General features: G+C 61.5%; 92 protein-coding genes, 1 pseudogene and 1 riboswitch (2 of these 94 cut by a window edge). Of the genes and pseudogenes, 42 read left to right on the plus strand and 51 right to left on the minus strand.

What is annotated here, in order from left to right; all coding sequences use genetic code 11:
- Positions 1 to 204: the 3' portion of a YjhG/YagF family D-xylonate dehydratase gene (locus R3F07_05445; GenBank protein ID MEZ5275804.1), read on the plus strand. The gene continues 1,776 nt to the left of window position 1, outside the view; the window shows 204 of its 1,980 coding nt (coding positions 1,777–1,980); its start codon lies off the left edge, out of view; the stop codon is at positions 202 to 204.
- A gap of 88 nt (positions 205 to 292) precedes the next feature.
- Here the strand turns inward: R3F07_05445 and R3F07_05450 are convergent, their stop codons facing one another.
- Together R3F07_05450 and R3F07_05455 are read right to left on the minus strand one after the other, a co-directional pair.
- The gene (locus tag R3F07_05450) at positions 293 to 1,129 is read right to left on the minus strand and encodes a hypothetical protein (protein ID MEZ5275805.1); all 837 of its coding nucleotides are present in this window, start codon (positions 1,127 to 1,129) and stop codon (positions 293 to 295) included.
- A gap of 77 nt (positions 1,130 to 1,206) precedes the next feature.
- The gene (locus R3F07_05455) at positions 1,207 to 2,142 is read right to left on the minus strand and encodes an AEC family transporter (protein ID MEZ5275806.1); all 936 of its coding nucleotides are present in this window, start codon (positions 2,140 to 2,142) and stop codon (positions 1,207 to 1,209) included.
- A gap of 94 nt (positions 2,143 to 2,236) precedes the next feature.
- A riboswitch (TPP riboswitch) is annotated at positions 2,237 to 2,351 on the plus strand.
- Between the two features lie 45 nt (positions 2,352 to 2,396).
- Here R3F07_05455 and R3F07_05460 point away from each other — a divergent pair.
- The gene (locus R3F07_05460) at positions 2,397 to 4,742 is read left to right on the plus strand and encodes a TonB-dependent receptor plug domain-containing protein (GenBank protein ID MEZ5275807.1); all 2,346 of its coding nucleotides are present in this window, start codon (positions 2,397 to 2,399) and stop codon (positions 4,740 to 4,742) included.
- A gap of 172 nt (positions 4,743 to 4,914) precedes the next feature.
- Here the strand turns inward: R3F07_05460 and R3F07_05465 are convergent, their stop codons facing one another.
- The 6 genes from R3F07_05465 to R3F07_05490 form a co-directional block, all read right to left on the minus strand.
- The gene (locus tag R3F07_05465) at positions 4,915 to 5,277 is read right to left on the minus strand and encodes an Hsp20/alpha crystallin family protein (GenBank protein MEZ5275808.1); all 363 of its coding nucleotides are present in this window, start codon (positions 5,275 to 5,277) and stop codon (positions 4,915 to 4,917) included.
- A 380-nt stretch (positions 5,278 to 5,657) separates the two neighbouring features.
- Positions 5,658 to 6,569 (minus strand): succinate--CoA ligase subunit alpha, encoded by a 912-nt coding sequence (sucD, locus tag R3F07_05470; protein ID MEZ5275809.1) that lies wholly within the window; start codon positions 6,567 to 6,569, stop codon positions 5,658 to 5,660.
- Between the two features lie 49 nt (positions 6,570 to 6,618).
- Positions 6,619 to 7,800: an ADP-forming succinate--CoA ligase subunit beta gene (gene sucC / locus R3F07_05475; protein MEZ5275810.1), complete on the minus strand. Its 1,182-nt coding sequence runs from the start codon at positions 7,798 to 7,800 to the stop codon at positions 6,619 to 6,621.
- A gap of 110 nt (positions 7,801 to 7,910) precedes the next feature.
- A complete protein-coding gene (rph, locus tag R3F07_05480) occupies positions 7,911 to 8,663 on the minus strand; it encodes a ribonuclease PH (GenBank protein MEZ5275811.1) in 753 nt (250 codons plus the stop codon).
- The gene (locus R3F07_05485) at positions 8,660 to 8,830 is read right to left on the minus strand and encodes a hypothetical protein (protein ID MEZ5275812.1); all 171 of its coding nucleotides are present in this window, start codon (positions 8,828 to 8,830) and stop codon (positions 8,660 to 8,662) included. The genes rph and R3F07_05485 overlap by 4 nt, the downstream gene beginning before the upstream one ends.
- Complete coding sequence (locus tag R3F07_05490) at positions 8,827 to 10,455, minus strand: sodium-dependent transporter (GenBank protein MEZ5275813.1); 1,629 nt, start codon at positions 10,453 to 10,455, stop codon at positions 8,827 to 8,829. The genes R3F07_05485 and R3F07_05490 overlap by 4 nt, the downstream gene beginning before the upstream one ends.
- A 151-nt stretch (positions 10,456 to 10,606) precedes the next feature.
- On the opposite strand from R3F07_05490, the gene R3F07_05495 reads away from it, so the two are divergent.
- Positions 10,607 to 11,722: an LptF/LptG family permease gene (locus R3F07_05495; GenBank protein ID MEZ5275814.1), complete on the plus strand. Its 1,116-nt coding sequence runs from the start codon at positions 10,607 to 10,609 to the stop codon at positions 11,720 to 11,722.
- A 68-nt stretch (positions 11,723 to 11,790) separates the two neighbouring features.
- Here the strand turns inward: R3F07_05495 and fusA are convergent, their stop codons facing one another.
- Together fusA and R3F07_05505 are read right to left on the minus strand one after the other, a co-directional pair.
- Positions 11,791 to 13,869, minus strand: coding sequence for an elongation factor G (fusA, locus tag R3F07_05500; GenBank protein ID MEZ5275815.1), 2,079 nt, complete (start codon positions 13,867 to 13,869; stop codon positions 11,791 to 11,793).
- A 356-nt stretch (positions 13,870 to 14,225) separates the two neighbouring features.
- Positions 14,226 to 14,708, minus strand: a complete 483-nt coding sequence (locus R3F07_05505; protein ID MEZ5275816.1) for a GreA/GreB family elongation factor — start codon at positions 14,706 to 14,708, stop codon at positions 14,226 to 14,228.
- Between the two features lie 354 nt (positions 14,709 to 15,062).
- Here R3F07_05505 and R3F07_05510 point away from each other — a divergent pair, with 354 nt between their 5' ends.
- On the plus strand, positions 15,063 to 18,380 hold the full coding sequence (locus R3F07_05510; protein ID MEZ5275817.1) for an ABC transporter substrate-binding protein: 3,318 nt from the start codon (positions 15,063 to 15,065) through the stop codon (positions 18,378 to 18,380).
- Positions 18,377 to 19,582 carry an ABC transporter permease gene (locus R3F07_05515; protein MEZ5275818.1) on the plus strand — a complete coding sequence of 402 codons (1,206 nt, stop codon included), beginning with the start codon at positions 18,377 to 18,379 and terminating at the stop codon, positions 19,580 to 19,582. Before R3F07_05510 ends, R3F07_05515 begins: the two co-directional genes overlap by 4 nt.
- Positions 19,583 to 19,644: 62 nt before the next feature.
- Here R3F07_05515 and R3F07_05520 read toward each other — a convergent pair whose 3' ends face one another.
- The 4 genes from R3F07_05520 to R3F07_05535 all read right to left on the minus strand — a co-directional run bounded on the left by R3F07_05520 (position 19,645) and on the right by R3F07_05535 (position 23,110).
- Complete coding sequence (locus R3F07_05520; protein MEZ5275819.1) at positions 19,645 to 20,178, minus strand: GNAT family N-acetyltransferase; 534 nt, start codon at positions 20,176 to 20,178, stop codon at positions 19,645 to 19,647.
- A gap of 177 nt (positions 20,179 to 20,355) precedes the next feature.
- Positions 20,356 to 21,372: a L,D-transpeptidase gene (locus R3F07_05525; protein ID MEZ5275820.1), complete on the minus strand. Its 1,017-nt coding sequence runs from the start codon at positions 21,370 to 21,372 to the stop codon at positions 20,356 to 20,358.
- A gap of 82 nt (positions 21,373 to 21,454) precedes the next feature.
- Positions 21,455 to 21,709, minus strand: coding sequence for a hypothetical protein (locus R3F07_05530; protein MEZ5275821.1), 255 nt, complete (start codon positions 21,707 to 21,709; stop codon positions 21,455 to 21,457).
- A 213-nt stretch (positions 21,710 to 21,922) separates the two neighbouring features.
- Positions 21,923 to 23,110: a DUF2264 domain-containing protein gene (locus tag R3F07_05535; GenBank protein ID MEZ5275822.1), complete on the minus strand. Its 1,188-nt coding sequence runs from the start codon at positions 23,108 to 23,110 to the stop codon at positions 21,923 to 21,925.
- 235 nt (positions 23,111 to 23,345) lie between these two features.
- On the opposite strand from R3F07_05535, the gene R3F07_05540 reads away from it, so the two are divergent.
- The 5 genes from R3F07_05540 to R3F07_05560 all read left to right on the plus strand — a co-directional run bounded on the left by R3F07_05540 (position 23,346) and on the right by R3F07_05560 (position 28,578).
- Positions 23,346 to 24,131, plus strand: a complete 786-nt coding sequence (locus R3F07_05540; protein ID MEZ5275823.1) for an ABC transporter ATP-binding protein — start codon at positions 23,346 to 23,348, stop codon at positions 24,129 to 24,131.
- Positions 24,132 to 24,322: 191 nt separating this feature from the next.
- The gene (locus tag R3F07_05545) at positions 24,323 to 25,390 is read left to right on the plus strand and encodes a uroporphyrinogen decarboxylase family protein (protein ID MEZ5275824.1); all 1,068 of its coding nucleotides are present in this window, start codon (positions 24,323 to 24,325) and stop codon (positions 25,388 to 25,390) included.
- A gap of 125 nt (positions 25,391 to 25,515) precedes the next feature.
- The gene (locus R3F07_05550) at positions 25,516 to 26,592 is read left to right on the plus strand and encodes an aldo/keto reductase (protein ID MEZ5275825.1); all 1,077 of its coding nucleotides are present in this window, start codon (positions 25,516 to 25,518) and stop codon (positions 26,590 to 26,592) included.
- Positions 26,593 to 26,692: 100 nt separating this feature from the next.
- The gene (locus R3F07_05555) at positions 26,693 to 27,811 is read left to right on the plus strand and encodes a uroporphyrinogen decarboxylase family protein (GenBank protein ID MEZ5275826.1); all 1,119 of its coding nucleotides are present in this window, start codon (positions 26,693 to 26,695) and stop codon (positions 27,809 to 27,811) included.
- A gap of 335 nt (positions 27,812 to 28,146) precedes the next feature.
- Positions 28,147 to 28,578 (plus strand): DUF6370 family protein, encoded by a 432-nt coding sequence (locus tag R3F07_05560; protein MEZ5275827.1) that lies wholly within the window; start codon positions 28,147 to 28,149, stop codon positions 28,576 to 28,578.
- A gap of 11 nt (positions 28,579 to 28,589) precedes the next feature.
- Here the strand turns inward: R3F07_05560 and R3F07_05565 are convergent, their stop codons facing one another.
- Positions 28,590 to 29,468: a phytanoyl-CoA dioxygenase family protein gene (locus tag R3F07_05565; GenBank protein ID MEZ5275828.1), complete on the minus strand. Its 879-nt coding sequence runs from the start codon at positions 29,466 to 29,468 to the stop codon at positions 28,590 to 28,592.
- Between the two features lie 114 nt (positions 29,469 to 29,582).
- Between R3F07_05565 and R3F07_05570 the strand changes: the two genes are divergently transcribed.
- On the plus strand, positions 29,583 to 30,434 hold the full coding sequence (locus R3F07_05570; protein MEZ5275829.1) for an AraC family transcriptional regulator: 852 nt from the start codon (positions 29,583 to 29,585) through the stop codon (positions 30,432 to 30,434).
- 2 nt (positions 30,435 to 30,436) lie between these two features.
- Here R3F07_05570 and R3F07_05575 read toward each other — a convergent pair whose 3' ends face one another.
- Together R3F07_05575 and ggt are read right to left on the minus strand one after the other, a co-directional pair.
- Entirely contained in the window at positions 30,437 to 30,877 is a 441-nt protein-coding gene (locus tag R3F07_05575) for a DUF5069 domain-containing protein (protein MEZ5275830.1), read from the minus strand.
- A 193-nt stretch (positions 30,878 to 31,070) separates the two neighbouring features.
- On the minus strand, positions 31,071 to 32,789 hold the full coding sequence (ggt, locus tag R3F07_05580) for a gamma-glutamyltransferase (GenBank protein MEZ5275831.1): 1,719 nt from the start codon (positions 32,787 to 32,789) through the stop codon (positions 31,071 to 31,073).
- Between the two features lie 199 nt (positions 32,790 to 32,988).
- Between ggt and R3F07_05585 the strand changes: the two genes are divergently transcribed.
- Complete coding sequence (locus R3F07_05585; GenBank protein MEZ5275832.1) at positions 32,989 to 33,552, plus strand: hypothetical protein; 564 nt, start codon at positions 32,989 to 32,991, stop codon at positions 33,550 to 33,552.
- On the plus strand, positions 33,549 to 35,402 hold the full coding sequence (locus tag R3F07_05590; protein MEZ5275833.1) for a phosphoenolpyruvate carboxykinase (GTP): 1,854 nt from the start codon (positions 33,549 to 33,551) through the stop codon (positions 35,400 to 35,402). Before R3F07_05585 ends, R3F07_05590 begins: the two co-directional genes overlap by 4 nt.
- Positions 35,403 to 35,694: 292 nt before the next feature.
- On the opposite strand, the gene R3F07_05595 is transcribed toward R3F07_05590, so the two are convergent.
- The 8 genes from R3F07_05595 to R3F07_05630 all read right to left on the minus strand — a co-directional run bounded on the left by R3F07_05595 (position 35,695) and on the right by R3F07_05630 (position 44,661).
- Complete coding sequence (locus tag R3F07_05595; protein MEZ5275834.1) at positions 35,695 to 36,408, minus strand: ABC transporter ATP-binding protein; 714 nt, start codon at positions 36,406 to 36,408, stop codon at positions 35,695 to 35,697.
- On the minus strand, positions 36,405 to 37,379 hold the full coding sequence (locus R3F07_05600; protein ID MEZ5275835.1) for an iron ABC transporter permease: 975 nt from the start codon (positions 37,377 to 37,379) through the stop codon (positions 36,405 to 36,407). Before R3F07_05600 ends, R3F07_05595 begins: the two co-directional genes overlap by 4 nt.
- Positions 37,376 to 38,245 (minus strand): ABC transporter substrate-binding protein, encoded by an 870-nt coding sequence (locus R3F07_05605; GenBank protein MEZ5275836.1) that lies wholly within the window; start codon positions 38,243 to 38,245, stop codon positions 37,376 to 37,378. Before R3F07_05605 ends, R3F07_05600 begins: the two co-directional genes overlap by 4 nt.
- A gap of 137 nt (positions 38,246 to 38,382) precedes the next feature.
- Positions 38,383 to 40,233, minus strand: coding sequence for a TonB-dependent receptor (locus tag R3F07_05610; GenBank protein MEZ5275837.1), 1,851 nt, complete (start codon positions 40,231 to 40,233; stop codon positions 38,383 to 38,385).
- A 100-nt stretch (positions 40,234 to 40,333) separates the two neighbouring features.
- The gene (gene ybeY, locus R3F07_05615; protein MEZ5275838.1) at positions 40,334 to 40,807 is read right to left on the minus strand and encodes an rRNA maturation RNase YbeY; all 474 of its coding nucleotides are present in this window, start codon (positions 40,805 to 40,807) and stop codon (positions 40,334 to 40,336) included.
- A complete protein-coding gene (locus R3F07_05620) occupies positions 40,773 to 43,160 on the minus strand; it encodes an HDIG domain-containing protein (GenBank protein MEZ5275839.1) in 2,388 nt (795 codons plus the stop codon). The genes ybeY and R3F07_05620 overlap by 35 nt, the downstream gene beginning before the upstream one ends.
- Before the next feature lie 17 nt (positions 43,161 to 43,177).
- Complete coding sequence (locus R3F07_05625; GenBank protein MEZ5275840.1) at positions 43,178 to 44,155, minus strand: PhoH family protein; 978 nt, start codon at positions 44,153 to 44,155, stop codon at positions 43,178 to 43,180.
- A gap of 17 nt (positions 44,156 to 44,172) precedes the next feature.
- Positions 44,173 to 44,661: an HIT domain-containing protein gene (locus R3F07_05630; protein MEZ5275841.1), complete on the minus strand. Its 489-nt coding sequence runs from the start codon at positions 44,659 to 44,661 to the stop codon at positions 44,173 to 44,175.
- A 218-nt stretch (positions 44,662 to 44,879) separates the two neighbouring features.
- Here R3F07_05630 and R3F07_05635 point away from each other — a divergent pair, with 218 nt between their 5' ends.
- The 5 genes from R3F07_05635 to R3F07_05655 all read left to right on the plus strand — a co-directional run bounded on the left by R3F07_05635 (position 44,880) and on the right by R3F07_05655 (position 51,184).
- Positions 44,880 to 45,926 carry a deoxyhypusine synthase gene (locus tag R3F07_05635; protein MEZ5275842.1) on the plus strand — a complete coding sequence of 349 codons (1,047 nt, stop codon included), beginning with the start codon at positions 44,880 to 44,882 and terminating at the stop codon, positions 45,924 to 45,926.
- Positions 45,927 to 45,973: 47 nt separating this feature from the next.
- Positions 45,974 to 46,663, plus strand: a complete 690-nt coding sequence (locus R3F07_05640) for an MTAP family purine nucleoside phosphorylase (GenBank protein ID MEZ5275843.1) — start codon at positions 45,974 to 45,976, stop codon at positions 46,661 to 46,663.
- A gap of 204 nt (positions 46,664 to 46,867) precedes the next feature.
- A complete protein-coding gene (locus R3F07_05645) occupies positions 46,868 to 47,839 on the plus strand; it encodes an AAA family ATPase (protein ID MEZ5275844.1) in 972 nt (323 codons plus the stop codon).
- Between the two features lie 5 nt (positions 47,840 to 47,844).
- Positions 47,845 to 48,987, plus strand: coding sequence for a DUF58 domain-containing protein (locus R3F07_05650; GenBank protein ID MEZ5275845.1), 1,143 nt, complete (start codon positions 47,845 to 47,847; stop codon positions 48,985 to 48,987).
- A complete protein-coding gene (locus R3F07_05655) occupies positions 48,950 to 51,184 on the plus strand; it encodes a DUF3488 and transglutaminase-like domain-containing protein (GenBank protein MEZ5275846.1) in 2,235 nt (744 codons plus the stop codon). The genes R3F07_05650 and R3F07_05655 overlap by 38 nt, the downstream gene beginning before the upstream one ends.
- 22 nt (positions 51,185 to 51,206) lie before the next feature.
- On the opposite strand, the gene mrdA is transcribed toward R3F07_05655, so the two are convergent.
- The 8 genes from mrdA to R3F07_05695 all read right to left on the minus strand — a co-directional run bounded on the left by mrdA (position 51,207) and on the right by R3F07_05695 (position 61,116).
- The gene (mrdA, locus tag R3F07_05660; GenBank protein ID MEZ5275847.1) at positions 51,207 to 53,120 is read right to left on the minus strand and encodes a penicillin-binding protein 2; all 1,914 of its coding nucleotides are present in this window, start codon (positions 53,118 to 53,120) and stop codon (positions 51,207 to 51,209) included.
- Entirely contained in the window at positions 53,117 to 53,644 is a 528-nt protein-coding gene (locus R3F07_05665; protein ID MEZ5275848.1) for a hypothetical protein, read from the minus strand. The genes mrdA and R3F07_05665 overlap by 4 nt, the downstream gene beginning before the upstream one ends.
- Positions 53,641 to 54,477, minus strand: a complete 837-nt coding sequence (gene mreC, locus R3F07_05670; GenBank protein MEZ5275849.1) for a rod shape-determining protein MreC — start codon at positions 54,475 to 54,477, stop codon at positions 53,641 to 53,643. The genes R3F07_05665 and mreC overlap by 4 nt, the downstream gene beginning before the upstream one ends.
- A gap of 105 nt (positions 54,478 to 54,582) precedes the next feature.
- Positions 54,583 to 55,617 (minus strand): rod shape-determining protein, encoded by a 1,035-nt coding sequence (locus tag R3F07_05675; GenBank protein MEZ5275850.1) that lies wholly within the window; start codon positions 55,615 to 55,617, stop codon positions 54,583 to 54,585.
- Between the two features lie 124 nt (positions 55,618 to 55,741).
- The gene (locus R3F07_05680) at positions 55,742 to 56,014 is read right to left on the minus strand and encodes a twin-arginine translocase TatA/TatE family subunit (GenBank protein MEZ5275851.1); all 273 of its coding nucleotides are present in this window, start codon (positions 56,012 to 56,014) and stop codon (positions 55,742 to 55,744) included.
- A 92-nt stretch (positions 56,015 to 56,106) separates the two neighbouring features.
- The gene (gene rpoD, locus R3F07_05685) at positions 56,107 to 57,822 is read right to left on the minus strand and encodes an RNA polymerase sigma factor RpoD (protein ID MEZ5275852.1); all 1,716 of its coding nucleotides are present in this window, start codon (positions 57,820 to 57,822) and stop codon (positions 56,107 to 56,109) included.
- 9 nt (positions 57,823 to 57,831) lie between these two features.
- Positions 57,832 to 59,658 carry a DNA primase gene (gene dnaG, locus R3F07_05690; protein ID MEZ5275853.1) on the minus strand — a complete coding sequence of 609 codons (1,827 nt, stop codon included), beginning with the start codon at positions 59,656 to 59,658 and terminating at the stop codon, positions 57,832 to 57,834.
- A 27-nt stretch (positions 59,659 to 59,685) separates the two neighbouring features.
- Positions 59,686 to 61,116 (minus strand): tetratricopeptide repeat protein, encoded by a 1,431-nt coding sequence (locus tag R3F07_05695; protein ID MEZ5275854.1) that lies wholly within the window; start codon positions 61,114 to 61,116, stop codon positions 59,686 to 59,688.
- A 232-nt stretch (positions 61,117 to 61,348) separates the two neighbouring features.
- On the opposite strand from R3F07_05695, the gene R3F07_05700 reads away from it, so the two are divergent.
- From R3F07_05700 to rpmG, 4 genes are all read left to right on the plus strand, one after another.
- Positions 61,349 to 62,374, plus strand: a complete 1,026-nt coding sequence (locus tag R3F07_05700) for a DUF362 domain-containing protein (GenBank protein MEZ5275855.1) — start codon at positions 61,349 to 61,351, stop codon at positions 62,372 to 62,374.
- 32 nt (positions 62,375 to 62,406) lie between these two features.
- The gene (locus R3F07_05705; GenBank protein ID MEZ5275856.1) at positions 62,407 to 62,781 is read left to right on the plus strand and encodes an NADH-quinone oxidoreductase subunit A; all 375 of its coding nucleotides are present in this window, start codon (positions 62,407 to 62,409) and stop codon (positions 62,779 to 62,781) included.
- A 30-nt stretch (positions 62,782 to 62,811) separates the two neighbouring features.
- Positions 62,812 to 64,170 carry a diadenylate cyclase gene (locus R3F07_05710; protein ID MEZ5275857.1) on the plus strand — a complete coding sequence of 453 codons (1,359 nt, stop codon included), beginning with the start codon at positions 62,812 to 62,814 and terminating at the stop codon, positions 64,168 to 64,170.
- Between the two features lie 171 nt (positions 64,171 to 64,341).
- Positions 64,342 to 64,509: a 50S ribosomal protein L33 gene (gene rpmG, locus R3F07_05715; GenBank protein MEZ5275858.1), complete on the plus strand. Its 168-nt coding sequence runs from the start codon at positions 64,342 to 64,344 to the stop codon at positions 64,507 to 64,509.
- A 70-nt stretch (positions 64,510 to 64,579) separates the two neighbouring features.
- Here rpmG and R3F07_05720 read toward each other — a convergent pair whose 3' ends face one another.
- Together R3F07_05720 and R3F07_05725 are read right to left on the minus strand one after the other, a co-directional pair.
- Entirely contained in the window at positions 64,580 to 64,828 is a 249-nt protein-coding gene (locus tag R3F07_05720; GenBank protein MEZ5275859.1) for a hypothetical protein, read from the minus strand.
- Between the two features lie 349 nt (positions 64,829 to 65,177).
- Positions 65,178 to 66,245, minus strand: coding sequence for a P-loop NTPase (locus tag R3F07_05725; GenBank protein ID MEZ5275860.1), 1,068 nt, complete (start codon positions 66,243 to 66,245; stop codon positions 65,178 to 65,180).
- Between the two features lie 156 nt (positions 66,246 to 66,401).
- Here R3F07_05725 and R3F07_05730 point away from each other — a divergent pair, with 156 nt between their 5' ends.
- A complete protein-coding gene (locus tag R3F07_05730) occupies positions 66,402 to 67,613 on the plus strand; it encodes a biopolymer transporter Tol (GenBank protein ID MEZ5275861.1) in 1,212 nt (403 codons plus the stop codon).
- A gap of 132 nt (positions 67,614 to 67,745) precedes the next feature.
- Here the strand turns inward: R3F07_05730 and R3F07_05735 are convergent, their stop codons facing one another.
- Both R3F07_05735 and R3F07_05740 read right to left on the minus strand, forming a co-directional pair.
- Positions 67,746 to 68,354, minus strand: coding sequence for a superoxide dismutase (locus R3F07_05735; protein MEZ5275862.1), 609 nt, complete (start codon positions 68,352 to 68,354; stop codon positions 67,746 to 67,748).
- Positions 68,355 to 68,411: 57 nt separating this feature from the next.
- Positions 68,412 to 68,930, minus strand: coding sequence for a nucleoside deaminase (locus R3F07_05740; GenBank protein ID MEZ5275863.1), 519 nt, complete (start codon positions 68,928 to 68,930; stop codon positions 68,412 to 68,414).
- A gap of 274 nt (positions 68,931 to 69,204) precedes the next feature.
- Between R3F07_05740 and infA the strand changes: the two are divergent.
- Positions 69,205 to 69,417 (plus strand): annotated as a pseudogene (gene infA, locus R3F07_05745) (translation initiation factor IF-1).
- Between the two features lie 19 nt (positions 69,418 to 69,436).
- The gene (locus R3F07_05750) at positions 69,437 to 70,411 is read left to right on the plus strand and encodes a site-specific tyrosine recombinase XerD (protein MEZ5275864.1); all 975 of its coding nucleotides are present in this window, start codon (positions 69,437 to 69,439) and stop codon (positions 70,409 to 70,411) included.
- A 126-nt stretch (positions 70,412 to 70,537) separates the two neighbouring features.
- On the opposite strand, the gene R3F07_05755 is transcribed toward R3F07_05750, so the two are convergent.
- Entirely contained in the window at positions 70,538 to 71,971 is a 1,434-nt protein-coding gene (locus R3F07_05755; GenBank protein ID MEZ5275865.1) for a sulfatase-like hydrolase/transferase, read from the minus strand.
- A 230-nt stretch (positions 71,972 to 72,201) separates the two neighbouring features.
- On the opposite strand from R3F07_05755, the gene purS reads away from it, so the two are divergent.
- The 6 genes from purS to R3F07_05785 all read left to right on the plus strand — a co-directional run bounded on the left by purS (position 72,202) and on the right by R3F07_05785 (position 79,308).
- Positions 72,202 to 72,447 carry a phosphoribosylformylglycinamidine synthase subunit PurS gene (gene purS / locus R3F07_05760; GenBank protein ID MEZ5275866.1) on the plus strand — a complete coding sequence of 82 codons (246 nt, stop codon included), beginning with the start codon at positions 72,202 to 72,204 and terminating at the stop codon, positions 72,445 to 72,447.
- Positions 72,448 to 72,514: 67 nt separating this feature from the next.
- The gene (gene purQ / locus R3F07_05765; GenBank protein MEZ5275867.1) at positions 72,515 to 73,222 is read left to right on the plus strand and encodes a phosphoribosylformylglycinamidine synthase subunit PurQ; all 708 of its coding nucleotides are present in this window, start codon (positions 72,515 to 72,517) and stop codon (positions 73,220 to 73,222) included.
- A 16-nt stretch (positions 73,223 to 73,238) separates the two neighbouring features.
- A complete protein-coding gene (gene purL, locus R3F07_05770) occupies positions 73,239 to 75,560 on the plus strand; it encodes a phosphoribosylformylglycinamidine synthase subunit PurL (GenBank protein MEZ5275868.1) in 2,322 nt (773 codons plus the stop codon).
- Complete coding sequence (locus tag R3F07_05775) at positions 75,557 to 77,470, plus strand: amidophosphoribosyltransferase (protein MEZ5275869.1); 1,914 nt, start codon at positions 75,557 to 75,559, stop codon at positions 77,468 to 77,470. The genes purL and R3F07_05775 overlap by 4 nt, the downstream gene beginning before the upstream one ends.
- 13 nt (positions 77,471 to 77,483) lie before the next feature.
- Entirely contained in the window at positions 77,484 to 78,584 is a 1,101-nt protein-coding gene (locus R3F07_05780; protein MEZ5275870.1) for an AIR synthase-related protein, read from the plus strand.
- 106 nt (positions 78,585 to 78,690) lie between these two features.
- Positions 78,691 to 79,308 carry an HNH endonuclease gene (locus R3F07_05785; GenBank protein MEZ5275871.1) on the plus strand — a complete coding sequence of 206 codons (618 nt, stop codon included), beginning with the start codon at positions 78,691 to 78,693 and terminating at the stop codon, positions 79,306 to 79,308.
- Positions 79,309 to 79,458: 150 nt separating this feature from the next.
- Here R3F07_05785 and R3F07_05790 read toward each other — a convergent pair whose 3' ends face one another.
- Both R3F07_05790 and glnD read right to left on the minus strand, forming a co-directional pair.
- On the minus strand, positions 79,459 to 81,186 hold the full coding sequence (locus tag R3F07_05790) for a GAF domain-containing protein (GenBank protein ID MEZ5275872.1): 1,728 nt from the start codon (positions 81,184 to 81,186) through the stop codon (positions 79,459 to 79,461).
- A 334-nt stretch (positions 81,187 to 81,520) separates the two neighbouring features.
- Positions 81,521 to 84,322 carry a [protein-PII] uridylyltransferase gene (gene glnD, locus R3F07_05795; protein ID MEZ5275873.1) on the minus strand — a complete coding sequence of 934 codons (2,802 nt, stop codon included), beginning with the start codon at positions 84,320 to 84,322 and terminating at the stop codon, positions 81,521 to 81,523.
- Positions 84,323 to 84,536: 214 nt separating this feature from the next.
- Here glnD and R3F07_05800 point away from each other — a divergent pair, with 214 nt between their 5' ends.
- Both R3F07_05800 and R3F07_05805 read left to right on the plus strand, forming a co-directional pair.
- On the plus strand, positions 84,537 to 87,257 hold the full coding sequence (locus R3F07_05800) for a valine--tRNA ligase (GenBank protein MEZ5275874.1): 2,721 nt from the start codon (positions 84,537 to 84,539) through the stop codon (positions 87,255 to 87,257).
- 482 nt (positions 87,258 to 87,739) lie between these two features.
- Entirely contained in the window at positions 87,740 to 88,468 is a 729-nt protein-coding gene (locus R3F07_05805; GenBank protein MEZ5275875.1) for a phosphoadenylyl-sulfate reductase, read from the plus strand.
- Between the two features lie 157 nt (positions 88,469 to 88,625).
- Here the strand turns inward: R3F07_05805 and R3F07_05810 are convergent, their stop codons facing one another.
- The 3 genes from R3F07_05810 to R3F07_05820 all read right to left on the minus strand — a co-directional run bounded on the left by R3F07_05810 (position 88,626) and on the right by R3F07_05820 (position 92,700).
- Complete coding sequence (locus R3F07_05810; GenBank protein ID MEZ5275876.1) at positions 88,626 to 91,118, minus strand: hypothetical protein; 2,493 nt, start codon at positions 91,116 to 91,118, stop codon at positions 88,626 to 88,628.
- A 226-nt stretch (positions 91,119 to 91,344) separates the two neighbouring features.
- Complete coding sequence (rpmB, locus tag R3F07_05815) at positions 91,345 to 91,578, minus strand: 50S ribosomal protein L28 (protein MEZ5275877.1); 234 nt, start codon at positions 91,576 to 91,578, stop codon at positions 91,345 to 91,347.
- Positions 91,579 to 91,698: 120 nt separating this feature from the next.
- Positions 91,699 to 92,700, minus strand: a complete 1,002-nt coding sequence (locus R3F07_05820) for an SAM-dependent methyltransferase (protein ID MEZ5275878.1) — start codon at positions 92,698 to 92,700, stop codon at positions 91,699 to 91,701.
- Positions 92,701 to 92,733: 33 nt separating this feature from the next.
- On the opposite strand from R3F07_05820, the gene R3F07_05825 reads away from it, so the two are divergent.
- Complete coding sequence (locus R3F07_05825) at positions 92,734 to 94,020, plus strand: S41 family peptidase (protein MEZ5275879.1); 1,287 nt, start codon at positions 92,734 to 92,736, stop codon at positions 94,018 to 94,020.
- A 314-nt stretch (positions 94,021 to 94,334) separates the two neighbouring features.
- Positions 94,335 to 95,417: a tRNA (adenosine(37)-N6)-threonylcarbamoyltransferase complex transferase subunit TsaD gene (gene tsaD / locus R3F07_05830; GenBank protein ID MEZ5275880.1), complete on the plus strand. Its 1,083-nt coding sequence runs from the start codon at positions 94,335 to 94,337 to the stop codon at positions 95,415 to 95,417.
- 57 nt (positions 95,418 to 95,474) lie between these two features.
- Here the strand turns inward: tsaD and R3F07_05835 are convergent, their stop codons facing one another.
- From R3F07_05835 to R3F07_05845, 3 genes are all read right to left on the minus strand, one after another.
- Complete coding sequence (locus R3F07_05835; protein ID MEZ5275881.1) at positions 95,475 to 96,476, minus strand: HD domain-containing protein; 1,002 nt, start codon at positions 96,474 to 96,476, stop codon at positions 95,475 to 95,477.
- A gap of 17 nt (positions 96,477 to 96,493) precedes the next feature.
- On the minus strand, positions 96,494 to 97,537 hold the full coding sequence (locus tag R3F07_05840) for an isochorismatase family protein (GenBank protein ID MEZ5275882.1): 1,044 nt from the start codon (positions 97,535 to 97,537) through the stop codon (positions 96,494 to 96,496).
- A 253-nt stretch (positions 97,538 to 97,790) separates the two neighbouring features.
- Positions 97,791 to 98,462, minus strand: coding sequence for a metallophosphoesterase (locus tag R3F07_05845; GenBank protein ID MEZ5275883.1), 672 nt, complete (start codon positions 98,460 to 98,462; stop codon positions 97,791 to 97,793).
- A 114-nt stretch (positions 98,463 to 98,576) separates the two neighbouring features.
- Between R3F07_05845 and R3F07_05850 the strand changes: the two genes are divergently transcribed.
- Positions 98,577 to 99,080, plus strand: a complete 504-nt coding sequence (locus R3F07_05850) for a hypothetical protein (GenBank protein ID MEZ5275884.1) — start codon at positions 98,577 to 98,579, stop codon at positions 99,078 to 99,080.
- Positions 99,081 to 99,143: 63 nt separating this feature from the next.
- Here the strand turns inward: R3F07_05850 and hisF are convergent, their stop codons facing one another.
- The 3 genes from hisF to rho all read right to left on the minus strand — a co-directional run bounded on the left by hisF (position 99,144) and on the right by rho (position 103,144).
- Positions 99,144 to 99,905, minus strand: a complete 762-nt coding sequence (gene hisF, locus R3F07_05855; GenBank protein MEZ5275885.1) for an imidazole glycerol phosphate synthase subunit HisF — start codon at positions 99,903 to 99,905, stop codon at positions 99,144 to 99,146.
- Positions 99,906 to 100,103: 198 nt separating this feature from the next.
- Positions 100,104 to 101,861 (minus strand): hypothetical protein, encoded by a 1,758-nt coding sequence (locus R3F07_05860; GenBank protein MEZ5275886.1) that lies wholly within the window; start codon positions 101,859 to 101,861, stop codon positions 100,104 to 100,106.
- Positions 101,862 to 102,007: 146 nt separating this feature from the next.
- A complete protein-coding gene (rho, locus tag R3F07_05865; protein MEZ5275887.1) occupies positions 102,008 to 103,144 on the minus strand; it encodes a transcription termination factor Rho in 1,137 nt (378 codons plus the stop codon).
- 232 nt (positions 103,145 to 103,376) lie between these two features.
- On the opposite strand from rho, the gene acs reads away from it, so the two are divergent.
- The 6 genes from acs (at position 103,377) to R3F07_05895 (ending at position 112,074) form a co-directional block, all read left to right on the plus strand.
- Positions 103,377 to 105,323 (plus strand): acetate--CoA ligase, encoded by a 1,947-nt coding sequence (gene acs / locus R3F07_05870; GenBank protein MEZ5275888.1) that lies wholly within the window; start codon positions 103,377 to 103,379, stop codon positions 105,321 to 105,323.
- 898 nt (positions 105,324 to 106,221) lie between these two features.
- Entirely contained in the window at positions 106,222 to 106,860 is a 639-nt protein-coding gene (locus R3F07_05875; GenBank protein MEZ5275889.1) for a type II secretion system protein, read from the plus strand.
- Positions 106,844 to 107,509, plus strand: a complete 666-nt coding sequence (locus tag R3F07_05880) for a type II secretion system protein (protein ID MEZ5275890.1) — start codon at positions 106,844 to 106,846, stop codon at positions 107,507 to 107,509. The genes R3F07_05875 and R3F07_05880 overlap by 17 nt, the downstream gene beginning before the upstream one ends.
- Positions 107,506 to 108,120 carry a hypothetical protein gene (locus R3F07_05885; protein ID MEZ5275891.1) on the plus strand — a complete coding sequence of 205 codons (615 nt, stop codon included), beginning with the start codon at positions 107,506 to 107,508 and terminating at the stop codon, positions 108,118 to 108,120. The genes R3F07_05880 and R3F07_05885 overlap by 4 nt, the downstream gene beginning before the upstream one ends.
- A gap of 208 nt (positions 108,121 to 108,328) precedes the next feature.
- Positions 108,329 to 109,213 (plus strand): hypothetical protein, encoded by an 885-nt coding sequence (locus tag R3F07_05890; GenBank protein MEZ5275892.1) that lies wholly within the window; start codon positions 108,329 to 108,331, stop codon positions 109,211 to 109,213.
- A complete protein-coding gene (locus R3F07_05895) occupies positions 109,210 to 112,074 on the plus strand; it encodes a hypothetical protein (protein MEZ5275893.1) in 2,865 nt (954 codons plus the stop codon). The genes R3F07_05890 and R3F07_05895 overlap by 4 nt, the downstream gene beginning before the upstream one ends.
- A 96-nt stretch (positions 112,075 to 112,170) precedes the next feature.
- Here the strand turns inward: R3F07_05895 and R3F07_05900 are convergent, their stop codons facing one another.
- The gene (locus R3F07_05900; protein MEZ5275894.1) at positions 112,171 to 114,087 is read right to left on the minus strand and encodes a TonB-dependent receptor; all 1,917 of its coding nucleotides are present in this window, start codon (positions 114,085 to 114,087) and stop codon (positions 112,171 to 112,173) included.
- 533 nt (positions 114,088 to 114,620) lie between these two features.
- Positions 114,621 to 115,343, minus strand: the 3' portion of a protein-coding gene (argA, locus tag R3F07_05905) for an amino-acid N-acetyltransferase (GenBank protein MEZ5275895.1). Its footprint extends 591 nt past the window's final position; 723 of the gene's 1,314 nt are visible here — the last part of the coding sequence; its start codon lies off the right edge, out of view; it ends in the stop codon at positions 114,621 to 114,623.

Raw genomic sequence — 115,343 nt, forward strand, 5'->3', positions numbered from 1 at the left:
CCGGCGGACGCCGCAAATGTTCTCAAGACCCGTCCGATCAACCCGGTCTTCAAGGTGCATCCGAGGTTACCGGAGGACACCCGGCTCTGGGCGGCGCTTCAGCATGCCGGCGGCGGGAGTTGGGGCGGATCCGTCTACGACGCCGGCCGGATCATCGAGCTGCTCGAGGCGGGAAGACGGGCGTTGGCAGCCGACGGTTCCTGAGCGACCGTCTCCGTCCTCGATCACTCAACGGCCGCAGGCGGTCCACGACGGACCGCGGATTTCCGGGCCGGCTGCCCCAGGGCGGATCTCAGTTCCCCCGGGCTTCCATCCACTCGAGCACCTCGACTTTGCGCTCGGTGACTTCGGCCAGGTCCTGCTTGTGGCGCGCAAGGTCATCGACCCAATCGCTCGGGGCGACCCGATGCCGGGTCTCATACCGCACGTTGGGCACGGGGATCATTTCCTGGTAGACGACATAGTAGTCAACATCCAGAATCAGGTCGCCGATCACTTCCTCCTGTTCCCGTTTGCGGATGGCCTGTTCGATGGTGGTGCACCGTTCCTCGAGGATCCGGATGGCATTGTCGAAAGCCTCGACCACGCCGGGGCGGTCCCCCAATTCCGCTTTCAGTTCTCCGAGCAGGGTCTGGTATTTCCAGTTTCGTCCATCGGTCAGGGTGACTGCCTGTGTGGCGAATTCGAGGCCGCTGTTCAGGTCCCCTTTCAGCACCATCAATCGGGCAAGCTCGTAGCAGGAGGCCGAGAGGTCGGGCTCGGTCTCCAAGGACTTGCGGAAGGCCTGCTCGGCCGCGGCGGGTTCATCGCGCAGGAGGTGGGCGCGCCCATAGACATAATAGGCTTCGTAACGGTCTGGATCGAGAGCGATGGCGCGGTTGAGATCCTCGTAGGCAGCGGTCCATTCGGATTTGAGGATATGGTCGGCCGCCTGATGGTAGAGCCGGTCGTATTCTGTGCGCGATTCATCCGTCCCTGAGCCGGCGGAAGCGGGATGCGTCGGTCCCGGACTGGACTCGGAACCCGCCCGAAGGACCAGGGAGGTGGACGATACGAAGAGAACGGAAAGGAGAATCCGGACCAGGATTCTCGGATCGGATCGGATGATGGAATGTCGTTGGCGAATCATGATGCGGAATCCCGGCGATCCCTGTTTTGCAGGGGATCCCACCCGAGTCAATGACCATGGGAACCGCGGGACCTTCCTCAGGTAAGGTAGAGGATGGCGGCAAAAGTGAAGACAGTGATGGCGGTGCTGATCGCAATCGGGGCCGAGGCCAGCCGCGGGTCACCGCCCATCTGGACGGTCATGATGAATCCTCCGGCGGCGCTCGGGGCGGCCACGAAGATCAGGGCGATGCGCATCTCTTCAATGCCGAGGTTAAGCCATCGGGCGATCATCCAGCCGGCGAGAGGGGTGACCAGAGTCTTGATCAGAGCCGCTGTGACGGAAGGGCCGATCCGGTCGCGGACGCGGGTCGTGACAAGGGTGCCGCCGACGCAAAGAAGCGCAATCGGGACGCCCATCAGACCGAGGGAGCGCAGGGTGCGGTCGATTCCGGAGGGAAGGGTCAGCGGGCTCAGGGAGAAGAGCAGGCCGGCCACGCTTGCGATGAAAAACGGATTGGTCACGAGGCTGGTCAGCACGGGCTTGAGGGTGGCGAGCGAGAGACGATGCTGGCTGATGGAAAGAACGGCGGCCCCGAGAACGTTGTTCAGGATAATCATCGGTGCGATTGAAAGCGTGGCCAGCTGCAGGACTCCGGAGGTCGTCGCCAGGTCGACTCCGCCGGCTGCGTAGATGATGACGGGGAGCCCGAGGAAGACCAAGTTTCCCCGGAACGCGGCATGGACAAACGTGCCTTGATCACCCCAGGGAAGACGGATGGCGAAGGCGACGAGGTAGGCAACCAGGATGCTGACCAGTGAGGCGCCGAAAATCACGGCAAAGATGATAAGCGGACGATCGTTGGTGTAATGGGAGACGGCGATGCCGTGGAAAATCAGGACCGGCAGTCCGACATAGTAGGCCAGGCGGTTGAGGTCCTTCAGAAGGGTGGAGGGGAGAAAGCCGGTCCGGGCGAGAACACCGCCAAGGGCGATGATGGCAAAGACCGGCAGAAGGGTGTCGAGAATGATCACAAGGCGGAATTAAGAATGAATTCCCGGGATTTAAGAAGTGGGAAGTTTGCGGGAATTGGATTGCCATGGAGGCTTTTAAGGCTCTTGGGTAGGCGCAACACAAGCGGGGAGTCCTGAGCGCAGGGCTGAGACTGGGATGCGATCGATCCCTCTACCCTTCGAACCTGAACCGGATCATGCCGGCGGAGGGAATCAGTGGGGCCGTGCGTACTGAGGACTGATGTCGGAAGGGTCCGGAAGCGATATTCTTTCCGATGATTCATCCTGGGCGACCTTCTTTCACCTTTCTCTCACTTCTGGTCCTGGCGGTGGTGTTGCCGGTCGGTGCTGACGAAATCATCACCCTTGAGGTGTTTCAGGTCGACGGCCTCCCTCCGGCTGATTCGGTGAATCCTCTGGTTGTTCCGGTCACCGGTGTCTTCGGCGATGGGCGCGGACTCCTCGAGACTCCCCGCAGCGTCAGCCTGATCAGCTCGGCATTGTTCCGTGAGCGCACAATCCACGGGGTCAAGGAGATCCTGCAATATGTGCCCGGAGCCTACGCACCGGCCCGTTATGGGCGCACGGCCAACCCGAATATCCGCGGTGACACGGCGGAGATCTACCTGAACGGCCAGCGCCGGGGCAACAACCTGTTCGGCTATTTCCCGAGTTTCAACGGGGTTGAATCCGTCGAGATGGTCCGGGGAGCCGGTTCGGTCGTCTACGGGCCGGCCTTTTTCAGCGGCGGCTACGTCAATTACGTGACGAAGACCCCCAATCTCGAGCGGAGCCGGACCGAGGTGACGACGCGCTTCGGGACGTGGGTGCCAAGCGGTGGATCGCATCTCAATGGCAGCGTGCAGATCGACCACACGGCACCGCTTGAGGAGGGAGTCTCCGGTTATCGGGTCAGCTATGAAGGCAAGGGGGGGGACACCTACCACCATCGAAACGGAGTGAAGGACGACCGGCAGGATCTCTTCGCCGCCTGGAGCTGGCGCCCGTCAGAGAACCTCTCGGTGGAAATCAACGGTCAATTCCAGTGGCAGAACACGCCCCAGACCAACGGCATCAACCGTCCGAGCCAGGGTATGATCGACGAAGGGATCTATTTTCAGGGATGGGCCGACGATCGCGCAACGGGCATCCTGTCCGGTCTGGTCACCCCGACCGGGACGGTCGAGGTCGATCCGCGCATGCTCATGTTTTCCCGGGGCGACTTCAGCGATGCCCGGGTCCTTGAGTTGCAGGGAGTGGTCCGCGCCCGGTTCTCCGAGACCTTCTCCCTGGTCAACCGCACCCTGTTCGAGTCGGTTGACCGCCGCAGGTATCATTCATTTGAGTACACCGAATACGCGGAACAGCTGACCCTGGAGAACCGGACCGAACTGCGCTGGCGCGGCGATCAGGACTGGAAGCCGGCCCTGACGGGTGGGCTGACGGTGCGGCTGGAAGAACGGGAATCCTTCGTCAACTACTTCAACGAGTACCTCTACGCCGGTGACATCAGCGGAACAGAGACCGATTTCGGGGCGCTCAGCAACTACCCGGGAAGCTACTACCCCGGACAGGCGGGTCCGGACGGGCGGGAGTTCTTCGGGAGCGAGAACGGCATACCGGAAACCACCGACTCGCGGGTCTGGAACCCGGCACTCTTCCTCCAGGTGGAAGTCGAACCCTTCAGAAATCTCAATCTGATGTTCGGGGTGCGGGGCGATGCCTACAGCGTGGAGGTGGAGGATGCCCTGCCTCCCGCCGGAACGAGGCCGATCTCGGATCGTGATTCCTTCACCACGCCGTCGGGCCAGGCCTGCCTGAGCTGGACGCCGGTCGATACCGGAGTGTTCTACCTGGCCTGGAACTCCGTGGCGGAGATCTACGGCAGCGTGACCGGCGGAGGGGTTCTCCAGTTCTATCCGCCCGGGACAATCCGTCCGGAGGATTACGACGGGCGCAGTGATCTGCTGGAAGCGGGGGCCAAGTTTGCCTTCGATGAGAACCGGCTTTTTCTGGGGATTTCGGTCTTTCAGCAGAACCGGAGCCGGGCGGAATTTGGAGGTGGGCGCAATGAAATCGAGACCGAGGGTCTGGAGGCCGAAGTCGTCTATCAGCCGCGGCGCGGGGTTTATCTGACGGCCAATGCCGCGTGGATGGACGCAAACTATGTGAACTCGGCCCCGACCCAATTGGGCGGGCGATCGCTCTACGACATGTATCCCGCAGGGATGGGTCCGGAGGGTAAAGGGACCGGGGTCGGCTACGATTTCTGGTTCGTCAATCAGGTCCCGGTCGGGGATTACCGGATTTCCGGACTGTCCAAGGTGTTGCTCAATGCGAGTGCCGCCTACCGTTTCGAGAACGGCCTCGGCCTTTCCCTGCAGACCCAGTGGCAGAGTCCGCAATGGGGCAATCTCGATCGCGAATACCAGATTCCGGCACAGCTGACGGTCCAGGCCTCTGTCACCTATACCCGGCCCGGCTGGGAGGTTGGTCTGGATTGTCTGAATCTGACCAATGCCCGCAACTGGATCCACAACGGCGACGAGTTCATGAACAACCAATTGATCAGCCTGGAGCCCCCGATCCGGTTTGAGGGATACCTGAAAATGCGTTGGTAGGGAGAGGCGGTCGTCTGAGGCGGTCTCGACCCGAGGTCCGGGCCACCTGCCGATGTTTTGGCCGGGTAGCAGGGCGTGACTGCCGGGCGCGCCTTCTTTGTTCCGGGACCGAGGCCGACCAGGTGCCTCGCGGACGGCCCGCCGGTCCGTCCCTACCTTCCTATCAGCACTGTCAGGCGGCGACCCTGGGGCGGTCGATGCGGATGCTGAGGATACCGCAGGCCAATTCGGCCCGGATCGATTCGGGCTCGGCGGTGAAGCCGAGACGGACGCAGAGGCGGTAGTCTTTCTGGACACATTCCAGTTGAAGCGCTTCCCAGTTGGGTCGGACTGTCCGGGTTCGGCGTCCGGTCACGATCATTTGATCCTGAAAGAGGATGAGTTCGAGCCCTTCGTCGGACACTTCCGGCATGATGGCGGAGATCTCGACGCCCTGTTCGTCGGCGGTGATGTCGTGATGGGGCCGGGCGTGTTCGCGGCCGGAGGGAAGGGTGAATTCGTTGGTATTTTCCACGCGGCTGATGGTGGTGATCATGGTTGAGGCGGAGTTACGGATGGGCCGTGGCGATCAATGCGACCAGATTGCCCATTCGGGCGCCCGGAGGCACTTCTGCCAGGAAGCGCGAAACCGCCAGGGGAAAAGCCTTCGGAACCAGGATTGAGCCGAAAGGCGGAGACTGCGGTGCGGGCGTTTCGTGGGTTCCATGACAGGAAACCCATTCAATCGGCCGAATCCCGGAGAATTTGAGGGCGATCGTTCCTGATTATTCGAGGGATGTTTTGGGGCAAATCGGGAGTTGTAGCCACGGCAGTCTCGTGCCGCGAATCCGCGTCGACACGCCCCAAGAGACTGGGGCGGTTACAACAGGCAAACGAACGAACCGGGAATACCAGTTCTGAGTCGGAGTTTCCGGCTCAGTTCGTCGGGGTCCAGATACGCAGGAGGGCGTCGGCCATATCGGACGGGGTGGTGGCCACCTCAATGCCGCATTCCCGGAAGACCGCGATCTTGGCGGCGGCGGTGTCTTCTGCTCCGCCCACAATGGCTCCTGCGTGACCCATCCGGCGGCCGGGAGGAGCCGTCGCTCCGGCGATAAACCCGGCGACGGGCTTCGTGCCGTGTTCCTTGATCCAACGGGCGGCTTCCACCTCCGCGGTACCCCCGATCTCACCGATCATGATGATTCCGTGGGTATCGGGATCGGCGTCGAACATCTTGATGATGTCAAGATGGGTGGTTCCGTGGACGGGGTCGCCTCCGATCCCGACGCAGGTGCTCTGGCCGATTCCTTTCGAAGTCAGCTGAAAAACGGCCTCATAGGTCAGGGTGCCGGAGCGGGAAACAACCCCGACATGGCCCTTCTTGTGGATATAGCCGGGAGCGATCCCGATACGGCAGCCGCCGTGGGAGTTCTCGCCGGTGCCGGGAGAGACGATGCCCGGGCAATTGGGTCCGATCAACCGGGTGCGGGCTCCGATCATGGCGCGCTTGACCCGCACCATGTCCTTGACCGGGATTCCTTCGGTGATGGCGACAACCAGGTCGAGGTCGGCATCGGCGCATTCAAGAATGGCATCGGCGGCGAAGGGTGGCGGGACAAAAATCACGCTGACGCGTGCGCCGGTGGCCGCGGAGGCCTCGGCGATGGTATTGAAGACAGGCACGCGGTGGGGGCCGTGTTCGAAGACCTGTCCGCCTTTGCCCGGGGTCACCCCGGCCGCCACGGCGGTTCCGTAATCGAGGGAGAGGCAGGCATGGCGGGCGCCGAAGGATCCGGTGATTCCCTGGACAATGATCTTGGTCGATGCGTCAATCAGTATGGACATGGTGAATTGAGGGTCGGACGGGCAATTGGGTCTGAGGTCGGTCCGTTGTTCAGGCGACCAGTTTGACGATTTTCCGGGCGGCATCGGCCATGGAATCGCCGCTGACGATGGTCAGACCGCTGGATGCAAGGGTGGCTTTGCCCGCCTCGACATTATTGCCCTCGAGGCGAACAACGAGGGGGATGGTCAGGCCGACCTCCTTGACCGCGTCGACAATGCCCTCGGCAATGACATTGCAGTCCATGATCCCTCCGAAGATATTGACGAAGATCCCTTTCACCTTTGCGTCGGTCAGGATGATCTTGAAGGCCGTGATCACCTGTTCGCGCGAGGCTCCGCCGCCGACATCGAGGAAGTTTGCGGGATTGCCCCCGAAATGCTTGATGATGTCCATCGTGCTCATGGCAAGGCCGGCCCCGTTGACCAGGCAGGCGATATTGCCGTCCAGGGCGATATAGTTGAGGTCGACCCTGGAGGCCTCGACCTCCTTGGGGTCCTCCTCATTCAGGTCGCGGAGGGCGACGATTTCCGGGTGCCGGTAGAGGGCATTGTCGTCAAATGAGACCTTGGCATCCAGCGCCAGCATCTCGCCTTCGGGGGTCGAGATGAGGGGATTGACTTCGACCATGGAGGCATCGGTCTCCCAGAACATGCGGAAGAGGTTCTTGAGCAGTCCGGTGGCGCTCTTCCCCTCCTGTTTGTCGAGGCCGAGTTTGAAGACAATCTGGCGGATCTGAAAATCGGCGAGACCAATGGCCGGGTCGACAAAGACCTTGGCGATCTTTTCGGGGGTCTCGCGGGCGACTTCCTCGATCTCGACGCCACCTTCGGTCGAAGCCACGATGACGGGCCGCGAGGTGGCCCGGTCGAGAAGGATTGCCAGGTAGTACTCCTTCTTGATTCCGCAACCTTCGGTCACGTAAAGGGTCTGGACCTTGCGGCCGACCGGTCCGGTCTGAACGGTGACCAGGGTGTTGCCGAGCATCTTCCGGCCAAACTCGATCGCCTCATCTCTGGTCCTGGCCAGCTTGACGCCGCCTTTGAATCCGTCGGTGAAGGTGCCCTTGCCGCGTCCGCCGGCGTGGATCTGGGATTTGACCACGATGAGGGGGGTCGAAATGGCGTCGATGGCCGCGGGCAGGGCGGCGAGGTCCTGGACGGGAACGCCCTTTGGACAGGGGATGCCAAACTTTTCAAAAAGGGCTTTGGCCTGGTATTCGTGAATATTCATGGAGCGAATGTCGGGTGGAAGTCGTGGGAGAAGAGAAAAACCGGTGGGCCGGGAGAGCGCGGACCCGGATTGGGGGCAAAGGTTAACCGCAGGGGATAACTGCGTCTAGGTTATCCTGATCCGAGCAGGTGCTTCATTAGGAATCCCGCCTGCATGGCAGCAATTTCGCTTATGCCTTTTTTCGCCAACCGGGTCAACGCCTGGAACTCTTCCTCCGAGAAGGTGGCCTCTTCGCCCGAGCCCTGGACTTCGACGTATTGTCCCTGTCCGGTCATGACGACGTTGAAGTCGACGGTGGCGTCCTTGTCTTCGAGGTAGGGCAGATCGAGAACCGGGCGGCCCTCGAACATGCCGACGCTGACCGCGGCGATGGAATCCCGAAACGGATTTTCTGCGATCTTGCCGGAGTCGACCAGTTGCTGGACGGCGAGCCGGCCCGCGAGGTAGGCCCCGGTGATGGAGGCGGTCCGGGTGCCGCCGTCGGCCTGGAGGACATCGCAGTCGATCCAGAGGGTGTGATCGGGGAGCTTCTGCAGGTCGACCACGGCGCGCATGGCGCGACCGATCAACCGTTGGATCTCGACGGTGCGCCCGTCCATTTTCCCACGGGAAATGTCGCGCGATTTGCGCTCGTGGGTGCTGTAGGGCAGCATGGAGTACTCGGCGGTCAACCAGCCGCCGGTCACGCCCTGTTGGCGCATCCAGGCGGGGACGCGCCGGTCGATGGTGGCGGCGCAGATGACCCGGGTGTGGCCGAAGCTGACGAGGACGGATCCGGAAGCGTGCGGCGCGATGCCGGCCTCGAACTGGATCGGGCGGAGCTGGTCGTCAGCCCGGCCGTCGATGCGGTTGGGCTCAGTCATCGATTTCTGTTTTCATGGGCTTCCTTTTCGTCGGGTGTCTCGAACTCGAAGCCGTGCATCTTCTCGGATTCCCCGGAAGTTGTCATTACTTTATAAATACACCAGGCGAACAGGCCGGTCACGAAACCGACCGAGATGGTCATGGTCACCCAACCTCCGGTTGTCATGAGGTGAATCCTTTCGGAAGGTTCTTGAATTTCTCGTCCCAGCGTTTTCCGGTGATCGAGACGACGATGGAGATAAAGACGGTGAAGAGGATCATGATGCCCACGCTGAGGCGGGCCACCGTGCTGGCGGGTCGGGTTTCCGACCCGAGAAGATCGACCACGTATCCGGTCGGGTTGAAGGAGGCACCGGCGAATTGGCCGTTCCAGCCAAGCAGGTTGAAGAGGACCCAGAGGACGAAGATGATCATGAGGTAGGCGGGGGCAACGTACTTCATGATCGGTTTGAAGAAATCCGGGATGCGGAAGGCCGCCCCCCGGTGAGCTTCCTCGAAGCCCCGTTCCACTCCCATGACCCACGAGAAGAGGATGATCATGAGGAAGCCCTGGATGAAGATGAAGAAGGTTCCGGCCCAGAAATCAATGGTGTCGAGTGCCTTCAGGTTCTGGCTGAAATACCAGACGAACATCGAGCCCATTCCGGTCAGGACTCCGAGGATGGCCACCGACTCCCGGCGGCGGATCGAGAGGGCCTCTTCAAGGAAGGCGATGCCCGGCTGCAGCATGGAGAGGGAACTGGTGACGGCGGCGAGGAAGAGGAGGAAAAAGAAGAGGAACCCGAAAAAGGCCCCGAACGGCATGGTGGCAAAGACGATCGGAAGCACATTGAAGCCGAGGCCGAAAGTGCCCTGGCCGACGAGGCCGGCCGCGCCGAGAAACACGAAACCGGCGGGCAGGGTGATCAGTCCCCCGAGGCCCACTTCGCAGAACTCATTGGCGCTGGTTGCGGTGAGGCCGCTCAGAACCACGTCGTCGGTATCCTTCAGGTAGCTGGCGTAGGTCGCGATGATTCCGAAGCCGACCGAGAGAGAGAAGAAGATCTGTCCGGCGGCGGCCATCCAGAGTTCCGGATTCTTCAGCTGGTGGGCGACATCGCCGGGGTTCCACATGAAGCCCAGACCCGCGAGGACGGACTGTTCGGGTTTGTCGGGGATGGGAGCCCCGAGGGTGAGAACGCGGACAAGGATGATGACCGCGATGACGATGAGTGAGGGCATGGCGAACTTGCAGAAAAGTTCGATGCCCCGGGAGAGGCCGCGGTAGATCAGGAAGTAGTTGAGGAAATAGACGGCGATGACGAAAATGCCCACCTGGTCGAGGCTGAAACCGATGGCGAACCCATCATGGTTCAGGCCGACGAAGCGCGCGAAATAGGCCCCGGAATCCATTCCGACCTGACCGAGGGTGCCGGTCAGGTAGTTGACGGCATAGCCAAGACACCAGGCTTCGATGTAGACATAGTACATGTAGACGCCGATGGGGATGATGATCCCGAGAACGCCGAGGTACTTGGCCCAGGGTCTGCGGATGAGCAGGGCAAAAAGGGCGGGGCTGGAGTGGACGCCGTAGCGGCCGCCATATCGTCCGAGAGTCCACTCCGCCCAGCAGATCGACATCCCGATGACGAGGAGGGAGACGAAGTAGGCGATCATGAAGGCCCCGCCCCCGTACTGGGCGGCCTGGCCCGGAAATCGGAGGAAATTGCCGAGTCCCACGGCGCTGCCGGAGACGGCGAGGATGACGCCAAGTCTTGAATTCCAGCTTTCCGCCGGCTGTTTGTGGGACATGTGGGTCGAGTTAAGCGGTCTCGGAGGCCGTGCCAAACCTTTATTTGGGAAGGTGAGACCGCGGGGGCGGTGGAGCAGGGTGGAGGACTCGGGACTCGAAGGGGTTTGCTTCTCGTCTGGACAGGAATCCGGAGATGGCGACACTGCGGGTGTGTTCAAGACGCTCGATCGTCATATCCTTTCGGAGTGGCTGGCAATTCTGGGGCTGGTGACTGGAGCCACCTTCGGTCTGCTCATGCTTGAAGACATGTTTGGCGGGATCCGGGATCTGCTGCGGTTCGGGGCCAGCATCGGGCAGATCGGATTCTACTACCTGATACTGGCGCCGAGTTTCCTCAAGATGGTGCTGCCGATCTCCATCCTGATCTCACTGCTTTACAGCCTGGGCCGCCTCCATCGAAACAACGAGTTCACGGCACTGCGATCGGCCGGGATCGGCCTGGTCCGCATGACCCGATGGATCTGGGTGGTGGGTTTTGTCCTTTCGGGTCTTCTCTTCTTTCTGCAGGGAGGCGTGATCCCCTGGTCGGTCGAACAGTCCCGGCGTCTCTGGGACAATCTGGAATTCGCCCATCAGGCGCAGGTGGCGGACACCGATGAAGTTGGTCTTGTTTACGGACTCGCCTTTGACAACCAGCGTGACAACCGGCTCTGGTACATCAACCGATTCAGTGAATACAGTTTCCGGGCCTATGGCTTGACCATGTCGGAGATGGATTCGTCGCGCCGGGAGGTCCGGCGGATCATGGCCAGTGAAGGCTATTTCGACGAAGTGGACGGAGTCTGGGTCTTCCTGAAGGGACGGGATATCGGCTTTGATCCGGAAACGGGAGACGTCATCCGTCCGGTGGCCTTCGAACGACTCACCTTGCCGGCCGATCGGGATGACCCGCGGACCATGCTCCTGCTCGGCGAGGACGCGAAGGACCTGTCCTTCTTCGAGCTGCGATCCATCATGCAGACCCTGACTCCGGAGGAGAATCCGAAGCTGCTCAGCCATGCCGTCTACTACCACCAGATGCTGGCCGAGACCATGCGTTGTCTGCTCATGGTCGGGCTGGCCATCCCCTTTGCCGTGACCGGGGTGAGGACGAACCCCGCGGTGGGGGTCTCGAAATCAATGGGTCTTTTTCTCGTCTATTACCTCCTCACCGTGGTCAGCACGACCGTGGCCGAGCGGGGTCTGGTCGACCCCCTTCTCGCCGCCTGGTTCCCGAACCTGATCATGCTGACGGTGGCCCTCTGGTTGATGCGCAAGCTGTTCTGATGGTGGACTGCGGAATCAGCGGATGAGCCTGAAGCATCCGCATTCCGCCATCGCGATGCCTCCCTCCGTCACTCTTCCTTGGCAGCCCGGGCGGCGGCGATGATCTTCTGCTCGAGTTCGCGGGGGACTTCCTCGTAGTGATCAAACTCCTCGGTGTGCATGCCACGGCCACCGGTCAGGGAGCGCAGAGTGGTGGAGTAGTGATAGAGTTCCTTTTGCGGGACGAGCGCCTTGATCACCTGGAACTGGCCTTCGGTATCCATTCCCTGGATGCGGCCCCGCCGGGAGGAGATGTCGCCCATGACGTCGCCCATGTGGCTGTCGGGGATCTTGACCGTGATGGCGCAGATGGGCTCAAGCATGCAGGGCTTGGCGTTGTTGAAGGCTTCCTTGAAGGCGAAATAGCCGGCGATCTGGAAGGCGATGTCCTTGGAGTCCACCGGGTGCATCTTTCCATCGTAGAAGTCGATTTTCACGTCGGTGACCCGGTAGCCGGAGATGATGCCCTCGTTGCAGGCGGCCTGGACCCCCTTTTCGACCGAAGGGACGAAGACCCGGTCGACATTGGTGCCGACAAGGCTGTGACTGAAATCGACTCCGGAGTCGCGGGGTGCGGCCTCGACCCGCATCCAGACCTCGGCGAACTGGCCGGCGCCGCCCGACTGTTTCTTGTGGCGGTACTTGGAATCGGCCTTGCCCCGGATAGTTTCCCGGTAGGGGACCCGCGGTTCGGACAATTCGACCTCGACATTGAAGCGGCGCTTCAGGCGTTCCACGATGATCTGCAGGTGGAGTTCGCCCTGACCGGAAATGACGGTCTGGTGCAGCTCGGAATCGACCCGGTGCTGGAAGGTCGGGTCTTCCTCGTGAAGCGTGGCCAGGCCGACCGCGATCTTTTCCTCGTCGCCCTTGGCCTTGACCCTGAGGGCGGCGTGGATGTTCGGTTTCGGGTAAGTCACCCGGGGAAGGGTGAGGATGTGTTTGGGGCTGCAGAGCGTGTCCCCGGTGTGGGTGTCACGGAGCTTGACCACGGCACCGATATCACCGGGGCCGACGTGGTCGACCAGGTCGCGGTTTTTTCCGTTGAGGATGAAGAGCTGGCCAAGGCGTTCATTGACCTTGCGGCCACTGTTGAAGAGGTCGGATCCCGCCCGGATAGTGCCGGAGTAGACGCGGAAAAAGGACATCTCGCCGACATGGGCCTCGCTCAAGGTCTTGAAGACATAGGCCACCGGTTCGGAATTGGTCAGCTCGACGCTGGTTTCCGCCCCCGACTCTTCATGGGCGGTCACCCTGACCCGGTCGACCGGGGACGAACCATACTTGGCGATGAAGTCCATCAGGCGGGCCACGCCGACATTGGTTTCGGCCGAGGTGGCGAAGAGCGGTATGAAGGCCTCGCTTTGGACGGCTGCATGGATGCCGCTGCGCATTTCCTCTTCACTCAGCGATCCCTGTTCGAAAAACTTCTCAAGGAGCGTGTCATCGGACTCGGCGATGAATTCGATCATTTCGCGGTGGAGTTCCTTGACTCTTTCGAGGAGTTCACCCGAGGCGGGTTCCTCGGTGAAACTGCCGCTGCCATCGGTCTTGAAGGTGATGACTTCACTGCGGGGAACATCAAGGACCCGGTTGAAGCCCGGTCCGGCATTGATCGGGACAGTCAGGGGAAAGACCTGCTTGCCGAAATGGGACCGGCAGGATTCGAGACACTGGTCAAAGTCGACGTGTTCCTTGTCCAGGCCGTTGATGACAATCATCTTGGGCATCCCGTAGTGGCTGGCGTAATCCCAGACCTGGTGGGTGCCGATCCCGATACCATGAGTGGCGCTGATCGCCACCAGGGCGAAATCCCCTACCCGGATGGCGCCGAGTCCTTCAGAAATGAAGTCCATGTAGCCGGGGGTGTCGATGATGTTGAACTTGCGGTCCAACCATTCGGTGTGAAGGAGCGAGGCGTGGACCGAAATCTGGTGGTCTTTCTCGCTGACATGGTAGTCGGAGACGGTCGAGCCGGCCGAGATCGAGCCGAGGCGGTTGATGACGCCGCTGCAGGCCAGCATGGCCTCGGTCAGCATCGTCTTGCCGCTCGCGGCATGGCCGACGACAGCGAAGTTTCTGATATCCTCCGGTTTATAATCCTTCATTTGGTGTCTGCACGATTGATGGTTTGACGAAAGGGTTTGCGGGAGGCCCGGGCTGGCGGACCTTCGGATGCCCCCGCTGCCTGTGCCCCGGGCTTCCTTCCCGCCCGGTTTTCATCCTCGTTGTGACAGAACGGGCGATGAGAGGGCAGGGGATCGGACATGGGGGTTTTCTAGGGTCGGGGACCCTGAAAAACAACCCTTATGTGGCATCTCGGATGGTTCTTTTCGCACAGTCGCCTCAGAGGTGGTCCCGACTGACGGAAACGCACGCGGTCAGGCAAAGCGGAACACCCCGAGTCCATCACGGGGGTCGGGCGGTTCATCGGCGCGCCAAGTGCGGCCGGCCCGGGACAGGCTCAGCAGACCCGGACAATCTCAAGCTGCCGGGGCCGGGTCGAGGTCGTCTGGCTCACCGTTTCACCGGCCCGGCGCCCCACCAGCAGTTTCCCGATTGGAGATTGGGGAGTGATGACGGAAATAGTCTGCTCCTTGTCCTTGATTTCCACGCCGCCGGCGGTCGGGATGAGGAAGTATACCTCGAGCCCATCCTTGGACTGGACCTCGACGATGGCACCGATCGCGATCGGTTCGCCCTCGCCGAAGGTTTTCAATTCCATTGACTGGCACCGCATCAGGGCGGATTCGAGTTCGACCGCGACTTTGGCCTGTCCGGCCGCGCGGTAGGAGGCCTCGAGACTGTGGGTGTCGAACCGGTTTTCCGGCTGGCTCTCTTCGTGGGTGGCTTCTTCGTAGGCGTCACGGGCCCCATCCCTGATGACGGCAAGCTCCTCCTTGAGGGACTCGATGACACGTTGAATCAGATGCGATTTGTCTATCATGACGGCCTGCGGTGGGTGAATCAGGGTATTGGACCGGCGGGATTTCCTGATTCGTATCGGGCGATCGGGCGTGCGAAAAAGACGACGGTGAAGGAGCGGGGAATTCTGGAAACGAGGACAGGATCTGATCCTTGATCGAGAATCCGCAGGATGAATGAAGAGAACACTGATTACAAGCAGGATAGAGCGGACAATCGCGTCTTGGATCCCGGGGGTCGGCCTCGGTGGGGCCGGCCGGCCCCATCTGCGCTAAAGGACGAACTCCGGGGCCTTCCAACGAATAAGATGAGCAATGGTTTGATCGCCATCGGATTTATTTCCTGTTTCTGATCGGTTGACCCCACGTTCCTCTCCATGGTGATCCGGATATTCCTGAAGTTCCTTCTGACGTCGTCCGGCTTTCTGGCATTCCTGGTCCTGCTGGCGGTGCTTCTCGAGCCTGACCCTGACCCGTTGGCGATCGCCTATTCGTCGGATGAGCTTGCCGCTGCCGCAGACCTTAGGTCCACCCATTACGACACCACCCATCCTCCGGTCATCAATCAGCAGGTTGACTACTCGGAGGGGGTGTCGGCGCCGTGGTATCCGAAAGAGGAGTCCCCGATCCTGGCCGGATGGGTGGCGCAGGGGATCCTGCCGCCAGTGGCCGAGCGGGTGGGTCCGGAACCGGTCGTCATGCTCGGGGTGGATGGCCTTGGCCGCTATGGCGGCACCTGGATGCAGGGTACGAATGCCGCCCGCAATGTGGATACCTTCGGCACGCTCTACGCCGACGCTCAGCTGGTGCGCTGGTCCCCGCTCGGTTACCCGATCGTGCCGCACGTGGCCAAGTCCTATGAGATCCTTGAAGGCGGGCGGACTTATGTGTTCCATCTGCGCAAAGGGATGCGGTGGTCCGATGGTGCCCTGTTCACGGCGGACGACATCCTCTATTGGTGGGAATACGAGGCGCTTGATTCTTCCCTGGGCCGGGATGCGGCCGCCCTTGACTACAGAGTCATGGAGTTCAGGGGGCGATTGGGCCGAATTCGCAAAATCGACGAGCTGACCGTGGCCTTCGAATTCGATGAACCCAATGGGATTTTTCTCAATCTCCTCGCGACCTACGCGGGCAGCTACCTGACCTCCACCCCGGCACATTACCTGAGGCGGTTTCATCCGACGCTGGGGGATCCGGAATTCATAAGGGAAATGATGGATTCCTATCAGATGCCGAGCCCGGCGGCCCTTTACGTCAAGATCAAGAGCTGGGACAACGTGGAGCATCCCCGACTCTGGCCCTTCATCTACCGCACGCACAAGTCCACCCCACCTTATGCGTATGTTCGCAATCCCTATTATTTCGCCGTCGATCCGGTCGGTCGGCAGCTGCCTTATCTCGACCGGGTCCAGTATGACATCAAGTCGACCGAACTCCTGAGTCTGGCCGCGGCCAACGGGGATTTCTCGCTGCAGACCGGTTTTTCCCCCTCCGACTACACCATGATGATGGAGAATCGGAAATCCGGTGACTATGAAATCTATCATTGGACGGTCGGCGACGGATCATCGGCTCTGATCTTTCCGAACCTCAACCTCCGCTACGATCCCAACGACCGGATCGGGGCCCGGAAGGTCGTTCTCCTGCGGGACAAGCGCTTCCGACAGGCGCTGTCGATGGCGATCAATCGGCAGGAGATCATCGATGTGAGCTACCACGGGATGAGCGAGGCGGTTCAGGCCGGCCCGGGACCCGAGTCGATCTTTCACGAGCCCGCCCAATACCACGCCTTCACCAGACTGGATCCCGACGGCGCGAACCGTCTGCTCGACGAGATTGGCCTGATTGAACGTGACAGCGAGGGGTTCCGAACCCTGCCGGACGGCAGTCGCCTGCATTTCTTTCTCAATTTCCAGTATGGAACGAACTACCTGGGGGGGATGCTGCAGAGCGTCGTGGACGACTGGGCCCGGGTGGGGATCCGGGCGACGGCCAGGGAACGTTCGGTCAATCTCTTCCGGATCGAATTCGAGGGGTTGCAGCACGAGTTCTCCGTGGTCGGGGCCACCGGCCAGATGCTGCCCCTGAATCTGCCCCGCCTTTTCACCCTGACGCGGGGGGCCTGGTATGCCTCGGCCTGGGCCCGCTGGTTCGATCTGGGTGGGTATTATGGCAAGGCGGTCAGGCTGGGCGAAGGGGTCCAGCGACCACCGGATGACTCTCCCATCATGGAAGCGGTGGCCATTTACGACCGTGCCATCCGTGAGTCGGACCCCCGCAAACAGGCGGAGATCTTCCGCGGGGCCCTGAAGATCGCAGCCGAGGAGCTCTGGTCGATCAATATCGCGAGCAGCCCCCCCGTTTTTGCCGCGGTCAAGAACGGCTTTCACAACGTACCCCGTCAAGTGGTTTACAATTGGGACATGCTCGGATTGGGCGGGTCGGGGCGCGAAACCTTCTATTTTGACGAACCGAGCGATTCGCCCGGAGCGATCGCCCAGACCGCGGAAGCCATGGTCAGGCCGACGCTGCCGCCCCGCCTGGCCGGGGCGCGTTCGGCGCCCGAGGGGTCGGTTGAGGCAGACGGATGGGTCGGCCGCACCTTCCGCTGGCTCTTCCTGACGGGTTTGCTGGCCGGGTTGGCCCTCGTTGCTTTCAGGCATCCCTTCATCGGACGGCGCATCCTGATCATGTGTCCGACCCTTTTTGTCATATCGATCGTTGTCTTCACCATCATCCAATTGCCGCCGGGCGACTACCTCACATCGATGATATCGCGGTATGAAGTGCTCGGCGAACAGGCGGACATGAGCCGGATCGAGGAACTCAAGACTCTCTTCAAGCTGGATCAATCCGTCGTTGGCCAGTACCTGGGATGGTCGGGCCTCCGGTGGTTCGTGACCTTCTCCCCCGAGGACAAGGGCCTGCTCCAGGGCCATCTCGGGCGATCAATGGAAACGCTTGCCCTGGTCAACGACATGCTCGGGGACCGCCTCCTTCTCACCGTGGTGATCAGCCTGGGAACGATCCTCTTCACCTGGATGGTGGCGTTGCCCATCGGAATCTACTCGGCCGTTCGGCAGTATTCAATTGGTGACTACGTGGTGACGTTCTTCGGCTTTCTCGGCATGTGCATCCCGAATTTCCTGCTCGCCCTGCTCCTCATGCACTTCGCCTCCCAGTGGTTCGGTTTGAATATCTCCGGCCTGTTCTCGGCCGAGTACGGGGCTCAGCCGGAATGGACCTGGGGCAAATTCTTCAACCTGCTCGAGCATCTCTGGCTGCCGGTCGTGGTCCTCGGTGTGGCCGGAACGGCTTCGATGATCCGGGTGATGCGGGGCAATCTTCTCGATGAATTGCGCAAGCCCTACGTCACGACGGCCCGGGCCAAGGGGGTACGGCCGGTCAAGCTGCTGCTCAAATACCCGGTCCGCCTTGCCCTCAACCCGTTCATCTCCTCGATCGGTGTGCTCTTTCCCCAGTTAATTTCGGGAGGCGCCATCGTGGCGATGATTCTCAGCCTGCCGACCATCGGACCCGAGATGATCTATGCGCTGACCAGCGAGGACATGTACCTGGCGGGCACCCTGCTCATGCTGCTCAGCGTCCTCGGGGTGGTGGGCACACTGGTCAGCGATCTGCTGTTGATGGCCCTGGATCCGCGAATCCGCATGGAGTCGGGAAGACGATGAAGGCGATGGACGATTCCGGAAAACCGCCATCCTCGGGAACCCCGTCTCCGAAAGGGGCGGCAGGTGAGTTGCCGGTGGACACCCCGGCCGTGGACATTGCCGTCCTTTCCCAATGGCAATTGATCCAGACGCGGTTCCGCCGGCACCGGGTGGCCGTGGTTGCGCTCTACCTTATCGTCTTTCTCTATTTCCTGGCGGTCTTTGCGGGTTTCTTTGCACCCTATTCGCAATACCGGAGGGATGCCGCCGATTCGTTTGCGCCGCCGCAAGTGCCCTTCTTCAGTCTGTCGGACGGGTTTTATTCGTATCGTTCAGTGCGACAGGAGGATCCGATCACCCTGAAGCGCACCTATCGGGTGGACCGGACCCGGAAGATCCCGCTCGGCTTCCTGGTCGAGGGCGACAGCCATTCATTTTTGGGCCTTTTCGAATCGCGCCTTCACTTCTTCGGCGTCGACCTGGAGAAATGGCGGTCGACGGTCCATGATTCATCGGAGGCTCCGCCCTCGTTTCTTCTGCTCGGGGCGGACCGCTACGGACGGGACATCCTCAGCCGGGTGCTCCACGGCTCCCGCATCAGCCTTTCGATCGGCCTGGTCTCCATCGTTATCACCTTCATGCTCGGATCCCTGATTGGAGGGATTTCCGGCTACGTCGGCGGGCGGGTCGACACCCTGATCCAGCGGTTGATTGAGATCATCAACTCGTTTCCCCATCTTCCGCTCTGGATGGCGATCGCCGCGATCGTGCCGGGCACCTGGCCGCCGCTTCGTATCTATTTTGCAATTACGATTGTACTCAGTCTGCTCAACTGGACGGGGCTGGCCCGGGTCGTTCGCGGCAAGATCCTCTCGCTGCGGGAAGAGGAATACGCGATCGCGGCGCGCCTGCTGGGCGCGTCCCACTCCCGGGTTCTCTTTCGGCATCTCCTTCCCGGCTTCACCAGCCACATCATTGTCACCCTGACCTTGAGCATCCCGGGAATGATCCTTGGGGAGACGGCGCTGAGTTTTCTCGGATTGGGTCTGCGGCCGCCGATCGTCAGCTGGGGCGTCATGCTCCAGGATTGCCTGAATCTGCAGGTGGTGGCCGACTATCCCTGGCACCTGACGCCCGTCCTCTTCATCATCATCACCGTTTTGGCCTTCAATTTCCTCGGCGACGGCCTCCGCGATGCGGCCGATCCCTATTCGACGCGTTGAGGAAGGGGAACGCGGCACGGGGTCGGAACCGGAGGCGGGGGCCCGCGCTCCGGGGCGGTCGGTCAACTCTTTCCGACGCCGACCGTCCCTGGCAGGAGGAGGTCCTTCTCCATCAGGTAATCGTCCATCAGGTAACCTCCGCCGATGTCGACGACGAGAGAGGTGCGGACAGTGAATCCGCGGCGCCGGTAGGCGGCGATGGCCTTCGTGTTCTGCTTGTTGACCTGGAGGACGATCCGGTTGAAGCCGCGGCCGACCGCTTCAGCTTCGATCCAGCTGAGCAGCTTTTGACCGAGTCCGTGGCCGTGGAAGTCCGGGTCGAGATAGAGTTTGTGGAGCTTGGCCTCAGCCTGTCGGCCGCCCGGGCCGAAGGAGGCGAGCCCGATGAGATTCCCGTCCGACCAGAGCAGGGGGAAGGCGATCCCCGCCTCGAGTTCCGCTTCGAGGGTCGGGATGGCGTAGCCCCGTGCGAGCATATAGTCGATCTGCCCTTCGGTGATGATGCCTGGGTAGTGGATTTTCCAGACACGTCGGGCCAGTGCGGCGAGAGCGGGGAGTTCGTCCCGTCGGGCATAGCGGATGGTCGTGGTGCTCATGCGGGCCGTGGAGATCGGAGAACGTGATGGGTTGAGGGGTGGGAAGGATCGGTCATCCACGCCTCACGAATCAACACGAATGCCGGATGGAAAGCCGGATTTCCTGCGGGTTGGTCCGGGAGAGCGGCCCTCCGGCCGGCCCGGAACCCGGGATCATGCGGCCGCTCCGCCCCGGTCTCACTCTTCCACGTAGACTGGCATGCCGATCCAGGAAGCTTTGGAAAAGGTGGCGGCATTCCAGTTGGCGAGGCGGAAACAGCCATGGGATTCGGTCCGGCCGACTTTCTCGGGTTCGGGGGTTCCGTGAATGCCGTAACCGGGAAGGCTGAGGCCCACCCAGGCCACTCCGACCGGGTTGTTCGGTCCGGGCGGAATCATGAGTTTGCGCTTCAATTGGCGTGCCTCGGCCGACTCCGGGAACACGTCCGGGTCAAAGGTGTAATTGGGGTCGGTCGCGATGACCTTGACCTCGATCCGGCCAACCGGTCGCTTTTCCACCCTTTGGGCGATACTGCAGGGGAAGTGCATCAGGAGCCGGCCCTGCTCATCGTAGGCCTGGAGGGTCTTGCCTCCGAGATGGATGAGGGCCGTGGCGATCTTCACCGGACTCTCCTCCCGGGCTGCATCCGGGATCGAGAGGGCGGTTCCAGGAGGAACCTCATTCCAGTCGACAGACGGATTCAGTCGGCGGATGAGGTTGGGATGGGCATGGCCGCGTTCGGCGGCCATTTCAAGAATGGAAGCGTAGCCGAGATGTTCCATTTCGGACTTTTCCAGCCAGGTTCCGGGGACCGGATGGAGGGCGGCAAGATCTTCCTCCTGCACGGTGATCGTGGTCAGGGCCGGTCGGGTCAGGATGAGTTTCTGTCGGGTGGCATAGTCGAGTTCGCCGTTCACCCGCAGGTAGTTGGCCTGTTGAAAGGCCTTGAGGGCCGCCTGGGTCTGGGCACCGTAGACCCCGTCGATGGACCCGGAGGAAATGCTGCGGCGGCAGAGGGCGATCTGGGCCTCAAGCAGATCGGCAACCGGTCCGGGCTGGAAGGTTTTGCTGGCGGCCGGCGGGGGAGAGGGCAGCGGTGGTGGGGGCTTGAACTCGATCCGGTCTTGGGCGGAAGCGGCGATCGCGGTGCCGGCGAGTCCTGCAAGGAATCCTGCCAGTGCCCGGTATGAACTGTTCTTCCGAGAAATCAACATCCCGATGATGGGGTGAAAACCGAAGGAAAGTCGATCCCTGATGGAACGACTCCCGGGCAGGGCATGCCCGGCGGCGCGGCGGTCAACGGACCGGACGGAGCATCTTGAGCGTGCGGGCGATCGACCGGTCGATCGCCTCCCACTCGAGCGTGATATGCTCGATGGCGGGGGAGGCCACATCTTCGGGGAGATCGCGGACGCTCATCAGTTCCGACCAGACATGGTCGCGACGGCGCTTGAGCCGGCGAAGGACTTTGACGAAGCGGGCGCGGGTCCCGGCTTTCAGGTGGCTGATCCGTTTGTCGAGGATGAAGAGTTTTAGGTCGATGAATCTCATGGTGTTCGCGATGAGCAATGCATCAACAATGCCAGCCGGCTTCAGGATTGGACTTTCGACCGCCCAGGGGCGGCATTTACAGGTTTTTCATACCTTCGGCCTTTGCCTCGGGGGTGGCCTGCCGGAGCTTCTGTCGCCAAGCCGGCAGGAAACGTCGGCCATGGGTGCTTTTTGCCGCCCTGGTGTGGTATCCGCGGCAATTGCCAGAACACACTAGATGACCGGGCGGTCGGAGAGGGCCCGATCGATCGGGGCATGTTTGCCGGACCAGAGACGTTTGGCCGTCCAGTCCTCGGCGTTGGCCGACCAGAAGGGCTGGTCCGCCGCGAGGCCGAGAGGCAGTAAAACCGCGGAGGCCAGGTAAAGACTGCCGGTGGAGATATAGTTTTCCCCGATGGTGCTCTGGTTCCCGCAAAACCCGATCCGGAGCCAGCCGTTTTCGTCGTAGGTGCCGGAGGCGCTCAACATCCGATCCATGACGGCAGTCAGGGCGGAGCGGACCTGACCCGGTTTGAGTTCCTTGGGAAGGCTGGATTTCTGGGCCAGCTGCGCCAGAAGCTGGAGGGATCCCGTGCGGTAGGCGAGGGAACGGCCGAGGGGTGGGAAGGTGGCTTCCGGGGAAATCAGGTGTTCGAGGTGGACGGCACAGCGTTGGGCCCGTTTGAGGACGATCTTTGGGTACTCGGGTGAGATCCATTCGCGGACGCGCCCGACTTCGCCGAAGATGTCCAGGAGCATTGGGTGGATGACAAAGCTGTTGTAATAGTCGAGGTGGAAGACGGGTCCATCGCTGTAGAGGCCGTCCCCCCGGTACCATTGCTCGTGCTGGCGAATTGCGTATTCAATTCGGACCGGCTCCCACCTGGAATCGAGCCGGTGCAGGGCGGCTTCGATCATCGCGGGGAAAAGGAGCCAGTTGTTGAAGCCCGGGGCGATACCGCGGGTGGACTGGAGGGCCTTGGAAAGATCGTACCGGCCCTTTTCGGGCAGCTTCTGGACCAATTGAACGGGCGCACGGACAAGACTCTGGGCCAGAAAGGCGGCGTCGACGAGTGGCTGACCGTATTCCGTGAAATTGCAGAAATCGGGCGATGCCGGATTGGTGATGGCGACAATGGCCTTGCGGGCGAGTTCCCGGTAACGACTTTGCGATTCCTTTTCCGGGCCTTCGGGCAGATTCTCAAGCTCCAGCCACGGGGCGATACCCGCGAGGAGGCGACCGACCGCCTCGAGGTGGGTCACCTGCTCCCTGGCGACTCCCTGGGCATGCTGTTCGACCGGCATCTTCTCATGCAGCTTGCCTTCAGCGGCGGCTTCGAGGACGGCAGAGGCCATGCGCTGGAGGTGATCCAGCCATTTCTGCCGATCCGACGGGCTTTTCTGGGTTTGGGCGTCGCTCATTGGGTTGCTCAGGGGTACATATCGGAAAAACCGGGCCGGACTGGAAGTTTTCCTCAGGGCCGGCGTGCCGCAGATTCGGGCCGGCGACGACCCGGGCGCCGCGTTCGATCCCCGATTTGTTCCTGCGGGAGGTGCCATGCGTCGCGGCCCCCTCTGCCAAAACGGCGCATTTCATCACTTGCAAGAAAGTTTCTTACGGCTGGACGGCAACGCGCCGGGATCAATAGTCGGGGGTGTGCCGGCGAAAGTCCCAGTCATCGATCTTCAGGGGGTCACCGTGGTCCGCGACGCCCGGATTCTCTCGGATATCCATTGGACGGTGGGCCGGGGTGAACATTGGGCGATTCTTGGGGCGAACGGTTCCGGCAAGACTTCCCTGCTCAGCATCCTTTCCGGCTACCTGACTCCGAGCGAAGGAATCGTCCGGGTCTGTGGGCAGACCTACGGGGAGGTGGACTGGCGTGAGCTGCGCAAACGTTTCGGGGTGGTCAGCAGCACGATCCGTCAGGCGATTGAACCGGCCGAGCCGGCGGATGAAATCGTGATCAGCGGACGCGAAGCAATCATCAATTACTGGGGCAGTCCGACCGGGGCGGAGAAGCGGCGGGCACGGAAGATCCTGGCGGATCTGGAATGTCTTTATCTGGCAGACCGGACCTGGCGGGTGCTTTCGCAAGGGGAACGCCAGCGGGTCCTGATCGGAAGGGCCTTGATGGCCGAGTTGGACCTCCTGATTCTGGACGAACCCTGTGCCGGTCTCGATCCGGTCGCGCGGGAGAGTTTTCTGCAGTCCGTGCACCGATTGGTCCGCAAGCCGGATGCCCCGACCGTCCTGCTGGTCACGCACCACGTGGAAGAGATCCCTCCCGCCTTCACCCATGTCCTGCTGCTGAAACACGGAAGGGTCCTTGCGGCAGGGAGGAAGTGGACCATCCTCACCGACGACCTGCTTTCCCAAGCCTTCGACGCCCGTGTCACCCTGACCCGGAAGCGGGGACGTTGTCAGATTAAGCTGGGCTGAACCGGTCGGGCGGACAAGAGGTCGGCGGTCAGTCGATCCGACGGTGGACCGAGAACCAATGCGCCTCTTTCGGAAAGTTTCTTCAGCCACTCGAACGGATGCGGGCAGGGGTGGGTTTCACCAAAGCCCCGCCGGTGTCAGGCTGACCTTGGAATGAACCTGTTCCCCTTTGCGGATCGGAGAGTGCGGTCATGACGAAGAAAGAACGTTTCCTGGCCTTTGCGCGATTTGAACCGGTCGACCGGGTCCCCCGGCGGGCCACTTATGTGGACGACCTCAGGGAGCGGATGACGCGGGTTCTCGGTCAGGCTCCGGACCTTTATTTCGACATGGATACCGGTCATGGGGCCGGCCTGAATCCACCGGAGGGTTTCGAGTTTCCCGATTACGCGATCTACCACCCGGACTTCGAAGTGGGGAAGGGCGGATTCACCGTGGATCGCAATGGTTGCGGGCACCTCAGCACGGGATTTTATCACTTCACCAAGTACATCAGCCCGCTGCGTCACGCCACCCGCTTCGAGGAGATCGAAAACTACCCGATCGCCAGCAATGCCGATTGGCTGGACGATGAGATGCTGGCGGCCAGGCGGCGGGCGGAAGCTGAGGGCACCTACACCCAGATCTTCGTCGGCCATATGTATGAGAATGCCTGGCAGGTGCGCGGATATGAGGAATTCCTGATGGATCTCCTGACCGATCGGGAGTGGGCGGAGTGTCTGCTCGACCGGTTCTGCGACAACAATCTGCGAACCGCGGTGGCGGCCGCCCGGGCCGGGTATGATTGCATCGGGACCGGAGATGACGTGGCCAATCAAAACACCCTGATGTTCCAGCCGGATCTCTGGCGGACGGTCATGAAACCACGCTGGGCCAAGGTCATCGCGGCGGCGCGGGCCATCAAACCCGATATCCAGGTCTGGTACCATTCCGACGGAAACCTGACGCCGATACTCGATGATCTGGTTGAGATCGGCATCACCATCCTCAATCCGGTCCAGCCCGAGTGCATGGATCCCGTGGCGGTGCGCAAGCGTTTTGGCCGGCGCCTGGCCTTTGACGGCTGTGTCGGGACACAGACGACGTTCCCTTTCGGGACGCCAGGGGAAATGCGACAGTGCGTCCGCGACCTGGCCGACGTCCTGGAGGCCGGGAAAGGCGGCCTCATGCTCTCGCCCACCCATGTGCTTGAACCCGAGGTGCCGCCGGAGAACGTGAGGGCCTTTTTCGAAGGGTGTGACGCCCTGGTCTACGATTGAAGGCTTTCAGGCAATTGCTTGACCCTATTCGCACCGGTTATAATTGAACCCTTGAAAACCTTTGGGGTGAACCGGCGGGATTCTTCCGGCAAGGTCATCCGGTCCACCTGCAACCACCACCTGCCATGAACAAGGAAACCTCTGGATCGGATCGGGCGATGAGTCGTCGCCAGTTTATCGGGGCGGGCGTCGCCACCACGGTGGCGCTGACCGCCGGACGGGCCGTCGGCGCGGAGCCTTCAGCGGGAGAGCCGACCCGGGACTCCGGCCTGCTCCCCTACAATCCACGCACCCACCGGGCCATGCCGACCCGCAACCTTGGTCGAACGGGGTTCCGGACGGGCATCTTCAGCCTCGGTTGCCAGGCTGCCATCGAGAAGAAGGGAAACGCCGATCAGGCGGTTGAGATCATCCATCGTGCCCTTGATCTCGGTGTCAACTACCTGGATACATCCCACGTTTACGGGGGAGGAGCCAGCGAGACCCATGTCGGGCTTGTCATGCGGGAACGAAGGAAGGAGGCCTTTCTGGCAACCAAGACCGGTCGGCGCGATCGGGAGGGAGCCCTGGAGGAATTCGCGATCAGCCTTGAGCGGCTCCAGACGGACCATGTGGATCTTTACCAGCTGCACAACGTTCAGACGATGGAGCAGCTTGACCAGATCTTCGCTCCGGATGGGGCGATTCATGCGTTTGAGCAACTGAAGAAGGAGGGACGCACGCTTTTTGTGGGCATCACCGGGCACTTCGAGCCAAATGTCCTGCGGGAGGCGATCAATCGCTATCCCTTCGACTGCATCCTCATGGCGATGAATGCGGCGGACCGGCACTACCTGAGTTTCATCGAGCATCTCTTGCCGTTCGCTTTGGAGAAGGAGATGGGCATCATTGGCATGAAGGTCGCGACCCGCGGTCGAGTCCTGTCGGAATGGGTACCCGGACCGCTCGAGGATCAACCGGAACGCATGCGGACGGCCCGACCGGGCACCCTGACCATGGAGGAAGCCCTGCGCTACAACATGTCACTTCCAGTCAGCACCAATATCGTCGGAGTGGACAACGTGGAACAGCTGGAGGAGAATCTGGCCACCGCTTCAGGTTTCACTCCGCTGAGCCCGGGTGAGATGGCGGCGCTCGAGGAACGCACCCTGCCGATCGTCCGGCAGGCGCTCTATTTCCGCCGTTGGGAATTGGGAGCCTGAACCGGGGCCTGCCGTCCGGGGATCGAACCGCATTCCGGACCACACCTGCAGGCTTGGAATCCCGGCCGGTTTGGTCCAGCTTCGCTGCTCCAGACCGGCCATGCCCATCATCGAACAGGAATTCCTCGATCTGACGGCGTCTCTCGATCCCGACGCCTTCTGGGCCGAAAACGAAGTCTGCGCCAGTTTCACCGAGGACAAGCCACGCTGCTTCTTCTCGTTTTCCCCGGACGATCACTGGCTCTTCGAGTTTCTCCGGGTTGATTCGACCGTCGCCTACTACCGGGACAAGGCTTGCCGGGATCGACTGCATCGGGAGGCCAACGCGGTCACGCTCGAATACGTCGGCAAGGCGTTCTTCAGCGAGGATACCTGGGTTCATGCGCCGAAGCGGATCGAGAATCTCTTTGGCTCCGAATTTGCCTACCTGGAATCGGGCACGCCCTGGCTGCAGCCTGTGACCGAGGATCCGGCCGAGTTCTCGAGAATTCTCGACCGTGCCGAGGCCACCCGGATCGAGGAATGGGCCCTGCCCCCGGACTACCTGGAGGAATGGGAGCTGCGCAAGCTGCGCGGTGAGTGCATGCCCGCCCTGGGCACCGGCAGCCGCGGTCCGGCCACCATCATGACCTCCGTTCTCAATCCGGAGATCCTCTTCCTCTGGGCCTATGACTACCCGGACCTCATCGGGCGCTTAAGCTTCCTCCTGGCCGAGAAGATGGTCGAGCTGAACCGGTTTCTCCGAGAGTTCAGCGGAAACACGCACCGGGGCTGGTGGATTACTGACGACAACAGCGCCCTCTTCAATTCGGAACTCTATCGCCGGTTCTGCTTTCCGGTGCTCCACCAGGTCATGGCGGAGCTGGCTCCGGGTGCAGCCGTGCGCTACCAGCATTCGGACAGCGCGATGGGCCACTTGATGGACCAGCAGTTGGAGCTCGGGATCAATCAGGTCAACTACGGTCCGGAAGTCGACGTTGCGGCGATCCGCGCCGCATTGCCCAAGGCGATGATCCTGGGCCAGATGCCGCCCTTTCTTCTGCGCAACGGGAGCGCGGAAGCCATCCGGGAGAGGGTCCTCGAGGACTTTGCCAAGGCGGGAAAAGGCGGGGGGCTGCACGTGACGACGGCGGGCTCGCTGGCGGCCGGCACCGGGGTGGGCCGGATGCGCTGGTTGATGCAGTGCGTGCAGGACCACTGTCGCTATCCCCGGGGATAGGGCAGAACCAAACGTAGCTACTGCACACCAGATTGGCGCTTGGTTGGCAAAGGCTGAGGGAAACATCTCAGGCCTCGGTTGTCCTTCCCGACACCATCGAGATGGGCCGGGACGGGTCGATGGCGCGCCCAGCGGTCACGCCCTACCGCCAGATCGGTCAGATCAGGTAGGGCGTGACCGCTGGGCGCGCCGTTCTGACGGTCAATGGTGGAATCAACGATCAATCACCGTAACTGAGCGCCATTCCAGCACACTACGTATTGTTCCGTGGGTGGGGGACGGCAGTTCGACATTGTCTTGCCGGGACCCGGTCTGCGGATTAGTCCACTCCGTTCATGGAAATGATGTTCTGGAGGAAATCCGTGCTGTCGGGTCTGGCCTTCTGCGGGGTGTGGGTCACCTCGGTCCTTTCAGGCGAGGAGGCGCAGCCGGTTCTGACCGCCGATCAGTTGCGTGCCGGCGCGGTGGTGGCGGCTTCGTGCGGCCAATGTCAGTTCGGGATGGAGGGGGACTCCTGCGATCTTGCGGTGCGGATCAATGGTCAGGCCTATTTTGTGGATGGGACCGGCATCGATGACCACGGTGATGCCCACGCGACGGACGGTTTCTGCAGCGCGGTCCGCTCAGCACGGGTGGCCGGATCGATCATTGACGGCAGGTTTCACGCGACTTCCTTTGTCCTGCTCGGGGAAGGGTCACCGGATGAAGACCGGCTGGAAGGCGCCGCCGAAGAGGCCGCCACGACTCGGTCTGAGCCGCTGAGCTGAAGCCTCCGGAGTCAGCAGGTCACGCCCTTGCCCTCGCTGCCGAAGACACCGAGCCGGTAGTCGTCCTCGACCTTGGTGGCGGTGTCGGGAGCGTAATGGTATTGGATGGCGCGACGGCGTTCTCCCGAGTTGTTGTGGGGGGTCCCGTGGGGCAGGAGGCCGTCGAAGAGCAATAGGCCTCCCGGTTTGAGCGGGACGGCGACTGCTTCGCAGCCCATCATCTCGTTGTCACAGATTTGCCAGTCGCGCCGTTTGAAATGGATCTTGGGACCGAGGCGGTGACCGCCTTCGAGCAGGTGCATGCAGCCATTGCCCACGGTTGCCTCATCGAGGGCGATCCAAACGCCGACGATCGGTGTTCCCAGCGGGTAGGCGAAATAGGCATGATCCTGATGCCAGGGCTTTTCCCGTCCGAGACGAGGTGGTTTGATCAGTGCCATGTCCTGAAAGAGAGTTGGCGTTCCACCGATCAGCCGGGAGATCACGGCCATCAATCCGGGGTGGGTGGCCATGGCCCGTAGTCCGGCATCATGGTCGACAAAGAAACCGAGTTTGCGGACGGCATCCTGCCTTTGAGCGGCGTTCAGGGACGGGAGGATCTCCCTGGCCTTGGACTCAAACCAGATCCCCTTGAAATCGGGCTTCTGTCCCATGATGAGCCCGACGAGGCCGTCGAGCGCCGCCTTGACCTCTTCCGGACTGAAGGCGTTCTCAATCGCGAGATAGCCGGTCTGGCGGTATTCCTCGATGGCGGCGTCATCGATGGAACCCAGGCCGTCGCGTTTCGTGGCAACGCGGGCCGCCCGGTAGAGATTCGGGTCGTGCATCTCGGAACCCTGGTCGAAGGCGAGGCCCTCCTCGTGGATGGTTTCAGTGGTGGCGCTTTGCATTTATCTGTCAGGTGGTCGTTTGGGGGAGTGCTTGTTTGAAAGAGATCATAGTGGTTTTCTGGTTGCACTTCCATGGTTGCGGCGGATATTTTTTTGCACTAAAGAGACAAATATATGGATTGGCTGCAGTGGCGTCCGCGGATCAACAGTCTGGGCCGGGTCCGGTGTGAACCGGGCTGGGACCTGCGCTGGACGGAACCGGACCGCCTGACGGACTATGACCTCTGGTTTGTCTGGGAAGGGATTGGGCGGATGCGGCTGATGGATCGCGAGGTGGATCTGCACGCCGGCCGGTGTTTCTGGATGCGTCCCGGGCGGACCTATCTGGCCGACCAGGATCCGACCCGCCGACTCGGGGTCACCTATATCCACTTTGACCTGATCGGTCCGGATGGCCTGTTGCCGGCGCACGACTTTGAGGGACTGCCTGACGAGTCCTTCCTCATCAGCGAGGTCGGGTTCTTTGATGCGGTGACGCGTCGGATTGTTGATCGACTCCGGCTGCTTCCCGGGGGTGGAAGCGGGGCGGGCGATTTGGCCCGGGCCGAGGCGGAAGCTCTGCTCTATGGTCTCATCCTCGGTTGCGTATCGGGAGAGGTCGTCCAGTCCGACAGGGAATCAACGGGGCCGGGTGCGGTGACGTCCGCTCTCCTGCACGAACAGGCCCTGAGGATCCTCGAATCTCCGGAACAGCGATGGGATGTGTCGCATCTCGCACGGGAGGTCGGTTGTTCGGTCCGCCACTTTGCCCGATTGTTCAAACGGACCACGGGACGGGCACCGCGTGATTTCATTGTCGATGCCCGGGTGCAGCGGGCCAGGCATCTTCTGCGCAATCTCGACCGCTCAATCACGGAAATCGCGGAAGTCCTCGGCTATGCCGACGTTTTCCTCTTCTCGCGTCAGTTCAAGGCGCGCACCGGGGTCAGCCCGATGAGATTCCGGACCGGGGATGCCCGCCGCTGACCTCAGGAATGAGGGGGCGTGGGTGGAGTCCGGTCTTCGTCGACATCAATCTGGTCGAAGAAGGTCAGAATATCGGTCCGATCAGCCATTCCGGACGACTTTTTCCGTGCCTCGAGTCCCGCGGTGCCGGCGTCGCGCCAACCCCGTTTGATCATGAAGTCATTGAAGAAGAGGATCTCCGTCGGGCTACGGGTCCCTCCCTTGGACTGGCACCAGGCGAGGACTTCCTCGTCGCTGCCGCCCGAGAGTGTCCGTTGCTTGATTTCGTCGTAGGCCACGCCGATGAAAGCTGCGCATCGGCCATCGAAGCCGACGCCGAGGTTGTCATGAAAATCCGCCGGGAGCTTACCGGCGTGGTGGAGGCGGATCTTGTCCAGCATCCGCCCGAAATAGACAATGCCGCCGACCTTGTCGTAGCAGCTGCGCAATCCTTCGATTTTCATCTCCGTGGATATGGGCGAGCGGTCGACCGTAGTCGACTCAGAAAGAAGCCGCAGATCCCCGATTTGACGGCCCACCAATCTCCACCAATCGGCACGAATCAGAGAGTTTATCTTCGATGATGAAACCTGGCTCCATTCGTGGGAATTTGTGCAGATTCGTGGGCACCCCTCTCAAGTCAGTGAACCATCGAGGTCAATAGCCCGCGGCCTGGCCGTCCTTGCGGCTTTCCGACGCTCCATGGTAGACTCCGGTGGCGGGATTGCGGAGGATGGCCTGATAACCGCCGAACCCGCCGCTGCCCGCGCGGATATCGTGTCCGAGGTTCTCCAGGGCGCGCACGGTTTCCCAGGGGATCCCGGATTCCAGTTCGACGTAGCCACCGTTCGTCATGAGGGAGTCGGTTGGTTCAGACGATCCCAGATGCTGCCAGCGGGGGGCGTCGCCCGCTTCCTGGGTGTTCATGCCGAAATCGATCATATTGACGAGGATCTGCACATGACCCTGGGGTTGCATGCCTCCGCCCATCACCCCGAAACTCAGCCACGGTTGACCATCCTTCAGGACAAAAGCCGGAATGATGGTATGGAAGGGACGCTTGCCGGGCGCGTAGGCATTGGGGTGGTCCGGTTGCAGCGAAAAGAGTTGACCCCGGTCCTGGAAACCGAATCCCAGTCCCGGCACGACGATGCCCGAGCCCATGCCCCGGTAATTGCTCTGGATCAAGGAGACCATGGTCCCCTCGGCGTCGGCCGTCGTCAGGTAAATGGTGTCGCCGTTGTGCAGGGCGGGATTTCCGGCATCGATGCGTCTGGCCGCCCGGCCGGGATTGATGAGGGCGCGACGTTCGGCAGCGTAGGCCTTGGAAAGGAGGCCCTGGAGCGGGATCTCCGCGAAATCGGGATCGGCGTAGAACCGGGCCCGGTCCTCGAAGGCCAGCTTCTTCGCTTCAATCATCAGGTGAAGAACCTCCGGGCTGTTGGGTCCGGGAGCCTTCAGATCGTAGGCCTCAAGGATATTGAGCATCTGCAGGGCGGCGATGCCCTGCCCGTTGGGAGGCAGTTCAAAGACATCGTAACCCCGGTAGTTGACGGAAACGGGCTGAACCCAGTCGCTGCGGTGACTCTCGAAATCGGTTTTTCTCAGAAAGCCGTCGTTCGCCCGAAAGAACACATCCATCTGATCGGCGATCGCACCGCGGTAAAAAACGTCCCGCCCCTCGTTGCCGAGCAATCGAAAGGTCCGGGCCAGGCCCGGATTGCGGAAGATTTCCCCGGTCCGGGGAGCCCGGCCATTCGGAGTGAAGGTTTCGACGAAGCCTCCGGGCTGATTGACGAGGGCGGCAGTGTTGCGAGCCCAGGCATGGGCAATCACTTCGCTTACCGGGAACCCCTCCTCGGCGTAGCGGATGACCGGCTGGAGGACGGCGTCGATCGGCAGCCGTCCAAATCGATGGTGAAGCTCGAACCAACCGTCGACGGCCCCCGGAACGGAAATGGGCAGCATGCCGTGGGGGGGGATCGATTTGAGACCCTGGCGGTCGAGCTCCGCCTTGAGTTGATCCAGGGATAGCCCCGATGGGGAGCGACCGCTGGCATTGAGCCCGTGAAGCCTCTTTGATCCGGAGTCCCAGACGATTGCAAAAAGATCCCCACCGATCCCGCAGCCGGTCGGCTCCATCAACCCGAGTGCGGCGTTGGCTGCGATGGCGGCGTCAACGGCCGACCCGCCGGTCTGAAGGATCGACAGGCCAACCTGTGTGGCCAGAGGCTGGCTGGTCGCGACCATGCCTTGGTTGGCAACGACTTCCGATCGGGTGGCAAAAGTCTTTCCGGTGATGCGGTCCACGCCCGGAAGGCTGGAAGCGGCTCGGAGAAAAAGCAATCCCATGGCGGTGAAAGACGAAGGAGCCACAATCAGAGGTTGGCTGGTCTCGGAATGCAGGGCATGCCCGGCCCCTGCAGACCAGGTTCGATCCTTTCCGTCCGGGTCTTCGCCGGACCCGATCCGGTACCGCCGACCCTCGTTCGCCCAGCTCCGATTGTCCAAGATCCGAGTAAGAATTGGCAATCGATGCAAAGTCCGATTTCCGGTCGTCACCCATAATGGATCCGTGAACCCTGATCTTATCGCCGAAATCCGCCTCCATCGCGTCGCGATTCTCGGGGCGTGGCGGGATGGGTTCGCCCGGAGTCTGGAGGACTCCTGCCTGGTGGACCTCGAAGTGCCGGACGGTCTGTTTCCGGCGCTCTTCGATGAGATCCTGGACATGCTCCAAGGGGATGGGGTGGATCGATTGTCCGCTCATCGACGACCCCCGATCGTCGGTCAGTTCGTGGATTTCCCGACCAATATCTCGGTCTGCCTGAAGCTTTTCAATGCGGGCGAGGCGGCCATCAGTCATTTCCTGATGGAGTCCGCTTCGCGGTTTGCCCTTGATTCCGGGCCGGGTCTCGGGTGTCTGCTCGGGGACTTGAATCAGGTGACACATATCCTCATCCATCGGGAAATGCAGGGAATCTGCGAGCAATCACTGCGGCCGATCACCGAAGCTTCCGGGCGAGTCGGGAGACATCGACCTTCCGGGTGCCGTCGGGTTGCTGAGACCATCACCCCTTTTTTTTCACCCGACCCTGAAGAACAGAGGGTCTCAACGCTAAACACGAGAATACGATGACGAGCAGGAAAAACGCACCCAAAGCGGGAACCGGATCGGCCGGCGCCCATGGAAACCTCGGCAAGGCCAAGCCAGACATCAAGGCAGTGGTCGATTGGGTCGAGGAAATGGCCGCTCTTTGCAAACCGGACAGCATCTTCTGGTGCGACGGCAGTCAGGAGGAATATGACCTGATGAGCGATCTGATGGTCAAAGGTGGCACGGCCATCCGGTTGAACCCGAAGAAGCGGAAGAATTCGCTGCTGGTGCGTTCGGACCCGGCCGATGTGGCCCGGGTCGAGGACCGCACTTATATCTGCAGCCGGCGCGAGCTGGATGCCGGACCGACCAACAACTGGGTCGACCCGAGGGAAATGAAAGCCACCCTCTTGGGGTTGTTTGACGGTTGCATGAAGGGGCGGACCCTCTACGTCATTCCCTTCAGCATGGGTCCGCTCGGATCACCGATCGCCCATATCGGCATTGAGTTGACCGATTCACCCTACGTGGTGGCGAACATGCGGATCATGACCCGCATGGGCAAGGCAGTCTACACGCACATCAAGGATGGTGAGTTCGTTCCCTGTATCCATTCAGTGGGTGCGCCCCTCAAGGCCGGTCAGAAGGATGTGCCCTGGCCCTGCAACAAGGACAACAAGTACATCGTTCATTTTCCTGAGGAGCGCTCCATCTGGTCGTTTGGGAGCGGTTACGGGGGCAACGCCCTGCTGGGCAAGAAGTGCTTCGCCCTGCGCATCGCTTCCTGCATGGCCCGTGACGAGGGATGGATGGCCGAGCACATGCTCATCCTTCGGGTCGAGGATCCCGGAGGCAAGAAGACCTACGTGGCCGCCGCGTTCCCGAGTGCCTGCGGCAAGACGAATTTCGCCATGCTCATCCCGCCCAACCGGTTGAAGGACTGGAAGATCACCTGCATCGGCGATGATATCGCCTGGATCAAGCCGGGCAAGGACGGACGCCTCTACGCGATCAATCCCGAGGCCGGTTTCTTCGGTGTTGCCCCGGGCACGTCGATGGATTCCAACCCGAACGCCATGCGCTCCATCAGGGAGAATTCCATTTTCACCAACGTCGCAATGACCGAGGACGGCGATGTCTGGTGGGAAGACATGACCAAGAAACCACCGGCCAGGCTGACCGATTGGAAGGGACAGCCATGGACTCCGGATTGTGGACGGCCTTCGTCGCATCCGAATGCCCGCTTCACCGCACCGGCTTCGCAGTGCCCCTGCATTGATGAGGACTGGGAGAATCCGGCCGGCGTGCCCCTCAGCGCGATCGTCTTCGGCGGTCGACGGGCCAGCACCATGCCGCTGGTTTTCCAGGCTTTCAACTGGGTGCATGGCGTCTATGTCGGTGCGACCATGGGATCGGAAATGACGGCCGCCGCGGCGGGCGGCATGGGTCAGGTCCGTCGCGACCCGATGGCCATGCTGCCGTTTGCCGGTTACAATATGGGTCAGTACCTCGATCACTGGCTGAGAATGCGCCAGCTGATCAAGCGTCCGCCGAAGATATTCCATGTGAACTGGTTCCGGAAGTCACCGGAAGGCAAGTTCATGTGGCCGGGTTACGGTGAGAACACGCGTGTCCTCAAGTGGATTGTCGACCGCTGTGCCGGACGGGTGGCCGCCGAGGAAACACCTCTTGGCTGGATTCCCTACCTTGAGCAGTTCGACATCAAAGGACTCAAGGGATTCACCAAGGAGGATCTTGAAAAGGTCTTCGAGATCAATGTCGACGACTGGAAGCGCGAAGTCCTGCTGCAGGACGAACTCTTCTTCAAGCTCTACCACGACTTGCCGAAGGAGATCCTCTTCCAGAAGGAACTCCTGGTCTCAAGACTGTAGTCTTTTGTTTGGTGCCTTGGTTCTCTCGAACCCCGTCGCGCGGCGATGCGCGACGGGGTTTTTAGTTGAAAAGGGGTCAGATTGGAATGGCACCAAGTCAAGGGGGATTCTGGAGGGATCACGAGATGTAGCCGAGGCAGTCTCTTGCCGCGAATCCACGCCCGAACGCCCCAAGAGATCCGGCTTCGCTGAAGCTGCGCCGTGACAGGCAGGGGGCGACTACACCAGACGAATAAATGCCAGTTCTGAGTTGAAGACTCGGCTCAACTTGGTGCCATTCCGGCCTGACCCCTTACGGAATCTCCAGAACCAATCCGGGCGCGATTCGCGATTTCACCCCAAAGACCTCGCGGAGGAGATCCGGTGTGAGGACGCCTTCGGGCGGTCCCCAGGCGCGTAGACGGCCCCGGTCGAGGACGGCGACCGCATCGAGGCAATGGGCGATCCGAAGATCGTGGAGGGAGAGGATGACGGTTCGTCCGGCCGCGGCCTGCTCTCGGGCAATCATGAGCACTTCAAGGCCGTGGCGGGCGTCAAGCGGGCCGAGGGGTTCGTCCCAGAGCTGGAGCGGAGCTTCGGTCGCGAGTGTCCGGGCGAGCAGAACCCTCATGCGTTCGCCGCCGGAGAGACGATTGACCGGCCGGTCGGCCAGGGTGCGCAGATCGCAACGGTTGATGATGGCGTCGACCCCCCGCTCGTCATCGCCGTGGGCGTAGCGGCCCTGGGCGACGACGGACCGGACGGTGAAGCCGAAGGCGAAATGGGTCTCCTGGGGCACCCAGGCCGCCATCCGTCCACGTTCCATCGCCGGGATCGAGTGGAGGGGCCGGCCATCCCAGGCGATCCGTCCATCGGCCGGGAGGAGTCCCCCGACGGCCTGGAGCAGGGTGCTCTTGCCCGAACCGTTCGGCCCGACCAGGCCGACGAGCTGTCCCTTCGGGACGGCCAGGTCGATGTCGATGAGGCGGTTGCTGACGGTGAGCCTCTTTGTATCCAGAGCATTCATACCTGTTTGCGCAGAAGCCAGAGGAAGAAGGGGCCGCCGATGAGGGAGGTGACGATCCCGATCCGGAGGCCGCCGGCGGCGCGGCTGATCAGGTCGCAGGCGAGGACAAAGGCGGCGCCCCCGACGAGGGCGAGGGGGACGAGACGTCTGTGTTCGGGGCCGAAGATGAGCCGGAGGACATGCGGCACGACCAGTCCGACGAATCCGACCGTGCCGGAGACGGCGGTGGCGAGGGCGGTCAGCACGGTGGTCAGGGCGATCATGATCCGGCGCAGGCGCGGGACATCGACCCCGAGACTCTGCGCCTCCTGCGCACCGAGACTGAGCAGGTCCATCCGCCGGCCGAGCGGCCAGAGGAAGACGGCGGCGACCGCGGTCGGGAGGATCATCCAGACGTGCTCCCAGGTCCGGTCTTCAAGGCCCCCGAGCAGCCAGAAAAGGATCCGCGCGTTGCGTTCATAGGAAAGGACGGAGTTTGAGAGGACGAAACTGGTCACGGCCGCGAGCAGGGCGTTGAGGGCGATGCCGGCCAGGAGGAGGCGCTCGGTGCTGGCTCCACGCCGTGCGAGGATGAGAACGGCGCCGGTGGCGATGAGGGCGCCGGCCACGGCAAAGAGCGGCATGACAAACAGGGACCGGACGGAAATGCCCAGACCGATGGCCACGACGGCTCCGGCCGTCCCGCCGCTGCTCACCCCGAGAAGGCCGGGACTGGCCAGGCTGTTGCGGAAGTAGGCTTGCATGACGAGACCGCTGGCCGCGAGGGACCCTCCGACAAAGACGGCCACGATGAGCCGGGGCATCCGGATCTGCCAGATGATGGTTGCCGCGAGGTCGTCGCGGAACAGGAGCCCTTCGCGGATCCGCCTCAGGCCGAGGGGCATGTCGCCCACGCCGAGGGCGACGACCATGAGGACAAGCAGGACGACGATGGCGCCCGGGAGAGCCCAGCGATGAAGGGTGCGCCTCATGGGCGGAAGGCGTCGGGATGAAGGGCGCGGGCGAAGTATTCGTAGGCCTCGATCCGATAATGGGAGACGCATCCCAGATGCCAGGGTTTGAGGGCGACAGCGCGGCCTTCCCGAACCGCCGGCATGAGAGAATAGGGGGGCAGATCCCGGTAGGGAGCCAGCGCGTCGTCGAAGGTCTCGCCGGCCACCACGACGATGTCGATCGGCCAGATCAGCATGCGCTCATTGGGAGGGGGGACATGACCGACGAGTTCGCCGAGGGTGGCCGCGAGGTTCTCGGCGGCGGCGTGATCGCAAAGATCCTGAAAGGTGGTTCGGCTGCCTGCGATGACCCCGTAGGTGGAGGGGGCGATCACCTTGACCGGTTCTTGGTCGGCCAGGGTCGAGGCGAGGCGGGCGACGCGTTCCCGGCAAGCGGAAATCACGGCCTCGGCGCGTTCCTCGGTGCCGAGGGCCTTGGCCAGACGCCGCAGATTGGCGTAGGTCTCCTCAAGAGTATCGTATTGATCAAAGACCATCACCTCGACCCCGGCGCGCCGGACCTGTTCGACCAATTCGTGCCGGCTGTAATCGGCGACAAGGGCAAGGGTGGGCGCATATTGCAGGATGTCTTCGGCATCGCCGTTGACCTGCAGGATCGGATAAGCCCCGGCTTCGGTGGCGATGGCGGAGAAATCGGAATCACGGGCAAGATGGCTGAGGGCGGCAATCTGCCCGGGATCGGCCACTGCCAGCAGCAGCTCATCCGTTCCGACCGTCTGGGAAACGACCCGATGCGGCTGGGCCTCAGCAAGGTGGGGTCCGAGGATGAGGAGGAATCCCAGAAACAGATAACGCGTCACCGTTTCAGCAGCAGACTTCTGCATTGAATCCACTCTGCTGCGCCCCAAGACAGGTTGGGGCAACGCCGCTGCGCCGGCGTTCCGGTCGGTCCTGAGAGCAATTCGGCCCAGCGAAGTGGCTGCGCTCTGAGGCGAGGAATTCTTCAGGATCCGAATTCCCTTCAAAAAGTCCATTCCACACCTCCAAATGCCCCGAAGGGCAGAGCCGGATAACCCGCCACCTCCTCGTAATCGTCATTGAGCAGATTCTCGACCCGGGCGGTCAGGACGAACTGCTCCCGGATTCTGAAGCGGCCAAAGGCCCGCAGGACGACAAAATCGTCGGGGTCCACCCCGACCTGATCGGTGCGGTCCGCCACGGCCCGCAAACCCAGACCCACGGACCAGCGGTCGGCGTCGGCCAGCTGAACAGACGCGTCGAGGGTGTGCCTGGGTCGGCGGATGAGACGGGTGCCGTCGGTGTCGTTGACCGCGTCCAGCCAGGTGTAGCTGAGTCGGGTGGATACCAGCGGGTGAGGTTGGGAGACAACGGCGAATTCCACCCCTTCGGTCGAGGCGCGAGCCCGGTTGACAACCATCCCCTCGTAGGTGTTCCAGTCGACGATCTGGTATTCGAAGAGATCGTGGTAACGGTTGGCGAAGACGGTGGCGGAAAGGGTGGTCTTGACGACGGGGAATTCCTGGTCGATGCCGGCGTCCCAACCGGTGGATGTTTCCGGTTGGATCTCGGGATTGGCAAGCTGACCCCAGGCGGGGACTCCGTAGCGGTCTTCGGAACCGGGGGCGCTGAAACCGGTGCCGACGGTGCCCCGAAAGTGAGTGGTCGAGGTAGCCATCCAGGAAATGCCGGTCCGCCAGGTGGTGGCGCCGCCGACCGACTCGAAATCATCATGACGGATTCCTGCGGTCAGGGTCACGGCGTCGACGGGGCGATAGAGGGCGGACAGGTAAAGGGCAAAGTCATCGTCTCGGGTAACCCTTCCGGCGGGTTCGAACCTGGACTTCTCGTAGTTGAGCCCGGCGATGATCTCCAACCCCGAAGCGGCCTCGATGGTGTTCTGCCAGTCGACGACCTGACGACTGTTCTCCGACGGACTCGCCCCGAAGTCGGAGGTGAAGGTGTAGTCCTTGAGATAATACCCGCCGGTCAACCGGGAGGTGAAGGTTTCGGACAATCCGAATTCCCCATAAACGGTGATCAGGTTGTTTTCGAGGTCGGCCGTTCCAGGAAATGGGAAGGTGGTGGCGCCGGGTTCCTCGTAGGTGCTGGTCAGCCCCCGCAGGGTGGCGCCGATAAGAAGACTCTGCGTCACCTGACCCTCGAAGCGGCCGCTGTAGGTCCAGCTCTCGAAAGAATTCTGCGGTCGGTCGTTGTCGGTCTGCATCCGGGCCGCCGAAAAGCTGTAGCCGAGGGAATCGACACCTCCGGCCACCGCAGCCGAAGCGGAAAAGGTTTGGAATGAGCCATACTCGGCCTGAATCCGACCGGTGGTTCCGTCGACACCACGGACGGTCTGGAGAGCGATGACCCCACCCATGGCCGAACTGCCGTAGAGCGTCCCCTGCGGTCCGCGTAGGACCTCGAGTCGATCGAGGCCGACGAGGTCCGACGATCCGAGGACATTTGGATAGGCGGCCGAACGGTCGTTCATGCGGATCCCGTCAACCAGGAAGAGGGTTTGATGGCTGCTGGCCCCGCGAAGAAAGACCGAGCTCTGTGAACCGGTCGCTCCAGTATTGACAACCGTCGTCCCGGGTTGCCCGGCAAGGGCTTCGGTCATCCGGGTCGTGCCCGCCTGGAACAACTCATCGAGTGCAACCAGGGTGATGCTGCTCGGAGTCTGCTGGATCGGATGGGCCGATCGCTGGGCGGAGACGACCATTTCATCGAGTTGGATCGGGGGCGCGGCCTGGCCATGGAGAACGGGCAGGGCCGTTCCGCAGAGCAGAGCGGTTGCCACCAGGAAGGGGTGAACGGGGAAAATGGAGAAGCGTCGTGAATCCGAATTCATGGGTCGAGCCCATCGTGCTCCTAATGATAATACGTTATCAACATCAAAACGACGGATTTCTTGTCTGTTTCTGAAGAAAAGCCGGCATCTCCGGTCCGGGTCAGGGACGCCGGCAGGTGAAGGCCGGGATGGCCCCGGCCTCGCGGAGATGGGTCATGGCCTGGCGCTCGGCTGCACGCATCCGGCGGCGTTTGGCCGGATCAAGGTCGTCGAGACCGGCCAGGTGAAGGTAGCCATGGACGAGGTAGAGGGTGAGCTCCTCGGCAAAGGGGAGGCGGCGCGAGCCCTTGAAAGCGAGAGCCTGGTCGGGCGAGACGCAGATTTCGCCGGCGAGGCCGCCGTCCGGGTCACCTTCGAAGGTGATCACATCGGTCAGGCCGCCGTCCTGGAGGAAACTCTCGTGCACCTGGCACATGGTATCGCGATCGAGGAAGGCGACGGAAAGTGAACCCGGAGGAACGGGCCAACGGCCGAACGCATCGAGGGTCTGAAAGAGCCGCCGGGTCGTGGCGACCGGCACTTTCAGGCCGGGGCACCCGTTATGCAGGTGTACTGACCGCGGTTTCGGGTTCATTCCGGGTCGATTGGTCACCGCCCTTGTCGGCCTTGGGATAGGCGATCCTGGCGTGAAGGGAATTGAGCAGCGTGAAGTTGAAGCTGCGCTTGATCGCGCCCACCTGGGCGTAGGTGATCGGACATTCATCGAGTTGTCCGTCGCGGATCCGGTCATCGAAAATACTGTCGACCAGCTCCTCGATATTCTGCGGGGTCACCTTGCGCAGGGACCGGCTGGCCGCCTCGACCGAGTCGGCAAAGAATACGATGGCGCTCTCGAGGAACTGCGGCTTGGGTCCGTCGTAGCGGTAGGTGGACTCGCTGACCGACGATGCGGATCCGTTGGAGCCGCCCTCGGAGCCGGCGGTGGCCCGGGCCGCCTCGAGGGCCCGGTGGTAGAAGTACCAGATCAGGCTGGTTCCGTGGTGCTGACGGATGATGTCGATGATGGGGCGGGGGAGCTTGTTCTTCACGCCCATGTCGACGCCTTCCTTGACGTGGCTCTTGATGATGAGGGCGCTGAAGGACGGCGACTTCTCGTCGTGGGGATTGCCGGCTTCGCCCTGGTTCTCGGTGAAGTATTCCGGCTTCACCATTTTCCCGATGTCATGGAACATGCAGCCGACCCGGCAGAGCAGGGCGTTGCCACCGATCGCGTTGGCGGCGTTCTCGGAGAGGGTTGCGACCATCAGGCTGTGATGGTAGGTGCCGGGGGCCTCCATCTGCATTCGCCGCAGGAGCGGGTGGTTGAAATCGGCCAGCTCGATCAGGGTGATGTCGGTGGTCCGTTTGAAGAGACTCTCAAGAATGGGAATCAGTCCGACCACGACGATCCCGGTGAAGACGCCGGTGCCGAGAGCCGCGCCCATCTGGCGCCAGATGGTGTTGAGGGTGATCTGATCGGCCAGGCCGATGAGGAGGGCGAAGAAGGCGCCGGCCATGCCCGCATAGCCTCCGGCGCGGACGATGCGGCCGCGAAAGCGGGCGTTGCGGCTGCTCAGGATGGCCACGGTCGAACTGAGGAAGGACACGACCAGGATATCCAGCCGATTGCCGTACATGACCCCGGTGAAAAGGGAGACGAGCAGAGCGGAAAAAAGCCCGGGACCTCCGCCGATCAGGGTGGCCACGATGATCGGGGCGAAAGCCGTGGGTGCGAGGTAGGGGAGGATGGCGGAGGCGGATGGATTGCCGACGAAGAACGGCAGGGTGGCCATTTCGTAACTCGCCCGCACCAGGCCGAGATTGAGCACGAGGACCAGGGCGAGGAGACTGAGCCGCCCGTTGCTTTGCAGAGTCAGGGGATCCTCGAGGCGGATGTAGCCGACCGCGGTCAGGATCATGGCGAGGACAAGAATCATCCGACTGACCAGCTGGATATCGATCCCGCTCGGCAGCTGCCGGCTCGTGCTGAGAAACCGCTGGTAGGCGACGAGCATCTCGTGCTGCTCCGGCGTCACCCGGGTGCCGGGCTCGATGATGCTGCGTCCCGGCTCGACCACAACAACCTCCGGCTCAAGGGTGTTCAGGGCGGTCTCCCTGAGTTCCTTGCTGGCTTCGGGATCGAACTTGAGGTTGGCCACCAGACCGTTGCGCAGCAGCCGGAAGACGGCGGTGGCAATGGCGGGCGGAATATTCTCGGCCGCCAGATTGATCCGGAGAAAGGTCTGGGCGTCGTCGAGGGGCTGGGGGCGGGCCTGCCGGGCCTGCCCGGAATCATTGAGAATCTGGAAGGAGGGCACGGTGTTCGGGGCGGCGGCGGCGACCGAATTGCGTGAATCGAAGACACCCGCCCGGTAGATTTCCTGGAGGATGTAGAGTCCGGTATCCAGAAGACGGATACGACCTTCCGGGTCGCCGTACTGCATGAGTGTGGCCAGATCGTTTGCCGTCATCCGGTAGCCGCCCCGGACATTGTAGACCTCGGCCAGGGCGGAGAGCTGTTCCGTCCGCTCCTCGTCGCTCTCGCCGGACCACCCCGCCGCCACGACCTCGGTCTCGGCGAGGAGGTCGTGCAGGTCGGTTTCGAATTTCCGGTAGGGGTCCATGTCGATCCGGTAGACCGGTGGAATCTGGCTCTCCATCCGCTGCCGGTTCCTTTCGGTCAGGAGGGCGCTCTCGTAGGAGAAGGGTGCGTCGGCAATGATCCGGACCGAGGCCAGCTGGTTGGGCAGGATCTGATAGCCGGCCGGAGTGACGCCGACGAAGCTGATGAAGACGATGGAGAAGACGGTCAGAAGGAAGACGATGACGGAAACGACCAGGCTGTGCTCGAGGAAGTCGAACAGACCGGAAGCCGATCCGGTCCGGCGACGGCGTTTCCGGCCCCTCAGCCGCGAGGTCGGCTTGATCGTCTTTTCAATCGTGGCCATGGTTCAGGGAGGGAAGGTCAGCGATGGGCCTCGGAGCCTTCCGGGCTCGCGTGGAAGAGTTCGTAGGCGGCAATGATCCGCTGGACGAGTGGATGGCGGACCACATCGGCCTCGCCGAAGAGGTGGAAACGGATGCCCTCGATATCGGTCAGGATGCGTTTGACCTGAAGGAGTCCGGAGGACTTGGAACGGGGCAGGTCGATCTGGGTGACATCCCCCGTCACGACCATCCGGCTCTGGTCTCCGAGTCGGGTCAGAAACATCATCATCTGTTCGGGGGTGGTGTTCTGGGCTTCGTCGAGAATGACAAAGGCATTGCTCAGGGTGCGTCCGCGCATGTAGGCCAACGGGGCGATTTCAATCAGGCCCTTCTCCATCAGGCGCGCCGCATCGTCTTTGTCGAGCATATCGTCGAGCGCATCATAGAGGGGCCGGAGATAGGGTTCGATCTTTTCCGTCAGATCGCCGGGAAGGAAACCGAGTGCTTCTCCGGCTTCGACCGCGGGACGGGTGAGGATGATCTTCTGAACCTCGTTGCTCCGGAGGGCATCGACGGCGGCGGCCATGGCCAGATAGGTCTTTCCCGTACCGGCCGGGCCGATCCCGAAGACGATCTCGCAATCCTTGATCGCCTGGAGGTAACGCTTCTGGCCGATGGTCTTGGGGATGATGGTGCGTCGGCTCGTCCGGATGACAACCGCCGGTTCGAAGAGGGACCGGTACTGCTCGGCGTGGCCATTGGCCACGCCGTTGAGCATGTGGAGGAAATCCGCGTTCTTGACGACCAGTCCCTGGTTGCGCCCCTCCTGGAGGAGGTCGAGGAGGGCCTCCGCCTTGGCCACGGCCTCGGGCTCCCCTTCGACCGTAAGCCAGTCCTCCCGGGTGACAACCTGAAGGTTCAGGGTTCGTTCAAGGAGCGCAAGGTTCTCCTCATTCCCGCAGTAGAGCTGGTTGAGGAAGCGGGGGTTCTGGAAATGGAAGGTCTTTTTGGCCATGCCGTCCCGGGAGAGCATCAGTTCGGTTTCCCGACTGCCATCAGGCGTTCCCACATCGCATCAAGGGATTGGGGGAGCACCCGGGTGTTGCCGATCACCGGCATGAAATTGGTGTCACCTCCCCAGCGTGGCACGATGTGGAAGTGCAGGTGGGTCGGGATACCCGCTCCGGCCGCATTGCCGAGGTTGAGTCCGATATTGAAACCGTCGGGATGGATGGCCCGACTCAGGAGGTCGGTCGCCGTGACCAGGAGATTCATCAGGTCGAGGCGTTCCTCCGGCTCCAGGTCATCGAGCCGGGCCACTTCGCGGTAGGGAATGGCGAGGAGATGCCCTGCGTTGTAAGGGAAGCGGTTGAGCACGAGATAGCAATGGGACGTCCGATGAACGATCAGGGTCGACCGGTCATCATTGCGTCCGGGAAGCTCGGCAAAGGGATTGCGGCTTTCCGGAGTCTTGGGCGCTTCGATGTATTCCATCCGCCAGTAGGCATGCAGGTGCTCCATTGATGGGATGAGTTCTAGTCAACCCCGGCCCAAAGTCAAAGGCTCTCTTGTTTGGGGCGGGTCGCCCGATTGGTTGCGTAATCCATTGAAGTGAAGTATGTTAATTCCAAAACCCGGTGCAGAAGGCCTCGGTCCGGCGGTCCTTGCCGATTTCCCTCCTTGTCAAGGCGGGGAGCAGACCCAAGGCTGTGGGCACCAATCTCAAAGAGGAGTTCATCATGCCAGCAACCAAAGCCGATTTTCTCAAGGAAACCATTGTCCAGCTGGACATCAGGAAACACAACGTCGTGCCTCTGGTGGACGCCATGGGTGACATGGCATTCACCGCCCGCGACCTCAATCGGGCGGCGGGGATCTACGAGATGATGCTTCGGGATGAGGATTGCGGGGTGATTCTGGTCTTGGCCGGGTCTCTCTTTTCCGCGGGCCTGAAGCGGGTGGTTTATGATCTGGTGGACAACGATCTGGTTGACGCCATCGTCTCAACTGGGGCGCTCATCGTGGATCAGGATTTCTTCGAAGGCCTTGGTTTCAAGCACTACAAGGGTTCGAAGTGGGTTGACGACAATGAGATGCGCGATCTGCACATCGACCGGATCTACGACACTTTCATCGACGAGGACGAGCTCCGGATCTGTGATGATACCGTGGGCAGGATCTGCGACAGTCTGGAGAAACGGCCGTATTCGTCCCGCGAATTCATCTGGGAGATGGGTCGTTATCTCGAAGAACATGGCAGCAAGACGGACGATTGCATCGTGCATGCCTGTTACCGGAAGGATGTCCCGATTTTCGTGCCGGCGTTCAGTGATTGCTCGGCGGGTTTTGGCTTCGTCATGCACCAATCGAAGAACCGGGAGAGCTGCGTGAGTCTGGATTCGGCCAAGGATTTCCTGGAATTGACCGACATCAAACTGGCCAACCCGACAACAGGCATCCTGATGGTCGGGGGCGGGGTTCCGAAGAATTTCACGCAGGATATCGTGGTTGCGGCGGACCTGCTGGATCCGAGCAAGGCGGACATGCACAAGTATGCCGTCCAGATCACGGTGGCCGATGAGCGGGACGGAGCCCTTTCGGGATCCACCCTGCGAGAGGCGAGTTCCTGGGGCAAGGTGTCGACCGTCTTTGAACAGATGGTTTTCAGTGAAGCGACCCTCGCCCTGCCTCTGGTGGCCGGTTACGGCTATCACAAGATGAAGGACGAAAAGCGCAGGGCGCGCCGTTTCGGCAAGCTCTACCAGACGGTGGTTTCTCCGGTCTGATCGAGGTTCCGGATGAGTCTCCAGGGACAGCCTCCCACCACCACAGCATGAGGATCGGGTTTCTCAGTGGAACCAGCATCGCCCGCTCCAGCCTCTTTGACGGTTGGTCGATGGGTGAGGTGGATACCCCCCATGGCCCCGTGTCGGTCCGCTCGGGTTCCGGACACCACCTGATCAACCGTCACGGGTTTGCTGCTCCGGTTCCCCCGCATGCCATCAATCACCGGGCCAATCTTTCAGCCTTCGAGGTGCTCGGGGTGGAGGCGATTGTTTCGCTGCAGTCGGTCGGGTCGCTCAAGGCGGATCTGCCGCCCGGCACCCTGATCTCCTGCGACGACTATGTGAGTTTCGCTCCGATCACCTTTTCGGATGACCGGCCGACCGCTTTTGCACCGCAGGTGCCCAACAACCTGGTTCCACGGATCGTGGAGGCTTCGGCCGAGCCCATCCGGACCGGCAAGGTCTATATCCAGACGCGGGGGCCGCGTTTTGAAACCCGGGCTGAAGTCCGGATCCTGCAGGCGTGGGGTGATGTTGTCGGAATGACCATGGCCCATGAGGCGGACCTCGCCAACGAATTGGGCATCCCCTACAATTCCCTTTGCATGATCGACAATTTCGCGCACGGCCTGGACGGAGAGCCCCTTTCAGCCGAGGCCTTTCACCGGCAGGTGGCCGGGAATCTGGCCAAGGTGGAGACGCTTTTCCGTGACCTGCTCGATGCCTTCGGCGGGTGATGGTCGTTCCCGGGATCCGGGAGGCACCGAATGGCCGTTTCGGTAGTTCTGCGGAGGGGTCCGGTGGGTTAAAGTATCGATGGGGCTGGTCGAATTGGCAGAGTGTGGTTATTTTCCGGTTTCATCCGGATCGGAATCCGTCCCCTCGGGATGGCGTCCCGGTTCCGTCTGGACCGACACGATCGATCAAGCTGAAAACCTCTGATGAGCGAATTCCTCGAAACAAAGAAGATCAGTGATGCCAAGTCGGCTCTCGACCGGCTGAAAGGCAACATCAAGCAGTACATCAGGGGCAAGGACGATGTCATCGACCAGATCATCATCTGCCTGATCGCTCCAGGTCATGTCCTGATCGAGGACCTTCCCGGTGTCGGCAAGACGACGCTCGCCTATTGCCTTTCGCGGTCGATCGCCTGCAAATTCTCCCGGATTCAGTTCACCAGCGACCTCCTGCCCAGCGATGTCACCGGTGTCTCCATTTACGACGACCACCTGCGGGAGTTTGTCTTCAAGCCCGGTCCCATCTTCGCGAACTTCGTCCTGGCCGATGAGATCAACCGGGCCACGCCGAAAACCCAGTCCAGCCTCCTGGAGGTGATGGACCGCGGGAAGGTTTCCGTGGACGGGGCGACCCATGCGATCGACGCGCCTTTCATGGTGCTGGCGACGCAGAACCCGGTCGATTATGAGGGAACGTTTCCATTGCCGGAGAGCCAGATGGACCGCTTTCTCATGCGACTCCAGATGGGCTACCCGAGTATTGAGGACGAGTTCGACATCCTGAAGGCGGCCCATCGCAACTACGACACAATCGACCTGGAGCCGGTCGTGACCCGCGAGGAGATCTGCGCCATCCAGGCGCTTGTTCCCCAGGTTTTTGTGGAGGACTCGGTCATGGAGTACATCCTGAAGATCGTGACCGCCACCCGGACGGAGAGCGAATTCAAGGCCGGGGTGAGCGTCCGGGGCTGTCTCTCGCTCAAACTGGCCGCCCAGGCATCCGCCCTGGCGGCCGGGCGGGACTTTGTCCTTCCGGATGATATTGCCCGGACCGTCATCAACGTCCTGGTGCACCGCCTGGGTCTGCGAAGGTCCTCGTCCGACACCCTGGAGGAGCGGCGGGTGGTTTCCAGTGCGGTCCGCCGGATTCTCTCCGCCATTCCGGTTCCACTTTGACCACGATGGCCGACAGCCCGTCCTGGATGGATGAAAAGCGCTGGTCCGGCCCCGGAGCCAGACGACCGGGTCGCGGTCTGCGGGATGGTCTCCGCTTCCTCAAGCATCTCTTTGTCCCGCCATCGGGAAACCGGGTGGTTCCGACCAAGTCGGGCATCGTGCTGATCGTGGTTTCGCTCGGAGTGGGCACCGCCGCCTACAACACCTCGAGCAATATCCTCTTCATCACGCTCTCGCTTCTGCTCTCCTGTCTGATCCTGAGCGGGATCCTTTCCTGGATGAACTTTCAGGGAAACCGGTGGCGGTTGACCTTCCAGCCCCCGTTCCGGGTGGGTCAGGACGCGACCGTCGTCCTCGAATTCGCCAATGACAAACGGTTCCTTCCGACCTACGGGGTCTGGTGTGAGTTGTCCTCCATGCTGACGGGAGCGCGTGATCGGCTCGTCCTGGCCGATCGGCTCGATTCCGGCCGGATGTCGAGTCTGGAATGGCAGTTTCGTCCGCAACTCCGCGGTCTGGACCGCCTGCGGGTCCAATCGGTCGGCTCCCAGTTTCCCTTCGGTTTTCTGATCAAGAGCATCCCCGGTGAGCTCATGCGGGAAGTCAGGGTCTGGCCGGGCCGGATCGACTACGTGGTGAAACCCGATACCCCGGCCGCGGTCTATTTTCAGGGAGAAACCATCCGCCGGCCGGGCTGGGGCAGTGAGTTCGTCAATGTGCGCAAGTACCAGCACGGCGACGCGCACCGCCAGGTTCACTGGAAGGCAAGCGCCCGGATGCGTCATCTGATGGTCCGCCAGACAGTGGCGGACAATGACGCCGGATTCATTCTCCAGGTCGACACACCGAACGCCCGGTGGAGTCGTTCCGACCAATTCGAACTCCTCTGCAGCCTGGCCGGAAGCCTGGCTGAGGATCTCTTTCGGGAGAACCGCCTCGTGGCCACCGTCGTCAACGGTGGCGAGGTCATCCGGACCCAGCGGTTGTCGGATCTGGAGCGGTTTCTCGACCAGTTGGCCGTTCTCGAACCGGTCGCCCGCCTGGTCGACGGGGTCGAGGACCGCGGCCGCAATCTCATCACCTTCGAACCCACCTCCCCCCACGGTGTCCATGCGCTTGTCTCAGGACAGATCTTCGCGACAGCTTGACCTCGAGGAGCTCCACCAGTTCAAGTGGGTGCTTGGCGGTGTCATGGCCCTGCTCTCGATCTGGACGGTGACCCGGCTGGACCTGCACCTCGGCCTGATGCCCTTTTTTGCCATCTCCGTGGTGGGCAGCGCGATGGTGTTCTCGTCTCTTCCGGGCCGGATCCCGTCGTGGATGTGGAAAGCGGGGGTCTTCCTGATCGTGGGGGTGTTCATTCTCGATTTGGTCACGGGCGAGATCATCCGCGCCCTTCTCCGGCTCGACCTGATGCTGGTATTGTATCGAACAATTCAATACAGAAGGAAGCGGGAGGACCTGCAGCTGGTGGTCCTCTGCCTCTTCCTGACCGTGGTGGCGGGGGTGTTGACCGTCTCCCTGTTCTTTGCGGTCCAGATCCTTCTCTTCACGGCCTGCGCCATGTGCTTCCTCTTCCTCGTCAACCTGATCGAGACGGTCGAGTCGGGCGGCCGGCGGGTGGGTCGGCGCTGGACGCGGCTGAGTTTCGCCCGCTTTCTCCGCAGACTCCGGGAGGTCTTCGATCTGCGGATGGCCGGCTTCGCGGGCATGCTCTTCCTCCTCGTCGTTCTCATCTCGACCCTCCTCTTCCTCTCCATGCCGCGTTTCCAGCTGGAGAATCCGATCGCCTTCCTCAACCTGCGGCAGAACCGGACCCTGACCGGCTTCTCCGAGAACATCAACCTGGGCGAGGTCACCGAGATCACCCGGGACGACCGCATCGCGATGCGGGTCGATGTCGATCCCTCCGATTCCGTGCCGGTGGCTCCCTATTGGCGCATGGTCGTCCTCGACGAGTATTCGCACGGAAGTCTCCGGGTTTCCAATACGGTGAACAACGAAGTGGGGCGAAAGGTTTACCCGCTCAGGCAGATCGATGCCAATTGGAATCTGCGGGATATCTACCCGATAGCCGGAACCGGCGATTCCGTCCGCTGGGTTTTTTACCTTGAGGGTGGGGTCAGTCGCTACCTGCCTCTGCTCGGGGATTTCGACCGGTTGGTCTTCAAGGAACCCCAGGACCTGGTGGTCAATGAATACTTCCGCATCCTGTCGACCGCCAAACAGAGCCCCCTCCTCACGTCTTTCCAGGTCGATGGGATGGAAACGTCCGGCCGGATTGCCGACCCGGACCTGAAGGATTTCGACTTTCACGGCAGCCGCTCCGTCACGCTGCGCGGCCTGCCCCCTCCGCCAGTCGAGAGCCGACGCTCGATGCGCTACCCCTACACCCTGCTGGCGACCCCGGATGGGGAGGAGGACAACGCCTTCCTGGAGTCGACGGTCGCGGAGATCACCGGGGGGCGGTCGATGAGCGCCGCGGAGTTCGCCCGTCGCGCCTCGAGCTGGCTGGCGTCTCATCATCTCTATTCGATGTCGGTCCGGCTTCCGGATGACGACGGGTCGCGGGATCCGGTTGTCCGGTGGTTGGAGTCGGACCTTCCGGGCCATTGTGAGTTCTTTGCCAGCGGATTAATCCTGCTCAGCCGCAAGGCGGGTTATCCGGCCCGGGCGGTGACCGGTTTCAAAGGGGGCAGTTGGAACGCCTACGAGGCCTACTACATGATCCGCAATTCGGACGCCCACGCCTGGTGCGAGGTGCTCGACGAGGAAGGATTCTGGTTCCGGGTGGATCCGACTCCCGGGGGGACGGATGGACTCGTCGGGAACTTTGCCGTGGCCGCTCCGGTCCGCCTTCCGGTCGACACGAGTCTGAAGGCCTATGTGGACAGTCTGCGCATGCTCTGGTACCGACAGATTGTCAGTTTTGACGGACGCAGTCAGACCGCGGTGGTCAGAAGCGTTCAGAATCTGGGTCGGGAAACCATGGCCGGGCTCTGGAGTTGGATCATGGATACGGTGCGCTCCACCGTCGAGTGGATCCGGTCCCCCTGGCGCTGGCAGCGCTTTGTCATCGTTCTGGCCGCGGGAACGATTGCCTTCTTCCTCATTCGCTTCCTCAGCCGGCTTGGATTGGGGTTGAGGGATTTCGGGCAGATCCTGCGGCGCAGGATGGAGCCGGCCCGACTGCGGGCGGGTCGCCATCTGCGGCGGCTGGACCGAAGCGTGCCCGCTGATCCGCTGCCGACGGATCTGGTCGAGGACCTGCAGCGCATCCGCTACGGGAAACGCTCCTCGTGGCCGAATCCGAGGGAAGTCTTCCGGCGCGCCAGAAAAGCCTGAGAAAATCGCGCCCCGGCGCCCGCTACCGGGATCCCGCCAGTTGGAGGGTGCCGGGTTGGGGGTGTTTCTCAAAGTAGCGCTGGAGGACCTGTTTGGCGACCGGACCGGCGATGAGACCACCGCCGTTGCTTTCGTCGGGCTCTTCGCCGACAACGACGAGGGCGATGGCAATTTCCGGATTCTCGATTGGCGCGAAGGCCATGAACCAGGCGAGTTCGAGGGTTCCTTCGGGGGTTCGGACCTGGGCGGTGCCGGTCTTGGCCGCCATCCGGATGCCCGGTATTTTGGCCAGTCGCGCCGTGCCGATCTGGGCGGCCTGTTCCATTCCGTCGATGACCATGGCGTAGAGTCGGGGATCGATTCCGATGGGTTGGCTGGCCGGAACGGACCGGACCGATTCGGGGAGGGTGCGCAGCAGGGTGGGCGTGGTGCGGGTCTGGTTTCGGGCCAGGCTGGCGGCGACGCAGGCCATCTGGAGCGGGGTCACCCGAAAGAAGCCCTGGCCGATGGAGGTATTGGCGGTGTCGCCCGGAAACCAGGGCATGTTCTGGTGTTCCTTCTTCCATTCCCTGGACGGCACAATCATGGCAGTGGCTTCGGAGGGGATCTCGATGCCGGTCTGTTGATCGAGCCCGAAGCGCCGAGCCTCGGCACTGATATTATCGATACCGGTCTCCAGCCCGTACTTGTAGAAGAAGACGTTGCAGCTGACGCGCAGGGCGTCGCTCAGGTTCACCTCGCCGTGCCCCCGGCGATTGTGGCAGGGGAAATTCCGTCCGCCGACGCGCAAGTAACCGGTGCAGAGCGCGGTGGAGTTCTCGTTGATGACCCCGGCCCGGATGCCCGCGATAGCCGTGAGAACCTTGAAGATGGATCCGGGCGGGTAGAGCCCCTGGGCCGCCCGGTTGAGCCAGGCCCCTTCATCATTGATCCGGGCAAAGACTTCGCGGCTGATGAAAGGAGTCAGGTCATTCAGGTCGTAGTCCGGTTTGCTCACCATGGCGAGCACCTCGCCGGTGTGGACATCAAGGGCGACAAGAGCCCCCTGCCGGTCGCCGAAGGCGTTCTCCCCGACCGTTTGCAGGTCGATATCCAGGCTGGTGGTGAGGGGGTTTCCCTGGACGGGCAGTTCGCGCCGGATGCGTTCCACCTGGAACCCGGCCGGGTCGACAATCCAGATCTCCCCGCCGGTCTCGCCCTGGAGCAGGGTGTCGAACGCCTTTTCGAGTCCGTTGCGGCCGAAAGTGCCCTTGGAGATGAAGGTGGTCAGGTCTTTGCCGGGAAGGTCCGACTCGGGCAGATCGAGTCCCGAAACCACGTAGCCGAGGGTATGGGCGGCGGATGAGCCATAGGGATAGTAGCGTGTGGGCTCACTGTAGACCTGGATCGGGGATTCCACCGGTATCTGCTCGACCAGCAGGGCGAATTCCTCGGGCTCCAGATCGTCGAGGATGGTGAACGGCAGAAGGGGCTGCTGGGCGAAGTGCCGGTTGAGTTTGCGGCTGTCGATCGAGGCACCGCGGTTGAGTATGCGGTTGAGCTGGTCGAGATAGACCTGGATGACGGTGACCCGTGCTTCGGTCTCGAGGTCCCGCCCGGCCAGAGGGATTTCCCGGTCCCTCAGGTCCCGGACCAGACGGATGTATTCGGATCGGAAGGCCATGCGGATCTCCGGATCCGAGAGAAAGATAACCGCGGCAAAGCGGGGACGATTGCCGACCAGCAGGGTGCCTTCGCGGTCGTAGATATTTCCCCGGGGACCGGGGACGAGAACCCGGCGCTGGTTCTGCAGGCGCTCCCGCTCCGAATAGGAAGCGCTGCGGATGAGCTGCCGATAGCCGAGGCCGACGGTGAGGACGACCAGCATCAACCCGAACAACCCGTAGAAAAAGAGGAGTCGCGGTTGATGATTCCGGTGGCTTTCGATCACGCTCATCGGGCTTCCCTCTGCTCTTCGTCAAGACGGATGCCAAAGAGTTCCAGGATCGCGATCTGGAAGGCGAAGAACCATCCGGTGGTCAGGGCAAGCGCGAACTGGGAGACGATCAGATCGACGACGAGGCGGCCGGGGTGTCCGGCAGAGCCGTTGGTGACGGCGCTGACGGTGGAAAAGGCGGCGAAAAGGAAGAGGTTGGCCAGGAGGACAACAATCAGGGTGCTGAACGCCTCCTCCCGGTGGAATTGGGAGCGTACCGCGTAGATGAACGTGAAGGCTGTGGTGAAGAGGACGAAGGCGGTTCCGAGGGGAAACGGGGTGAGGGTATCGTAAAAGAAGCCGATCAGAGCCGTGGCCGCCAGACCCTGGGGCAGATTGAGCCGGAGTGCGGCGAAACCGACGGGGAGCCCGAAAAGAAAGAGAGAGGCGGGGATGGCGGCCAGGTAATGGTTGACCTGGATGCAGAGGAAGAGAAAGAGCAGGTTGCCGCCGGTCACGAGCAGCCATCTTTGGTCGCTTTTCATGGCTCAAGCGTGTCGATCGGGATGAGGACGGCCACCTCGGTCACCGTATTGAGCCGCTCGTCGAGCCGGACGCGGCCAGTCTTGAAGAGGCCGTCCGGATTGGCACTGAGCACCTCGATCCAACCGATGGTAAGACCGGCGGGAAAGACGCCGCCCAGGCCCGAGGTGATCAGGCGCAGTGGGGCGTTGGGAGACGCATCGACGTCGGAAGAAACGAACTCGACCCGCCCGAACGGAGGACGGATGGGTGGGTTGGCCACGCCCTGATAACTGACCGGGCGCGAATCGGTCTCGAACTGAGCCGCCAGCCGGACATGCGGGCTGCTGACCAACTCGATAACCGAGGTGTAGGCGTGGACCTCCCGGACCCGACCGACGACCCCGCCGGTGAAGACCACGGGCGAACCGGGCTCGATGTTGTAGTTGCGGCCCTTGCGGATGACGATCTGTTGCCACCAGGCGGTGATGTCGCGATGGGAGACGCGGGCAACCTCGTAGCGGAAGGCCGGTTGCGGCGGTAGCCCGAGCAGGCGTTCGAGTCGCTCAATCTGATGACGGAGGGCGTCCTGCTCCTGGATTTTCAACTCGTAGGATGCATTGAGGCGGGCAAGGTCGCGGCCGGCTTCGAAGAGGTCGCTCTTGGAATGCAGTCGATTGCCCCAGAAGGCCTGAAGATCGCGAATGAACGATGGCGCCAGCAGGACGGGAGCCTGAAATTCGTAGAAGCTGACCCGGAGAAGGGCCCGGGCAAACATCGGAAGGAGAAGCCACCCGGCAAGAAGCAAGCCGAGGGTGACAAAGGGGCGGGCCTGGACGAATCGTTTGCGGAACAAGACCTCTAGGAGATCAGGGTTTAGGCCCTTCGGCGCAAGCAAGTTCGGCGGCCGGCTGGCATACAATCACCGGGATCCGCATCGACCACCCACCTGACGGCACGGTCAGTTTTTCGACTCGGTCGTGACGTAACTGAGGAGGAAGTTGAGGTCGGCCAGGACGGCCCCGGTCCCGTTGGCCACGGCGCTGAGCGGATCCTCGGCCACGATGACGGGCAGCCCCGTCTTCTCGCAGAGCAGATGGTCCAGGCAGCGCAGGAGGGCACCGCCGCCGGCAAGGACAAATCCGCGGTCGACGAGGTCGGCCGACAACTCCGGCGGGCAGCGCTCGAGGGCGTTGCGCACGGCCTCGACGATCAGGTTGACCGTGTCGCTGAGCGCCTCGCGGATTTCCTGGGAGGTCACGTGGATCGTCTTGGGCAGGCCGGCGACGGAATCGCGACCCTTGACCTCCATGGTCAGCTCCTCCTCCAGGGTATTGGCCGAACCGATACGGACCTTGATCTCTTCGGCGGTGCGCTCACCGACCAGAAGGTTGTAGGCCCGCTTCATGTAATTGATGATGGCGGCATCGAGTTCGTCTCCACCGACCCGGATGCTCTTGGAGAAGACGACACCGGCCAGGGAGATGATGGCCACCTCGGTCGTTCCTCCCCCGATGTCCACGATCATGTTGGCGGCGGGTTCCTCGACCGGCAGGCCGACCCCGATGGCGGCGGCCATCGGCTCCTCCAGCAGGAGCACCTCGCGGGCCCCGGCGTGGATGGCGGATTCCTTGACCGCGCGCTTCTCCACTTCGGTAATTCCCGAGGGGATGGCGACCACGACCCGCGGCGGAACGATTTTGGCGTTGTTCTGCACCTTCTTGATGAAGTAGCGCAGCATGGCCTCGGTGATGTCGAAATCGGCGATGACACCGTCCTTCATCGGCCGGATGGCCGTGATGTTGCCGGGAGTGCGCCCGAGCATCCGCTTGGCCTCATCACCGACCGCAAGAACCTTGCGGGTGGCGCTATGGATGGCGACAACACTGGGCTCGCGCAGGACGATGCCCTTGTCCTTGGCGTAGACCAGGGTATTGGCAGTGCCCAGGTCGATGCCTATGTCGTTGGAAAAAACCCCGAAAATATTGCGCAACATTCGCTATGCAAAGTGGATACTGCAGCCGGAGTCCCGATACAACTTGGGCCGCAATCCGATGTCAAAATGAATCTGGCCGACGATTTCCGGGTCGGCGGGGGGCGGGCGGTCGCCGGCCGGGAAGCTACTCGGTGCCGTTCTTTTCCGGCTGTGGGGTCGCGGGCTTGGCCGCGGGGCGGGGCGGCTTCGGCGGCTCGTCCTCGATGGCCGAACGGATATCACTCTCGATCTCCGAGGTCGCCTTCTTGAACTCCTTGATTGATTTGCCGAATCCACGGGCGAGCTCGGGCAGGCGCTTGGCGCCGAAGAGCAGAAGGATGAGGAAGAGGACGACGACGACTTCGGTCCATCCGAGTCCCTGGATGAAGGCCAGGGCGGGTGTTGGGAATGCGCTCATGTGGTGCAACATAGGTTGGGGAGACGACGGTATTGGGGACTAACGGTGATTTGGAGCCTCTCTTGAGACAGTATCCTGGACACCGTCCGAAGTCAGTTGTTCTTCACCGCTTTCTTCAGAAGGGCCTGAGGGTTGTCGGTTTGCTCGGCTTCAAAGAAACCGTAGAGCTGACGGATCCGGGTCGGATGCCGCATCTTGCGAAGCGCCTTGGCCTCGATCTGGCGGATGCGTTCACGTGTGACCTTGAACTGTTTGCCGACTTCCTCGAGGGTCCGGCTGTAGCCGTCGACCAGGCCGAAACGCAGGGAAAGAACCCTTCGTTCGCGCTCGGTCAGGCTGTCGAGAACGTCGATGATCTTCTCCCGGAGCAGACTGAAAGCAGTCATGTCGTAGGGGTTCTCGGCGCTCTTGTCTTCGATGAAATCGCCGAAGCTGGTGTCATCGCCGTCGCCGACCGGGCTCTGCAGGCTGATCGGTTGCTGAGCCATCTTCATGATGGACTGGACCCGCTCGACCGGCATCTGCATTTCGTCGGCCACTTCCTCGGGCGTCGGCTCGTGGCCGAACTCCTGGAGAAGCTGCTTCTGAACCTGCATCACCTTGTTCAGGGTCTCGATCATGTGGACCGGGATCCGGATGGTCCGCGCCTGGTCGGCGATGGACCGGGTGATGGCCTGACGGATCCACCAGGTGGCGTAGGTGGAAAACTTGTAGCCGCGACGGTATTCGAATTTCTCAACGGCCTTCATCAGGCCCATATTGCCCTCCTGGATTAGGTCGAGGAATGAGAGACCGCGGTTGGTGTACTTCTTGGCGATGCTGATGACGAGGCGAAGATTGGCCTCGACCATCTCGGTCTTGGCCTTGTGGGCCTGACGCATGAACTCGCGGACGCCATGGACGACTTCGATCAGGGCGTCGGGCTCGATCCGGTATTGGATTTCAATCTCCTTCAGACGCGCCTGGCGAGCCTTCACATCGATTTGGGCCTGTTTCTTGGTCCGGGGCCGCTTGGCGTCTTCAAGGTCGCGCCTGATCCGGTGGATCTCGTTGAGGACCGGGCTGAGTTCTTCGAGGACTTCCTCAAACACCTTCAATTTGAAGAAGTACTTCGGGAATGTCCCGCGCAGGACCCGCTCATGTTTGCGGAACCGGGTCAGGATCCGTTTTGTATCGGCTTCGGTCTTGGCCGTCTGCAGTTCGTCCCACGCCTTCTGCACGTTGGCTTCGGAACGTTCGGTCAATTCGATCAGCTTGGGGAGCGACTTGAAATAGGATTCGCGGTTCTCGATCTTCTTGTCGATGACGACCCGGTCGAAACGTTCCTCGCGATTGATCAGCTTCCAACCCAGAACGATGTGGAAGGGGCCGGTCAGACCGATGGAAAAAAGGCAGTCCTGGGCTTTCTGTTCGGCGGTCTCGATGCGCTTGGATATTTCCACCTCCTGTTCGCGGGTCAGGAGCGGGACCTGTCCCATCTGCTTGAGGTACATCCGGACGGGATCGTCCAGAATATCATGGGAGGACGAACGGCTTTCCTCCTCCTCGATTTCCTCCTGACGCGCCTTGTAGGATTCGACATCATCCGGATCGAGAATATCGATCTCAAGATTCTGGAGAATCGAGATCACATTCTCGATGTCTTCAGGGTTGTCGACGCTCTCGGGAAGGGCGTCGTTGATGTCGCTGAAAGTCAGATAGCCCTGTTCCTTGGAAAGGCGAATCAGGAATCTGATCTTTTCATTGATGGAGGCCTGGGTTTGATCGCCGGACTTCGTTTCCTTGGCGGTCTTGGCTTTTCTCGGCATAAGTGGCTGTCAGGGAAGGGCTTTGAGCTTCGGAGGATGGACTTTGAGATGTCGGAGCTCTTGCTGTTTTTTACGTAAAACTATACTCTCAGCATCCAACGTTTCCCCTTTCCGGGCAATTTCAAGCTCTAACTCCTTGATTCTGGCCTGACAATAGCGGTTGAGAATCCTCCCGATGCCCTCGTTGGCGATTTTCTCGGGACTGTCCACCTCGAGCTTCTCAAAGCGAAGCGAGGCGATATAGCGTCGCTCATCCTCACTCTCGAGGAGCGAATCGACGGAATCGGATCCGGGCCAGGTCTCATGTTCGAATTCGGCGAGGAACCGGTCGAGAAGCAGGCCGGGCATCCGATGCTTTTCGATCCATTCGTGATTGAGGACCCGGGTCAGGGGAGGGCCGTACTCAGGATGACTGAGGAGGAGGTGAATGAGGTCCTCCTCGGCACAGGGAAAACGGCCGGCAAACATGGTGGAGGGCCTGCGGGCAGGTTCGGTGGCCTCCTGGCCGGATCCGCCGGGACGGATCCGGCTGAAAGCCTGGAAGTCGGATTCAAGGGCCTGGGGGGCGATGTTGAGGTAATTGGCCGCCTGCTGGAGGTAGCCGGCTTTGGCCACATCCGATCCGCTTCCGACGATCATTTCGAAGATTTCCCGGCTGGCACGGGCCTTTTCCAGGGGGGAGGCGGTCGACGGGTCGGGCAGGATGCAACGGCAGGCAAAGCCGAGGGCGTCGACGGCACCCTTCCTGAGATCGTCGATCGCCCCGGGTCCCCTTCGGCGCAGGAGGGTATCGGGATCCTCTCCCGGCTGCAGGGTGAGGAAGCGGACCTCGATACCGGCCTTGATGGCGATGGGAATGAGTCGCAGTGCCGCCCGCTGGCCGGCCGAATCGCCGTCGAGCAGGCACTCAACGACTGCCTGGTAACGGCGGAGCAGGCCGAGTTGGGTCTCGGTGATTGCGGTGCCCTGCGGCGCAATGGTCGCCTTCAGGCCCACCTGCCAGCAGCGCAGGGCGTCGAGCTGACCTTCCACCATGAGGAAGGGCGTGCGGTCGTTCACTTCCATTCGGGCGCGGTCCAGATTGAAGAGGACAGCGCCCTTGGTGAAGACGGGCGTCTCCGGCGAATTGATGTACTTGGCGTCGTGACTGGGGTCGTCCTTGGGAGTCAGTTCAAGCTGGCGGGCGGTGAAGGCGATGACCCGCCCCTGGTGATCGCGGATCGGGATCATCAGGCGTCCGCGAAACCGATCGTAGTGGCGGTCTCCCCGGCCATAGAAGAGTCCGCACTCCCGCAGGGCCTCTTGGGAGAAGCGGTTGCCGAGGGCGCCGGTCAGCGCCGTTCCGGTGGCCGGGGCAATGCCGATCTTGAACTCGGCGGCGAGATCGGCCGGAAACCCCCGGTTCCCTTCCCAGTAGTCCCGGCCGAAGCGTCCGAGTTCGTCGTCGGCCAGAAAACACCGGTGGTAGAACTCGGTCGCATATTCGTGGAGTTCGAGGATTTCCTGACGCAGCGACCGCTCTTCCGGCTTGTAGCCCGCCTCGTATTCGAGCGGGACATTGAACCGCCTGGCCAGCGACTCGACGGCTTCCACGAAATTGAGCCGCTCGGTTTCCATGACGAATGCGATCATGTCTCCCGCTTTGCCGCTGCTGAAACACTTGTAGAGTCCCTTGTCCGGCGATACGTAGAACGAAGGGGTCTTCTCCTGATTGAACGGGCTGAGGCCGCGGAATTGCGACCCGGCCCGTTTCAGCGTCACCACGGGCGAGACCACGTCCACGATCGAGACCCGGTCTTTGAGATTGCGGATGCTTTCAGCCTTGATCGATGCCATTCCCCGGACGATTTCCTGGACCGTCGCTTACCAGCCGCGAAGGCGGTCCAGGGTGTTCTGTGCCTGCTGGATCCGCGGGTCGTCCGGGCCGGCCAGCAGGAGGAAATCCTCGTAGGCCCGAATTGCCTTCAGGGTATCGCCGCCGGTCGCCGAAAGGGCGTCGGCGAGCAGGAGAGCCAGATCCGGGCTCTGCGGAAAGCGTTCCCGGGCGGCGGCCGCTTCGACCAGGAATTGATCGTAGGGACGGGTGCGACGGACGATCTGAAGGTAGGTCTCTTCAATCCGGGGATTCCTCCGGTCGCGGCGCCGGGCCTCGAGCACGCAGGATTCCGCTTCGGTCCACTGCTGCAGATCCATATAGGCGCGGGAGAGGTTGAGCCAGACCTCGGGCTGGGAATCGTTTTCGTTGAGGGCCTGCCAGTAGGCGGCGATCGCGGCCTCGGGGTTGCCGACCGCCAATTGGGCGTCGCCTTGGGAACCCGTTTCCGGATCGGCATTTGAAGATCTGGTGGACAGGGTCGCGGCTTCCCGGGCTTTCCGGGCCTCTTCTTCGGCGAGGCGGGCGGCCCTCGCTTCGGCTTCCGCCCGGCGGGCATTTTCGGCTGCGATGGCTTCCTGTTCGCGTTGGAGCCGGGCCACCTCGGCGGCGAGTTGATCCTGGTTGATCCGCGCCGCCTTCAGACTGTCCTGCGAGTTCTTCCACGCATTGATCTTCTCTTCGCTCTCCTTGAAGCGTCCGAGGTCGTCGGGATCGGTCAGCTTCCCGCGAAGACTCGATGCGATTTCTGTCGCCTGAGTGAAGTCGCTGTTCGCGATGCTCAATTCGAGCAGGTTGAGCCGGGCGGCGTTCGCCGTGGCGCCTCCCTCTCTCGCGGCGGTGGCATACCAGACCTGGGCTTGAGGAAGGTTGTTCAGGGATCGAAAAAGGTCCCCGAGGGTGAAGGCGGTTTCGGCAGACGGCTCGAGCGTCTGACAGGCGAGCAGGGCTTCGATCGCCCCCCGCGGATCTCCGGTCGATCGGCAGAGTTCGGCCAGGTGCTGCCAGGCACTGGCATCCTGGGTGTTGGATTTGACGTAAAGCCGGTACTGCTCGATGGCCGAGACCGGATCGCCGGCCGTTTCAAGCGATTCAGCGGCGAGCAGCCTCAGGTCGGTCTGGGCGGGATCAAGGTCGGCCAGTTGAATCATGTGCCAGGCCGCCAGGGTGTGGTCGCCGTTTCCGGCGTAGGCGAACGCGAGAGCCTCAACCACCGGTTTGGTGTTGGGTCGTTCTTCGTTGAGGGGAACAAGGATTTCGATCGCTCCGGCGAAATCACCCTCGTTGACCATGGTATTGGCCTTCTGCAACTCCCGGTTGAACACCTCGTCCCGGCTGGCACAGCCCGCGGCGAGGAGAAACACCGCGGCGAGGGCGAAGATGCGAACGTTCCTGGAGTTGCCTTGAACCGGACTGGGCATTGAAGCAGGTTCCGTCTCGGAATTTCAGCTGTCAAGGGTCTCTGACCGAGTGTTTTGGAATTTGGCCGGGAATTGCCGGCTGAGACCACCCGATCCGGGTTCGGATCGAAGCCGACCTTGACGTAGGGAAACTTCGTCTGTTGCGATAGGGGGTTCGACCATGCCAATCCTTTCCCGGGTCATTCCAATTCGTGCTGGGGCCAGACTTGCGGCTTTCGTCCTGTTGTGGACGATGACGATGTCGCCGGCAATGGCCCGATTTGCCGATTCCGGTCCTTTGCCGGGAAATGAGATCTGGGAGGTGACGGTTCGCGAATTCTCGCCTACCGAGTATGATCTTTCGGTCGAGGCGATCATCGCGGCATTTGAAGAATCGACCGGCAGGCGTCTTGTTCCCGGCGCCAAGGGTCGGGTGGGGTTGAAGGTCTATTCGGATTCCGGCCCGGGGATTTCCACCCCGCTCAGTCTGGTGCGGGCGGTTGCGTCGGCTCTCGAGCGTCGGGGGTTTTCGCGCGAGCAGCTGTTCATCATCGATCTTGACGGTCCCCGTCTCCGATCCGCCGGCTTTCTGCCTCCCCTGAGCCAGGGCGGCGGCCGTTTCGCGGGTATCCCGGTCATCGCTCTGACCGATGGCGACCATTACGATCCCATCTGGTTCTACGACAATCCGCTGCCTCCACCCAATCGCAGCCTTCTCATGGACGAGGCTCCGGAACGGGAGGTATCGGAAGATGAGCGCAAGAGCCTGCTGGCGGTCCCGTTGCTGCTCGACGTCGATTTCTGGATCAATCTCCCTTCCTACACGGATCACCCGGTCCTGGGAGTGAACGGAGCGCTGGTCAATGCGACCCTGTGGAATGCCAGCAACACGATGCGGTTCTTTCGCAGCCCGGCCAATGCCCCGGCCGCTGTTGCCGAAATGGCGGCGATTCCCGAGCTCAAGGATGGGTGGGTCTTCACCCTGGTTTCGCTGGAGCGGTTCCAGTTCATCGGCGGCCCGATCTTCAATTCCCTCTACACCCTGCAGGAACCGCGGATCTGGCTGAGCCGCAATCCGGTGATGCTCGATGCATTGATGACCGAAAGGATCGACGAAGGACGACGGCGGGCCGGATTTCGTCCGCTTCCGCCGGGTTTGCGGGTGCTCTCCTATGCGGAGCAGATCGGATTGGGGACGGCGGATACGAGCCTGGCGCGGTGGCGGAAGGTGGAGCCGGCGTTGCCGGTCAATCCGCGAAATGACCAAGATTCCCCTTGAAATCCCCCCGGGTCGGGCCTTTTGCTAGAGGCATGTCGCTGGCTGATTTTTTTCCTGTTCTTGTTCAAGTAGTTCTGGCCGCCTCTCTCGCAGTGGTCATCATCCTGGTCAGCCACCTTTTCGGACAGCGAAGCGCCCGCAACAAAATCAAGGATTCGGCCTACGAGTGCGGCATCCCCTCCGAAGGGCAGGCGCACACCCGTTTTTCGGTGAAGTTCTACGTGACTGCGATGCTCTTCATCCTCTTCGATATCGAGGTCATCTTTCTCATCCCCTGGGTGTTCATCTACCGCGATTTCCTGGCCGCGGGGATTCCCGTGCTGACGCCCATTCTCGTGTTTCTCGGCGTGCTTGTCCTCGGTCTCTTCTACGAAATGAAGAAAGGAGCACTGGAATGGGAACGCTAGTCGGTTCCCGCTAATCCACGCTTTCTTCCCATGCGGCTGGACCGTTTCCTGACCCAATCCCGGGTCGTCGATCTGGAGAGCACCTCGATGAAAGGGGTGCTCCAGGAGTTGCTCGCAGTCAGTGCGGCGAAGTTCAGCGATCTCAACGTCTCCGCGCTCCTGTCGGGTCTGCTCGAACGGGAAAGCACCATGACGACCTACCTGGGCAACGGGGTTATTTTGCCCCATGTCAGGGTGAAGATGAAGCGGCGCTATCTTTTCGCGGTGGGGCGGAGCCGGGAGGGTATCCGCTACGACGGCTTGAAGGACGGCGAACTCATCCACATCGTCTTCGTCCTGATCGCGGACGAAGGTTCGCGGGATTATCTCCAGGTTCTTGCCTCGCTCGCCCGCCTCGCCAAGGACCGGGAGTTCGTCGACAGCCTGGTCGCGGCCGAAGATCCCGGGATTCTTTACGAGAAGCTGACCGCGGGTTTCGGGGGACTGGTGGCCAAACCGGTGCTGCGGCGACAGAACCGGACCAACCGGCTGATTTTCAGGGAGGCTGAGAAGATCGCGCGGGGGGCCAATTGTTCCGCCGTGGCTGTTTTCGGAGACACCCTGACCACGGCACCTTCCGCCTCGAACTGGTTCCACGGTTTCAAGACCATTCTGGTGACGCGCAACGCCGGCGAGACCAATCTCGACGCCAAGCGTTTCTCGGCGGTCATCCAGGTGCGGTCTTTTTCCAAGACCCGTCTCGCCCAGATGCGCAGCGCGTTTCTGGTGGGAATCACCCGCCGGATCATCCAGCTCAACGACCGGATCTGCTGCGTGGGCGGCATTCCCGAGAGCGATCTCTTTGACACGATCGTGGTGGTTGACGTGCAGCGGGAATTCCGGACCCTGCTGGCCGATCAGGATGACTTTCTTCCGGCGGACGTCAAACCGGAGGCCTTCGAAAGGGTCATCGGAATCGCGATGGAACTGGCGGTCGAGGGCCGCGAGGCCCATCCGGTCGGGGCCCTCTTCGTGCTCGGGGATTCCGCCAGGGTGGAGAAGATGTCCAAACCCCTCGTATTGAATCCATTTTATGGATACAGAGAGGAGGACCGCAACATCCTGAACCCCTTCATGGATGAGACGATCAAGGAATTCTCCTCGATCGACGGAGCCTTCATCATCCGGGGCGACGGCGTCATCACCTCGGCCGGCAGCCTGATTTACGCGCCGGACTACTACCATACCCTGCCCAGCGGGCTCGGTTCGCGCCATGCGGCGGCGGCGGCCATCTCCCTGGCGACGAATTGCATCTCCATCGTGGTCTCCTCCAGCACCGGACAGGTCACGGTGTTCCGGCGCGGCGTCCTCCTGCCCCTCTTCGAGAAGGGCGTGGCCGGTCAATCCTGAGGCCGCTCTGCAACCGTTCGGATCGGTCGGGGACGGATTGCCGGATCGGCCTCCCGGGGCATTCCGAGTCCGGGCCATCGGCAGATCCCGCCACGGCATCCGGGTGCACGAGGTTCGCTTTTGTGTTGCCTTGGCGAACGTCCGGGCCTTTGTTGGCCGTTTTTCAAAGCCATGCCACGAGAACTCGTCACCATTGAATGCACGGAAGCGCGGAAAGAGGGGAAGCCCGTATCGCGTTACATGACCACCCGCAACAAGAAGCTCCAGACCGAGAAGGTGGAGAAGAAGAAGTACAATCCGCACCTTCGCCGGCACACCCTGCACAAAGAGGTCAAGTAATCCGGTCCTGACGGACAAGCCCGGGCGGTCAAACAGACCGCCCACCCGCAGCGCGGTTGATCACGGACGATCAACCGCTCTTGGTATCGGTCTGAGAGGGAACGGCGGTCTGGCGGCGGCTGGCCCGCCAGCTTTCGCGGTGCTTCCGGATCCAGTCGAGGAGGGCGCGCTCAAAACCCACATCGTAGCCCAGGCGTTCGGACTCGATCCACTTGTGCTTCAGGATCTCTTCGCGTTCGGCGAGAAATTCCTGGTAAAGGCTCGATTGCTTGACGAACTCGTGCGGTTCTCTCTTTGGCTTCTGAGCGGTCATCGTCATCGAGTCGTCAGTCTTAATTCGTTAATTGCCTGTGGCTTATATCCCCGGTTCAATTCGAAACAGTAATGCAAAGGAACCGAAGGTAGCACGGTTCCGGGTCGTTTGCGAAGCCTGAGGATGGTCTGCCATTAGAACGAGTCATCATCCAGCCTCGAGCTTCTCGTGGGTTGACGGTCACCCGAACACGCCCGCGAAACGCCGGATCGATGAGTCGAATCGGCAACCTGAGGGGAGGATGTATGCAATCCAACACCTGTGGGGATTGATGTCAAACGACAATCGCGTCACTTTTCGAACCGGGGATCACTTGAGAAGGGTGTCTGTCGTTCCCGATCCGGCGATTTCCTCCCTATTCGGCTTGGCGGAGCTTTTGCAGGATGTCCGCGGCAATCGAGCGGAAGAGGTTGGCGATCGGACTGTCCGGATCGGTGGCGACGATGGGTTTCCCGGCATCCCCTCCGCGGCAGATGGCCGAGTCCTGGGGGATCTGCCCGAGCAGTTCGGTTCCCAGCGCTCCCGCTGTTTCAGCTCCGCCGCCTTCACCGTAGAGGGTGACCCGCTGGTTCGTGCCGGGGATTTCCAGGTAGCTCATATTCTCGACCACGCCCACGAGGGGCACGTTGACCTTGGTGAACATATGGCCGCCTTTCCGGGCCACCTGGGTGGCCGCCTTCTGAGGCGTGGTCACGATGATTGCGCCGGAAAGAGGGATTGTCTGAACCAGTGAAAGTTGCGCGTCTCCGGTTCCGGGCGGGAGGTCGATGACGAGGATCTCAAGGTCGCCCCAGCTGACGTTCTGAACGAATTGCTGGATCGTCTTCATGATCATCGGCCCACGCCAGACCACCGGGGTGTCTTCGTCGACAAGGAAACCCATCGACATGACCTTGAGTCCGAATCGTTCCATCGGGATCAGGCTGTTGTCCTCGATGGCCGGCCGACCGCTCAGGCCGGTCATGAGGGGAACACTGGGCCCGTAGATGTCGCAGTCCATCAACCCGACCGAAGCGCCCTGACCCTCTTTCCTGACAATCTGGGCGAGGGCGCAGGCCAGGTTGACCGCCAGCGTCGATTTGCCGACCCCTCCCTTGCCGCTGGCCACGGCCAGGGTGAAGCGGACACCGGGCATCCCGGTTGGCTGAGGGGCCCCACCGCCGGCGGGCACGGTCGCCTTGGGAGCGCTCACGGCCAGCTCGACCACGGTGGACGTGACTCCGTCGACAGCGAGGACGGCGGATTCCACCGCCTCCTTCAGCTTCTTCGGAATCGTCGGATCGGCGGTGGTCACCGCCAGTTTGACAATGGCCTTTCCCTCGAGGAAATCGACCGATCGGACCAGGCCGAACGATACGATGTCCCGGCTGAATCCCGGGAAATTGACGGTTTTGAGGACTGATTTGACGGCTTCGAGGCTCACTGTGTGTTCTGGTTGGAGGATGGAGTGGGGGATGGAAAGCCTGCTCGGCCCGGAGGTCAACCCGCGACGGCTTTCTCTGTGTGGAAAGGCGGATTGGATGCAGGCGTTTCCACTTCTGGGTTGAATCGGCTCCGGTCAGGGGCGATAGAAGGGTGCATGACTTTCAAGAAGCCGATTTTCTCCGTCCTTTTACTTCTTTCCCTGCTGGGCTTGGTTCTGCCGACATGCGCCCAAGTCCGGGACATCGGCGACATCACGGTTCAATCGGACGTCAAGGTCATCCCCGTCCGGATCGAGGCCGATTCGGTGGAGATCCGCCGCCTGGCGGAGAACGCCTTTGCCTGTCATGGCCGATACCGGGTGGCGCGCAACGCTTCGGATGCCTCCTTCGTCCTGAAGTTCGCCGTGGCCGGGACCAACGCCATTGCCCTGACCATCCAGTCGGGCAACCCGGCCAGGACGCTCTTTGCTGAAACGGTCGGCGGCGCCTCCCTGCGAAACGCCCTGTTTCGAGCTGCCGATCGTGCCGTGGTCAAGACGTCGGGTAGCCCCGGCTTCTTTGCCGGGCGCCTCACCTTCGTCAGTGAGCGGACCGGTGCGAAGGAGATTTATATTTCCGACCTCTTCTTCGGTGAGGCGCTCCAGATGACCAATGACCGGTCGCAATCGATCATGCCGCGCTGGTCGCCCGATGGACGCAGGATCCTCTACACCGGCTACTTTCAGACGGGTGCTCCCGATATTTTCGAGATCGATACGGCGACCCAGCAGCGCAAACCATTCGTCAGCCTGAAAGGGACAAATACCAGCGCCCGTTTCAGCCCGGACGGCAACCTCGTGGCGATGATCCTGACCGGCGAAGGCAATTCGGAGGTTTACGTCAGCAATGCATTGGGCCGGCAGATCCGGCGATTGACCCGGACCAACGCGATTGAGGCAACGCCGACCTGGTCGCCGTTCTCGGATCGCCTGGTCGTGACCTCGGATTTGGCCGGGAGGCCGCAGCTGTTTCTTCTCCCGGTCTCGGGTGGTTCGCTCGAGCGGATCCCGACCAATATCAGCGGCTATTGCGCCGAGCCGGACTGGAACCAGGCGAATCCCGACCTGATCGCGTTCACGGTTGCCTCGGGCAAGCAGTTCCAGTTGGCCACCTACAGTTTCTCCAAGAAGAAGAGCACGGTGCACACCCAGGGATCCAGCGACGCGATTGAGCCGTGCTGGACCAAGGACGGCCGGCACCTGGTTTATACCAAGAGGGTGGCCAACAACCAGCAGGTCCACATTCTGGATACGGAAACCGGCAAGACGACCCGCCTGAGTCCGGAAAGCCTCGGTTCGACCTTCCAGGCAAATTACGTCTATCCCTGAAGGGAGGACAACGTCGATACCGCGACGTTGTCACAGTCCCCGATTCGGCGGCCACCGCACTCTGCCGCGGCGCCGAAGGATGCGGGGCAGGTCGATCACTCGACGATGCCCCGACTCGAATCACCCCGGTGACTACAGCGCGGCGGTGTAGTTGGCTTCGGCCGCGTCCCAATTGACCACGTTCCAAAAGGCCTTCACGTAGTCGGGCCGACGGTTCTGGTAGTTGAGGTAGTAGGCGTGTTCCCAGACGTCGAGACCGATGACCGGAACGGCGCCTTCCATCAGGGGGGAATCCTGATTGGCGGTGGAATGCACGACCAGCTTGCCGCCCTTGACACTGAGCCATGCCCAGCCGCTGCCGAAACGGGTGGTGGCCGCCTTGAGGAAGGCTTCCTTCAGTGTTTCGAATCCGCCGCATTCGCTCGTGATGGCGGCGGCCAGTTTGCCCTTGGGAGCGCCTCCGGCCTTGGGGCCGATGACTTTCCAGAAGAAGGAATGGTTGGCGTGACCGCCGCCGTTGTTGCGAACGGCGGTGCGGATGCCCTCGGGCACGGCATTGAGATCGGCAATGAGCGCTTCAACCGACTTTGCGGCGAGAGCGGCGTGTCCTTCCAGCGCGGCGTTCACGTTGGTGATGTATGCCTGGTGATGCTTGGTGTGATGAATCTCCATCGTCCGGGCATCGATATGCGGCTCAAGAGCGTCGTAGGCGTAAGGAAGGCTGGGAAGTGAGTAGGCCATTTTTCTTTTTGGTTGGTTCTTGGTTATGGGAAACGGGAATATCGCGTGACCCCTCTCTCAGGTCAACCCTTCGGGGGCTCGTTTTATGCGGAAGTAGGCCTGGATCAGGTCGAGGCAGGGACCTTCCATGACCCCTCGGGTGATCTGGAAATGGTGGTTGCTGCGCGGCAGGGCATTCAGGTCGGTCGCTCCGCCCAGGCAGCCCATCTTGGGATCGGGAACGGCGTAGACGACCCGGCTGATGCGGCCCATGATGCAGGCCCCGGAACACATCGGACAGGGCTCCTTTGTCACGTAAAGAGTGGCGCCGGTCAGCCGCCAGTCGCCGATGGCGGTGGCCGCCTGGGTCATGGCGAGGATCTCAGCATGGGCGGTGGGATCACCGGTCGCGGCGACCCGGTTGTGGGCCGAGGCGATGACTTCACCGCCGCATTCGATAACCGCGCCGATCGGGACTTCGTCCTGATTCCAGGCATCGATGGCCCGGTTGAAAGCCAGGGCCATGTAGAAGGCGTCATCCCGATTGAGCTGGGATGGGAAGACCTTGCTGAATGGGCAGGGAGAGATTTCCGGCATGAGATGGGTCCCCGGAATCACGGCCCACGAAGCCGCACGAATCAACAGGAATTACCGGCCGTGGACGCTTTCCTTCGTGGAAGTGCGAAGTGCGGGATCGGGCGCTCCGGGGCAGACCGGATCCGAGACTTCCGGATCGCGATGGTGCACGCCACCTTACCATTGATTCTTCTTAAGCCTTGACTCTGAGGGGGGATCTGAGCGAGACATCTCCCTTGCGGCTGCTTTGGAACCCTTTCCGGGCAAACTGTTAAAGCGGGTCGCTGATGTTTTTATGGCGGATGATACGATTGAGGTTGAAGGCAAAATAGTCACGGTTCTTCCGGGAACGATGTTCCGGGTGGAGTTGGCCAACGGGCATACCGTGCTCGCCCATATCTCGGGAAAGTTGCGCAAGCACTTCATCAAGATCACCGCCGGGGACATGGTTAAGATGGAAATGAGTCCCTACGACATGGACAAGGCCCGCATCACCTACCGCCTGCGCAACGTCAACGTCGAGCGGAATGCCCCGATCCGCAGCTACGGCCCGCGCCGCCGCTGATCCGGACGGAGACCTCGGCAGGTCTCCGCTGGCGGACGGCCTCGGCCGGGCGATCGAGTCCTATCTCGCCCACCTCGATCTCGAGCGCGGGCTCTCCGGCAACACGCTCGACGCCTATCGACGCGACCTCGAGCAGTGCGCGCTCCATCTCCAGAAGCTCGGAGCGACCTCCTGGCCGGCAGTGACCACCGGGCAGTTGACCGACTGGATCTACGGCCTCGATGCCGGCGATTTCGCGGTGTCCAGCGTGGCCCGCAAACTGACCGCGGTCCGTGGGTTTGCCCGCTTCCTGGTCAAGGAAGGGATCCGTCCGGACGAGATGACGGAGCTGATCATCGGCCCCAGGGCAAGGCGGCGGGTTCCGGAGACCTTGACGTACAATGAGGTGGATCGCCTGCTCGGGGCACCCCGCCCGGTCGATGCGTACGGAGTCCGGGGACGCGCGCTTCTCGAACTGCTCTATTCGAGCGGCCTCCGTGTATCCGAGATTGCCGATCTGACCCTTCAGCAAATCGATCTCAAACACGGACTGGTCCGGGTCAGGGGAAAAGGGTCAAAGGAACGGATCGTCCCGGTCGGCCGGCAGGCGGTCGTTGCGATCGACGCCTACCTAGTCTCGGGCCGGCCCTTTTTTGTGAAGGCCCGGACGGGGAGCCATCTCTTCCTGAGCGAGCGGGGGAGTCCGCTTTCCCGCAAGACGATCTGGCACCTGATCAAGGGCTATGCCCGGGATGCGGGTATCACCAAGACAGTCAAGCCCCACCTCCTGCGTCATTCCTTCGCGACCCACCTGCTGAGCGGGGGGGCGGACCTGCGGGCCAGTCAGGAAATGCTCGGCCCTGCCGACATCGCCACGACGCAAATCTACACCGCGGTCGAAACCGGCAGGCTTCTCGACCAGCACGGGACCTTTCACCCACGCTCAAAGAAGAAGTGAACAAGGGAAGCACGATTTCCCGTTTTGAAATGTAGCCACGCCGCTGTGTCGGCGTGTTTCAATGTAGCCACGCCGCTGTGTCGGCGTGTATACCCTCGATCCTGGACCTTTGACCCGGCGAGGTGGTTACACCATCGCTCCCATCTCATCCACATAGGTGCGCCCGGGAGTCAATCGGCCGCCATCGCTGAAACCTTCGGGACGACCCGTCAGCCGAGCGATCAGCCGGTTGCGCCAGAGGTCGGTTTCTTTGCTGTGGGTGGTTTCTTTCGCCAGATCGGAAAGCTCCCGGGGATCGTTCTGCAGGTCGAAAAGTTGCTCGGTTCCGGTTTCCGGGCGCCAGATGTACTTCCAGCGTCCATCGGTCAGGCAGTGAAAGGCCTGGTCGGCATCGTAGCAGCGGCAGTGCTCGATATGAAGATGAGCGCGGACAGAGACAGTGCCCCCTCGCAGAATGGGAAGCAGGCTTTGACCGTCCAGATCGGACGCCTGGGGAGCCCCCGCCAGATCGAGCAGGGTGGGTCCGATGTCCTCAAGGCAAACCGGACCCTGGTGATGGTGTCCGCAGGCAAGGCCGAGTTCCGGCGAGCCCTGAATGAGGAAAGGGATGCGGGCCGAGCCCTCGTAGGGTTCACATTTGCGAAAGAGGTGATGGTCCCCGAGCATCTCGCCGTGATCGGAAGTGAAGACGATGACCCAGGGCCGCCCCCGCTTGGCGCAGTGCTTTCGAAACTCGAAAACCAGGCTGTGGACCTGGTCATCCAGGTGATTGATCAACCCGAAATAGCCGGCCTGGGCCGAACGGAGAGCCTCGCCCTGAAGATCGACCCGGTTTGAGTCGACCGAGGCATGGGCGGGATCGTCCGGTGCCTTGGAGACCCAGGAGCCGATGGCCCGATCCGGCAGGGCACTCCTGCGGTAGCGGTCGAAGTAGAACGCCGGCGGCAGGAGCGGCGGGTGTGGCGCGAAAAACGAGGCGGTGATGCAATGGGGCCGGTCGGCGGGAGCCTCCCTGATCTTTTCCCGGGCGCGGTTGACCACCCAATTGGTGGGGTGCCAGGGATCGGGGAATTGCCAGGGACGGGCTGTCCATCCGTTGTTGGAGAGACCGTGTCCGCGAAACCCTCCCTGGCCAGGGAAAGCCGCTTCGAGGTCCCTGCTGTAGTCATCATCCTCGATGTAGCCGGAGGCGAAGACGCGGTCTTCGAACCCGTAGGGCTCGTCGTAAGGATGTTGATGCATATGCCGGCCGACGAGGGTGGTCCGGTAGCCGTGCTCAAGGAGCCTTTCGGTAAAGGTCGGATGGCGGAGCGGGCAGCCGTCCTTGTAGCCGACCAGACCGTTGCGGGCGGGATGCAGACCGGTCAGGAGGGCCCGGCGGGCGGGAATGCAGGACGGACAACTGGTGTAGGCCCGGGTGAAGTGGGTGCCCTGCCGGCCGATCGCGTCGATATTCGGGGTCATCAGGACCGGGTGATCCTCCAGCGAGAGACAGTCGCCCCGCATCTGGTCGGGCATGATCAGGAGGATGTCGGGGCGGGAGTCGGAGGAATCGGTCATGGCGACGGTCTTTCTACCCGGGTTTGCCGCTGATTGGAAAGGCTTCACGGCCTTTTTTTGAAAAACCTGATGGCGGAAACCCACCTGACCCGCCCCCGGATCTGTTCCGGGAGGGGATTTCGCGGGCACGAAAGCCTCCGCCGGCCTGCTTCAAATGACCAAAGTGAGCATAATTTCAAATTCCCTTGACCCCTCCCGGTTTTCACCCGTGATGAATGCTTTTTCCTCCTGTGAAAGTTGTCGTATTCGTCACACCAAAAAAGAACGTTCTCGACCCTCAGGGGGCGGCCGTGGGTCATGCCCTGGAGAGTCTCGGCATGAAGAATCTCGGCAGTGTCCGGGTCGGGAAAATGATCGAAATCGAGGTCGATGGTGAGCCCGGTCCGGAATTCTCCAAGTCCGTGGACCAATATTGTCACGACCTCCTGAGTAACCCGGTGATCGAGGATTACCGCTGGGAACTGGTCGAGTCGTGAACCTGCGGCTGCTCATCCCGCGCAAGTTTCCTGCCCGGGCAGCCGTGGCTTGGTGGAGGTGTCACTCATGAGTGTTGGCGTTATTCAATTTCCGGGAAGCAACTGCGATCAGGACGCGGTCCATGCCTTCACCCGGGGGCTCGGTGTCGATGCCCGGATGCTCTGGCACAAGGACCAGGCTCTCGGCGAGATTGATGTCCTCGTCGTTCCGGGCGGCTTTTCCTACGGCGACTATCTGCGCTGTGGAGCGATCGCCCGCTTTTCCCCCATCATGAAGGCGGTGGCGGCCTATGCCGAACGCGGCGGGGTTGTCATCGGGATCTGCAACGGATTTCAGATCCTCTGCGAGGCCTCCCTGCTGCCCGGAGCCCTCATCTGGAACAGCTGCCTCGAATACCGTTGCATGACGCCGTACCTGGCGGTCGAGGACTCGACCCCGCATTTCAACCGGAAGACCCTCGGCCATCTCATCCGCCTGCCCATCGGGCACGGTGAGGGCAATTTCCGGATCGATCCGGAGGGCCTGGCCCGTTTGGAGGGCAACCGGCAGATCCTGCTCCGCTACGTGGATGCCGAAGGTAAACCGAGCCCCGGTTCCAATCCCAACGGATCGATCAGCGGGATTGCGGGCATCCGCAACCAACGCGGCAACGTCTTCGGAATGATGCCCCATCCCGACCGCGCCTTCGAAACCTTTCATCCTTCCATCGACGGCCGGAAAGTCCTTCGGGCCATCCTCGACACGGCCGCCGCCGCGGCCCCTTCCGCTGTCTGAACGCACGCGCGACGAAATGAGCTCCGCCCTTCCGCCCAATCCGGATCCCCTCCTCAATCAGGCGATCACCCCCGAACTGGTTGCCAAGCACGGGCTCCTGCCGGAGGAATACCAGACCATTGTCCGCATCCTCGGCCGCGAACCGAACCTGACCGAGCTGGGCATCTTCAGCGTGATGTGGTCGGAGCATTGCTCCTACAAGAATTCGCGACCCGTCCTGAAGCTCTTTCCGACCGAGAAGGCCGACAAGGATCCGCCGATCGGAAAGGTCCTGGTCAAGGCCGGCGAGGAAAATGCGGGTGTCATCGACATCGGCGAAGGTTGGGCGGTCGCCTTCAAGATCGAGTCCCACAATCACCCGAGCTACGTCGAACCCTTCGAAGGCGCCGCCACCGGCGTCGGCGGCATCATTCGCGACATCTTCACCATGGGAGCGCGGCCGGTCCTGTTGACCAACTCCCTGCGATTCGGCGAGCTGGAGAGCGCGGAAGTGCGCCACCTCGTGCGCGGGGTCGTCTCCGGAATCGCCCATTACGGCAATTGTATCGGGATTCCGAATATAGGGGGCGACGTCTATTTCGACGCCTGTTACGAGGGAAACCCGCTGGTCAACGCCCAATGCCTCGGCATTCTCCGGCACGACCAGATCAAACGGGGAGCCGCCTCCGGGGTGGGCAACCCGGTCTATTACGTGGGCGCCCCGACCGGGCGCGACGGACTCGGCGGGGCCAGCTTCGCCTCGCGGGAACTGACCGAGGAAAGCCAGGCCGACCGCCCGGCCGTCCAGAAGGGCGATCCCTTCATGGAGAAACTCCTCCTCGAGGCCTGCCTCGAAATGATGGAGATCCCCGACCTGGTCGTCGGTATCCAGGATATGGGTGCGGCGGGTCTGACCTGTTCGACCTGCGAGACGGCGGCCCGCGGTCGTACCGGGATCGAGATCGACCTCGACCTCGTCCCTCAGCGCGAGATCGGGATGAATTCCTACGAGATCATGCTCTCGGAGAGCCAGGAGCGCATGCTCGTCATCGTGAAGAAGGGGCGCGAAGCCGAAATCGAGGCGGTTTTCGAGAAGTGGGACCTGCACGCGGTCCAGGTCGGCCAGGTCATGGACGGCGACCGGATGGTCGTCCGCCAGAAGGGCGTGGTGGTGGCGGACATACCCGCCCTGTCACTGACCGAGGAAGCCCCGGTTTATCAGCGCGAGGCCCGGGAACCCGCCTACCTGGCGACGACCCGCGCCTGGTCGCCCGACAGTCTGGCCGATCTCGATGCGGCCGGCGTGCAGAGCACGCTGCGCCGTTTGCTCGACCATCCGACGATTGGAGGGAAGTCCTGGGTCTGGCGTCAGTATGACCATATGGTCATGGCGGGTACCGTGGTGGAGCCGGGCAGCGATGCCGGCGTGGTCTGCGTCCACCTCGGCGAGACGAAGAAATTCATTGCCATGGCCAACGACGGAAACGGCCGTTACTGCTACCTCGATCCTTATCGGGGCGGGATGGCCACGATGGCCGAATGCGTCCGGAATCTGGCCTGCAGCGGTGCCCGGGCCCTGGCCATGACCGACAACCTGAATTTCGGAAACCCGAACAAGCCCGAAGTCTTCTACACCCTTCGCGAATCGGTTCGTGGACTGGCCGAGGCCTGCCGGGCCTACGATGTACCGGTGGTGGGCGGGAATGTGAGCCTCTACAATGAGAACCAGGCGGGGGCGATCGACCCGACTCCGGTTGTCACGGTGATGGGTCTGATCGAGGATGCGGACCATATCACCCGCCAATTCTGCCGGGAGGCGGGGGAGCAGCTGGTCCTGATCGGCGGCCTGCCGGTTGAATTGGGGGCCAGCCAGTATCTGAAGATCATCCACGGTCTGAAAACCGGGCGTGCCCCGGAAGTGGATCTGGAAAAGGAGAAGCGTCAGAATGCCTTCCTCCTCGATGCGATTCATTCCGGGTCGATCGTGGCCGCGCACGATCTGGCCGAGGGCGGCCTGCTCGTCGCATTGACCGAGATGCTCCTCCGGACGCCGGGCCTCGGCATGGCGATCCGGCTTAGTCCGGGCGGGGAGAGCCGGTTGGATACGGTGCTTTACGGCGAAAGCCAGGGCCGTATCGTCATCTCGGTGAAACCGGAGTCTGTGAATGGCCTGATGACGGGTGCGGCGAAGTCGGGAGTCGATCTGATGCTCCTCGGTGAGGTGACGTCCGGGGGGCAGCTCTCGGTGGAGGTTGACGGACGCGGGGTGGCCGTCTCGTGGCCGGTGGCCGAGCTGAAGGAAAGCTGGGAAACCTCGATCGAGAAGCGGATGGCCCGCCCCGGTCTGGTCCACACATGAGCGATCATCTCAAGCACGAGTGCGGGGTGGCCGTGGTGCGGCTGAAGCAGCCGCTCGACTATTATTTTCAGAAGTACGGCACTCCTCTCTACGGACTCTTCAAGCTCTTTCTCCTGATGGAGAAGCAGCACAACCGCGGCCAGGACGGAGCGGGAGTGGCGGCGGTCAAACTGAACATGCCGCCGGGCGAGCCTTACATGTTCCGGGAACGCAACATCAAGTCCAACCCCCTGGACCGTATCTTCCGGGAACTCCTGAATGATTACCGGGCTCTCATCCGCGACGGAGTCGTCTTCCCGGAATTCCCGGCCACGGTCAAAACCCATTTCGAATTCGGGGCCGAGGTCTACCTCGGGCATCTGCGCTACGGGACCTCCGGCGGGTACAACCAGAGTGCCTGCCATCCGTTTTTCCGTCGAAGCAGTTGGCCGACCCGCAACCTGATGCTGGCGGGCAACTTCAACATGACCAACACCTCCGAGCTCAATCGGAGCCTGATCTCAATGGGACAACACCCCATCTTTGAGACCGATACCCAGGCATTGCTCGAGAAGGTGGGCTTCTTCCTCGATGAGGCGCATGACGATCTCTACCACCGGCTCCGGGATTCCGGGATGGCGGGAGCGGAGTTGTCCAATCGGATGATGGACGATCTCGATCCGGCGGCGGTGATCCGGGCCGCCTCGACCAAGTGGGACGGGGGCTATACCATCATCGGAGCGGTCGGCAACGGAGACGCCTTCGTTCTTCGTGATCCCAACGGGATTCGCCCGGCTTTCTATTTTGAGGATGACGAGGTTTTTGCGGTGGCCTCCGAACGGGCTCCCCTCATGACCGTTTTCGACAAGGATCTGGAGGAGGTCCGCGAAGTGCCTCCCGGTCAGATCCTCGTCATGAAACGCAATGGCGAGCTGCGCCGCGAGACCTTCCGGGAGCCGGGCGAGTTGAAGAACTGCTCCTTCGAGAGGATCTATTTCTCCCGCGGCAACGACGCCTCCATCTACGCCGAACGCAAAGCGCTGGGGGGCGGGTTGGTCGAGCAGGTCATGGAGGCGATCGATCACGATCTCGAGCACGCGGTGTTCGGATTCATTCCGAACACGGCGGAAATCGCCTATTTCGGATTGATGGAAGCGCTCCGGCTGCGCCGTCGCGGCGAGGTCAGGACGGCCATCCTGAGAGCGGCGAAAGAGGGCACGCTCGACGAGAAGATGATCGACGAGCTCATCATGCGCAACTGGCCGCGGGGGGAGAAAGTCGCGCACAAGGATATCAAGCTCCGAACTTTCATCGGGCAGGAGAAGTGGCGCAACGAGCTGGTTTCCCACGTCTACGACATCACCTACGGAATCGCCGGGCCGGAGGACTGCCTGGTCTGCGTCGATGATTCCATCGTCCGGGGGACGACCCTGCGCAAATCCATTCTCCGGATACTGACCCGGCTCAATCCCAGACGCATCATCATCGCCTCGACCGCACCGCAGATCCGCTACCCGGACTGTTACGGGATCGACATGTCCGAGCTGGGCAAGTTCATCGCATTCGAGGCGACCATCGCCCTGCTGAAGGAGCGCGGGCAGGACGGTCTGATCAAGGAGGTCTATCACGCCTGCCTGGAGCAGCTTGAGTTGCCGGTGGAACAGATGCGCAACGAAGTCCGCCGTCTCTACGACGGGTTCACTCCCGAGGAGATTTCGGCCAAGATCGCCGAACTGGTGGCGCCGACCGACCTGGACTGGAAGGGCGAGGTCGTCGTCATCTACCAGACAATCGAGAATCTCAATCTCGCATTGCCCAATGCCACCGGGGATTGGTACTTCACCGGTCATTATCCGACGCCGGGCGGTGTCCGGGTGGTCAACCAGGCATTCGTCAACTACTTCGAGAAATCGGATGCCCGCAGCTACTGAAAACCGATCCGCCATGTCACTCAGCTACGAATCATCCGGTGTCCGTTACGATCAGCTCGATGCCTTCAAGCGTGCCTGCCAGGCCGCCGCGCGGGGGACCATCGGCCAGCTGGCCAAGCACGGTTACCGTGAACCGGAGGAGACCCGGGGCGAGAGTGCCTACCTGATCGAGGCGGGCGACCACTACCTGGCGCATGTGGAGGAGGGCCTCGGGACCAAGAACCTGGTGGCGGATGCCATGCACGCGCTGACCGGCCGTTGCTACTATCGGGCGGTGGCCATCGATACGGTCGCGACCATTGTCAACGATCTGGTGACCTGCGGAGCCTTGCCCATCTCGGTCGCGATGCATGCGGCGGTGGGCGATTCGGCCTGGTTCGAGAATGCCGAACGGGCGACAGAACTGGTCGAGGGCTTTGCCGAAGGGTGCCGGCTGGCCTCCGCGGTCTGGGGCGGTGGCGAGACACCGACCTTGAAAGGGATGGTCAATCCCGAGGTCATTCTCCTGGCGGGCTCGGCCGTCGGACGCATTTCCCCCAAGGAGACCCGGATCGTCGGTGACATCCGCGAGGGTGATGCCATCGTCTTTCTCGCCTCTTCCGGGGTGCAGACAAACGGATTGACCCTCTGCCGAACCATCGCGGACAAGCTGCCGGAAGGCTACCTGACCCCACTTCCTGACGGATCGCTTTATGGGGAGGCCCTCCTGGCTCCGTCTGTCATTTACGTGGCCTTTGTCCGGGAATGCCTGAAGCGCGGGCTCAAACTGAATTATGTGGCCCACGTGACCGGTCATGGCTGGCGCAAGCTCATGCGGCTCGATGAACCGTTTGTCTACGACCTGCACACCCTGCGCCCGGTTCCCGCCCTCTTCGAATTCCTCATGCAGACCGGCCCGATCGAGCGCAAGGAAGCCTACGCCACCTTCAACATGGGCGTGGGTTTTGCGGCCTACGTCGCGCCCGATCTGGCCGAAGAGACGGTGGCCGCGGCCACCGCGGCCGGTTACGACGCCTGGGTGGCAGGTACGGTCCGTAAGGAAGGTGGACGCAAGGCGGTTGTCGTCCCGGAACTCGAGCTGGTCTTCGAGGGTGATTCCCTGAATCTGCGGTGAGACCGGAAATCCGGGATTTCCAGTCTCAAATGCGAACGACGTCGAACGTTCGCCTCGTGTCCGCGCTTGACAGTTCAGGGGGGCCCTTCAACCGTTTCTCTCCAAGATGGACGGGGTACTCACCCAACCGGTCTTGGTCCTGAATCGCCTCTGGCAGGCGGTCAATGTCGTCGGCGCCCATCGGGCCTTTGCCATCCTCGCCCGGGGCCATGCCCAGGTCGTGCACCTTTCGGATGCGGATTATCGGGTTTTCTCGATGCTCGACTGGATCGATTTCTCGAGCGAGAACCCGCCGGTCGACCGACTGGAAGCCGTCCATACCGTTCGTCACACCATCCGCATTCCCCGGGTCATTCTCCTGAGCGTCTTTGACAAGCTCCCCTGCAAGGAGCTGAAGTTGACCCGCAACAACGTCTTCGAGCGCGACCGCAACCGCTGTCAGTACTGCTGGAAGGTTTTTGAGCGGAAGGAGCTGAATCTCGACCACGTGATTCCGCGCCATTATGGCGGTCGGACGACCTGGGAGAACGTGGTCTGCTCCTGCATTGTCTGCAATACCCGGAAGGCCAACCGACTGCCCCACGAGGCCTCGATGCGCCTTTACCGCAAACCGGCCAAGCCCAAGTGGCGTCCGGTCATCAGCCTCGTCCTCGAGCATCCCGGCCATGAACATTGGAAGGACTTCCTCGATCTCGCCTACTGGAATGTTGAGCTGAAGGAGTGAGGGGCAGTGGATTGCCGATTTTTGGGGAATGCGCCAGGCGTGCCTTGAAGGGCGTGGCAAGCCCCTACGGCATCCGATTCGGGTAGGGCGTGACCAGCCGGGCGCGCCTCGAAGAATCCGGGTGTTTCGAAGGACCATCGCCCCCCGGTCTCACAGGGCCGGGAGGGACAGGCGCATGGTGGTTCCCTGCGAATCGGATTTCAGGAGGGCGATGTCACCGTGATGGCTCTGCATGATGCGTTTCACGATGGCGAGACCCAGCCCGGTGCCCTCCGTCCGGCCGCTCAGGAACGAACTGAAAATAGCCGGCCGGATGGCTTCCGGTATGCCGGTTCCGGTGTCCTCGATATCGACCAGGGCCGTTGAGGTCCGCTCATCCTTCTGCCGGGTGCAGCGGATCGTGATGTCACCGCCGTCCGGCATCGCCTCGGTTGCGTTGAGGAGGAGATTGAGCAGGACCTGCTGGATTTGTCCCTTGTTCGCATCGACCATGACAGCCGTTTTGGGCGGCTTGTAGTGCATGTGGATCTTGGAGTGGTGGAGCTTGAGGCGAATGAGGAGGCAGGTTTCCCGGATGATTTCATCGAGGTTCCAGCGGGCATGCAGACTGCCGGGTGCCTTGGCAAAGGAGAGGACCCGGCCGACGATCGATTCGAGCTGGTTGAGCTTCTCCCTGATGATTCCGGCGTCGGTCGTGCGCGGGTCGTCTTCGGGAAAGCTCAGGTTGAGCGAGCCGAAGAGCAGTTTCAGGACGGTCAGGGGGTTGCGGATTTCGTGGGCGATCTCGGCGGCCAGCAGGCCGAGTGTCGTCAGTTTCTCATTACGCCGGAGGCTTTCCTCGGTTTCAAAGACCCGGGCATAGAGACGCGCGTTCTCGATCGCCACGGCCGCGAGGCCCGCGAGAACCACCAGCAGTCGCTTTTCCTCGTTGGTGAAGCGGTGGGTCCCGTCGGTGAAGATGTGGATGACCCCGATGACTTCCTCTTCAAGAAGGATGGGCGTGCTCAGAACGGACTCGATCACGGGGTCGGGGGGGCGGTCCTCCATCTCCATGTAATCGGGGGATTGCAGGCGGCGGAACTCGATCTGCTTCCGGGTCCGGATGGGGGCGCTGGCCAGGGTTTCGTGGATCGGCCATTCCCGGCTGCCAACCTCCCCGACGATTTCGGGATAGCTGGTCTTGAGCCGGACGCGTTCGTTTTGCGCGTCGTAGAGTTGGATGGTGCAGAGCCGGCTCTGGGCGATCTCCTGGGTCTCCCGGGCGAGGCTTGAGAGAAGCTCGTCGAGTTCGAGCTTGGTCACGAGACTCTGCCCGATATTGGTGAGGATCTCGAGTTGGCTGGCTTTGACGTTGAGTTGAGCCACCGTCCAGAGGCGTTGCAGGACAGCGGTGATCTCGAGACTGAGCACCATGAGGTCTTCGAGTTCGGTTTTGCCGAAGCGGTGCGGCGTGTTGGAGTCGATCGTGATGACGCCGGGCACCTGTCCCCGGTCGTCCATGGGAACGCTCAATCGGCAGCGGATACCCCCCGGGGGAGCCACGTAAGGTATGCCGGGGTCGTCGAAGTCGCCGATGAGAAGCGGCCGGTTGTGAAAGACGACCCAGCCGGAAACGCCTCGTCCCGGTTCGTGGGTTTCTTCGGTCTGTCCGTCGGGGTAGCCGCGGATGACCTCGGGCTCAAGGAGACGGGTGTCGGGGTTGATCAGGCAGATCGATGCCCGGTCGGCCCGGAAGAACCCGACAATTTCATCGATGATGGTTTCGAAGGCCTCTTCCGGGGATGTGGCATGCCCGCCCAACCGGCTGATCCTGTAAAGGCTTGGAAGGATCGACCCGGAGGCAGTGCTGCGGTCGCTGTCATGGTCGATCGTTCCCATTCGCCAAGAGACTCAGCATGAAGCATTCGCCGCGGCAAGCACTTGTGCAATGAGTCATGGAGTCCAATTTCGACATTATGGACGTCTGGATTCTCCATGCGTCGGCCCGGCCCATCGATGGACTCAGGGTGGTGAGCCGGTCGAACCAGTGGACCGCCCTCCAACCGAGGTTCCCGGAACTCTCCGTTACCGGGGAGGGCCGGCCGCCCATTGCCAAGTCGAAAGCCGACGAAGGATTGGCAACGCCGCCATGTCGGCGTTCCCGAACGTTTCGACGGCACTTCGACACGGCGAAGCGGCTGCACCGATCGATGCAACGCCTGATCGCAACCGATCAGAAATGAACGGTTTCAGGGGCTTCCTGGGAAACGATGAGATTGAGGGACTCGCGCAGCTCGACCAGGCGAGAGGTGTCGGTTTCTTCGTCCGACTTGGCCTGGTCTTCGATGTAGAAAGTGTCCACGGCGACGCCGCGTTCGGTGTTGATCCGGGCAAAGGAAATGTCGAAACCGTGGGCGAAAATGGCGCTGGAGAGGCGGTAGAGCAGACCGATGTGATCGGGCGACTGCACCTCGATGATCGTTCGCTTGAGCGAGAGTTCATGATAGACGTCAACCGTGGCCGGAAACGTCGATTGCATGAGATTCTCCGGAGCCCGCAGGATACTCGATTCCACCTTCTTGGCCTGGGATTCGATTTCGGGATAGAGATCGAGATTGTCGACGAGGGCCCGCTTCACCGTATTGCGGAATTTCTCAAGGGAGGACTGGTTCTGCACGACGCCCCGTCCGGGCTCGACGACGTAGAAGGTGTCGATGGCGATATGGTCCGCCCGGGAAATGACCTTGGCGCTGAGAATGCTCAGGCCGGCCACACTGAGGGCTCCGGCCAGTTTGCAGAAGAGGCCGATCCGGTCCCAGGTGACCACGTTGACGACAGTGAAGCCACGATCGAGATCGTCCGCCCAATCGATGACCGGATGGAGCGCGCCCACATGGTTGGTTTCGCTGATGGTCTTGAGCAATTCGTGGACCATCCGCAAGTGGAGGGCCACATCGTCGATATCCGTGTGGATGAAGTAACGCTCCGGCAGCAGTTGAAAATGAGCGGAGATTTCTTCTTCGCTGATATTGGGGATTTTTCGGCTGATCAGCTCTTGTCGGGTCATTTCGCGTTGCTCCGCATGACGTTTCTCCAGATCCGCCCCGAGGGTAAGCGATTCGAGGGTATTCTGAAAGAGGGAGGTGTGTAGGGTGTTCTTGTAGCTGTTCCAGAGAGACGAAGCCGTGCCCCGCGCATCACAGAAGGTGTGCACGTAGAGCAGACGCAGGTGGGTGGAATTCTGGATCTGTTCGGCAAAGGACTGGGTCGTCTTCGGATCATCCAGGTCGTACTTCTGCCAAAATCGTGCCATCAGCAGATGATTTTTGATAATAAAGCGAACGACACTCTGAGCCGGGCTCTTGATCTGGAGTCGGGACATGATCGGTCCGGCCAGATCGGCCCCGACATCGGCGTGATTCTTGATTCCGGCGGACTTGCCGATGTCGTGCAGAAGAAGAATCAGGTAGAGGAGGTCGGGTTCTTCGGTCTCACGCAGTTCCTCCCGGTATTTCTGGTAGATCGGTTCGGAGCTGGTGAAGACGAGGTCCAACTCCCGGACGGTGTTCAGGGTGTGGATGTCTGCGGTGTACCGGTGGTAGTATTCGTGCTGGACCAGGCAGGTCAGCCCCTGCCATTCCGGAATGAGGCGCCCGAGGACGCCGAGCTCATGCATCTGGAAGAGAGCCGGATAAACCTGCCCCGGCGTCTGGAGGATGCTCCGAAAGGCCTTGCCCGCTTCGGGAGAGTCGATCACCTCCTGGCTGAGAGCGGGAAGTGACTCCCGGACCAGCGACTCGAGGTCGAAGTCCAGGGTCGCATTCAGGACCTGGGCGTGGCGGAAGATCCGGATGAGTCGTCGGGGATCCTTCTCAAAGACCTTGGAATTCTCGTAGGCCAGTTCCCGGCCGCGCAGGACGAATCCGTCGACCGTCTTGGTCCGATCCATGCGTCGGGCACGGATGACTTCGCGGAAGGAAACCTTGCGGTCGGCGGTGTCGAGGGCGGTCAGGGCCAGCCGGTGTTCCAGGATCTTTGAGATCCGGTAAATGTTCTGGGCGTGACCGTAATAGGCGCGCATGAAGTGTTCGACCCGGGTCAGAAGCACGCGCTGGGTATAGCCCATCTGGTAAGCCACCTTGGGCTGCATTTCCAAGTTCATGACGTCGTTGGCCCGCTTGCTCAGGATATGCAGGGTATTTCGCACCCGAAGCAGGTAGTCGTAGCCCGCAACGAAATCACTCAGCTCATTTTTGTGCAGGTAATTGCTGGCTTCCAGCGCCTCGACCGTATCGGAACCGAGACGGACCCGGGCCATCCAGAGGGCATTCTGGTAGTCCCGGAGACCTCCCACTCCCCGCTTGATGTCGGGTTCCTGGAGGAAGACCGTGTCCCCGAACCGGCTGCGTCGGCTGGCCTGATCCTCGAGGCGTTTGGCGATATAGGCCTTCGGATTGTCCTTCAGGTAGAAGGTCCGGTAGGCCTTGCTGAATGAAGTGTAGAGGCCTTCGTCTCCGGTGATATAACGCGATTCCAGCAGGGCCGTCATCGTCTGAATGTCCCGGCGGGCCTCGGCAAACGCCTCCTCGACCGAACGGCTGGAATGGCCGATTTTCAGGCCGAGATCCCAGAGAATGTAGAGGATCTCGTCGGTCATGGTCTGCTGAAGCTCCTTGACCTTCTTCGGTTTGATCCCGACCGGATACAGAAACATGATGTCGATGTCGCTGAAGGGCGACAACTCGGCCCGACCATAACCTCCGAGTGCGATCAGGGTGACCGGGATATCCGATTCGCCGTAGGTATCCTTGTGGACCTGGACGGCGTGGGCGCAGAGCTCGATCAGGATATTGTCGATCACACTGGAGCGCAATCGAGCCACCTTGATCCCGGAATCACCGGCCCGGTTCCGGGTCACGATATGCTCGGTCTCCGATTTCAGGTATTTCTTGCAGGCCGCGAGCCGTTTGGCCTTTGGAAGCTCGGGATCCAGGCGGAGACGCCGGCTTGCGGGTTTTCGAGTGGATACGGTCATTCAGTTGGTCGGAGTGGTCGGAGAGCGGAACGGGATTAAAGCAGGTTCCGATTCCTTTATTCAAGACAGACCGATTTGCCGGGAAGGCAAAGCGAAAGGCGCATTTGGCCGGACAGGAAGGTTCCCCCGTGGTGAATCCGCTTGTCTTGAAACGGGCCTGATCTCTAGGGTGGCCCCTTTTGCGCACCGCAGCGCCCACCTACACCCACTCATCATGTCAGCGGAGTTTTCTCAAACCTACGATCCTTCCTCGGTTGAAGACCGGTGGTACCAGGCCTGGATTGAATCCAGGTGTTTCCAGGGACGGGCCGACAGCGGCAAGGAGCCTTATTCGATCGTGATTCCGCCGCCCAACGTTACCGGCGTCCTCCATATCGGGCATGTGCTCAACAACAGCATCCAGGACGTTCTTGTCAGGCGGGCCCGCCTTGAGGGCAAGGCTGCCTGCTGGATCCCGGGCACCGACCACGCCAGTATCTCGACCCACTCGGTGGTCGAACGCCAGCTGCGCAAGGATGAGGGCAAGACCCGCTGGGATATCGGTCGGGACGCATTTCTCGAGCGGACCAAGATCTGGCAGGAGAAACACGGCGGGATCATCCTCAAGCAGCTCAAGGCGATGGGGTGCTCCTGCGATTGGGATCGGACCGTTTTTACGATGGATCCGGATTACAACCGGTCCGTCCTGACCGCTTTCTCCAAGCTCTTTGCGGCAGGCCGCATCTATCGCGGAAAGCGGATGGTCAACTGGTGTCCCGCCACCCTGACGGCCCTCTCGGATGAAGAGGTCATCATGAAGCCTCAGAAGGGACTGCTCTACAAAATGCGCTACGAGGTGGTTGAGGAGCCCGGACGTTTTCTTGAGATTTCGACCACCCGGCCCGAAACCCTGATGGGCGATACCGGGGTGGCCGTTCACCCGCAGGACGAACGCTACCGGGGGTTGGTCGGCAAGCACGTCTGGCGGCCGTTTCCGCGCGAGGCCATTCCGATTGTGGAGGACTCAGCCATCGACATCGAGTTCGGCACCGGCGTGCTCAAGGTGACCCCGGCTCATGATCGGGTCGACTATGACATCGGTCGCCGGCATGGCCTCCCGGTCGTCGATGTCCTCAATCCCGACGGCACCCTCAACCATCTGGCCGGACCGGATTTCGACGGCATGGACCGCTTCAAGGCGCGCAAGCTTGCGGTGGAGAAACTGCGAGACCTCGGCTTGCTCGTGGCCGAAGAGCCCTACGAGAACAATGTCGGTTTCAGTGAACGGGCCGATGTACCGATCGAGCCGCGCCTCACCTGGCAGTGGTGGATGCGCTATCCGAGGGTGGAGGAGGCCAAGAAGGTGGTGGAGGATGGGCTTATCCGGTTCCATCCGGAACGCTGGTCCAAGGTTTACCTGCACTGGCTCAACAATATCCAGGATTGGTGCATCAGCCGGCAGCTCTGGTGGGGACAGCGCATCCCCGTCTGGTACCGCAAGGGAACCGACCGCGCGACCCTGACCGAAGAGGATCTGCAGGACCCATCGAAGGTCCATGTCTCAGTCGACGGACCCGATGACCCTGAGAACTGGGAGCAGGAAGACGATGTCCTCGATACCTGGGCTTCCTCCTGGCTCTGGCCGATCGGGACGCTCGGCTGGCCGGACGTGGAAGCGGAGGCCGAGCGCGGGTTCGAGGCTTTTTATCCGACCAACACGTTGGTGACCGCGCCGGAAATCATCTTCTTCTGGGTGGCACGGATGATCATGGCCGGACTCGAATTTGCCCGTCCGGGAGAGCCGGTCGAGCGCCGGATTCCCTTCCGCAATGTCTATTTCACCGGGATCGTCCGCGATGCCCAGGGGCGGAAAATGTCCAAGTCGCTGGGCAATTCGCCGGATCCGCTCGACCTGATCGGCAAATACGGGGCGGACGGACTCCGCTTCGGCATTCTCTCGGTGGCTCCCCAGGGCCAGGATATTCGCTTTGCCGAGGAACGCATCGAGGGTGGGCGCAACTTCTGCAACAAGCTCTGGAATGCCTGCCGTTTCCGAACCCTGTCCGGGCCGGCCGGCGACAATTCTTCACTCGCCGCCATCGCCGGACGGCTGGACCGGGAGCTCTTCGACAATGACGACCATGCCATCCTCGACCAGTTGAACCGGGCGACGGGTGAGGTCGGAGCCGCCTTCGCCGATTTCGAGTTCAGCCGGGCGGTTCAGGCTCTCTACACATTCTTCTGGAATGACTTCTGCGACTGGTATGTCGAGGTGTCCAAGGCCAAGCTGCAGAATAAGGCCACCCGGGACAATTCCCTTGCCGTCCAGGACCTGGTGCTGCGTCAGACACTCCTGCTCCTTCATCCGTTCATCCCGTTTGTGACCGAGGAGCTCTGGCATCAGCTGGGCTATGGAACGGAAGGAGATTTCATCCAGGACGCTGTCCTCGATTTCGACCTTGAGGCCCTCGGCCTGAGCCCGGACCCTTCGGCCGCCGGCGAGGTGACCGGACTCAAGTCGATGACCGCTTCGGCCCGGGCGCTGAAAGCCGACTACAACCTGGCCAGCCGGAAGGACGTGGCCCTGTTTGTCGCGGCGGACGACACCCAATGGGCGGTCATCGAGGCCAATCGGGCGAAGATCGAACGGATGGCGGGCGCGGCCACGCTGAATCGGACGGAATCAATGGATTCGGCGCCCGCGGTGATCACTCCGTTTGGAACCCTTTATCTGGACCTGGCTTCATCAGTGGATGTCGGGGCCGAGCGGGAACGCCTAACCAAGGAGCTCGCCCAGTTGGAAAAGGCCATCGCCTCGGCCGAAGCCCGCCTGGGTAACGAGAAGTTCACCGCCAAAGCTCCGCCGGAAGTGGTGGCCGGTGCCCGTAAACAGCTGGAGGACAACCGGTCCAAGGCAGTCGAACTGGCTCGTCTCCTCAAAAGCCTGGGGGCGTAGGAGTCCCGGGCATTTCGATCCTCCATTCCAGTCCGTTCCGGTAGGGCGCGATCCCGCTGAGCGGGAGCGCGCCTCGAGGCATCCGGTCCTTCGTCCTCCAAGGCCGGGATGGAACTCGATACTCCATTCCAATCCGTTCGGGTAGGGCGCGACCGCTGGCGCGCCTCAAGGAATCCGGCCACAATTCATTCGGAGGGCCAATCTCCGCATCGGCCACCCAAAGCATCCCGCCTTCCATCCCGGACGGGGGTGTAATTGCGGAAGTTGTCAGCGCTTCGACGGCGCGCCCAGCGGTTACGCCCTACCCTCAGGTCGATCGGGTAGGGACGGACCGCCGGGCCGTCCGCCCTGAGAATCCCTCAACACCAGATCCATTGACAACTTTCGCAATCACACCCCCCCGGAACAACCGGCTTCCCTTTCCTCAACCGACGTTGTCATTTCTTATCTTTACTTAACAACCTAAAGTAGTATAGATAAGAATGGTGAACGCATCAGCCCTGGATACCGACGCGCAGGAAACCGCACCCGACCTGGAATCGTCCAGTGCGGAGGAGCGGATCGGGTGGGCGGCGAATACCTTTGGGGACGGCCTCGTCATGACGACCAGCTTCGGGGTTCATTCGGCGGTCATGCTGCACCTGGTCACCCGGCTCCTTCCCAAGATCCCGGTCATCTTCATCGATACCGGTTATCATTTCCCGGAGACTTATCGTTTTGCCCGCGATCTGGGCCATCGCCTGAATCTCAACCTGCGCAAGTTCGTCCCTTTGACCACCGCGGCCGAGCAGGAGGCGCTGGAAGGTCGCCTCTGGGAGCACGGGATCAAGGGTCTGAAGCGCTACAATTTCATCAACAAGGTCGAGCCGATGGAAAGGGCCGTGCGCGAGCTTGGTGCGACCGCCTGGCTGGCCGGATTGCGCCGCGAACAGGCGTCCAGCCGGAGTGCCCTGCCGGTCGTGCAGAAACAGAACCGGATGACCAAGATCCATCCGATCATCGACTGGGATGCCCGCCGGATGCACCGCTACCTGGTCGAGAACGATCTGCCCTACCATCCGCTCTGGGATCTCGGGTATGTCTCGGTCGGCGACTGGCACAGCACGACCAGATTGCTCGACGGAATGTCCGAGGAGGAGACCCGCTTCAACGGCTTGAAGCGCGAGTGCGGCCTCCACGAGGAAAGCGGCCGGGTCGATTTCCAGATCTGAGTGGGCGAAGCGGGCCCCGGCTCCGGAGATCTTGTCTATTTGATGGCGTAAACCTCAACGAGCGAGATGCCGGTGCTGTTGCCAGCTCCTGATACTTTGGCCGTGTACGGTCCGGGCTGGAGCCAGAGTACGAGGGCGGCATCCAGGGAGCCTTCGGTCAGATCGAACGCACCAACCGATGCAAAGACTTCCGAGATGGCGGCACCGTCCGATCCCGGATCCGAATCCCAGTTGTCGCTGGTATGGATGATCTGGTTGTCCTTGTTGTAGACGGTGAGAACGGGATCTGCCAGAATACCGGGGCCAGTGAGGGCACCAGCAACCCGAGTTGGGGACCCACTCCACGGATCAGCACCTGCACCGGAAGACTGGGGTCCCCATTCGGGTCGGGACCTACGACAAAACCGGCTATCATTTTGTTCGCTCCCGTACCTACCACTCCCCGCATGGAAATGTTGATCAGGTTGATGGTGGGTGAACCGGGATTGAGATCATCGGCGTCGTAGACCTCGACAAGGGAAATCCCAGTCGCGTTGCCGACGCCGCTGATCCGGGCGGTGTACAAACCGTCGACGAGGTCGACCAGTACGGCCGAATCCTTTGAACCATCTGAGAGCGTGTAGGCACCGACCCGGTTGCTTACCGCAATGAGTTCGGTAGCTGCGGCATTGGCGCCCCAGTCATCATTGGATTCGACTTCAACGCCTTGCAGGGTTCGGATCAGTAGTTGTGGATCAACCAGATGCACGTCTTCATTGAGCCCAAAGTCCTTCAGTTGCGGACCGAGCGCACGGATCAGGATTGACTTCGACCCGGTCCCCTCGGTCTTGAAACCGGCGATCATGACATCGGGAGGCAGCCCCACGTTGCCCCGCATCGAAATGTTGGACAGATGGGGACGCGGAGCAGTGGAACCCGCGATATAGCCGCCCAATTCGCCCCCCCCGCCGCCGGGCTCCGTGAACGAGCCAAGCACGGTCCCGTTGGCTTGGGAAAACTGCAGATCGATGTCGATGCCCTGAGCGGTCCTGTTGACCAGTCGACCGTCTCCGTCGACCACCCCGATGGCGGCGTCCATGTCCGTCCCGTCGTCCGAGAGGATGAACGCATGGCCGTCCGCGCTCAGCATAATGATGATGGGGATGGGCTGTCCATTCAGGGTTGAGATTTGGATGACTCCTGCCATGGAGGCGAAAGGTCCCTCCGGATCGGAACGGGTTCCGGAAAAAGGGATTCCTCCCACCTTCCCGACCAGCCCGGCTGACGAGATTCGTCCGGTCAAACTCCCGATGGCCGCCGGGGTGCGGTTTGAGGCGGGGAAGAGGACATCACCGAAAAGCTCGGGTGCCGACAGACTGAACGTTCCGTCGTCTCCGATCTCAATACCGGTTTCAAGGAGTCCCTCTCCGGTATCGCCAAGGTGGAGACCGATGGTGGCTTTCCGATCGCCGTCAACCACGACGCCGATGGCTCCGGACTCTCCGCCGATCGACGCGAAGTAGATCCCTTCGGCCACAGCCGCCGATGCGGTCAAGGTGGCGTCGTTGCTGACGCTGGTGCCGTTCGTGTCCGTCACCTCCACCCGATAGGTGCCGACATCATCGAGTTCGACGGCCTCAACGGCATAGGTGGCGTCGGTCGCCCCTTCGATCGTCACGTCGTCAAGAAACCACTTATAGGAGAGATCCCCCTCGCCGGTTGCCGTCACACTGAAGCTGACCGTGTCGCCGAATTCCGCTTCCAGGCTGTCCGGCTGGTCCGAGATTGCCGGTCCGGTCGGTTCCACCATTACCGGCATGCTGAGGTCGCCGTATTCGAGCCGAATTGTCCCGGTCCCATAGCCCCAGATGCCATACTCTCCGGCCTGCGGATTCGTCAAAATGCCCGCGGCATCCCCGGATCCGGCAGCAACGCTTATCAGGCCGAGGTTCATGGCTGCGTCTGAGAGATCCATTGCCAGGAAGTTGGTTTCCCAGTCGTTGTTCTGGATGTACTTGATCGTGCCGATTCCGGTCAGGTATTGACTGACCTCGAGGCTGGGGTCCGCGTCGCCTCCCGCGCCGAGAGCCGGGCCGAGAGCGCGGAAGAGATACCGGTCGGCCTCACCACTTCCCTCGGCCAGGGTCACGAAAGCACTGTAGTAGGCCTCGTTTACGCTCTTCGAACTTGCCTGGACGGCCGCGTAACCGAGGGGACCGGTGGCCAGAACGCTGAGACGGACCTGCCCTTCCGCAGCATCTTTTCCGGTAACCTCGACAAAGTAGTCGCCGGCGGGCAGGTTCACGTAGAGCGCCGCATCCTTGCTGCCCTCTGCGAGGGCGTAGAACGTCATGGCCGCCTCATGCGCGTCAAGCAGGGCCGTCTTCTGGGCTCCGGTGAGCCCGGTCTCCCAATCGTCGCTGGCAGACAGGAGGGTGGCAGATGACGAGACCGGTACGGGTGTATCCGGTGATCCCTGGTGGAGTTCGACCACCGGGTCGCTGAGGACGTCGATGCCGCCGAAGTTGTCAAAGAGGGCCGGTCCCAGTGCTTCGATCAACACGTCGCTTGTTTCGCCGAGGCGGAAAAAGACCAGGACAGTCTCACCAGACTTGAGCCTGACCAGGCTGGTGATGCCGTTGGTCTGGGCGTGGAGAATTGGGAGGATCAAGATGGACAGAACGGTCCACAGAAACGAACGGAATCTCATGAGGCACACGGGGTAAACTGTTGGGGCGTAACAGGGTCGGAGTCCATTACTCCTCCCCCTCCGGCGGTCAGACTAGAGCACAACATCTGCCATTGTCACCTGAAATCGCCCCCGATTTCGGCATCAAGTACGCAAAAAGGCCGCCCCGAAATGAGGGCGGCCCTTGGAAAGAGGAGTTCTCCCGAAATCAGGCGGCCTTGGTGACCTTGCCGGCCTTGAGCGCCTTGACGCTGACCCAGATGCGCTTGGTGCCGCCATTGGCGGTCACGACCTTCACCTTCTGCACGTTCGGCTTGAACTTGCGCTTGGTCACCTTGGTGACGTGCGTTCCGATACCGCCGCTCTTCTTGGTCTGTCCCTTGCGGTGGATCTTGCTGCCGGTGGTGGGGCGTTTGCCCGTGATTTCACAAATGCTGGCCATGATGGAAAGTGTTAAAAGGACCACGGATTAGAGAGTCAGCCGAACTGATGGCAAGAGAAAAGAAGAAGGAAAGACGGAACCGGAGTCGGTGCGGTGCGATTTCGTCGCTCCGCCGGCGGGTCACAGCCTCCGGCCGTGCAGGACCTGGAACTTCTGGCCCATCAGTCCGGGGTGAAGGAGCGTCTTGAGCTGGCTGTGGCCGGGACTGAGCGGCCCGGCGGGGCCGGCGATGATCCCGTGGATGACGTCCCGGGCGTGGTGCATGAAGAACCCCTCCTGGCTCTCAACCCGAACCTCTTCAAACCGGTTCTGTCTGAGTATGTCCTCCATCCAGTCCCAGCAGATATGGCAGGTCAGGTCCTGTTGGCCGGGCTCGGCCAGAAGATCGTTCTCCATCCGGTGATTCCTGTAAGCGCGTCCGGTGCCCTCCGGAAAATCCCGGGCGAGCGCCGTCCAGCTCTTGCCGTAATCGGCGGCGATCACGATTCCCTGCCAGCCCCCGCTGACCTGGCCGAGCAGGAGATCGGCGGCCGCGATCGGAAGGTCGATGACCGTGCCCTCGGCCGAATCGGTCGGGAGTTGATCGAGCCTCTGCCGGACCGGGGGTGAGACCTTCTCCATCTCTGTCCAGACCGGAACCCCATCCCTCAGGGTGACTCCGGATTCGATCCACGTCCCACCTCTCCTCACCACCCGGTGAAAGGGTTGGGCATCGTAGAGCTCATTGGAGAAAAGGATTGAATGCGTCGGCCACTCGACCACTTCGCCGAAACGGACAACGCGGAAATCCCGAAATCCGGAAAGGGCTTCGGGGAGGAGCCCCCCGCCGGGCTCAGCCCCCACTTCGACGAAGACAAAATCCGCCGGATCCCGTCCTCCCAGGAGGTTCACGGCCGCGGCGGCGATCAGGGCGGAGAAGACCTCCCGGAAGGATTCGGCAGTAAAAAAATCCGCCTGGGCCTGCCGGGCCACCCGCTCCCGATTCTGCCGGTAGTAGCCGCAGACCGGGTCGTAAAGGGCCAATTCCATGAATTCGGCGAAAGACAGGGCCGTCCGGCCGTCGAGGCGGCTGAAAAAACGCTCCGCAAACGATGCAGGAGGATCCAAAAAAGAAGAAGCCATTTACAAGAAAGAGGATTTGGGCAAAGCTGGAGCATGTTCAAACGCCTTTTGCTGGTGGCGGCGGTTTCCTTTGCGGTCGGCCAGATCCTGGTTTTCGGGATCCGGTTTGTCCAGGACCGCAGCGTCTTCCCGTCCTGGGAAGCCCATCGGCAGGCGGATCAGATCGAGGATGTCCTGCGCATTGTCAGCGACAATTACGTCCGGGAGGTCGATGCATCCTACGAAAAGCTCTCCGACGCCGCCCTCAAGGGCATGCTCCGGTCCCTCGATCCCCATTCCGAATACATGTCGGAAAAGGAATTCCGCGACCTGCACGCCGAAACAAGCCAGGAATTTGGCGGGATCGGGGTGCAGATCGAAATGCAGGCCGGTCATTTGACAGTGGTGGCCCCGATCGCAGGTACTCCCGGAGAAAAGGCGGGTCTGCTCCGCGGAGACCAGATCGTCCGGATCGATGACCGGGCGGTCAGCGGCCTGACGATGAACGATTGTCTCGACCTGCTCCGGGGACGGCCGGGCAGCGCAGTGGAGCTCGGGATCGAGCGGCCGCGTTCGGGCGAGTCCTTTGACCGCCGGATTGTCCGGGAAATCATCATGGTCGACAATGTGCGGGACGTCCGGATGTTGACCGAATCGATTGGATACGTCCGCATCATCCAGTTTGGTGAGCGGACCGGCGATGAGTTTCTGGACGCACTCAGGAAGCTCGAAGGGAGCGGGATGAAGGGCCTCGTCATCGACCTGAGGGACAATCCGGGAGGCCTCCTCGATGCGGCGGTTGAGGTCGCGCAGCCCTTCTTTGATCGTGGCGAATTGATCGTCTACACGGAGGGCAGAGCCCCCGGCTCACGGATGGAGATCAAGTCGAAGAACCGCCAGGCCCGCCGCGACCTGCCGGTGGCGGTGCTCGTCAATTCCGGTAGCGCGAGCGCCTCGGAGATTGTCGCCGGAGCACTCAAGGATACCAAGCGAGCGGTGGTGGTGGGCGAGACTTCCTTCGGCAAGGGTTCGGTGCAGACCATTCTGCCGTTGCGAAACAACGATGCGGTCCGGTTGACCACGGCCCTCTACTTCACCCCGGGAGGCCAGACCATCCACGGGAAAGGCGTCAGTCCGCATATTCCGGTGACGCTGAGCACTGAAGACGACCGCAAACTGACGATCCAGCGCAATCGGATGGAAGGACTGACCGAGGCGGAATTCGAGGAGCAATTCGGGTTCGCCCCGATCCGCGATCGTCAGCTCGGGGCCGCTCTCGACGCCCTCCGGGGCCTGATCCTCAGCGAGATGATCCTGCCGCCCGTCGGTAAGGATGTCTGAGAGATCTCCCGATTGACCCGTGGAAGAGGCCTCTGCCATCCGCCTTTCGGATGGCTTCAAGAGACCGGAGGACCGCGACACAGCGCGGTGGCGACATCCGGATTCTCAGGATTGGTTGTAGCCACGCCGCTGTGTCGGTGTTCCCGAAAGAAAACGGACACCATGACCCAGCGCGGTGGCGACATCCGGATTCTCAGGATCTGTTGTAGCAACGCCGCTGCGTCGGCGTTCCCGATTCGCAGAGAAATGGTTGTCCTGTCCACCCGCAATTCCGGATTCACATCCGGCCTTGGAGGGGTCAGGGTTTGCGGTTCATGCAAATTGACGAAGAGCACGATTCGGATGGCGCGCTCGATGGGCTCATACTGGCCATCGAGACCTCCTGCGACGAATCCGCGGTCGCGCTCTTTCATGGATTGCGCGGCCTGGAGAAGGAATGGATCAGCAGCCAGATCGAATTGCACGGCGCCTACGGCGGAGTGGTTCCCGACCTGGCCAGTCGTGAACACCTGACCAATCTGCCTCTCCTCCTCGAAGAGGTAAGCGAGAATCTTGGTCCGATCCGCCGACCCCGGGCGATAGCCGTCACCCAGGGGCCCGGACTGGCCGGCTGCCTGGCCATGGGTCTTTCGGCCGGGAAGGCACTTGCCCTGGCCTGGAATTGTCCGCTCTTTGCGATCAACCACCTCCGGGCCCATGCCTTCTCCCCTTTCATCGAGGTTCATCGCGGGGATCCCCGGGGATTTCCGGATCGCCTCCAGCGTCTCCTCCCGCATCTCGGCCTCGTGGTCAGCGGTGGCAACACATTGTTGATCCGGCTTGATCAAGGTCCGGTCATCACCCTGCTCGGCGGTACTGTTGACGACGCCGCCGGGGAGGCCCTTGACAAGGGGGCGAAACTCCTGGGTCTCGGCTACCCGGGAGGGCCGCTCATCGAGCGGGCGGCCGTGAGCGGGAAGGCCGATGCCGTGACCTTCCCCCGCGCCCTCCTGCGGGCCGGAAATCATGACTTCAGCTTCTCCGGTCTCAAGACCAGCCTTCGTTATCGAATCGAAAAAATGGATACCGAAGAGGTCACGGCGGCGCTTGCCGATCTCTGCGCCGGCTATCAGGAGGCGGTCGTTGACGTGCTCGCCCGCAAAGTGGCGGCCGGCCTGGCGGACGGAGAATTCCGCAGCATCGGTCTTTCCGGCGGTGTCGCGAATAACCGATCGCTGCGCTCACGCCTCGAAGGAGTCGCAGCCGACGCCGGCGTTGCTTTTCTTGCCGCCCTTCCACGGCATACCGGGGACAACGCCGGGATGATCGCTTTCGCGGCCTGGATGGAGCGCTCCCGGCTGGAGGCCGCCGAAGACTTCGCCGCGACCATCCGACCCGGAGTGGGGATCGAGGACTGAGCCCTTGCTTTCCCGCAGCGGCCGCGCCGGTCTCTGGTCCCGGGCCTCGTCCCGGCCTCAGGTTTCTTCCGTCTCGGGGAAGTCCGCCCGGGTGGTCAGGAGGCTGCTCTTGAGACCGGGCAAATATTCCGAGAAATCACTGCCCTCGGCGGTCTGGCGCAGTGCCCGCTGGACCATGCCCATCCGGGCGTCGAGATTGTCGATCATGGAGACAAAGACCGCCTCGGGAGTGGCCGCCATGACGGCCGCACCCCATTCGAGCTCGCCCTGGTGACTGAGGATGATGTGTTCAAGGCGCTCAAGCAGATCGGGCTCGAGCCTGGCTGTCAGTCCCGCCTTGCGGACCAGCCGATAGCCCAGAACCACGTGTCCCTGCAGGAGCCCGCTGCGGGTCTTTCTGAAGGCGAGGGTGCCTTCGTATTCGAGGGCCTTGCCGACGTCGTGGAGAAGCACGCCGGCCAATGCCAGGTCGGCATCAACTTCCGGGTAGAGTGGCAGGAGAGCGAGGCAGGCCTTTCCCATGTGGACCGTGTGCTCCAGCAGGCCGGATCGGTAGGCATGGTGCATGGAAACTGCGGCCGGCAGGCGAAAGAACCGTTCCCCCAGCTCATCAATGACCATCCGGACCGTTTCCCGGAGTTTGGGATGACTGATCGCCGCCATCAGATCGGCGAAGGCTTTGCTGAGCTCTTCCTGGGATTCGGCAGGAGTCTCGACCAGCTGGTCGGTCCATCCGCCGGCCTCGATGGCCTCGTCGGTCAGGGGAGTGGCGGCGGTCAGGCGCGGCGAGAATCGGCCCTGGTAGTGCTCGACCTTGCCCTCGAGCTGAACGGAGATCCCCTCGGCACTCTCCCGGAAGAGCGCGAAGAGCGTATGGTCGGAGAAACAATTGGCGGTGAAGGAACCGGTGCGGTCGCCGAATTCGATGCTCAGGAAGACGTTGTCATTGCGGGCGGTCCGCTCGGTAACCTTGCGGACGATGAGCACGGCACGAAAGACGGTTCCGTCTGCGAGTGCCGGTGATTTGAGTTCCGCTGCGGTCAGCATGTCCGAAGCCATGAGGCGTCCTCCCGGGCTCAGAAATCGTCCTTCGGGCGATCGCCCTTCGCCGCCCTGGATTCGTCCGATCGGTCTCCGCCGGCCTCGGATTTCGGCTTGCGGGGGCCGCGTCGCCGCCGTCGCGGTTTCTTGGCCGCTTCGCCGCTTGCTTGCGGGCCGGACGAACGGGGTGGGGTGGTTTCAGGTCCGGAGGCCGCCTCGGCCGTTTCTTCCGAAGCACCCCGGGTTGATTCATCGACCGGAGTCGCATTGTCCCCGGCCGCCGGTGGTTTCCGTTTCCGACCGCGGCCGCGTTTGGTCCGTGCCGGTCGCGAGTCCTCCGAGGGCGGGGGAGAGACGGGAGCTTCGCTTCGTTCCACCGCAACCGGGGTCCCGGGCGCGTCAAGCTCGATGTTGGGTGCCGCCGACTCTTCGGGCGGGGTCGAACGGGCGGTCGGGGTCCGGTTGGGTTCCGGCCGTGGAGGCGGCAGTGCCTCGCCCCGCCGGAGGGCATCGTGGCGCTTCACCAGATCGGAGAAAGCGCGGAAGCGCGGATGAGTGGCGTCGGCCAGCATGCTGTAGAAGACCGTCTCGGCAGGCAGAATATGGGTGCCGCTCCGCGTCAGCGACGGGAGGATGAAGGCATCATCCTCCGGGCGCCGTGAAGCCAGGCAATCGCTGAGCAGGGTTGTATCCAGGTCAAGATCGACCGCCTGCAGTGCCGTCTGGTAGATGCAGACAGGTGTCTCCAGGCCGCATACGAGAAGGTGGTAGATGTTGAGCTCCCGCAGATAGTCCTGAAGTCCATTTGCCTGGAGGGCCGAGAAACTCGACTTGCGGAAGACCCGGGCGTTCGGGGCCAGTCGCCGCAGGGACGGCAGCGTCGGTCCGAGCTTCTCGGGAACCTGCTCGGTGAAGATGACACGGATATTGAAAATCCGGGCCGCTTCAAGGGCGAAGGCCACCCGATCGGTGAAGGCCTCCCCGTCCGCCATGACCGGGAGCAAACGCTCCTGGACATCGAGAACGAGCAGGGCGACGGCGTCGAGAAGGTGGTCGTTTTCTTGGGCTCCCTTGGACATCTGCCGAAGTGTGGATTCGTCCCGATCGAGGACAAGACAATTGAGGGAGAGCCGTTTCGGCTTGGCGAACGGATCAGGGGTGAATGATTCCGACTCAAGCGGTCTTCAGGGCGGATCAGCGGGTGTAGACGCGGCGGTCTCTTGCCGCGAATCCTCGTCGGAACGCCCCAAGAGACTGGGGCGACTAGACCAGACAAACCAGGAAGTGGGGAAACGGAACCGGACCTTCTGACGATCGAACGCTCCGGCGGGTCTATGGGAAATACGCCTTCGCGGCGGGCACCTGGATGATTTCCATGTCCGGGAGAATGCAGGCGGTCAGTTTCCCACCGAGGACACAGGCCGTGTCGATGCCCAGCGACGAGGGGGTCCGGTAAATCTCCGGTCGCGGCGTGTGGCCGTAGATGACAAAGGGCGGACCGGACCAGAAATCGGCCCAGACCGGGGCATCGGGTGCCTTGGACCGGCGCTGCGGCCGGCCCGCCGCGTCGATCGTCTGGATCTCCGTGATGACGCTGCGCGGCTGGGTCTGCCAGGCCTGGTGCGGGTGGAAGCCTCCGTGGACGAGAACCGTATCCAATTTGCGGATATAAATGCGGTCTTTCATTCCGGTGAGGTAGGCCCAGTCCTCATCGGCCAGCTGTTTGATCGTCGTGTAGTCGTGCGGCTTGAGGTTTCGGGTCTGTCCGGTATTGTGGTAATGGAGCAGGCGGACCTCGTGGTTGCCGATCAGGGACTGCGCCTTGAGGTCGCGGGCCATCCGGACGACGGCCCGGCTGTCGGGTCCGCGATTGACCAGGTCGCCCAGGAAGATGATCCGGTCGCGCGGCCTGGGGTTGGCGCGGGTGATGAGTTGCTCGAGCTCACGCGCACAGCCGTGGACGTCACCGATGGCAATGATCCTCTTTGGCTCCTTTTCGATCATGGGATTTCTTGGGAGAGCCGGATCATCTGCAAGGCGAAAAAGCGGGTGGCTCCGGCTCTTCCTGATGATTTGCCTCGCGCCGGGAAAACCGGGCACGTTAGATCGCCTTCCAATATGGAATTGAGTCTCCAATCGATTGCCCCGGAATGCCACCTCACCCGCGTGCCGTTTGCGCAAGGGGATCGGATCATCAGCGCCCTGGTGCAGTTGCCGGACGGCGATGTCCGGCGGATCGATCTGCTGGAATCCGCGGAACCATCGATGGAGTGGCCGGGGGAACTGCTCTGTCGCTGGACGGTGGTCTATGAGCCGGAGCCGCCGGCGGAAAACCTCGAGCAGACGATGCGCCTGACCGCAGCCAACCTTTTCTTCGAGTTGACCGCGGTCGGAGAGGATCTCCCGGCGGAGAACTCGGCTCTGGTCCAGTTCCTCGCCCTCATGCTGGAGCGGAAACGGGTGCTGCGGCCCAAGGGGCTTTCCGATGATGGGCGGTGGAAGCTCTTTGAGCACGGTCCAGAGAAGGCGCTTCACCGGGTCCCGGTCGGCGAAGTTTCCTCGGAGTCATTGCTCGCCATTCGTGATCAGCTGGAAGCCGTCCTCGGCGTCACCCCGACCTGATGGTGGAGGGCGGTGCTCCCGCGCCGCCGACCCTGACATCCGGTCCTTCCCCCGCAGGACCCTTCAGATCCTCATGGGAATCCCCCGCCGGGCGAGGAACCGCTTGGTCTCCGGAATGGAAAACGTGCCGAAGTGGAAAATCGAGGCGGCGAGAACCGCACTGGCCCCTCCTTTTTCGAGAACCTCCGCAAGGTGTTCCAGGGTGCCGGCTCCACCCGAGGCGATGACCGGAACCTCGACTGCATCGGCGATCCTTCGAGTCAGTTCGATGTCGTAGCCCACCTTGGTGCCGTCGCGATCCATCGACGTCAGCAGGATCTCCCCGGCTCCGAGCGAGACCCCCTTCTTCGCCCATTCGACGGCGTCGAGCCCGGTGGGACGACGCCCCCCGTGGGAGTAGACCTCCCACCGGTCCGTCCCGGGCGTGCGCTTGGCATCGATCGCCAGGACGATGCATTGGTTGCCGAAACGCCGTGCGGCCGAGGCGATCAGGTCGGGATCGGCCAGGGCCGCCGAGTTCAGGCTGACCTTGTCGGCGCCGGCGTGCAGCATAGAGGTGATGTTCTCGAGGTTTCTCAGGCCGCCGCCCACGGTGAGAGGCATGAAGCACTGCGAGGCGGTCTCCTCAACCACGTGGTGCATGATCTGCCGGTTGTCGGAGGAGGCCGTGATATCGAGGAAAACGAGTTCGTCGGCGCCCTGCGCATCGTAGGCCTTGGCACAGTCGACCGGATCGCCGGCATCCCGCAGCTCGAGGAAGCGGACACCCTTGACCACCCGGCCGTCGGTCACGTCAAGACAGGGAATGATGCGTTTGGAAAGCATGGCGGGTGGTCGGAAACAAACCGTAGTAGACTACGTTTGGTTTTCGGCGTCAAAACAAACCGTAGTTTACTACGTAGGGTTCTTGAGCAAAAAGGGGGGGAGTTCCATCTTGGGGGCCGATCAACGCATCCGGTCGCGGCCTGCTCTCGCGGGTCCCTGCAGCGGCGTGCGGACGGCATCCCATCCCTGCTCCGGCCTTCACCCCCCGATCGGGACGATGTCGGGATCGAAGGAGACCGTCAGGCGATAGACATGCCCCGGGCGCATGATCAGGGGATGATCGCGAACCAGGCTCTGGAGATAGTGAATGTTGCCGTAGGCGCTGCGGTAGGCCGGGTTGTTGGTGACAACGTCCGTTTCATCCCAGACCCCCTGGAAGTCGTCCTTGAGGACGGCGCAGCGCAGACCCTCGGGCCCAAGCGTGGGGGAGGAATCCAGCCGGTAGGTCGAATGCGGTCCCCCGATGGCGAGCATGTAGCGGAAGTGGTCGAGGCGAACCTGGGATTTGACCGTGAAGATGAAGTCGCTGGTCACCTTGTTGCCGGCGAAGGTCCAGCTGACCTTGCAGTTCCCGATGCCCGAGATGACCTTCTCCTCGGTATTGATCAACTCGGGCTGTTCATAGCGGAAGTAGAAGGAATTGCGCATTCCCAGACCGGTGACACAGCGGCGGCCGTAGAAAGCCGGAATGAACTTGTTCTCTCCGATGGTCAGCTCAGGGAGCATGATCGGCAGGTAGACATTGCTCGGCCAGTCAAAGACACCCGGGGAGTGGGGAAAGGTCAGGTGATCCGCCGTGAGTCTGGCGCCGGAACTGGTCAGGGGCATCTGGATATGCAGACCGGACTCGGGATTGCGGTAGAGAAAGACGCCCTGTTCCTTGCGGTTGGACTTGTCGAAGATGACGAAACGTCCGGCCACGCGGGCCTCTTCGCCCGTTCCGACCGCCGGCGTGGGGATCGTCTTGGCGAGACGGGACCATTGGCAGAGGTAGCGCGCGCCGTCGAAATTGGCCATCCGCGTGGTGTGGTTGACCGCAGTGGTCCGCTCCGCATCCCGGATGACGAGATACCCGTGTTCCTGGTCGAGGTAGGTGACGAAAAAGAAGTAGAAGAGCCGCCGGAGGATTTCGTAGTACTGGGTCCTCTGCTCGTCGGGAATCCAGTTGTCGCGGAACGACTGCATCAGAAGGCTGATGCAGTGCATCTGGCCGTAGGCTCCGCCGTGGCTGCTGAATGACCAGCCGAGACCGTCCTGGCGTACCAGATCGGGCAGCATCTTCACATACTTCTCGGCGAAGGTCCTCAGGCTGGGGAGCTTCCGGTCGCGCAGGCTCTGATTGGAGTGGAGCTGCAGGGCCTGGCGGATGAAGACAAACGACATCACCCCGTAAAGGTTGAAAGCGCCTCCTAGGCCATCGGAATGGTCGTCGAAGAAATTGGCTGAACTGGTCTCCTGAATCCGCTCAATGAACCGCTCGATCAGCCGCCCGGTCTCATCCTTCTTGGAGAGCCCGAGGCTGAAACGGGCCACCGCCTTCGAAATGTTGAAGACCTGCCAGTGGTTGTTGTAATCGCTGCGATGGAGCAGGAGTTTGTCGAGGCGCTGGCGGGTTTCGTCGACCAGGCGTTCCCAGACCGGATTGCGCTCCTTGGACGGGCCGAAGGAGAGCAGGCCGAGAGCCGCGTAGGACAGGCCGTTTTCTTCCGCCGGCTCGTAGAAGGCCTGGGCGGTGATGCAGCGTGCGGCGAGGTCGACCAGGTCGATCCCGTTCAGGGTCGTTTCGCCGGTGGCGCGGAAGTATTCGCCGATGGCCAGTGCCGCATGCCCCGGTTCATCGGCTCGTGGCTGTTCACCGGCGACCGGCGAAATTGTGCCATCCTGGTTGATCGAGTCCAGATTATGACCAAGCATGGACTTGGCCATGTCGAGGCACTGTTCGGAAAAGTTCTGCATGAACGGGTTTGTGGCGTGGCGTCGGATCCCCTCAAAAAGCCGTAAACGGCACAGGGAAAACCCCTTTTGTTTCTGTTTCTCCTGCGTTGATCAAGCGTGAATTTCTGAGGCAGCCCCTGAGGTTCGAGAGAAAGCCCCTGCCAGTGCTAGCGGGTAATCAGCCGGATGAATTCGTCGTTGTTCTTGGTCTTGGACAGGCGGGTGACCATGGTTTCGGCCGCATCCTCAATCCTCAGAGGCACGAGGGCCCGGCGGAAGAAGTGGATGGCCTCAAGCCTCGCCGCATCGATGAGGAGTTCCTCGCGGCGGGTTCCGGAGGAGGCGATGTTCATGGCGGGAAAGATGCGCATGTCGGCGACTTTCCGGTCGAGGACCATCTCCATGTTGCCGGTCCCCTTGAATTCCTGAAAAATCATCTCATCCATGCGGCTGCCGGTCTCGACCAGGGCGGAGGCGATGATTGTCAGGCTGCCGGCCTCTTCGGTGTTGCGGGCGGCGGCGAAAAGTTGGCGGGGTTTTTCCAGGGCGCGGATATCCAGACCGCCGGACATGGTGCGCCCGCCGCTGGATCGGGCCGAGTTGTGCGCCCGGGCCAGTCGGGTGATCGAATCGAGCATGATCACGACATCCTTGCCCACTTCGACCAGTCGCTTGGCCCGTTCGATGGCCAGATCGGCCACCCGGAGATGGTTGGCCAGGTTCTCGTCGTTGGACGATGCCCAGACCTCGGCCGGAACGTTGCGTCGCATGTCGGTCACCTCCTCGGGACGTTCGTCCACGAGCAGCATCATGACATGGCATTCCGGGTGGTTCTCGAGCGCCCCAAGGGCGATATCCCGAAGCAAAGTCGTCTTCCCGGTCCGCGGAGGCGCGACAATCAGTCCCCGCTGACCTTTGCCGATCGGGCAGAAGAGGTCCGTCGCCCGGACCGTCATCTTGCCGTCCTTGGTCTCAAGCTTGATCTGCTCCTCCGGCGTGATGGTGGTCAGTTGCGCGAAATCCAGGAGCTTTCGGCGCTCATCGACACTCAAGCCGTCGATCGACTCGATGAAGCGGACCTTGGGGTTGGGGAAGCGGTCGTCGGCGATGGCGGAGGCCACGATGTGGTTGCCCGGCTTCATCTTGAAGCGCCGGATCAGTTCGCGGGGCACGAAAGGATCGGTCGGCCGGGGGCGGCCGTTGCGTTCGGGGTCGAGAAGGGATCCGGTCTTGTTGTTGGCAATCTCGAGGATGCCTTCGACCGTGATGCTGTTCTCGTTTTGATTCGGTTCTGTTTCGTCCATGGATCTGAGCGGAAAGCCTGATCGGAATGCGGCAAAGCACACCTGGCAGACGGGTCCGGAATCGTTCGAACTACTTGCCCGAGTGAACGCCGTTCACTAGGCTGGCAGTGCGAAAGAAATGGTGAACGACGTATCGTTCGGGGAATGAAAAACTGGTGAGGCTTGACCCGATAACTCCTTATGGCTCAATGAAGTCGCCAGGTTCCCCAATTCACTGATAGAAGGTTACCCGATGACAACTCAGAACATCACTTCCGTCGCTGGTGAGAGTAAGAAATTACAACCACCGGCTTCGTTTAAAAGCCAAGCCTCAGTTAAGAGTTTCGCAGAGTATGGTAGACTCTATGACGAGTCTGTCAATGCTCCGGAAAAATTCTGGGCGAAGCAGGCAACCGAGCTGCTCTTGTGGCGGAAACCGTGGAAGAAAGTTCTGCAATGGAAGCCTCCGTTTGCCAAATGGTTCGTCGGGGGCCAGCTCAACGTGGCTGAGAACTGCCTCGACCGGCATCTCGGGACCGCCCGGGAAAACAAGGCGGCGATCATCTTCGAGGGCGAGCCCGGCGACGTGCGCACCCTCACCTACAAGCAACTCCATCAGGAGGTCTGCCGGCTTGCCAATGTGCTCGAGGGCCTCGGACTGAAGAAGGGCGACCGGGTCGCTATCTACATGCCGATGGTTCCGGAAGCGGCCGTCGCCATGCTGGCGTGTGCCCGGATCGGTGCCATCCACACCGTGATTTTCGGTGGTTTCAGCTCCGAGGCGATCAAGGACCGGGTCAACGACTGCCAGGCCTCCCTCATCATCACGGCCGACGGCGGTTGGCGGCGCGGCAAGGTGGTCGATCTCAAGGCCAATGTCGACCGCGCGCTCGCCGGCACCTCCACGGTCAAGAACGTCATCGTCCTGAATCGGACCGGAACGAAGGTCGAAATGGTGCCCGGCCGGGACCATTGGTGGAGCGACCTGATGGCTAAGGCCTCATTCAAGCACAAACCCAAGGCCTTCGACAGCGAGACCCCTCTGTTCATTCTCTACACCAGTGGCAGCACCGGCAAGCCCAAGGGCGTCCTGCACACTTCGGGCGGCTACCTCCTCGGCACGACCATCACGTCAAAGTACGTGTTCGATCTGAAGGAGTCGGACACCTATTGGTGCACGGCGGATATCGGCTGGATCACCGGTCACAGCTACGTGGTCTACGGGATCCTCAGCTGCGGAGCCACCACCCTGATCTACGAAGGAGCACCCAACCATCCGGAACCCGACCGCTTCTGGTCGATCATCGACCGGCACAAGGTCTCCATTCTCTACACCGCGCCGACCGCCATCCGCGCCTTCATGCGCTGGGGCGACGACTACGTCAAGAAGCACGATCTGACCTCCCTCCGCCTGCTCGGAACGGTCGGCGAGCCGATCAATCCGGAGGCCTGGAAATGGTACCACCGCGTCATTGGTGGCGGACGGTGCCCGATCGTGGATACCTGGTGGCAGACGGAGACCGGATCGATCATGATCACCTCGCTCCCCGGCGCAGTCCCGATGAAGCCGGGCTCGGCCACCGTTCCGTTCTTCGGTGTGGTTCCCAAGGTTTTTGATGAGACCGGGGCGGTCGTGCCCAAGAATACGGGCGGCAAACTCGTCATCACCCATCCATGGCCGGCCATGCTCCGGACCCTCTGGAACGACGACGAGCGCTACAGGAACCAGTACTGGGGTGAGTTCAAGAACACCTACTTCACCGGCGACGGCTGCCGGCAGGACCTCGATTCCTATTTCTGGATCGTCGGTCGGATCGATGATGTGCTCAATGTGTCGGGCCACCGGCTGGGCACGGCCGAGATCGAAAGCGCTCTCGTGAGTCACCCCGACGTGGCGGAAGCCGCCGTGGTCGGCCGGCCGGATGACCTCAAGGGCAGCGCCATCGTCGCCTTTGTCACCGTGAAAAGCGGGATCCAGCCGGATGAAGCCCTCAAGCAGACCCTGCGGGCCCACGTCGCCAAGGAGATCGGAGCACTCGCCCGTCCGGATACCATCCGGTTCGCCGCGGCCCTCCCAAAAACCCGAAGCGGCAAGATCATGCGGCGACTGCTCAAGGAGATCGCGGCGGGTGGCGCCGTCACCGGCGATACCACAACCCTCGAGGACTTTGCCGTCCTCGCCACCCTGAAGTCCGAGTAGGGGCAGAAGAAAGATCGGAGATCGGCCTCCGGCCTCGAGATAGATCGAAGGTCAGAGATCGGCCTATTCCCGTGTAGCCCCGGCACTCCGTTGCCGGGGTTCCGCCGCAAATTGAAGGCCAGGCACTCCACCACCCGGCACCCTTGTGTTAAGTCGCCAGCGTCGGCACCCCAGAATCTGCACCCCAGCGCTGACTCGACCCTGAAACCCCGGCCCCTGTGCCAGTCGGCGGAGCCCCCCGCCCCGCTCCAGCCGATCCGCTCCCTTACCCATTCCGGGCTTAGGTCCAAAGCCCATTTGTAACATAATACGTTACAAACTGGATTAATTTGTTTATCACCAATAGGATAATTCATCACACTCGTGATGGGTGGCAAACGAGGCAGTCCTGCCAAACCGGCCGTAGGCGCATCTCCAGAACTCCCGCGCGGGAGTTTTGTAACCCAATACGTTACAAATCTCCGGATCGCACGGGAAAATCGAATCCACCGTGAGGAGTCGCTTGGATGCGATATGGTTTGCGCATGCTTTGGGCCCCTCTTCTCTAGACCCTCCTGCACAACGGGCCTTTGTAACGTATTATGTTACAAATTGCCTTGGAATGACGGAGTTTAGCAAGCGGTGCACGAGGAGGAGGGGTGGAAAGGACCGGAGGCCTGGGCTTCGATTGATTGAGAACGCGGGGATTTGTAACGTATTATGTTACAAATGGGTCGGGTGCTGGAGGGGTCTGAAGGGGGGCAGTATGGTCGGTTGGGGGGCGTGTTGGCGGGGAGGGGATTGTAGATTTTGGGGGATTTCGGTGGGTTGCCCCTGAAAACAAGGTCTTGGCCTTTGGCTCGGGAGGGGTATAGAAACCAGACTCCCCGACGATTCGATAATCAGACTTCAACGCTCGATGGCCTATTCTTCCGAGATCAACCCGGTCCGGTTCCCGGTCCCTACATCCGTTCGTCGGATGCGGTCGGGCAGGGGTGATCGCGGTTGGACCCTGATCGAGATTCTGATGGTCCTGACCATCATCGCGATTCTCGTAGGCATTACGCTGGGGGTGTCGACGGGTGTTCATCGGCGAACGGCCATCGGTCGAGCGAAGGCGAATCTGGCGGTGTTGAGCACGGCACTGGAGGCCTACCGGACCCAGTATGGAGACTATCCTTGGATTCCGGCCGCCTTCCCCTCTGGAATCTCCAGCAATGAAGAGCTTCTCTTTAATGCACTGGCCGGGAAAGTGGGTCCGAAAGGTGCTTCGCTGAACGGGAAGGTCTTTGTCGATCTTTCGCGGATGAATCTGCAAAATGAGACTCTCCCGGACCCCGGTAATTCTCTTTCGGTATCCAATACGTTTATTGACCCATGGGGCCAATCCTTCCGCTATTTCCATAAGGAGGAAGGAAGTGAGGGCGATTGGGACAGCCCTGCCTTTCGTCTGTTTTCGGTCGGGGTCGACGGACTCTCCGATGATCCGGATTCTTCCGGCCTGGTGGACTACGAAACGGCCAAGAACCTCGATAATGTGTATGCCGGGAAGAATTGAGGTTGAATCGATTCATGGTTCGAAAGCGCGTGGATTCACGCTGATCGAGCTTCTGGCTGTCATCGGCCTGATTACCGTCATTCTTGGTGTTCTTTCCTTCTCACTCGAAGGAGGTGGAACGGCAGTGGGTCTGCAGAATGGACAGGCGATGGTGAGTTCACTGGTCTCGGCGGCAAGGGGCAAGGCGGCCTTGACCGGAAATGGATCGCGCCTTGTACTTGTCGCCGACGCCGACCATCCCAACGAGTATCTTCGCTGTCTGGCTGTTCTATACATAGATCAATCGGGGAGTTGGGTCCAGAATGATGACTTGGTCTACCTCCCTGAGAGTATCGGTGTGGTTCCTCCGGATTCCGTCACCGTGCCGGTGGTCGACGGGATTGTCTGGGGAACGGCTGAAGTATCCGAGTTTTCATCGGGTTCGACCATGTCGGTAGAAATCGACGGACATTTGATGGATTGCTGGTACGTGTCATTCACCTCCAGAGGGACGGTTGATGGGTCGGGGTTGCAGATCGTGCTTTCCACTGTTCAGCGAACTGCCGACGGCTTTGCCTTTGATAATCCATCCAATATGAGGGGGCTCAGAATCAGCAGTTATGGTGTCCAGACATTGATTGATGGCGCTGACGGCTTTCCATCGGGATGATCAAGGGGCTGGATAAGGGTTTCTCACTGATCGAAGTCGCCCTAGCGGTGGGCGTCATGGCGTTGGGCATGGTCGCGGTGGTCGCCCTGATCGTTCCGAGTGCTGGACGTGGCGTGGAGGTTTCCGATGCAGCCACCGCGGCCCGGTTGGTCGAAGGGATCAATCAGGAACTCAGGCGTATCGGGTTTGAAGAGGTCAGGGATGCCGTTGTTGGATCGGGGGGCGGTGAGAACAATCTGATCTGGTTGGTCGCGACCAAAGACGGAAGTCGAATCCTTCGGTCTGGCCGCACACCCGGAGAGGCAAGTCCGCAGGATTGGGATGCCGAAAACAGTCTTGCTGAGACCATCACTCCCGGGATTGCCCAGCGTGATCGTTATTTTCTGATCGGACTTTCGCGTTTGACGACCGTTGCCACCGACCCCCTGTATTACACAACGGCCCGGGGATTTCTGGCTCTAAAGGTCATGGTCACCTGGCCCTATATGGTTCCGAATGACGAGGGGGATTACGACGGTGTCACTAATTGGAATGACCCCAAGGTGGCCGGTGTAGAGGCGGATGAAAAGCAGCGGACATCCCTTCTTCTGACGGCCTCTGTGCGCAGATGAAGATGGAATACCGTTCCGTATTTCCGAGAGAGGTTGATCGGGACAACCGACAATCCGGATTCACACTCGTCGAGCTGATGGTGGCTTCGGGAATCACCATCTTTCTGGTCAGCCTTTGGTGGCCATGATCTCGGCGGTCACTTCAGGTTGGCAGAGAATCCAGGGGTCACTATCAACGGAATCGCAGGCTAGGCTGATTTTGGACCAGTTGGCCTCGGATCTGGAGGGCGCCGTTTTCAAGCCGGATGGAGCGGTCTGGCTGGCGTTTTCCGTAGAGACGGCGGCCGTTGCGGATACCTATCTGGACAGCCACGGATGGCAGTATGAGCTACGAGCTTCCCTGCCATCGCATACCGTCCTGATCAAACCGGCGAATGATGATCCCGAGAGCTTGACCTTGAATGCGCCAGATCTCTCCGACGCTCGCTACGGCCAAGCGGGGGGGTGGTTGCGATTCTTCACCGGTCATCAGGATTCCAATACGGAATTGCGTGATCTCTCGGCACCTACCGCCGTGTCCTATCAGATTGTACGGCGAAATGTATCCGGCGGGAACAACAACAATCCGGATTCTAATCCCGCCGAAATCCGCTATCTTTTCTATCGGTCGGTAGTCAGACAGACTTCATCAGCAAGTGGTCGCGATGGGTCCTTTGAGACGGGATTCGACCTGACAATGACAGCGGGAACGGGCTACTACGATGCGACTGACAGTTACGAGGGCGATCCTGGAAATGTGATCAAGCCGCATACGAATTCACTTCTTGCAAACAACGTGATCGATTTTGGGGTTCGTTTTTATGTTCTGGACGGAGGCGGCCTCCGGCTGGTGTTTCCGGCGGATGGATCCGGAGGGTTGGCCAATCAAGTCGTCGATCCGGATCATTTGGCGACGGTTTCGGTCGCCGGGGATGCGGGGCGGTTTCCTGATGTGATCGAGGTGATGGTCCGGATTCTGACCGATGAAGGGGCCCGCGAAATTCAGAATTTGGAAGCAGGGCGAATTGAGGGGGATTGGTGGGAGATCGCTGATGCGAACTCCCGTGTCTTTACTCGGCGGATCCAGACCGTCGGACGCTTTCCCGTGCGATGAAGGAACGAGACGAAAGCGTGACCGGGGCTGGCGGGTGGAGTCCTGCAGGCAGAAAGAGAGGATTTGCCCTCATTCTGACCATTTCACTGCTGACTTTTCTTATTCTGCTTCTCGTTTCGGTAGCGGCTTTGACCAAGGTTGAATATGCAGTCGACCGCAATTCCCAGAGCTATGCCCGGGCCCGACAGAATGCCGTATTGGGACTCAATACGGCGTTGGGCCAACTTCAGCAGTATGCGGGTCCGGATCAACGGGTCACGGCGAGAGCAGAGATTCTGGACGCGGATCCGGATACACCTCAGGTGCATGAGGATGGAGTGTATTCGCCGAACTGGACGGGAGTGTGGGATGCCGCGGCGGCTGCGGCCGGTCCATTGACCTGGCTGGTATCGGGCAACGAGGTCGATGGAGCGCCCACTGCGCTTGCCCCGACAGTTCTCATGGCGGAGCCGGCATTTGACAATGAGAACATCTGGCTTCTCCACAACACGGTCTTCTATGATTCCTCCTACGTTGATCCCGAGAGCGATCCTCGAATTATCGTGAGACGGGTCCCGATTCAATCAGGCGGGATCCCAGGGCTTGCCCCGGGCGAGGTCGCGACATTTGGGCACTATGCCTATTGGGTGGGTGATGAAGGGGTCAAAGCCAGCATTCGATCCTTACGTCCGGTGGATGTTTCCGGGAATCGGCGCCAGGACTGGGACCAGCAGCGTAGACCACGTGTCAGGTATGAGGATGTGTTCGCGGAGATATCCGGTCCCGAATCCGTCGATACGATCGCATCACTCAGCAAACTCACGACTCCCAATCAACTGGCTTTCGTCGATTCGATTACCCGAGCGATTGTCAGGCGTCGCTTTCACGAATCGACCGTTGAGTCATTCGGCCTCTTGGTGAATACGGATCTGGGCGGTCTGAAGGCTGACCTGAGTGATCCTGCATCCCTGGATCCTCAAGCCGCCTGGTTCGCTCTCGCTCCAATCAGCCCGCCGGGAGTGGATATTGACCTGCCGGAGTTTCACACCGCTCCATTTGCCTGGTCGGGAGTTGATTTGTCCAGTGCTGTCGATGGCCCCGTCAACCTGGTAGCACCTGTCGTCTCCGAACTGGAATTGGTGATACAGTTTGATTTCCCCCTTTTTCCGATTCCGGATCTTGTAAATGTTACTTTTCAGGTCGAGTTCTGGAATCCCTATGGTGCAGATCTCTTGCTCGGGCCGTCGGATCTTCGGTTTGAATTCCGCAATCTGCCGGATTTTGAGATTGTCCATGGATTCGGGAACAGTCGGCTCGATTCGATGGAGACAATCAACAGCTTTCCTGGCGAAACGGCGGCAGTCCTGGTTGTTCCAGTTGCAGGCGGGATCGATCTGGGCGGGGGAAAGGTCCTGGTGGTGTCCGGGACCCCGTTGTCGGTGTCCGGGTCGCCCCTCTCCGGCATCTCCCCCAGGAACTCTTCCGGGGCTGTTTTCAACGTACTTCCGTCGTCGACGATGACCACGGTTCCACATGACGGATCGGGCTTCCGGCCGATCGAAATTGTCGGGCGATTAGGTTCCGAAGATTCCGACCCGGTTTTCTTTCGCCAGGTGGTGAATCCTCCGGTCTCACTGACCAGCAGCAGTGCTCGCTACCATCATTGGCGATTGAGCAGTCGAATCCGGGATCCCTCGGGCTACGATGATGCTGATCCCTATCAGGATCCCCGGCAGCTTGGTTTGAAGGAAGGTGCCACGGGAGATTTGCTGAGGTCGACAAGCGTGCTCCTTGGCGATGGCTCAAGCACGGATTTCAATACAACTGACGACCTGCTGAACGATGGGGACCGGGTCGTGCTGTTTGACCTCCCAATGCGTACCAATCTCTCGCTGGGAGCGCTTCAGAATATTCCCGAGTATCGAAGTGTGGATGGCGAAAACACACCGATTCTTGAATGGGGCAACCTATATGGGGCCGATAAGTTTTCCACCCTCGATGAATTGTTTGTCTCCAGTTTCAACTACGGTGCGGACTCCTCGGCCAGTGTTTCGCTGGATGACTTCGAGGGTACGGTTTACTTTCGGCCGATCCTCTCTGCTTCGGGTGAGTTGCCGACCAACGGAGATATTCAGGATCATGCCGCGGCAAACCTGCTGGTCTCAGGCATGTTCAATATCAATTCGACGTCTTTTCTTGCCTGGCGGGCGGCTGTGGGCGGAAGTTTTTTTGATGGAAACTGGCGCTATTGGGATGGCAGTTCGGTCGTTTTGACCAACATGAATCGGGCCTTCTTCCGGTTGCCGCACACCGGTTCAAACCTTGGAGCAGCCTATGTCCTGAATCCTGAGGGAAATCCGTGGATCCAAGGTGTCCACGAAATCGAGAATGACGGCCAAGTTGATGAAATGGCCCGGTTTATTGTCGAAGCAATCAAGACCAGGGGGCGCCCCTTCGGAAGTCTTCAGGAATTCGCGGCCTCCGGTATTCTGGAACAGGCGATTGCGGCTGTGGGAAGTGAACCCGATCCCTACGCCGACCCTCCGACGAATCCCTCAGATTTGCCGTTGAACCCGGACGTCTCGGACCTTCCGTTTTTTGCCACTTCGAGACTGACGCAGGCGGATGTCCTTGGGAATCTGGCACCATTTCTTTCGGCGAGGTCGGACACCTTCTTGATCCGTGCGTATGGGGATGCCGTGAATCCGATCACGGGTCTGACCGAAGCCCGGGCCTGGTGTGAGGCACTCGTTCAGCGGTTGCCGGAGTACGTGGATCCGACGGAGAATAGACCTTGGGAGGCGCCGACCGGTGTCAATGCCACTTTCGGCCGGCGTTTCGAGATCGTCTATTTCCGGTGGCTTTCGCCGGATGATATCTGAGGAGTTGGCCGTGGCTTTGGAGGCCATTGGTGGCTCGGACCGAGGTCCGGCCCTACGTGGGACGATACTGAGGGGGGGAAGCGATTCCTGGTTCGGTCAGAAGAACCAGCGGAAGCGGGCGTTCAGGCGGCGGGGGAGGACCGGGACGCCGTGGTAGATGCCGGGGACGATGGAGGTCCAGTGTTCGTCGTTGAAGAGGTTGGTGCCGGTCACCGTGAATTCCGCCCTGGGCCAGCGCCAGCCGGCCCAGGCTGAGGCGGTCACCCAGGCGTCCTGGGTGAAAGTGGGATCGCTGGATTCCTCGTAGGGTACGGGTCCCATGACCTGGATCTGGACACCCGCCGCGAACCCGAGGTCGGGGCGGTAATCGAGGCCGAGATTCAATCCGTATTCAGGAACATAAGGCACCTTTTTGCCGCTGTAGTCGGTGCCGGTGAAGGGATCGATGTAGTCGTAGAAGACGGCGTGGGTCCAGGAAGCGCGTCCGCTCAGGGTGAGGTGTTCGCGAAGTTCGTGGTGCCCGGTCAGTTCAGCGCCGTAGATGTGCGTGCTCTCGGCGTTGCGGACCAGGTAGTCGGTCTCGGTGAAGGAGCGCTCGATCTGGGTGTCGTTTGAAAGCGTTGTATAGGCGGTGAACTCGATGGTGCGCTCCTTATCCGATGCGAGGCTGCCTTCGAGGGTCCAGGTTCGTTCCGGTTCGAAGCCCACCAGGTTGGCGCGGTCGGAGAATGAGGAGTAACCGCCCGGTTTCCACCCGGATACGAGGGAGACCGACCAGGGCATCCCGGCGTCAATCGGACCGTCGAGTCGCAGAAAGGGCAGGAAGGCCGTATCGGTCTGGCTCTCATTGACGTCGGGTGCGGGGGGGACGGTGGAAACCCGGTCCATCGAGCTCTCCTGGACGTCCACTTTCAGGCCGAAAGTCGGGCGCATTCCCGAGATGGGTTTGAAGCGGACCGCTCCGTTGGCGAGCAGGCCGCGGGAGTTGAGATCGGTCTTCGACCATTCGATCGGACCGAATCCGGGGATGGAGCGGACAACGTCGATGGTCCGGTTGATGCCGCGGAGGGCGAGGCCGGTCGTCCAGGAGGTGTCTTCGGATGTATCGAGCGATTCCACCTGGAATTCCTGGGAGAAGAAGCCCGTTCGATTGGTCAGATCGGAAAAGAGGGTCGGGGGAAGGACAATGGTGCCCCGATAGGGATCGAGGTTCCAGTATTGGGCGGCCGTCGTACTGGTGAAGCGGAGGGCTTCGTTGGCGTGCTCAAAGGCCAGACCGAAATGGAGGTTGGTCAGTCCGGTTTCCCCTTCGGTCGGCCGATCGACTTTGTATCCAGGGGTGCTAAGGGGGACGAGAGGCTGGACGCCGTCGTCGGACTTTTCGCCGATGAGCTGGACGACGAGAGAGGAGCGGTCACCGATCCCCCACTGCATCCGGGCTTCGCCGTGGAGGGACTCCTTGAAGTCGGGTCGGGTGTCGAGGGCGGTATTGGTGAGGCGGCCGTCATCCTGCGACCAGGAAAGGAAACCCAAAGCGGTGCCGCCGGCGAAGGCTCCGTGACCTTCCGCCCGGATGGCCTGGGCGTTTCGCTCGCCGACTTCGACGGTGAGGAGGCCGCCGGGGCCAACGGCGTCGGCATTCTGCGGCCCGATGTCGATGCGTCCGCCGGGTTGGGTGGACTGGATGGACTCGAAAGAACCGGCTTGGGAGCGGGCGATACGGATGCCGGCCGGCTGGGCGGAGAAGACGGCGTAGGCGGCGGCAATGGGGAACTCACCGTAGCGCAGGTCGATGACCGGAGAACTCATGATCGGCGTGCTGGTGACACCTCGTGCGGCCACCGGATCGGTGAAGCCGCGGACGCCGTTGTCGTGCTGAAGCAATCCGGGGATTTCAGAAAGCAGTTCCCGGGTGGCACCGATGGAAGCACCGCCGTTGGCGATCTCGGAGGATCGGCCAGCGGGTCCGTCGAGTCCCTCGAGCCGTCTGGATTCGATCGCATACGGCTCCATCTGGACCGGTGGATCCTCTTTGACTTGGGCCAGGAGGGTGGTGGCGACGAGGAGGAAAGGAACGAAGCGCTGAGGCGGGAGAATGGAAAAGGGAGAGTTAATGGGACCGCAAATCTACGCGTACCGAGCGGAGCGACAAGTTCACAAGAGCGCATCAGCCCGAATCCGGAAGAAAGGAATTGGGATAGGGAACTGCCAAGAAACGAAGAATCGTAAGGTCGGAAGAGAGGAATCCGGGTGGATGCAGGCCACAACAAGGCACCAAGAATCACAAAAGGGAGAGGGGGCAGGAGGCTGTCAGAAAAACTACAGAGAACCGACGAATCACAACGGCGGAATGTCCCGCTCTGCCCTCCGCCCTCTGACCTCTTTTTCACCGTCCTCTAGTGGTCAGACACGCATGATCTGACGGGTTGGGCAGGAGAGGCTTACGCCTCGATTCTTGTCCAGACCGGCTCTGGATCGAGGCGTAAAGCCTCTCCTACATACTCTCGTGGATACCAGGTACCCATCAGTTGATCAGCGTCAGTCCTCTAGACCGTCTTGATCAGGACCTTCGGGTTGCGCTTCATCTTGTCGAAAGTGATCTGGCGCGATGCGGGAAGCACATCCCGATCGGCTTCGCGGAATCCGCAGATCAGGCTGAAGAAGGTGAAGCTCTGGGTGGAGAGCGCGATGACATTGCGGGCGCCCTTGGCCTTGGCTTCCCGGATGGCGTAATCGACCATTTTGCGACCGGCCCCCCGCCCATGGTAGAACGGGGCCACGAAGAGGGATCCGATTTCCGCGGTATCCGGTTGTTCGGGATAATAGGTCAGGGAAACGCAGGCGAAGAGATTGCCGTCGATTTCCAGCAGGTAGAAATTGTCGATATTCTTCTCAATCGTCTGCTGAGTACGGTAGGCCAGTTCCTCGCGCAGGACGGCACCCTTGGTCAGATTGTGGATGGCCCGCACGTCGCGCCGGGTCGCCCGACGGATCTGCCGGTAGTCATTGGCATAGATGAGCGTGCCAACGCCTTCATTGGAGAAGAGCTCGTTGAGGAGGCTGTCATGGACCCGCCCGTCGATGACGTGGACCCGGGGGATGCCGGCGCTGACGGCCTTGACCGCGTACTCGATCTTGCTCCGCTGCTTCGGGTTGAGCTTTTCTGGATGTTTGGCGGCCAGGGCCTCCAACTCCTCGGCCGGGATGTCCCGCCGGAGGTTGTCTCCGATCTCAAGACCGGAATAGGGCGCGAGGAAGATGACCTTGGT

The sequence above is a fragment of the Opitutaceae bacterium genome, from assembly GCA_041395105.1.
Taxonomy (GTDB): Bacteria; Verrucomicrobiota; Verrucomicrobiia; order Opitutales; family Opitutaceae; genus B12-G4.

Coding starts and splice junctions, on each gene's coding strand:
- R3F07_05450 (MEZ5275805.1), bottom strand. CDS start 1,129: ATGATTCGCCAACGACATTCCATCATCCGATCCGATCCGAGAATCCTG.
- R3F07_05460 (MEZ5275807.1), top strand. CDS start 2,397: ATGATTCATCCTGGGCGACCTTCTTTCACCTTTCTCTCACTTCTGGTC.
- R3F07_05465 (MEZ5275808.1), bottom strand. CDS start 5,277: ATGATCACCACCATCAGCCGCGTGGAAAATACCAACGAATTCACCCTT.
- sucD (MEZ5275809.1), bottom strand. CDS start 6,569: ATGTCCATACTGATTGACGCATCGACCAAGATCATTGTCCAGGGAATC.
- sucC (MEZ5275810.1), bottom strand. CDS start 7,800: ATGAATATTCACGAATACCAGGCCAAAGCCCTTTTTGAAAAGTTTGGC.
- rph (MEZ5275811.1), bottom strand. CDS start 8,663: ATGACTGAGCCCAACCGCATCGACGGCCGGGCTGACGACCAGCTCCGC.
- R3F07_05485 (MEZ5275812.1), bottom strand. CDS start 8,830: ATGACAACCGGAGGTTGGGTGACCATGACCATCTCGGTCGGTTTCGTG.
- R3F07_05490 (MEZ5275813.1), bottom strand. CDS start 10,455: ATGTCCCACAAACAGCCGGCGGAAAGCTGGAATTCAAGACTTGGCGTC.
- fusA (MEZ5275815.1), bottom strand. CDS start 13,869: ATGAAGGATTATAAACCGGAGGATATCAGAAACTTCGCTGTCGTCGGC.
- R3F07_05505 (MEZ5275816.1), bottom strand. CDS start 14,708: ATGATAGACAAATCGCATCTGATTCAACGTGTCATCGAGTCCCTCAAG.
- R3F07_05510 (MEZ5275817.1), top strand. CDS start 15,063: ATGGTGATCCGGATATTCCTGAAGTTCCTTCTGACGTCGTCCGGCTTT.
- R3F07_05515 (MEZ5275818.1), top strand. CDS start 18,377: ATGAAGGCGATGGACGATTCCGGAAAACCGCCATCCTCGGGAACCCCG.
- R3F07_05520 (MEZ5275819.1), bottom strand. CDS start 20,178: ATGAGCACCACGACCATCCGCTATGCCCGACGGGACGAACTCCCCGCT.
- R3F07_05525 (MEZ5275820.1), bottom strand. CDS start 21,372: ATGTTGATTTCTCGGAAGAACAGTTCATACCGGGCACTGGCAGGATTC.
- R3F07_05530 (MEZ5275821.1), bottom strand. CDS start 21,709: ATGAGATTCATCGACCTAAAACTCTTCATCCTCGACAAACGGATCAGC.
- R3F07_05535 (MEZ5275822.1), bottom strand. CDS start 23,110: ATGAGCGACGCCCAAACCCAGAAAAGCCCGTCGGATCGGCAGAAATGG.
- R3F07_05545 (MEZ5275824.1), top strand. CDS start 24,323: ATGACGAAGAAAGAACGTTTCCTGGCCTTTGCGCGATTTGAACCGGTC.
- R3F07_05550 (MEZ5275825.1), top strand. CDS start 25,516: ATGAACAAGGAAACCTCTGGATCGGATCGGGCGATGAGTCGTCGCCAG.
- R3F07_05555 (MEZ5275826.1), top strand. CDS start 26,693: ATGCCCATCATCGAACAGGAATTCCTCGATCTGACGGCGTCTCTCGAT.
- R3F07_05560 (MEZ5275827.1), top strand. CDS start 28,147: ATGGAAATGATGTTCTGGAGGAAATCCGTGCTGTCGGGTCTGGCCTTC.
- R3F07_05565 (MEZ5275828.1), bottom strand. CDS start 29,468: ATGCAAAGCGCCACCACTGAAACCATCCACGAGGAGGGCCTCGCCTTC.
- R3F07_05570 (MEZ5275829.1), top strand. CDS start 29,583: ATGGATTGGCTGCAGTGGCGTCCGCGGATCAACAGTCTGGGCCGGGTC.
- R3F07_05575 (MEZ5275830.1), bottom strand. CDS start 30,877: ATGAAAATCGAAGGATTGCGCAGCTGCTACGACAAGGTCGGCGGCATT.
- R3F07_05590 (MEZ5275833.1), top strand. CDS start 33,549: ATGACGAGCAGGAAAAACGCACCCAAAGCGGGAACCGGATCGGCCGGC.
- R3F07_05595 (MEZ5275834.1), bottom strand. CDS start 36,408: ATGAATGCTCTGGATACAAAGAGGCTCACCGTCAGCAACCGCCTCATC.
- R3F07_05600 (MEZ5275835.1), bottom strand. CDS start 37,379: ATGAGGCGCACCCTTCATCGCTGGGCTCTCCCGGGCGCCATCGTCGTC.
- R3F07_05605 (MEZ5275836.1), bottom strand. CDS start 38,245: ATGCAGAAGTCTGCTGCTGAAACGGTGACGCGTTATCTGTTTCTGGGA.
- R3F07_05610 (MEZ5275837.1), bottom strand. CDS start 40,233: ATGAATTCGGATTCACGACGCTTCTCCATTTTCCCCGTTCACCCCTTC.
- ybeY (MEZ5275838.1), bottom strand. CDS start 40,807: ATGAACCCGAAACCGCGGTCAGTACACCTGCATAACGGGTGCCCCGGC.
- R3F07_05620 (MEZ5275839.1), bottom strand. CDS start 43,160: ATGGCCACGATTGAAAAGACGATCAAGCCGACCTCGCGGCTGAGGGGC.
- R3F07_05625 (MEZ5275840.1), bottom strand. CDS start 44,155: ATGGCCAAAAAGACCTTCCATTTCCAGAACCCCCGCTTCCTCAACCAG.
- R3F07_05630 (MEZ5275841.1), bottom strand. CDS start 44,661: ATGGAGCACCTGCATGCCTACTGGCGGATGGAATACATCGAAGCGCCC.
- R3F07_05635 (MEZ5275842.1), top strand. CDS start 44,880: ATGCCAGCAACCAAAGCCGATTTTCTCAAGGAAACCATTGTCCAGCTG.
- R3F07_05640 (MEZ5275843.1), top strand. CDS start 45,974: ATGAGGATCGGGTTTCTCAGTGGAACCAGCATCGCCCGCTCCAGCCTC.
- R3F07_05645 (MEZ5275844.1), top strand. CDS start 46,868: ATGAGCGAATTCCTCGAAACAAAGAAGATCAGTGATGCCAAGTCGGCT.
- R3F07_05650 (MEZ5275845.1), top strand. CDS start 47,845: ATGGCCGACAGCCCGTCCTGGATGGATGAAAAGCGCTGGTCCGGCCCC.
- R3F07_05655 (MEZ5275846.1), top strand. CDS start 48,950: ATGCGCTTGTCTCAGGACAGATCTTCGCGACAGCTTGACCTCGAGGAG.
- mrdA (MEZ5275847.1), bottom strand. CDS start 53,120: ATGAGCGTGATCGAAAGCCACCGGAATCATCAACCGCGACTCCTCTTT.
- R3F07_05665 (MEZ5275848.1), bottom strand. CDS start 53,644: ATGAAAAGCGACCAAAGATGGCTGCTCGTGACCGGCGGCAACCTGCTC.
- R3F07_05675 (MEZ5275850.1), bottom strand. CDS start 55,617: ATGTTGCGCAATATTTTCGGGGTTTTTTCCAACGACATAGGCATCGAC.
- R3F07_05680 (MEZ5275851.1), bottom strand. CDS start 56,014: ATGAGCGCATTCCCAACACCCGCCCTGGCCTTCATCCAGGGACTCGGA.
- rpoD (MEZ5275852.1), bottom strand. CDS start 57,822: ATGCCGAGAAAAGCCAAGACCGCCAAGGAAACGAAGTCCGGCGATCAA.
- dnaG (MEZ5275853.1), bottom strand. CDS start 59,658: ATGGCATCGATCAAGGCTGAAAGCATCCGCAATCTCAAAGACCGGGTC.
- R3F07_05695 (MEZ5275854.1), bottom strand. CDS start 61,116: ATGCCCAGTCCGGTTCAAGGCAACTCCAGGAACGTTCGCATCTTCGCC.
- R3F07_05700 (MEZ5275855.1), top strand. CDS start 61,349: ATGACGATGTCGCCGGCAATGGCCCGATTTGCCGATTCCGGTCCTTTG.
- R3F07_05705 (MEZ5275856.1), top strand. CDS start 62,407: ATGTCGCTGGCTGATTTTTTTCCTGTTCTTGTTCAAGTAGTTCTGGCC.
- R3F07_05710 (MEZ5275857.1), top strand. CDS start 62,812: ATGCGGCTGGACCGTTTCCTGACCCAATCCCGGGTCGTCGATCTGGAG.
- rpmG (MEZ5275858.1), top strand. CDS start 64,342: ATGCCACGAGAACTCGTCACCATTGAATGCACGGAAGCGCGGAAAGAG.
- R3F07_05720 (MEZ5275859.1), bottom strand. CDS start 64,828: ATGACGATGACCGCTCAGAAGCCAAAGAGAGAACCGCACGAGTTCGTC.
- R3F07_05730 (MEZ5275861.1), top strand. CDS start 66,402: ATGACTTTCAAGAAGCCGATTTTCTCCGTCCTTTTACTTCTTTCCCTG.
- R3F07_05735 (MEZ5275862.1), bottom strand. CDS start 68,354: ATGGCCTACTCACTTCCCAGCCTTCCTTACGCCTACGACGCTCTTGAG.
- R3F07_05740 (MEZ5275863.1), bottom strand. CDS start 68,930: ATGCCGGAAATCTCTCCCTGCCCATTCAGCAAGGTCTTCCCATCCCAG.
- R3F07_05750 (MEZ5275864.1), top strand. CDS start 69,437: ATGCCCCGATCCGCAGCTACGGCCCGCGCCGCCGCTGATCCGGACGGA.
- R3F07_05755 (MEZ5275865.1), bottom strand. CDS start 71,971: ATGACCGATTCCTCCGACTCCCGCCCCGACATCCTCCTGATCATGCCC.
- purQ (MEZ5275867.1), top strand. CDS start 72,515: ATGAGTGTTGGCGTTATTCAATTTCCGGGAAGCAACTGCGATCAGGAC.
- purL (MEZ5275868.1), top strand. CDS start 73,239: ATGAGCTCCGCCCTTCCGCCCAATCCGGATCCCCTCCTCAATCAGGCG.
- R3F07_05775 (MEZ5275869.1), top strand. CDS start 75,557: ATGAGCGATCATCTCAAGCACGAGTGCGGGGTGGCCGTGGTGCGGCTG.
- R3F07_05780 (MEZ5275870.1), top strand. CDS start 77,484: ATGTCACTCAGCTACGAATCATCCGGTGTCCGTTACGATCAGCTCGAT.
- R3F07_05785 (MEZ5275871.1), top strand. CDS start 78,691: ATGGACGGGGTACTCACCCAACCGGTCTTGGTCCTGAATCGCCTCTGG.
- R3F07_05790 (MEZ5275872.1), bottom strand. CDS start 81,186: ATGGGAACGATCGACCATGACAGCGACCGCAGCACTGCCTCCGGGTCG.
- glnD (MEZ5275873.1), bottom strand. CDS start 84,322: ATGACCGTATCCACTCGAAAACCCGCAAGCCGGCGTCTCCGCCTGGAT.
- R3F07_05800 (MEZ5275874.1), top strand. CDS start 84,537: ATGTCAGCGGAGTTTTCTCAAACCTACGATCCTTCCTCGGTTGAAGAC.
- R3F07_05805 (MEZ5275875.1), top strand. CDS start 87,740: ATGGTGAACGCATCAGCCCTGGATACCGACGCGCAGGAAACCGCACCC.
- rpmB (MEZ5275877.1), bottom strand. CDS start 91,578: ATGGCCAGCATTTGTGAAATCACGGGCAAACGCCCCACCACCGGCAGC.
- R3F07_05820 (MEZ5275878.1), bottom strand. CDS start 92,700: ATGGCTTCTTCTTTTTTGGATCCTCCTGCATCGTTTGCGGAGCGTTTT.
- R3F07_05825 (MEZ5275879.1), top strand. CDS start 92,734: ATGTTCAAACGCCTTTTGCTGGTGGCGGCGGTTTCCTTTGCGGTCGGC.
- tsaD (MEZ5275880.1), top strand. CDS start 94,335: ATGCAAATTGACGAAGAGCACGATTCGGATGGCGCGCTCGATGGGCTC.
- R3F07_05835 (MEZ5275881.1), bottom strand. CDS start 96,476: ATGGCTTCGGACATGCTGACCGCAGCGGAACTCAAATCACCGGCACTC.
- R3F07_05840 (MEZ5275882.1), bottom strand. CDS start 97,537: ATGTCCAAGGGAGCCCAAGAAAACGACCACCTTCTCGACGCCGTCGCC.
- R3F07_05845 (MEZ5275883.1), bottom strand. CDS start 98,462: ATGATCGAAAAGGAGCCAAAGAGGATCATTGCCATCGGTGACGTCCAC.
- R3F07_05850 (MEZ5275884.1), top strand. CDS start 98,577: ATGGAATTGAGTCTCCAATCGATTGCCCCGGAATGCCACCTCACCCGC.
- hisF (MEZ5275885.1), bottom strand. CDS start 99,905: ATGCTTTCCAAACGCATCATTCCCTGTCTTGACGTGACCGACGGCCGG.
- R3F07_05860 (MEZ5275886.1), bottom strand. CDS start 101,861: ATGCAGAACTTTTCCGAACAGTGCCTCGACATGGCCAAGTCCATGCTT.
- rho (MEZ5275887.1), bottom strand. CDS start 103,144: ATGGACGAAACAGAACCGAATCAAAACGAGAACAGCATCACGGTCGAA.
- acs (MEZ5275888.1), top strand. CDS start 103,377: ATGACAACTCAGAACATCACTTCCGTCGCTGGTGAGAGTAAGAAATTA.
- R3F07_05875 (MEZ5275889.1), top strand. CDS start 106,222: ATGGCCTATTCTTCCGAGATCAACCCGGTCCGGTTCCCGGTCCCTACA.
- R3F07_05880 (MEZ5275890.1), top strand. CDS start 106,844: ATGCCGGGAAGAATTGAGGTTGAATCGATTCATGGTTCGAAAGCGCGT.
- R3F07_05885 (MEZ5275891.1), top strand. CDS start 107,506: ATGATCAAGGGGCTGGATAAGGGTTTCTCACTGATCGAAGTCGCCCTA.
- R3F07_05895 (MEZ5275893.1), top strand. CDS start 109,210: ATGAAGGAACGAGACGAAAGCGTGACCGGGGCTGGCGGGTGGAGTCCT.
- R3F07_05900 (MEZ5275894.1), bottom strand. CDS start 114,087: ATGGAGCCGTATGCGATCGAATCCAGACGGCTCGAGGGACTCGACGGA.